Raw genomic sequence first — 115,343 nt, 5'->3', positions numbered from 1 at the left:
TCGCCGCGCGTGGTCGCTTCGTACAAGCTCAGCTTTGGCCTGTCCTTGCTGGCCGCCAGCATCAATTTGGTGTTTGGTCTGATCCTGGCCTGGAGCCTGGTGCGCTATGAGTTCTTCGGCAAAAAGCTCGTCGATGCCTTGATCGACCTGCCGTTTGCGCTGCCCACCGCCGTGGCCGGCATTGCGCTGACCGCGCTGTATGCGGGCAATGGCTGGCTGGGCCAAATGCTGGAACCTTGGGGCATCAAGGTCGCGTTCACGCCGCTGGGCATCTTGGTGGCCTTGGTTTTCATCGGCCTGCCCTTCATCGTGCGCACGGTGCAGCCGGTGCTGGAGGACATGGAAACCGAGCTGGAAGAAGCCGCCGCATCTTTGGGCGCGCAGCGCTGGCAGACCTTCCGCCTGGTGATCCTGCCGACGCTGCTGCCGGCACTGTTGACCGGCTTTGCGCTGGCCTTTGCCCGCGCGGTAGGTGAGTACGGCTCGGTGATCTTCATTGCCGGCAACCTGCCCATGGTCAGCGAGATCACGCCGCTGATGATCATCTCCAAGCTGGAGCAGTACGACTATGTCGGCGCCACGGCCATCGCTGCCGTGATGCTGATCTTCTCCTTCACCCTGCTCCTCATCATCAACGGCTTACAAGCCTGGAGCTCACGCCGTAACGGGCAAGAAGGACGCAAATAATGGCCGGCATCGTTGTTTCAACCTTGGGCGTGCCGCAGAAAACCGGCGGCCGCTACCAAAACAACCCCGCCACGCGTGAAGCGCCTTGGGTGCGCTACCTCTTGCTGACGCTGGGCCTGAGCTTTTTTGCGCTCTTTCTGGTGATGCCGCTGGTGGCGGTGTTCAGCGAGGCCTTGCGCAAGGGCTGGGATGTCTATTTGGCCGCCTTGGTCGAGGCCGACGCTGTCTCCGCGCTCAAGCTGACCCTGATCGCCGCGGCCATTGCCGTGCCCTTGAACCTGGTGTTCGGCGTCAGCGCCGCTTGGGCGATTGCCAAGCATGACTTTCGCGGCAAGCATTTACTCATCACCTTCATCGACCTGCCCTTCTCGGTCTCGCCCGTCGTGGCCGGCTTGGTCTATGTGCTGCTGTTCGGCGCGCAAGGCTGGTTCGGGCCTTGGCTGCAGGCCAATGACGTCAAGATCATCTTCGCTGTGCCCGGCATCGTGTTGGCCACCATCTTTGTGACCTTCCCCTTCGTGGCGCGCGAGCTGATCCCGCTGATGCAGGCGCAGGGCCGCGACGAAGAAGAGGCCGCCACCGTGCTCGGTGCCACTGGCTGGCAGACCTTTTGGCGCGTCACGCTGCCGAATGTGAAGTGGGGCCTGCTCTACGGCGTGATCCTGTGCAATGCGCGCGCCATGGGCGAGTTTGGCGCCGTGTCGGTGGTGTCCGGCCATATCCGTGGCCAGACCAACACCCTGCCCTTGCATGTCGAAATTCTCTACAACGAGTATCAGTTCGCCGCCGCCTTTGCGGTGGCCTCGATCCTGGCCTTGCTGGCCCTCGTTACCCTGATCCTGAAGCAATTCGTCGAATGGCGCGCCCATTCGACGGTCAAGGAAGCCCAATGAGCATCCAAGTCAAAAACATCCACAAGTCCTTCGGCAATTTCACCGCGCTTGGCGACGTCAGCCTCGACTTCCCGACCGGTGAACTGGTCGCCTTGCTAGGCCCTTCCGGTTGCGGCAAGACCACGCTCTTGCGCATCATCGCCGGCCTGGAGACGGCCGACCGGGGCCACGTTTTGCTGGACGGCCAAGACGCCTCCGACACCCATGTGCGCGAGCGCCAAGTCGGCTTCGTGTTCCAGCATTACGCGCTGTTCCGCCATATGACGGTGTTCGAGAACGTCGCCTTCGGCCTGCGCGTCAAGCCGCGCAAAGAGCGGCCCAGCGAGAGCGAAATCAAGCGCAAGGTGCATGAACTGCTGAGCCTGGTGCAACTGGACTGGCTGGCCGACCGCTTCCCGCCCCAGCTCTCCGGCGGCCAGCGCCAGCGCATCGCCTTGGCCCGCGCCTTGGCGGTGGAGCCGCGCGTGCTGCTCTTGGACGAGCCTTTCGGTGCGCTCGACGCCAAGGTGCGCAAGGAGTTGCGCCGCTGGCTGCGCCGTCTGCATGACGAGTTGCATATCACCAGCGTCTTCGTCACGCATGACCAGGAAGAAGCGCTGGAAGTGGCCGACCGTGTGGTGCTGATGGACCATGGCAAGGTCGAGCAAATCGGCACGCCGCAAGAGGTCTACGAACATCCGGCCACGCCTTTTGTTTACGGCTTCTTGGGCGCGGTGAACCGCTTTGAGGGCCGAGCCGAGGGCGGCGTGATCCATCTGGGCGATCAGCATCTGAGTTTTGGCAAATCGTTGACGGACAAGGTCGGTCAGGTCCAAGCCTATGCGCGGCCGCATGAGCTGCAAATTCTGACGGCGGCCGATGCACGCGGCTTGCCGGCCACGGTTGACCGCGTGCTGAGCTTTGGCGCGGCCGCCCGGGTCGAGCTGACCGGCCTGGACGGTCAACACCTGGAGGCCGAGCTGACACGCGAGCAAGCGGGTCAACTGAATCTGCAGTCGGGCCAGCGCGTGCATCTGAGCGCCTCTAGGCTGAGCTTGTTCGACTCTGGAGCCGGGATCTAGGCCGAGATGAATTTCCAGCAACTGCGCATCATCCGCGAGGCCGAGCTTCAAAAATTCAATCTGACCGAAGTCGCCAACGCCTTGTTCACCTCGCAGTCCGGTGTCAGCAAGCACATCAAGGACTTGGAGGACGAGCTCGGCGTCGAGCTGTTCGTGCGCCATGGCAAGCGCCTGCTGGGCCTGACCGAGCCGGGCCGCGAGCTGGCCGTGATTGCGCGGCGCATGCTGCAAGACGCCGGCAATATCAAGCGTCTGGCCGATCAGTTTGCCGATGCCGAGCAGGGCCAGCTGACCATCGCGACGACCCACACGCAAGCGCGCTACGCGCTGCCGCTGGTGGTGGCGCGCTTCAAAGCCGCTTACCCGCGCGTGCACCTGGTGCTGCTGCAGGCCAACCCGACGGAGATCGCCGAGCTGCTGCAGACCGGTGAAGCCGATATCGGCATCGCCACCGAAGCGCTGGACGGCCAATCGGGGCTCGTCAGCTTTCCCTTCTATGACTGGCAACATGCGGTCGTGGTACCCGAGGGCCATGCCTTGCAGACGGTAGCGCCCTTGAGCTTGGAAGCGCTCGCAGAGCACCCCTTGATCACCTACCACGAAGGTTACACAGGGCGTGCTCGTATCGACGCCGCTTTTGCCCAAGCGGGCCTGGCGCCCGACATCGTGCTGTCGGCGCTGGACGCCGATGTAATCAAGACCTACGTCGGTGTCGGCCTAGGTGTGGGCATCGTCGCCGCGATGGCCTTTGAGCCGCTGCGCGACCCGGGCCTGCACCGCCTCGATGCCGGCCATCTCTTCCCCACCAACACCACCCGCATCGCGCTGAAAAAAGGTCAATACCTGCGCGGTTTCGCCTACCGTTTCTTGCAGGAATGTGCGCCGGCCTTGACCGAGCAGCGAGTGCGCGACGCGCTGGCTGATGATGCCAAGAGCTGAGCGAGACGACGGCCCTGCTTGAGCCTTGCCCACGCTGATGGCTCAGCCCATCGCTCAACGAGTCATTCGCACCGGGCTGACCTGGGGCAAATAGAACAAAACATCCCAGTTGCGCCCCAGTTGTCCCTGCGGCAGCGTTTGGTAGTCAATGCTCCATTGCGGCATAACAAGTGGTCCTTGCGTGGCCGGCAAGATCATCAGGCTGCTTTTTCCTGCCATGGCCACCAAGTCGGACTCCAAGCTAACGGGCAACACTGCCGGTAGCTTCAATGGTCGCAGATCGCCAAAATCAAGCACCGCACCGGTGCCCGCTGTGAACTGCACCACTTTGTAAGCCGCACCCCAGTGCCTGGACATCACCTCTCCTGCGTGCAACTGCGCCGGACTGCGTTGGAAACCTTTGGCCACATGGATGGTGTGCGCCCAAATCACCGCCTTCTTGCCCGGATATCGGTGCTCCATCAACCAGATGGCGTTATCTCCCATCTGGTTGTCGCGCTGGTAGTCCCGCCCTTCACTCCAGACGCTGCTGGCCTGAGCTTGCAGGCTTTTGACTACTTGGCACCACCACTCGGCCGAATCCAGCCCGGCTTGTGCTTGAGCCGGCCCGCACAAATTTGCACGCAAGGCCAGAGCCTGCCGCTCGAAAGCAAGCCGCGCTGCCGGCTCGGGGCTTTGACGCTGCATCGCCAACAAAGCCGGCAGCGGCGCGGCGAACTCCGACCAGGCCTGACCCTCGGCCAGGTCGGAGCCACGTTGACGCAAAAAGGCCCGCAGACGCGGCAGCATCTCGGCTTGGCTGAGCCCGCCGCTGTGCTGGCTGTCTATGCCGGCCAAGCGAAGGGGTGCAGCCTCGCTCTGCTGCGCGTCCACATAGCGCAGCATCTCGCGGCCCTCGGCCGAATTGGCGTACATAAAGAACACATTGCCGGGCGCCATCGCGTCAAGCTTTTCGCCGGCGGCCATACGCTGGGTCAGGCGGGCGATGTCGTAAAAGCCACTCTCCAGCAGCAAGACCTCGAAACCAAGCTTCTCGTGCAGGAACTCCAGCAGCCGAAGTTTGAGCCGAAACTCTTCGCTGGCGCCATGGGTTTGCTCGCCTAGCGCAACGATACGGGCCTGGCCGATAGCGTCGGCAAAGGGCGCCAGGTCACGGTAATCGTCCGGCTCTGTGCTTGCTTCCGATGGCCATGCGGCCAAGGGCCAGATTTTGAGCCCGGCAAGGCCCGTTGCCGGCGACGCGTCATTGGGCATGGCCGCTGCGCTCGTGATCGCCGCTGCCAAAGGCATCGCCAAGGCAAGGGCCGCGCAACGACACGCCCAGCCCCTGCGACCACCGTCAGCGCGGAGCCCGATTCCACCCGTCATTGCCATCACCCCATATAAACACCAGTGCAATACCAGTTTAGATGAGGAAAACAGCAGCCCAAACGAAAAAAGGAGGCACCGAGGTGCCTCCTTTTTGCCAGTCAGGGTCGGATCAGAAAGATCAGACCGACTTGCGGCGACGTGCGACGAAGCCAACTGCACCCAAACCAGCCAACAGCAGGGCGTAGGTTGTTGGCTCAGGAACCGGAGCGGTCATTGCTTCGATAACGCCACCGTAAGAGCCACCCAAGCTGCCAATTGCCTTGCCGGAAATATTCAAGGTGTAATGTCCAGCAGTCAAACCCGTGAAGCCAAATTCAGCCGTAGGGTCAGTGTCAAGCGCGCTGCCGACAATCGATCCACCTGACAGGGTCACCACAACGTTAGACAAACCAAAGCTGCCTTTCGAGCTAAATGTCACCGAGCCGAAGGTTTCGCCGGGATTGACCAAGTCGAACACGTAGTTGTCGCTGAAAGTTGCACCCACCAAAAAGGTGTTGCCAATGTTGGTAGTTTTGTTGTCAATAGCACCCAGATTTCCTGGGCCAACAGCGCTAGCAGCAAACGAAGCAGCGAACAGAGCGGCGGCGATAACAGAAGACTTGAAGTTCATGGTGTTCCCTAATTTCAATGAAGTGCTTGGAGAGTCAATCCACCGAAGTCACTTCTCGATGGCATGGGTTGAACTGTAGGGAAGCTCGGTCATTTGGACACTCCCCGGACTCGGGGGGAGCGCCGTGCATAGTTCACGGAAAAACAAGCAGTACCGGTCAAAACCTGAGTTCTTTGAAAAAACCCAAGCCAGAAGACCTGTCCAAGACCACAAAAAGCGCATCAATGCGCCTGATCCCAGTTCGCGCCTACTCCCACCTCGGCCAGCAGCGGCACCTTCAGATGGGCTACGCCGGCCATCAAGCGCGGCACCTCCAGCTTGACCCAGTCCAGCTCGGCCTCGGGCACCTCGAACACCAGTTCGTCATGCACCTGCATGACGATGCGGGTCGATTTGCCCTCCTTGTCGAGTGCTGCCTGCACCGCAATCATCGCCAGCTTGATCAAATCGGCCGCCGTGCCCTGCATAGGCGCATTGATGGCCTGCCGCTCCGCGCCGGTGCGCCTTGGGCCATTGCCGCTGTTGATCTCGGGCAGCCATAGGCGCCGGCCAAACACGGTCTCGACATAACCCTTGGCCTTGGCTGACTCGCGGGTGCTGTCCATGTAGTGCTTGACGCCGGCAAAGCGATTGAAATACAGGTCGATATAGTCTCGCGCCGCCTTGGTATCGATGCCCAGGCTGGTCGCCAGACCGAAGGCACCCATGCCATAGATCAGGCCAAAATTGATGGTCTTGGCATAACGGCGCTGCTCGGTCGTCACCTCCGCCAAGGGTGTGTTGAAGACCTCGGAAGCGGTTGCCTTGTGCACGTCCACGCCCTCGCCAAAGGCGCGCAAGAGGCCCGGGTCTTCGCTGATATGGGCCATGATGCGCAGCTCGATCTGCGAGTAGTCGGCGCTGACAATCAGGTGGCCCGGCGGCGCCACAAAGGCTTCGCGCACGCGCCTGCCCTCGGCCGTGCGGATGGGGATGTTCTGCAGATTCGGCTCGTTGCTCGACAAGCGCCCGGTCACCGCCACCGCCTGCGCATAGTTGGTGTGCACGCGGCCGGTGGCCGGGTTGATCATCAAGGGCAGCTTGTCGGTGTAAGTGCTTTTGAGCTTGGCCAGGCCGCGCGTCTCCAAGATCTTGGCCGGCAACGGGTAGTCCAGCGAGAGCTTTTCCAGCACCTCTTCATCGGTGCTGGGTGCGCCGGTGGCGGTCTTTTTGACCACCGGCAGGCCCAGCTTGGTGAACAGGATTTCGCCGATCTGCTTGGGGCTGCCGAGGTTGAAGGGCTGGCCGGCGATGTCGTAAGCCTCTTGCTCCAGCGCCAACAGGCGCTGCCCCAGTTCATGGCTTTGCGCCTGCAAGAGCGGCGCGTCAATCAGCACTCCGATGCGCTCGATGCGGGCCAGCAAAGCGCTGGTGGGCATTTCGATCTCGCGATAGACGCGAGTCAATCCCGCATCGGCCTCGATCTGCGGCCAGAGCTGCTGATGCAGCGCCACGCACATCTCCGAATCTTCACCTGAGTACTGCGCGGCGCGGGCCACATCGACCTGCGCGAACGGGATCTGATGCACGCCCTTGCCGCACAGATCTTCATAGCTGAGACCGGCACGGCCGAGGTGGCGCTCGCCCAAGGCACCGAGTCCATGGGTCTTATGCGCCTCCAGCACATAGCTCTGCAACATGGTGTCATGCTGAACGCCGCGTAGCGCAATGCCGTGGTTGGCAAACACATGGGTGTCGTACTTGAGGTTTTGCCCGAGCTTCGGCGCGGCCGCATCTTCCAGCCAGGGCTTGAGCTTGGCCAAGACCTCATCGATCGAGAGTTGGACGGGTGCGTCCGGGCCATCATGGCGCAGCGGAATATACGCAGCCTCGCCGGCCTTGACGGCAAAGGAGATGCCGACGATCTTGGCCCGCATCGGGTCGAGCGAATCGGTCTCGGTATCCACCGCCGCCAGCGGCGCGGCCTTCAGCTTGGCCAACCATTGATCAAACAGCGTCCAGTCGAGGATGGTGTCGTAATGACGCGGCGAATCGTCCTGCGCAGCCGCAGCTGCGGTCGCTGAGGCAGGCTCGGCAAACATGTCCTCGCTGACAGGTGCCGCCACCTTGCCGCCGAGCTCCTTCAGCCAAGTCTTGAACCCGTTGCGCTGGTAAAAATCCTGCAATCCGGCCTGATCGACCGGCCGCAGCGCCAGCGCTTCCAAGCTCGGCCACTGCGGCACATGACCGTTCAGATCGCAGTCCTGCACGACGGTGACCAGCTTGCGCGCCGTCGGCAGCCAATCCAGCGCCTTGCGCAGGTTTTCGCCGGCGGCGCCCTTGATCTTGTCGGCGCTGGCAATCACACCGTCGAGTGAGCCATATTCGGCAATCCACTTGGCCGCCGTCTTGGGGCCGACCTTCTCGACACCGGGCACGTTGTCGACCGTGTCACCCATCAAGGTCAGGTAGTCGATGATGCGGTCCGGAGGCACGCCGAACTTGGCTTGAACGCCGGCGATATCCAAAGACTCATTGCTCATCGTATTGATCAGCGTCACATCGGCGGTCACCAATTGCGCCAAGTCCTTGTCACCGGTTGACACCACCACCGCATGACCGGCCGCTGCCGCCACGCGGGCCAGCGTGCCGATGGCGTCATCGGCCTCGATGCCGGGCACTTCCAGAATCGGCCAACCCAATAGCGCCACCACCTCGTGAATCGGTGCGATCTGCTCGCGCAAAGCGTCGGGCATCGGTGCGCGCTGCGCCTTGTATTCCGGGTACCAGGCGTCACGGAAGGTCGGGCCCTTGGCGTCAAAGACACAGACCGCATGTTCGGCGCCGATTTGCTCGCGCAGGCGCTTCATCATCGCCACCATGCCGTGCACGGCTCCGGTGGGCACACCGCCCGGGCCGCGCAGGTCGGGCATGGCGTGATAGGCACGGTAGAGATAGCTGGAACCGTCGACCAGCAACATGATGGGTTTGCTCATGGCCGGCATTGTCGTGCAGCAATCAGCGCAGCCAGCCCCTGCACATAGAATAGACGCATGTCACGCACCCTCCTCACCCCTCTCCTGGCCCTGTCGTTGGTGGCTTTCGTCAGCCCGGCAGCCTTTGCGGCCGACAAGGCCGAGGCCACGGCGCCAGCAAGCGCCCAGCCCGTGGCCGACGCCAAGGTGGTCGAGACAGTGATCGAGGACGACAACACCCGCATCGAAGAGTTGCGCGTGCGCGGCCAGACCCAAAAGGTCACGGTCCAGCCCAAGAACAGCAAATTACCCAGCTACGAAATCATCATGGGCGACGCCAGTCGTGACCTCTCGCCCGGCGCCGGCACCACGCGCGCTGCAGCCGGGCGGCGCGTGTGGAGCGTGCTGAGTTTCTGATCCCGTCGGTGGCCTTTTGGCCCGCCGTCTTGCTGCCTCTTAAGCGTTGATATGGCCGTATTCACCGAAGTCACCCTGGGCGAGGCGCAAGCCCTCGCCGCTCGCCTGAATCTGGGTTCAGTGCAAAACCTGCGCGGCATCACGGCCGGCATCGAGAACACCAACTACTTTTTAAGCACCGACGCTGGCGAGTTCGTCTTGACCGTCTTCGAGCGCCTGAGTTTCGAGCAACTGCCGTTTTATCTGCATCTGATGAAACATCTAGCCCAGCGCGGGCTGGCCGTGCCGGACCCGCAGGCCGATGAGGATGGGCGGATTCTGTTCGAATTGCAGGGCAAACCAGCAGCCGTCGTCAACAAGTTGCGCGGCGGCCATCAGCTGGCTCCCGACATCTTCCATTGCGAGCAGGTCGGCGCCGAGCTGGCGCGCATGCATCTGGCGGCGCAGGATTTCCCTCTGCATCAAGAAAATCTGCGGGCTTTAAGTTGGTGGAGCGAGACGGTGCCGGTGGTGCTGCCGTTTTTAAGCCCGACGCAGGCCGAGCTGCTCAGCGCCGAACTGGCGTTTCAGCAGAACCTGGCCGCCTCGGCCAGCTTTGCCGAGCTGCCACGCGGGCCCATTCACGCTGATTTGTTCAGAGATAACGTCATGTTCGAAGGCCTACCCGGCCGCGAGCGCCTGAGCGGCTGTTTTGATTTCTATTTCGCCGGCGTCGACAGCTGGTTGTTTGACCTCGCCATCTGTCTGAACGACTGGTGCATCGATCATGCCAACGGCCGCCTCGACGAAGCCCGCGCCGAGGCCTTTGTGCGCGCCTATGAGTCGGTGCGGCCTATGAGCGGCGTTGAACACCGCTTGCTGCCGGCGATGCTGCGCGCCGCCGCCCTGCGCTTTTGGCTCTCGCGCCTGTGGGACGTTCATCTGCCGCGTGACGCCGCCCTGCTCAAGCCCCATGACCCCGGGCATTTTGAGCGCGTGCTGCGTGAGCGCATTGCGCGCCCTTGGCACGCATTAACTTCTTTGTGAGCACCCCGATTTGAACTCCTCCTCGCCCATGCTGCTGCATCTGCAAACCGTGCCTGCCCGCAATGGCCTGCTGTGGATCCGCCACGGCTTGAAGGTCTTCAGGCGCAAGCCGCTGGCGATGGCGGGCTTGCTGTCCGTTTTCCTCTTCATCGCTTTTGCGCTATTGCTGCTGCCGGGCGTGGGCATCATGCTCTTGCTGATGGCGATGCCCATCCTGTCGCTGGGCTTTATGCTGGCCACCCATCTGGTTTTGCAAGACCAACTCCCGACCGCAGCCGTCTTCGCAGCACCGCTGAAACTGACGCCGCAGCGGCGCAACAGCCAGTTGCTACTGGGTGCCTGCTACGCCCTGGCCACCATCGCCATCGGCCTGCTGTCCGAGTGGATAGACAGTGGCAGCTTCGAGGCCTTGCAACGCTTGGTGCTTGAGAACGCTTCAGCCGACAAGGTAGCCGCTGCCGCTGCCGACCCGCGCCTGTTCTGGGGAGCCGTCACGCGCCTGAGCTTGGCCGCCTTGCTGTCGGTGCCCTTCTGGCATGCACCAGCACTGATTCACTGGGGCGGCCAAGGTGTGCTGCAAGCGCTGTTCTCCAGCACGCTGGGGATTTGGCGCAACCGCGCCGCCTTTGCCTATAACGGCCTGCTCTGGGCCGCTTTGGTGATAGGGGTGGGCGTAGCCGCCAGCCTGCTCTCAGCCCTGTTGGGCCTGGGGCAGATGCTGCCCTTGTTGGTGATGCCGCTGGGCCTGTTGATGACCACGGTCTTCTACGCCTCGCTCTACTTCACCTTCATCGATTGCTTTATGTTCGGCGCGCCCAAGGACATCCTGACGGAAAAAAACTGAGGCACTTGCCTCAGTTTTGTTTGCCGCTTGGCTCACTGCGCGCGGCTCACTGCGTTTGGATCCCTACGTTTGGCTCACTGAGCCGCGCGATTCTTGCGAGCCAGTCCTGGCGTGACCTGATCGGCGAGTTTCAAATTGCTTTGCAGCAGGTCCACCGCATCACCCAGGATGTGGGCGGCTTCGTCCAACAAGACGTCGCGGGTGTCTTTGCGGGCCTTCTCGGCCGCCAACTCATCCGCCAAGCTGCGCTCATTGGCCTGCAAACCGTCATCCTGAGCGGCCAGTTTGGCAGCGGCCTGCTCGGCCTTGGTCGTCTTTTTATCGCCCTTGCCCTTGTCGGCCAGGCGAGCAGCTTCGCGCTCCTTGGTCTTGAGCGCACGGGCATCCCGCTCGGCACGGCGCTCGACCTCATTCAGCGACACCATCTTGACCTTGCGCTGGACGTTGAAATCCTTGATGTCTTCCAGCAAGAGCTGGTAGTCGCGGTCCTTGGCAACGCGGCTCTCATGGCGGATCTGCAACAGCGGCAGCAACTCCTTCATATCGCCCAGCACCTGGTAATTCGCCGGTTTGATCTGCACCCAAGGCAGAGCATTGTCATAGCTCGACTCGCCAAAGCTCTCATTGTCTGAAAAGCTCGCCAGCCCAATATCGGGGCTCACACCGCGCAGTTGCGTGGTGCCGCCATTCACACGAAAGAACTGCGCCACCGTCATCTTCAGCTCACCGTACTTGGGCTTGTCGGCACCGGGCAGCCGAGCGGAACGGTCCATCTTGTCCAGATTGACCATGGTCTGCACGGTACCCTTGCCGAAGCTGGATTCACCCAGAATGATGCCGCGACCATAATCTTGAATCGCAGCGGCAAAAATCTCCGAGGCCGAGGCCGAGCCGCGGTTGATCAAGACCGCCAGCGGGCCGTCCCAAGCCACCGCCGCGCCGCGCTCGCTTTCTACCCGCACATCGCCGGATGAATTGCGCTGCTGCACGACCGGGCCCGGCCCAATGAAAAGGCTGGTCAGCTCCACCGCCTCGGCCAGCGAGCCGCCGCCGTTATCACGCAGATCGATCATCACGCCGTCGACCTTCTCCTTTTTCAGCTCGGCCAGCAAACGCGCCACGTCACGAGTGACGCTCTTGAAGTCTTTATCGCCCCGGGCGCGGGCCTCAAAGTCTTGATAGAAGGTCGGCAGCGTGATCACACCGATGCGGCGCGTTGTCGAAGCTTGCTTGATGTCCATGATGGACTTCTTGGCCGACTGCTGCTCCATCGATATCTTGTTGCGCACCAAGGACAGGGTCTGGGTCTTGCCATCCGGGCCTGCAGCGGCCGGCAAAACATTGAGCACCACGACGGTGTCCTTTTTGCCCCGAATCAAGTCCACCGCGTCATCCAAACGCCATCCGATCACGTCAACCGGGCTTGAGTCCGCACCTTGGCCGACGCCGACAATGCGGTCGCCCACCTTGAGTTTGCCGGAGCGCGCAGCCGGCCCGCCGGGCACCAGTTCGCGGATCGTGATCAGTTCATCACGCTCTTGCAAAACCGCACCGATGCCAACCAAGGACAAACGCATCGAGATATCAAAGGCCTCGCTCGCCCGGGGGCCTAAGTAATTGGTATGCGGCTCGACCGAAGTCGCGTAGGCATTCATGAAAAGCTGGAACACGTCCTCGCTCTTCAATTTATTCATCCGAGAGAGCGAATTGTCATAGCGCTTGGCCAGCGTGGTCTTGATGACTTTGTCCGTGGTGCCCGCCAGCTTCAGGCGCAGCCAGTCGTTCTTAACGCGCTGGCGCCAAAGATCGCGCATCTCGCTCTCGGTCTTGACCCAGGGCTCCTTCTCGCGTGAGAAGCGATAACTTTCCTTGTCGGTGAAGTCAAAGCTGCCGTCGAGCAACTCGCGCGCATAAATCATGCGCTCCTGCGCGCGCTTTTGGTAGAGATTGAACATCGCAAACGGCGTGGCAAGGTCTTGCGTGCCAATCGCGTCATCCATCTTGGTGCGCGCTGCAGCAAATTGATCGATATCCGATTGCAAGAAGAACAGCTTTTCGGGGTCCAGTGACTTCAGATAGCGATCAAAAATCTTCTCCGACATCGCGTCGTCCAAGGGCTGGGCCTTGTAGTGATGGCGAGTCAGGATTTGTGCCGACATCGTGGCGGCCAGACCTTGCTGAGGCAGGGGCTTGAGCAGCGCCGGCGCTTCGGGCGCCGCTGCCAGGCTGGAGAGAGCCAGGCCCAGGGAGATCAAGAACACAAAAGACTTCTTCTTCATTCAGCAACTCCAAAATTCATCATCGCCACTTGCTCCTGGGCAAGGTCGCTACAGGCATTGGGATCAGCTTAACCGATCGGCATTAGGCCAGGATTAACCGGGTGCTTGTGCTTGTACTTCGGCCCAGCTCAGCCCAGCACTTCGCCGGCCAAATGCTCATCCAACAAGGCAAAACACAGATTCACACAGAAACAGTCATCGTCATGACATACACGGCCCCTACATTGCGGGCTTGCGTCAGCGGAGGGTTTGCCCATGGGTAGATCCAAGGCCCGACGCCTTTCATCAGCTTGAAGCCAAGCAATTTTTTTCTTTCATCTGCAGCACCTATGTCGACACCTACTCAACCCTCCCGCCGCCAAGCCCTGAAGTTTTTGGGTCTGCCCATGATGCTGCCTTTGAGCGGCGTCGGTGCCGCAAGCCTGTTGAGCGCCTGCGGCGGTGGTGATGACGAGCCGATCGTGAACATGCTGTCCGCGACCTTCAACCCCATGGCTGCGCCTAGCCTGAGCAATGCAGCCGCTATGGCGACCACCAGCGTGGGCTCCACGCTGGAAGTCGCACTCAGCAACAACAGCACCCAAACCTTCAAATTGGCCTATGCGCCCTTCTTTTTGACCGGCGATCAAGTGCCCGATGGCGCAGGCAAGACCGTGCTCGCCGGCGCCTACTTTGACATCAACAACAAGCCCATCATCGACAGTACCGTCGCCGGCAAAGAGCGCCAGTTCTTCTCCGACTCGCCGGACGGCACCTCGCTCCTGAGCCTGCCAAACCCGACCGTCCCCGGCATCAAGGGCAAGGCCGTTTTTGCGGTCGTGCAGTTCGAATACACAACCTGGGCGGCGGACGGCAAGACCGATATGTACGGCAAGCTGCCTTCACCGATTGCCGTGTTGACGCTGGATCAAGACCAGGCAACCGGCAAGCTGAGTTTGGTGAAATATTCCAATGTCGACACCTCCTCGGCACATGGCCTCTGGATCACCTGCGGCTCCAGCCTTTCTCCATGGGGCACCCACCTGTCCAGCGAAGAGTACGAGCCGGACGCTTTCAGCATCGCCTCCAACTCGATGTTCAAGGCCTTCAGCAAGAACTTGTTCGGCGATGAAACCAAGGCCAACCCCTATCACTACGGTCACATGCCCGAAGTGACGGTCAACCCAGACGGCACCGGCTCGATCAAGAAACACTACTGCCTGGGCCGCATCTCGCATGAGCTGATCGAAATGATGCCCGACAAGCGCACCGCGCTGATGGGCGATGACGCCACCAATGGCGGTTTCTTCATGTTTGTGGCTGACAAAGAAGCCGATCTGTCGGCCGGCTCACTCTATGTGGCCAAGGTCGGCACCGGCTTCTCGATTGACACCGCTGCAGCGGGTGCGGCGCTCAGCTGGATCAAGCTCGGCTCGGCCACCAGCGCCGAGATTCAAAAGCTGGCCGACACATTGAAACCGACCGACATCATGGAAGTCGCCACGGCCGACCCCAAGGACACCAGCTTCAGCAAGATCTACTTCGGCGGCAAGGTCCAGTGGATCAAGGTCAAGCCAGGTATGGACAAGGCGGCTGCCTTTTTGGAAACACATCGCTACGCCGCGCTCAAGGGCGGCAGCATGGGCTTCACCAAGATGGAAGGCACGACCGTCAACATCAAGGACAAAATCGCCTACTCGGCCTTGCAGAATATGCAAAGCTCGATGGTCAAGGGCCATGCGGCCAACAACCCCGAATACGGCATCGTGATCGACAAGGCCGTCAATGCAGGCGCCGTGCTGGCCCATACACTGAGCGCCGGTCAGAAGGACGCCGCAGGCACGGCCATTAACAGCGAATGGGTACCTTCATTGACCAAGGCATTGCTGGTGGGCGAGGACATTGCCGCCGACGCTTTGGGCAATCTGGCCAACCCCGACAAGATCGGCGCGCCGGACAACCTGAAGTTCTCCGAAAAGCTGCGCACCTTGTTCATCGGTGAAGACAGCGGCTACCACGTCAACAACTTTGTCTGGGCCTACAACGTCGACACCAAAAAGCTGTCTCGTCTGGTCTCTATGCCTTCTGGCGCCGAAGCCACTGGCCTGGGCGTGGTGGACGACCTGAATGGCTGGACCTACATCACCAGCAACTTCCAGCATCCTGGGGACTGGAACGCCAGCCTGCACGGCAAGGTGCAAGCCACGCTGGACCCCTTGGTGCGAGCCAACTACAAAGACCGCTTCAGCGCCGCTGTTGGTTACCTGACGGCCGAGGCGACCAGCATCAAGCTGAACAAGCTTTAAGGCGTCAATTAAGGCCTCAAGAGGCTTTTTGAAAGCAAGCAGGCCCTGGTCGCGCAAAGCGGCCAGGGCCTGCTGCCATATCAGGGTCAAACCTCATCGTGCACTGGGCTTGCGGCGTTAGACTGGTCGGCAAACCTTCGCAGAGGAATCGCCATGAGCCCAGCACCTGCGCGCGCCAAGCCCGCCCGCCAAGCCCAGGCAGCACAGCGCCTGGTCATCCTGGTCGCCACGCGCAAAGGCGCTTGGCTGTTCTTTGGTGACGCCGATCGCAAGCGCTGGACGGCGGATGGCCCGCATTTCCTCGGCCACAACATCAGCCATCTGCAGATGGACCCGCGCGACGGCCGTACGCTCTTGGCGGCGGCCAAGACCGGCCACCTTGGGCCTACGATCTTCCGCTCCACCGACTTGGGGCTTCACTGGCGAGAGGCACAGCAGCCGCCGGCCTTCGCGCAGCCCGGCGCGCCAGACACGGATCTGCCCGCCCGCTCGGTCGACCATACGTTTTGGCTCAGCCCGGGTCACGCCAGCGAGACCGGCACTTGGTACGCAGGCACCTCACCGCAAGGCCTTTTCCGCTCTGAGGACGGTGGCGTCAGCTGGACGCCGCTGCCTGGCGTCAATGACAACCCGCAACTGCGTGCCTGGATGGGCACGGTCCAAGACGGTACGCCCGATGGCCCCAAGCTGCATTCCATCATCATCGACCCGCGTGACCCCGCGCATCTGTGCTTCGGCATGTCCGGCGGCGGTGTTCACGAATCGCGCGACGGTGGGCAAACCTGGACCACGCTGATCAAGGGCATGCAAGTAGTCGGAGGCTTGGATCCCACAGAGGTCAGCTTCCACGATCCACATTGCCTGCGCCTTTGCCCCAGCAATCCCAATCGGTTCTACCAGCAAAACCACTGCGGCATCTATCGGCTGGACCGCACGGGCGAACCTGCTAACGATGTATGGGAACGCATAGGAGAAAAGATGCCCGAGAGCGTCGGCGATATCGGCTTCCCCATGGTTGTGCATCCGCGCGACGCTGACACTGCATGGGTTTTTCCGATGGACGGCAGTGACGTCTGGCCACGTACTGCCCCGGACGGGCGGCCGGCCGCCTACATCACCCGCGACGCCGGCAACAGCTGGCAACGACTCGATCAGGGCCTGCCCCAAACCCAAGCCTGGTGGACGCTGAAGCGACAAGCGATGACGGCCGACACGCAGGCGGTCCCGGCCCTGTACTTGGGCACGACCAGCGGCGAGCTGTGGATTGGCCATGAGGAAGGCCGCAGCTGGGCCAACATCGCCCGCCACCTGCCGGAGATCTACGCGGTAGAAGTCGCTGTCTTGCCGTGATTCAAGCGTGAAGGTCCTCCTGCCGAGCGCCCTGCGTTCGTATACCGGTGAAGTGCAGATCACGGCGGGCGGAGCCTCGCTGAACGAGCTGTTCGCCGAGTTAGAGCGCCGCTATCCCGGCCTGCGTTTTCGCGTCATCGATGAGCAGAACCAGCTGAGGCCAAATATGCGCATCTTCGTCAACGGCCTGGGCGTACGCGACCTCAGCCATGTCTTGGGACCGGATGATTTTGTCGCCATCGTCTTGGCGCTCAGCGGCGGCTAAGCGTCTATTGGCGTCAGCTTGGCTACGCTCAGCGCCAACCACTTCATGCCATGCCGCCCGAAGTTGACCTGCGCGCGCGCGTCGGCACCGCTGCCTTCCAGCGTTAGCAGCACGCCCTCGCCGAACTTGGTGTGGAAGACGCCCTTGCCAACCTTCAGCCCGCCATGCTCCGCATCTTCCTTCTTCTTCATCGCCGCTGGCACGGCGGGCTCGGCCCAAGCGGCCTTGTCGTGATTGACACGGCCCGCGCCGACCATGGACTTCAAGCCCGAGCCGCGCTCCCAGGCGCTTTGGTATTCCTTGGCAAAGCCGGAACCAAAGGCCTGGCGCGGCGGCGTCAGCCACTTCAGAGCGCTCTCAGGTAACTCGTCAAAGAAGCGGCTCTTGACGTTGTAGCGGGTCTGGCCGTGCAGCATGCGCGTCTGGCTGAAGCACAGATACAGGCGCTGGCGCGCCCGTGTGATCGCCACATACATCAGCCGGCGCTCTTCCTCCAACCCGTCGGCGTCCGAAGCCGAGTTCTCATGCGGGAACAGGCCCTCTTCCAGGCCGGTGATGAAGACCGCATCGAACTCCAGGCCCTTGCTGGAATGCACCGTCATCAGCTGCACCGCGTCTTGGCCGGCTTGCGCCTGGTTGTCGCCGGCCTCCAGCGAGGCGTGCGTCAAGAAGGCGGCCAGCGGCGACATGATTTCGCCCGTTTCGGCATCGGGCGTGAAGTTGGCGGGCGCCACGGCAACTGGAAAACCGTCCGAGATGGCGCCAGGCGCCAGCTCGTCCACCGGCAGCGCGACCGCGTCCTTACCAAAACCCTCTTGCGTGACGAAGGCCTCGGCGGCGTTGATCAATTCGCCCAAGTTCTCCAGCCGGTCGGCGCCGTCTTTGTCATTGCGATAGAACTCGGACAGACCGGATATTTCCAGGATCTGTTCGATGATCTCGCGCAGGGTCAGGCCTTGCGTCAGATTGCGGGTCGAATCGATCAGTTGCGTGAAAGCCTGCAAATTGCTGCCCGCCTTGCCGGTCACCGCACCGACGCTTTGGTAAAGGCTACGGCCCGACACCCTCGCCGCGTCCTGCAGCAACTCGATCGCGCGCGCGCCGATGCCGCGGGTAGGGAAATTGACCACGCGCAAAAAACTGGTGTCGTCATTGGCGTTTTCGAGCAGGCGCAGATAAGACAGCGCATGTTTGACTTCGGCGCGCTCGAAGAAGCGCAGGCCGCCGTAAACGCGGTAAGGAATGCCGGCATTGAAAAGCGCCGATTCGATCACCCGTGACTGCGCATTGCTGCGGTAGAGCACGGCAATCTCCTTGCGGTCCACGCCTTGGCGGTGCAAGGCCTGCGCCTCCTCGATCAGCCATTGCGCCTCGGCAAAGTCGCTCGCCGCCTCGTACACGCGCACCGGCTCGCCGGGGCCAGCGTCGGTGCGCAAGGTCTTGCCCAGGCGCTTGCTGTTGCGGCTGATCAACTCATTGGCAGAGTCGAGGATGTTGGAGAAGCTGCGGTAGTTCTGCTCCAGCTTGATGACTTTTTTGACCCGGTACTCGCGCTCGAAATCGGCCATATTGCCGACCCGCGCACCGCGAAAAGCGTAGATGCTTTGGTCATCGTCGCCGACCGCGATCACGCCCTGGCCACGGCCCGGTGGCGCGAACATCTTCAGCCACGCGTATTGCAGCTTGTTGGTGTCCTGGAACTCGTCCACCAGCAAATGCTGGAAGCGCCGTTGGTAATGTTCGCGGATGGCCAGATTGCCCTTCATCAGCTCATAGGAGCGCAGCATCAGCTCCGCAAAGTCGACCACGCCCTCGCGCTGGCATTGGTCTTCATAGGCCTGGTAGATCGCGATCAGCGTTTTCGTCTGCTCATCGATCGGTTCAATATCACCGGGGCGCTTGGCATCCTCCTTGGCGCCGGCAATGAACCAGCCGACCTGCTTGGGCACAAAGCGCTCCTCGTCCAGCTTCATCGCGCGTATCACCCGCTTGATAGCGGAGACGGTGTCGGCGCTGTCGAGAATCTGAAAGCCCTGCGGCAGACCCGCTAACTTCCAATGTGCACGCAAGAAGCGGTTGCACAGACCGTGGAAAGTGCCAATCCACATGCCGCGCACATTGACCGGCAGCATCGCAGTCAATCTCGTCAGCATCTCTTTCGAGGCCTTGTTGGTGAAGGTCACCGCCATCACGCCGGCGGGCGTCACTTGGCCGGTCTGCATCAGCCAGGCGATGCGGGTGGTCAGCACCCGGGTCTTGCCCGAGCCGGCGCCGGCCAGAATCAAGCAGGGCTCGGCCGGGGCGGTGACGGCCGCATATTGCTCGGGGTTGAGGTTCTTCAGCAGGCCGGTGGCGTCAACAGCAGCAACAGGTGCATCAGGAGCGGCGAAGAAATCGTCTTGCGGGGGCAGGTTCATTGGGGCATTTTAGAGAGGCCCGCGTGAAATCGAATTTACGGCATGATGCGGGTCGCCATGAATGACTCCAACCTTCCCTGCCCCTGCGGCCTACCGTCCAGCTACGGGCAATGCTGCGGACTCATCCACCAGCACTTTGCGGCCACCGGCAAGTTGACCGCCGCCGATGCCGAAGCGCTGATGCGCTCACGTTACAGCGCCTATGTGCTGGACCTGCTGGACTATTTGCTGGCGACTTGGCACCCGAGCAGCCGACCCAGCACATTGACGCCGAACGAGCCGGGTTTGAAATGGCTGGGCCTGCAAGTAAAAAAGCATGTCCGGCAAGATGCCGAACATGCTTTGGTGGAATTCGTGGCCCGCAGCAAGCTGGGGGCGCGGGCCTACCGGATGAGCGAGATCAGCCGGTTTGAACGAGTGGATGGCGCCTGGCTCTATCTCGACGGAGAGATTGGCTGATCAGGCGAATTCCTGGCGCACCAGCATGGTGTTCATTTCGCGCAAGGCCCACAGCAGCGCCGCACTTGCTGCCAAGCAAGCCAGCCCAAGCATCACAGGCGAGCCCGCCACCCAAGGCAGCACCGGCAGCGAAAACAGAATCAGCGCCAGCAGGCCCAAGCTCAGGCGGCGCGCCCACTCCAAGCGGCGGAGCAGCCCCTGACCTGACGCAATCGACGCAGCCGAGGCCAGCACCAACAGCGCCTGGCCAGCCATCAACCACCAGCCAAGACCGGCAACTGCAAAGCCACTCGTATGGCCGAACAAATAGCCGCTCAAACCCAGGCCAAATAAGCCCAGCAGCATCAAGGCCCAAGCCACGGTGCTGACCAAGGGCGAGCGATATCCAACACGGAAGGTTATAGGCATGATGACGACTCCAGATGCTTGGCAATACTTTGTTCAAACGCTTCATTCACACACAGCTGAGATGATGCGCGTGGCGTGTGACAGCATTCTTTCGGTGCTGCCCCATACGCGCCATACCCCCTGAATGGGGTATCGGTCATATCTGTGTGAAATCGCACCTTCATAGGGCAGCCCCAGCCCGGACCGGCAATATTCACCATCAGCCATGTTGCAAATCATCTACATCGACGAACACCTCGTCGCCATCAACAAGCCGGCCGGCCTGCTCGTCCACCGCACGGCGCTGGACGCTCACGAGCAGCAATTCGCGCTGCAGATGCTGCGCGATCAGTTGGGGCGGCAGGTCTGGCCGGCCCACCGGCTAGACAAAGGCACCTCGGGGCTGCTGCTGTTTGCACTCGATGCGCAAACCGCCTCGCTGCTGGGCCAGACCTTCGAGCAAGGCCGGGCGCACAAACGCTACCGAGCCTTGGTGCGAGGCTGGCCAGCCGAGAGCGGCGTGATCGAGCACCCGCTCGCTCGCGACCCGGAGCTGCCCTCAGCCGGCCAAACCATGTTGAGCGCACGCACCGATTGGCGTTGCCTTGAGCAGATCGAATGGCCGTTCAGCGTCGAAGGACGCTTTGCCAGCAGCCGCTACGCCTTGGTCGAGGCATGCCCGCTGACAGGCCGGCGCCACCAGATCCGCCGCCACCTCAAGCACATCGCTCACCCCATCATCGGCGACACCACCCATGGCAAGGGCGCGCACAACCGCGCCGTGGCAGCTCATCTGGGCCTGAACCGCCTGTGGTTGCATGGGCTGGAGCTACGGATCGCGCACCCCGTCAGCGGCGCGCCGCTGCTGCTACACGCACCGCTGGGCGAGGAATGGCAATTGCTCAAAAATCCTTAGCCGACAATGGGACCATGATCCCATCACCGACCTCACCCCAAACATGAACCGCGGCATCGTTTATGCCGCCCTCGCCTATCTGGCCTGGGGTTTGTTCCCGCTCTACTTCAAGCAGATCGCCCAAGTGCCGTCGCTGGAGGTGGTCATGCATCGCACGCTGTGGTGTCTGGTCTTTATGCTGGGGATCCTGGCTTTCATGAAACGCTGGGCCTGGTTGGGCGAACTGCGCCGAACTCCAAAGGTGCTGGCCGCCTTCATGCTGTCGGCCTTGCTTTTGTCGGTGAACTGGGTCGTCTATGTCTGGGCCGTGCAAACCGACCATGTGCTGGACGCCAGCCTGGGTTACTTCATCAACCCGCTGGTCAATGTGGCGCTGGGTTATGTGTTTTTGCATGAGAGGCCGCGCCGGCTGCAATGGGCCGCTGTCGCCATGGCCGCTGCCGGCGTCTTGTGGCTGACGCTGCAAACCGGCCGCCTGCCCTGGGTGGCGCTGGTGTTGGCGATCAGCTTTGGCTTTTACGGCCTGCTGCGAAAAATCGCCAAGCTCGGCGCCTTGGAGGGGCTGACGCTGGAAACCCTGATGCTGACGCCGATCGCGCTGGCCGCTTTGGCTTGGTGGACCTGGACGGGTCAGAGTGCCATTTCGGCGGCCGTCAACCAAGGCGAAGTCGCGACGATGGGCTGGCTGCTCTTTGCCGGTCCGCTGACCGCCATACCGCTCCTGCTGTTCGCGGCAGGCGCCCGCCGCATTCCGATGGCGACGCTGGGCCTGCTGCAATACATCTCGCCCTCGCTGCAGTTCATGCTGGGCGTGTGGCTGTACCACGAGCCCATGCAGCCATCGCGGCTGCTCGGCTTTGCCCTGATCTGGTCCGCGCTGTTGATTTACAGCCTGGAAGGCTGGTGGGTCAGCCGGCGCATGACCCAGGCTTAAAACCTCAACTGGGCAAACGCATCATGTAATCGAACGCGCCCAGTGCCGCCTTCGCCCCGTCACCAGTCGCGATGATGATTTGCTTAAAGGGCACCGTCGTCGCGTCGCCCGCTGCGAACACGCCGGGCAGCGAGGTCTGGCCCTTGGGGTCGACAATGATTTCGCCATGCTTGCTCAGCTCGACCACGCCCTTCAGCCACTCGGTATTGGGCACCAGGCCGATCTGCACGAACACGCCCTCCAGCTCGATGTGCTTGGCCTCGCCGCTGACCCGGTCGGTGTAGCTCAGGCCGTTCAACTTGCCGGCCGCGCCGGTGAACTCGGTCGTTTGGGCGTTCACATGAATCGCCACGTTAGCCAAACTCTTGAGCTTGTTGACCAGCACCGCGTCGGCACGCAAGGCCTCACCAAACTCGATCAGAGTGACCTCTGCAACGATGCCGGCCAGATCGATCGCCGCCTCGACACCGGAATTGCCGCCGCCAATCACCGCCACGCGTTTACCCTTGAACAGCGGGCCGTCGCAATGCGGGCAATAGGCAACGCCCTTGTTCTTGTATTCCTCTTCGCCGGGCACGCCGACATGGCGCCAGCGCGCGCCGGTCGACAGGATCACCGACTTTGCCTTCAGCGCGCCGCCGTTGGCTAGTTTAATCTCGATCAGGCCGCCCGGCGTAGTCGCTGGGATCAGCGCTTCGGCGCGTTGCAAATTCATGATCTCGACGTCGTACTCCTTGACATGCGCTTCCAGCGCGGCGGAGAATTTCGGCCCGTCGGTTTCCAGCACCGAAACATAGTTCTCGATCGTCATCGTGTCATTGACCTGACCGCCGAAGCGCTCAGCGGCGATGCCGGTGCGAATACCCTTGCGAGCGGCGTACACGGCTGCGGCAGCGCCGGCCGGGCCGCCACCAACGATCAGCATGTCGAAAGGCGCCTTCTCGCTCAGCTTGGCCGCATCGCGGGCCGCCGCACCGGTGTCTAGCTTGGCGACGATCTCTTCTACGCTCATCTTGCCGGCGCCGAACACCGCGCCGTTCAAGTAAATGCTGGGCACTGCCATGATTTCGCGCTCATTGACCTCGTCCTGGAACAGGCCGCCGTCGATCACCACGGTCTTGATCTTGGGGTTCAGCACCGCCATCAAGCTAAGTGCCTGCACCACGTCCGGGCAGTTGTGGCAGGTCAAGGACATATAGACCTCGAAGCTGAATTCACCGTCCAGACCCTTGATCTGCGCAATCGTCTCGTCCGACACCTTGGGCGGGTGGCCGCCAACCCACAGCAGCGCCAGCACCAGGGAGGTGAACTCATGGCCGAGCGGAATGGCGGCAAAGCGCAACTTCATGTCCGAGCCGATGCGATTCAGGCTGAAGGACGGGCGGCGCGCATCCTGGCCGTCGGTCTTCAGTGTGATCTTGTCGGACATGGCCGCAATCTCTTGCAGCAGGTCCAAAAGCTCGGCCGACTCGGGCCGCTGATCCAAGCTGACTTCGATTTCAAACGGCAGCGTGACGCGCTCGAGGTAGGCGTGGAGCTGGGTCTTCAGATGGCTGTCCAACATGGCGGTTCTCCTTGGGGTTTAGGCGTGACTAGGCTAAGTCACATTGAAAACACCCTGGTCGAGGCCGGGACGCTTTCAGCGTGGCTTGAAGTCCAAGCGTTGCGCTGAGGGAAGTGCAAGCCCTCCCGGGCCTGCAACTTCGACAAACATCGAATCTAAGCCGACTTAATCAGTTGGGGCCAGAGCTTGCCGAGTACAGCAAGGTCTAGCCCGCAAGCCATTAGATTTTGCCAACCAGATCCAGCGAAGGAGCGATGGTCTTCGAACCTTCGTTCCACTTGGCTGGGCAAACCTGGCCTGGATTGGCGGCCGTGTAACGGGCGGCCTTCAGCTTGCGCAGAGTTTCCTTAACGTCACGAGCGATTTCGTTTGAGTGCACTTCGGCGGTCTTGATGATGCCGTCTGGGTTGATCACGAAGGTGCCGCGCAGAGCCAGACCTTCTTCTTCGATGTGCACGCCGAAGGCGCGGGTCAGCTTGTGTGTTGGGTCACCGACCAATGGGAACTTGGCCTTGCCTACAGCAGGCGAAGTCTCGTGCCAGACCTTGTGCGAGAAATGCGTGTCGGTCGTGATGATGTAGACCTCGGCATCTGCCTTTTGGAATTCGGCGTAGTTCTCGGCGGCGTCTTCCACTTCAGTTGGGCAGTTGAAGGTGAAGGCCGCTGGCATGAAGATCAGCACCGACCATTTGCCCTTCAGCGACTCATCGCTGACGGTGATGAACTTGCCGTTGTGAAAGGCTTCGGTCTTGAAGGGCTGGACTTGGGTATTGATCAGGGACATGACGGGTTCCTTTGGGTTGAAAAACAAAACTAACGAACGAAAGACACGGTAAAAAACTTGCAGTGCCTGAATCATAAGAGCAAGAGCTTGCCCGCAGTTTTGATAAATCAAATCACCGTCATTGCCTGAGCCTATTGGCTCAGGCTATTCAACCAGCACCCGCGATAGCCATAAAACCGTCACAGTGCTTCCAGCACCAGCAGTTCTTCCACCGTCTGGCGGCGACGAATCAGGCGCTCGCTGCCGCCGTCAACCATGACTTCGGCCACCAGGGGGCGGCTGTTGTAATTGCTGGACATCGAAGCACCATAGGCCCCGGTGTCATGGATCAGCAGCAAATCTCCAACCCGGGCCTGCGGCAATTCACGCGGCTCCACCACCCCGCCCTCGCCTTGCGTGAACACATCGCCCGACTCGCACAAAGGCCCGGCCACCACGGTGGCTAGCAGCGGGCGCGGCTCGGCATCTGCAGGGATCAAGCTCATCGCGTGATAGCTGCCATACATGGCCGGCCGCATCAGCTCGCTGAACCCTGAATCCACCATCACAAAGTGATTGCGGCCCGCGTTCTTGCTGGCTCGCACCTCGGTGATCAGCACGCCGGACTCGGCAACCAGAAAGCGACCCGGCTCAATCTCCAGCCCGATGGCATGGCCGAGCAAGGCCTCGGCCTGCTTGCGGGCGGCATCCCAGAGGCCGAAGTAATGCTGGGTGTCGACGCTGGCGTCACCGGCGCGGTAAGGCGTCGACAGGCCGCCTCCGCTGGAGATCGCCTGCAAATCATGACCGGCTTCATGGGCCTGCTTGACGAAACCCACCATCGCGCCGCAAACCTCGGACAGGTGCCCATAGTCAACGCCGGAGCCAATATGCATATGCAGGCCCACCAGCTTCAGGCCATGCTGGCGCACCGCAGCCAAGGCATTCAGCAACTCGGTGTGCCAGATGCCATGCTTGCTGTGCTCGCCGCCGGTATTGGTCTTGTTGCTGTGGCCATGGCCAAAACCGGGGTTGATGCGCAGCCAGACCGGGTGGCCGGGCGAGACCGCCCCCAGCTGATGCAGCATGTCGATCGAACCGGCATTGACCGGAACACGGTGTTGAACCACGGTGGCCAGCGTCGCGTGGTCAAACAGATCAGCGGTGAAGACAATTTCTGACAGCTCCCCTCCGGCAACAAAACCAGCGGCTAAGGCACGCATGATTTCGCCGCGCGACACCGCATCGACCTTGACGCCCTGCTCCCGCATCAGGCGCAGGATATGGGTGTTGGAGCAAGCCTTCTGGGCAAAACGAATCGTGTCAAAAGCGGCCAAGGCCTTGATCCGCGCACGGATGGTGGCGGCGTCGTAAACCCACAGCGGTGTGCCGAAGCTGGCGGCCAGCGATTGGATACGGGCGGGAGTCAAGGTGGCGGCAGGCATGGGGCTGATTCCTACAAGATGGACGAGAACAAAGAATGCACTCAGCATGCCAGCGTCTTATCATTCGTACAAATGCTTTTTATTCTTAGCTCTATTCATATCTGATATGGTTTGACATGGCAGCAGCCCTGACCCACCGACACATCGAAGTCTTCCGCGCCGTCATGACGGCCGGCAGCGTGACCGAGGCCGCCGCCCTCTTGCACAGCTCCCAGCCCACCGTGAGTCGCGAACTGGCACGGCTGGAGTTTTTGCTCGGCTATGCCCTGTTCGAGCGCCTGCGCGGCCGCCTCAAACCGAATGCCCGCGCCCTGAGCTTGTTCGACGAAGTGCAGCGCAGCTACCAAAGCCTGGACCATATCGCTGGCCGTGCGCATGCTTTGGGCCGTGCCGAGCAGGCGGTGCGCTTAAGCGTGCTGTGCCTGCCTGCGCTCAGCCATGCCTTGCTGCCGGGCGCCTGTGCCGATTTCATGGCCCAGCACAGTGGCCTGCAGCTAACTGTCACGCCGCAGGAGTCGCCGCTACTCGAAGAATGGATGAGCGCCCAACGCTTTGACCTGGGCTTGACCGAGCAGGTTCACCAAGCGCCGGCCGGCACCCAGTTGCTGCCGTTGCTGGCGATGGACGAGGTCTGCATCTTGCCGGCCGGTCATGCGCTGCTGGCCAAGACGGTGTTGACGCCGGCAGATTTTGAGGGTTTGGACTTCGTCAGCCTGTCCGCCGACGACCCCTACCGGGCCCAGCTCGACGCGATATTTGCGCAGCAAGGTGTGAGCCGGCGTCTGCGCATGGAAGCGCATAGCGCAGTGGCCGTGTGCGCAATGGTCAGTGCCGGATTGGGCTTGGCCATTGTCAACCCCTTGACCGCTTTGGCACTGGCCGGGCCGCAGCTGCATCTGAGGCCGTTCAGCGTGTCGGTGCCCTTCAAAGTGGCGGCCTTACTGCCGCTGCACAGGCCTGCTCAGCCGCTGGTGGGCGAGTTGATTGAATGCCTAAAGCGAGAAACTGAAAATCTGCAAACTCGCTTTACTGCCGCTGCAAACTAGGTGCACTCTATGCGCGCATAAGCCGAATGGTTGTGCCAACGCTCTCATCGCTGCGCGATATTAGCGTTGTCCAATCACAGCCTTGGCGCTTCAGCGCCAAGCCGCGCAAAGCGCGGGCTTATGCGCGCTCTATGCGCGCATAAGCGCTGTGATTGTGTATGGATTCAAAATTCTCAACATCCACCGCATAACGCCCAATCCGCGCATCGGCATTCAGTCGCAGTGCCACATCCCGCACCAGATCCTCGACGAACTTGGGGTTCTCATAAGCATGCTCGGTGACCCATTTCTCGTCGGCGCGCTTGAGCAGCGGCCAGAGCTCGCTGGAGGCACTTTCCTCAGCGAACCGGACCAGTTCCAGCCAGCTGATAGGCGCGCCACTCAGCTCCGCCCGGATCGTCACCAAGGAACGCTGGTTGTGCGCGCCATAGTCCGAAATTTCTTTCGAGCAGGGGCACAAGCTCTTCACCGGCACGGCCACCTCGGCCCACACCGAGGTCAAGCCGGCGCGCGTCTCGGAGATCAAGGCACCCTGGTAGTCCAACATGCTTTCGATGCCGGACACTGGCGCACGCTTGCGCAGGAAAAAGGCAAAGCGCACCTCGATGCGCCCATCCTGCGCTTCCAGCTTGGTCAACATCTGGCCATGCAACTCACGCAAGGTTTCAGCCGTCAACGGCGCATTCAATGCATCCAGCCAGGCGACGAAGCGGGACATATGCGTGCCCTTTTTCTCGGCCGGCAGCGCCACATCCAAGGTCCATGAGCCGACCGTTGTTTGCGCCTGCTTGCCGACTTGGATCTGCAGCGGATAACGCACATCCTTGACGCCAACGCGCTGAATCAACAGATGCCGCTCGTCGCGCTCGCTTTGAGTGTCGGGGATATGCAATGCGCTGGTGACTTGATTCATGCTGAAGAAATGGGACCGTGGATACTTGATTAAGGCAAGGCGCCCAGCATGCCAGCTTATGCCAAGCCCTGCCGCCGCAAGGATTTGATGACTACTGATTCGCTGCCGGCCGCACCAAACTTGGCCGCGCGCCAAAGCGCTTCAAGATGGACCGCTCGATACCTGCAGCGTCCAAACCGCAAGCACTCATCAAACTGGCGACGTCGCCATGCTCGATGTATTCATCCGGCAAACCGAGTTGCAGCACCGGCAAATCAAAGCCAGCCGCTTGCATCGCCTCCATCACAGCCGAACCCGCGCCGCCCATCACGCAACCGTCTTCGATCGTCACGAAGGCATCATGGGTACGCGCCAAATCCGCCACCAAAGCCTGATCCAGGGGCTTGACGAAGCGCATATTGACCACCGTCGCGTCGAGTTGCTCGCCCGCTTGCAAAGCTGGGTACAGCAAGGTGCCGAAGCTCAGAATCGCAATCCGTGGCGAATCCGAATTGCTACGCAAATGCGGCTTACTGGATTCGCGGCGAACCTCACCCTTACCCCAGTCCAGGGCCGTCATCTCTTTCGCTATCGCCACCCCGACCCCGGCGCCACGCGGATAACGCACCGTTACCGGGCTGTTGTGCTGATAGGCTGTGTACAAGGCCTGACGGCATTCGTTCTCGTCGGCCGGTGTCAGCACGGCCATATTCGGAATGCAGCGGCTGAAGGCGATGTCGTAGTTGCCAGCGTGAGTCGCACCGTCGGCTCCGACCAGACCGGCTCGGTCCAAGGCGAACACAACCGGCAGATTCTGCAGTGCCACGTCATGGATCAACTGGTCGTAGGCGCGCTGCAAAAAGGTCGAATAAATCGCCACCACCGGCTTCAAGCCTTCGCAAGCCAGACCGGCGGCGAAGGTCACCGCATGCTGCTCGGCGATGCCGACATCGTGATAGCGGGTCGGAAAGCGCTGGTGGAACTCCACCATGCCGGAGCCCTCGCGCATCGCCGGCGTGATGCCGACCAGGCGCTTGTCCTGCTCGGCCATATCGCACAACCACTCACCGAACACTTGCGTGAAGGACGTCTTGGCCGGCGTCGCCGACTTAACAAAGCCCACAGCGGGATCAAACTTACCGGGTGCGGCGTGGTACTTGACCGGGTCGGCCTCGGCCAATTTATAGCCCTGACCCTTCTTGGTCACCACATGCAGGAACTGGGGGCCTTTTTTGGCGCGCAGATTCTCCAGCGTAGGGATCAAGGCATCCAGATCATGGCCATCGATAGGGCCGACATAGTTAAAGCCGAACTCCTCGAAAATCGTCCCCGGTACGACCATGCCCTTGGTGTGTTCTTCAAAGCGGCGGGCAAACTCATACAGCGGCGTGTTCTTCAATACCGACTTGGCACCTTCGCGGGCTGAAGAGTAGAAATTGCCGCTCATCAAACGCGCCAAATACTTGTTCAGCGCTCCGACTGGCGGGCTGATCGACATATCGTTGTCGTTCAGAATCACCAGCATATTGCCCAGCAGGCCGCCATGCGGCACGCCGGCATTGTTAAGCGCCTCGAAAGCCATGCCGGCGGTCATCGAGCCGTCGCCGATGATGGCCACAGCGCGCCGGTCTTCACCCTTGATCTTGGCGGCCATGGCCATGCCATGCGCGGCGGAGATCGAGGTACTGGAATGGCCGGTGCCGAAGGTATCAAAAGGACTCTCATCCCGGCGCGGAAAGCCGCTTATGCCGCCCAGGTGCCGGATGGTCGCCAGTTGCTCGCGCCGCCCGGTCAAGACCTTGTGCGGATAGGTCTGGTGACCCACATCCCAAACCAAACGGTCCTCAGGTGTATTGAACACATAGTGCAGCGCTACCGTGAGTTCGACCGTGCCCAAATTGGAGCCCAGATGCCCACCAACCTTGGAGTTAGACAAGGTATCCAGCACATAGGCGCGCAACTCACCGGCCAGTTTGACCAATTCGGTGCGCGGTAGGCGGCGCAGATCGGCCGGGCTGTCTATCGTTCGCAAGAGGGGGTAATTCATCTCTGGGCCAGCCTTCAGTTATCGCGCTCGACGACCATATCGGCCAACATACTCAACCAGGCCGTGTTGGGCAAGCCGCTGTCCGCCAGCGCCTGCTGCGCCTGACATCGCAATTCTTGCGCCAAAGCCCGAGCCGGTTCCAAGCCCATCAAGCTGACATAGGTCGGCTTGTTGGCGTCTTGATCTTTGCCCGCTGTCTTGCCCAGCACTTCCGAGTCCTGGGTCACATCCAAAATATCGTCAACGACTTGGAATGCCAAGCCCAAAGCAGCGCCGTATTCGGCCAGCGCCGCCGTCGCCCGCGCTGGCGTCTCCGCGCAGGCCGCGCCCATCATCACGCTGGCCTGCAGCAACACACCCGTCTTGCGTCTGTGCATATCGCGCAAAGTGGCCTCATCGAGCGACAAGCCAACGCTTGCCAAATCGATGGCCTGGCCACCGGCCATACCGGCATGGCCGGCCGAGCGAGCCAACAAAGCACACAGCCTGGCTTGCAAAGCCGGCGCCACGCCGCTGTCAGGCGTCAAGACATCAAAGGCCAATGCTTGCATCGCGTCGCCGGCCAACATCGCCTGTGCCTCGCCGAACTGCACATGCACGGTCGGCTTGCCACGACGCAACACATCATCATCCATGCAAGGCATATCGTCATGGACCAGGGAATAGGCATGGATCAACTCCACCGCACAGGCGGCCCGCATTGCGGCCTCCCGATCGCCGTCAACCGCCTCGCAGGTCGCCAAGACCAGCAGCGGCCGCAGTCGCTTGCCGCCGTCGAGCACGGCATAGCGCATCGCCACGCCCAGCCCCACCGGCGCATCAATCGGCACAAAGCCGTCGAGCGCCGCCTCACATGCAGCGAGTGAGCGCTGCATCCATTCTTCAAACTCACGGGCATTCACGCTCAGGACTCTCCCCATTGTTTCAATTCCTCGCCCTCCAGCACCTTGACTTGTTGTTCTACGGCCTGAAGTCGCGATCGGCAGAATCCCAGCAGTTCTGCCCCACGTTGGTAACTCTCAAGTAACTGATCCAGCGGCAGTTGGCCCGCTTCCATGACGGCCACGAGCCGCTCCAACTCGCCGAGCGCATGCTCGTAGCTGGTAGCCACTGTCGGCGCCGCGTCTTTTGACGCGGCTTTGGCGCTGGTGCTGGATCTGGTCATTGCGTTATGCAAAAGCGGCGATTGTAGTCAGTGAGGCCATAAGGACTGTCACAAGCCCGCCACGCCCACCCCAAAGGTCGTATTGACAGAGCACAACACGGCTTTTCGCCCGCTGGGTACAATCGCGCCCTTTCTGGATCCGCTTTTGATGGCTATCCAGCTTTTATTTCGCGAACCCGGCAGCTGATTGACAACAGGCCGGCACAAGAATCCTTCCGCTTCGCAAGCGGGCCAACCCCAGCTCAGCCCGCCGGCCGAGACTGAACAGGTGGCTGGATTCTCGGAGAACCGACTGGATCATGTCCGACCTGAGTATTTCCCTCTCAGCGCTTGAACGCAGCAAGACGCAGTTAGCTGTAACTTCCTATTTTGATGAGGCCCTGTTTCGCCAAGAACAGGTTCAGCTTTTCCAAAACGGCCCCCGCTATCTCGGTCACGCTTTAGCCGTGCCCGAAATTGGCGATTACTACGCGCTACCCCAAGAGGGAGAGGGCCGCGCCCTGGTGCGTACCCCCCAAGGGCTGGAGCTGATCTCCAATGTCTGCCGGCATCGCCAAGCGGTGATGCTGCGCGGCCGAGGCAACACGCGCAGCAATATCGTCTGCCCGCTGCACCGCTGGACTTACGACCTCAAGGGCGAGCTGGTCGGCGCGCCGCATTTTGAGCAGGACCCCTGTCTCAACTTGAACCGCTACAAACTGCGCGAATGGAACGGTCTGCTGTTCGAGGACAACGGTCACGACGTCGCCGCAGAATTATCCAAGCTGAGCGTTGCGGCCGAACTCGATTTCTCGGGCTATGTGCTGGACAAGGTCCATGTGCACCAATGCGACTACAACTGGAAGACCTTTATCGAGGTCTATCTGGAGGACTACCACGTCGGTCCCTTCCATCCGGGCCTGGGCCAATTTGTCACCTGTGACGATCTGGCCTGGGAGATGGGTCGCCACCATTCGGTGCAAAAGGTCGGCATCCACAAAGACTTGGCCAGGCCGGGCTCACCCGTCTACCAGCGCTGGCACGAGCAATTGCTGAAGTTCCGCGGCGGCGAGACCCCAAAGGCTGGCGCCATCTGGTTGACCTATTACCCGCATATCATGGTCGAGTGGTACCCGCATGTGCTGGTGGTGTCGACGCTGTTCCCCAAGGGCCCGCAGCAAACCGCCAATATTGTCGAGTTCTACTATCCGGAAGAAATCGCCGCCTTCGAGCGCGACTTCGTCGAGGCCCATCAAGCCGCGTACATGGAAACATGTGTCGAGGACGACGAAATTGCGCTGCGCATGGACGCCGGCAGGCGCGCCTTGATGGAACGCGGCGACAACGAGGTCGGCCCTTACCAGAGCCCGATGGAAGACGGCATGCTGCATTTCCATGAGTGGTACCGACGCGAGATGAATATCCGAGCTTGACCCTCAACGGCGCCAGCCCATCAGATCCAGCGCCCCGCGCAGCCTCGCTGCCGGGGCGTTTTTCATGGCTTGGCCATAATGCCTGCAGTCAACTCAGGCCAAGCCAAAATGATCCAAGCCAACTATCAGACTCTTATCTCGGTGGCACAGCTGCAAGACCTGACCCTCCAAGGTCAGACACCGCTCTTGATTGACGTCAGCTTTGATCTGGCCGACACCGAGGCCGGCCAAGCTGCCTATGCTCAGGGACATCTGCCCGGCGCTCATTACCTGCACCTGGACCGCGAGCTCAGCGGACCCAAGCTTGATTCCCAGGGCCAGTTTCGCGGCCGCCACCCACTGCCGGAGAGAGCCGATTTCGCCAAGCGCCTCGCCGCCTTGGGCCTGAGGCCGGGCCAGCAAGTTGTCAGCTACGACAATCAAGGCGGCATGTATGCGGCCAGGCTTTGGTGGATGCTGCGCTGGGTTGGCCATAGGCAAGTGGCCGTGCTGGACGGCGGCCAACAAGCTTGGCTGGCGGCAGGTTTGCCCTTGACCACGGCCACTCCGAATGCGCAGGCAAGTGAGTTCGCCGCCGCCGATTGCCTGAGCCCCAGCCTGAACGCCGCCGAGTTACAAGCCAGCCTAGGCCGAGTCAGGCTGATCGACGCCCGGGCGCCCGAGCGCTTTCGCGGCGAGTTGGAGCCCTTGGACAAGCAGGCCGGCCATATCCCAGGCGCCAGCAACCGCTTGTTTAAAAACAACTTGCAAGCCAATGGCTGCTTCAAGACCGCGCCTGAATTGAAGGCCGAGCTCGAGGCTTTGACGGCACCCTACCCGGCCGCCCAAGTCGTGCATCAGTGCGGATCCGGCGTTACGGCCTGCCACAATCTATTGGCCATGGAGTACGCCGGCCTGAGCGGCTCGCTGCTTTACCCCGGTTCCTGGAGCGAATGGTCGGCCGATTCAAGGCGACCCATCGCCAAAGGCTGAGCGCCTTGGGGATGGCGAGTACCCTTGACATAGCGCAAGATAGCCCCGCCCTCGCCGCTCGACACTGCAGATCATTTCAACGGAGGATTGTCACCATGTTCAAGCGAATTCTTGTTCCAACCGACGGCTCTGATATCAGCGCCAAGGCACTCAACACTGCTGTAGGCATGGCACGCCTTCACGGCGCCACTTTGTACGCCTTGAGCGTCAAAGAACCCTTCCCCTACAGCGCCGTGTCCGAGATGCAGCCGACACCACCGCAGGAATTTTTTGACGTTCAGGAACGCATCGCTGCCACCCGCGTCAAGGCGGCCATGGACGCTGCGGCTGCCGCCGGCGTCGCTTGCGAAGGCCATACCGTCGAGGCCTTGCATGCCTGGGAAGCCATCATCGAACATGCCAGCAGCAATCAATGTGACCTGGTTGTTATGGCCTCGCATGGCCGGCGCGGTGTGCAAGCCTTGCTACTCGGCAGCGAGACGCAGAAGGTGCTGACCCACTGCACCACACCGGTGCTCGTGGTTCGCTAAACCAGCAGGGGCCTGACTCAGTGACCGTGGCCGCCGTGACTGGAAACCGCCACGACCATCACCACCAGCCCCAAGCCGCCGCCCAGCCAGGCCAGTTGCAGCACCGTTTCGCGCCAGGGCAGGCGGCGCTGCAACTGCGGAATCAAATCCGCCACCGCGACATAGATAAAGCTGCTGCTTGCGGCCACCAGCAGATAGGGGAACAAGCTTTCCCAGGGGCCGACCAAAAAGTAGCCTACGACGCCGCCTATCACCGCGGCCAGGCCGGACAGCGCGTTGAACAACAAGGCCTTGGAGCGTGAGAAGCCGGCATTGAGCAGCACGATGTAGTCGCCCACCTCTTGCGGGATTTCATGCGCAATGATGGCCAGCGAGGTCACCAGTCCCAAATAGGGGTCGGTCAAAAAAGCCGCCGCAATGATGATGCCGTCGCAGAAGTTGTGGATGCTGTCGCCGACCAGCACACTGGTGCCGCCCTTGCCGGCCTGCTCGACGTCAAAGTGATGATGATGGTGATGGCCATCGCCCTCATGGTGATGGGTGTGACGGTACAGCTCAGCCTTCTCGAGCAAAAAGAAAAACATCAGGCCGCCCAACAGCGTCATGAACAGCGACTGCGGGCTGGCGCGGCCATCAAAGGCCTCGGGAAGCACTTGCAACAAGGCCGTGCCCAGCAAGATGCCGGTCGATAAGCTGACCAAATGTTTGACCACACGCCCCAAGAGGCTCACGGTCAGGCTGGCGGCAATCAAGACCGACAGCAGCCCGCCGGCCAAGGTCGCCAGCACGATATAGAGAAGAGTCATGGTTTTCCAGTGAACTGCAGGCCCAAACTAGAACCGCGCCCAGTCGGCGCGGCTTAAATTCAGGCAGCCGCGCATCGCGCAGGCCAACATGCCATCTTATCAACCGTGTCAAGCGGCAAGCCTTCCCGGCGGACTCGGCTCGGCTGTTGTTATCCGGCGCAAGCAGGCGCCCGAGCGCATGAAAGCGCATCGGCTGTCCCAAATTTGTCGTCATTTACACCGACAATCGCGCGCATGAATTTGCCCGCTACTCCCTTGAGCTCCGACCTAGCCGCCCCACTTGCCGCCATCGACATGGGCTCCAACAGCTTCCGACTGGAAATTGCGCATATGCCGCGCGGCCAGTACAAGCGTCTCGAATACCTGAAAGAAACCGTACGCCTGGGCGCCGGCTTGGACGCCGAGGGCATGTTGACCGAAGCGGCGATGCAGCGCGGGCTGGACTGTCTGGCTCGCTTTGCCAAGCGGCTGAACGGATTCCCCGCCGTGCGTGTGCGTGCCGTCGCGACGCAAACCTTGCGCGAAGCACGCAACCGCAACGCATTTTTGGAGCGTGCCAAAGAAACCCTGGGTTTCCCGATCGAGGTGATTTCGGGCCGCGAAGAGGCGCGGCTGATCTTTGCCGGCGTGGCGCGCATGCAGCCGTCCAACTTGCCACGCCTGGTAATCGACATTGGCGGGCGTTCGACCGAGATGATTCTGGGCAAGGGCCGCAAGCCGCAGCGAGCCGAGTCCTTTCAGGTCGGCAGTGTCAGCCTATCCTTGCGCTTCTTCCCCGAGGGCAAGTTCACCGCTGACGCCTTCCGCGCGGCCCAGGTCGCAGCCGGCGCCGAGTTGGAAGAAGCCTTGACGCTGTTCAAGCCGGCCCTGTGGCAAGAGGCACTGGGCTCCTCAGGCACTGTCGGCGCGGTGGCCCAAATTCTGGCCGCCAGCGGCGTGACCGATGGCCGCATCACCCAAGCCGCGCTGCGCTGGTGTATCGAGCAGGCCTTGGCGGCTGGCAGCATGGACAAGCTCAAGCTGCCCGGCCTGAAAGAAGACCGCCGCGCCGTGGTCGGTGGCGGCCTGTGCATCCTCTACACCTTGCTGACGCAGTTCGGCATCGAGGAGTTGCTGCCCGCCAAGGGAGCGCTGCGCCAAGGCGTTATCTTCGATCTGATCGAACGGCTGGAAGCCGAAAGCGCCGCCGCCCTGGGCCTGACCGCGCTCGATATGCGAGACGCTTCGGTCGCGGGCCTGCAGCAGCGTTTCTCCGTTGACCTGCAACAGGCTGGCCGCGTGCAGGCGGTGGCCGCAGCGCTGCACCGCCAACTGCTGCCACGCACAGACGGGGAACGCCGGCGCGAGTTGCACTGGGCGGCCGCCTTGCACGAAATCGGCATGATGGTCTCGCACCACGACCACCATCGCCACAGCGCATATTTGCTGGCCCATGTGGACGCGGCCGGCTTCTCGCAAGACCAGCTCAAGCGCCTGGGCGACTTGGCCCTGGGTCAGCGCGGTGGCCTGCGCAAGCTGGATGGCTTGCTCGATGATGAGAGCCTGCTCTGGCAATTGCTGAGCTTGCGACTGGCCTCGATCAAATGCCATGCGCGCAGCACGGTCAACCCCTTGGCCATGCGCCTGAGCCGCCAGGGCCGTCGGGTGCAATTGACACTCCCCAAAGGCTGGGCCGCCGAGCATCCCAGGACCCACTTTTTGCTGCAAGAAGAAGCGCTGGCCTGGGGCCGTAGCGGCGTGCTGGAATTGACGATCGCCTAAAGAAAGTCCGGCGCCTGCACCGCCTGCAGCAGCAGCTCGGACTGCCCGTCACGCTCGCGCGAGCGCAGCCACCAGACTGCGCCCTTCTTGACGGACCAGGGCTGGTCATGCCCGGTCAAGAGCAGCGCCGCCAACATGCCCAGCGTGGGCTGATGGCCGATCAGCAGCGTGGGCTCGGTCGCATCAGGCCAACGTGCGGCGGCCAGCAGGTCTTCAACGCTGGCGTCGGGCGCAATGCTGGGGACGATGCGGAACTCCCGCCCCAGCGCTTCGGCCGTGCTGACGGTGCGCTGCGCCGGGCTGACCAGCACGCGCGTGCTGGCCGTCATGCGCTGGTTCAACCATGCTGCCATGCGCTTGGCCTGGCGCTCTCCCTTGGGCGTCAGACAGCGCTGCAGGTCGGTGCTGCCTTCGCGCAGCAATTCAGCCTCGGCATGACGCCACAAGATCAAATCCATTGCGCCAGCCCTCTCAATTCTCTAAAAAGCGCCGCATCAAGGCTTGCTGAGCACTGATGCCCCCGCCGCCGACTCTCGTGGATCGTCCATCGGGGCCGAGCTGCCAGGCATCCAAGCTGTCATGCAAATAAGGCTGCAGCGCTTCGTCGATGACGCGCTGGCGCAGCTTGGGGTCTTGCACCGGCCAAGCGATCTCGATGCGGCGGAACATATTGCGGCTCATCCAATCCGCGCTGGACAAGTACAAGGCCTCGTCCGCATCCGTCGGGCCCCAGCGGAAATAGCTGATCCGCGTGTGCTCCAAAAAGCGCCCCACCACCGAGCGCACCACGATGTTGTCGCTGATCCCGGGCAAGCCGGGCGGCAGCATGCAGGCGCCGCGCACGATCAAATCAATCTTGGCGCCGGCCTGGGCCGCACTCAAGAGCCCGTTGATCAACTCGGTGTCGGTCAAGGCATTGATCTTGACGACAATGCGCGCCGGCCGGCCCTCGCGCGCGGCCTGCTCCACCCGGGCCAAATACTCCATCATGCTGCTGTGCAAATTGAACGGCGCCAGCAAAAGCCGGCGCGGCATCTTGATCTTGCCCAGCGAAGCGAGCTGACGGAAAACCGAATCGGCATCCGAGGTCAGCTCGGGATCGGCCGTCAAATAACCCAGATCGGTATAGAGCAGCGCCGTCTTGGGGTTGTAGTTGCCGGTCGACAAATGGGCATAACGCTTGAAACGATTGCCCTCGCGGCGCGTGATCAGCATCAGCTTGCCGTGGGTCTTGAAGCCCACAATGCCGTACACCACCTGCGCGCCAACGGCTTCCAGCCTTTCGGCCCAATTGATATTGGCCTCCTCGTCGAAGCGCGCCTTCAGCTCGACCACCGCCATCACTTCCTTACCTCGCCTGGCTGCCTCGATCAGCAGATCCATCAACACCGACTTGCTGCCGGTGCGGTAAATCGTCAGCTTGATGGCCATCACCATCGGGTCTTCGACCGCTTCGCGCAGGAATTGCACAACCGGATCAAAGCTCTCGAAGGGGTGATGCAACAACACATCGCCCTTGCGTATGCATTCGAAAACCGACTTCTGGCGCGGCAAACGCCACTCCGGCCAAACCGGCTCATGCGGCACAAAGCGCAGCTCCGGCGCATCGGTCTGATCAATCAACTCATTCAAGCGCACCAGATTGACCGGCCCATTGACGCGGTAGAGCGCGGCGGCCGGCAACTCAAACTGTTCAAGCAAAAAGTCCGCCAACTCGGCCGGGCAGCTTTTGGTCACCTCCAGCCGCACCGCGCGCCCAAAGTTGCGAGTCGTCAGTCCTGAGCGCAGCGCGTGGCGCAGATTGGCGATCTCTTCCTCGTCGACCTCCAGCTCGGAATCGCGCGTCACACGGAACTGCGAAAAAGACTCGACCTTGCGCCCAGAGAACAGCTCCTCCAGATGCGCGCGGATGACGCTGGTCAGCAAAGCGAAGGCCTGCTGACCATCGCTGAGCGCGGCAGGCAGCTTGATCACGCGCGGCAGCACCCGGGGCACCTTGACGATGGCGATACGGTTGTCGCGACCGAAAGCATCTTTGCCCGACAAGCGCGCGATGAAGTGCAGCGACTTGTTGGCCACTTGCGGGAAGGGGTGCGCGGGGTCCAGGCCCACCGGCACCAAGAGCGGGCGCACCTCGCGCTCGAAATACTTGGCCACCCACAAGCGCTGCGCGTCGTTGCGATCGGCGTGGTTGAGGATGGTGATCTTCTCGGCCAGCATCTTGGGCGCGAGTTGCTCATTGAAGATCGAATATTGCTCGTCGATCAGCGCATGGGCGGCGCGGGCCACGCGCTCCACATCACGCGCGTTGATCGAAGACTGCGGGTCGCGCGCGGCGTCCAGCATGTCGGCAAAGCGCACCTCGAAGAACTCATCCAAATTCGAGGACACGATGCAGACATAGCGCAGCCGCTCCAGCAGCGGCACATCGACGCGCTGCGCCTGCGCCAGCACCCGCCGGTTGAATTCAAGAATGGCTTGCTCTCGGCTGAGCAAGGCGATGGGCTGCGTGTTTAGGGTCATGAACCTATTTTAATTGAGCTAAGGCAACCCCGACCGACGCCGGCTGCGCAGTCACGCCCTTCGCCACCGGACGGCGGTAACGCTCACTCCAGTCCAATATTTCCAACCGCCCATCAGCATGCTCGACCAAGGCCGTCAAGCTCTCGACCCAGTCGCCATCGTTGGCATAGAGGATGCCGTCGATCTCGCGCAGCTCGGCATGGTGGATATGGCCACAAACCACGCCGTGCACGCCGCGCTTGCGCGCCTCGCGAGCGACGGCGACCTCGAAGTCGGAAATAAAACTGACCGCCCGTTTGACCTTGAGCTTCAGGTATTTTGACAAGCTCCAGTAGGGCAGACCCATGCGGGCACGCAGCCGGTTCAGGTAGCTGTTGAGCTTCAAGGTGAACTCATAGGCGGTGTCGCCCACATGCGCCAGCCACTTGGCGCATTGGATGACGCCGTCGAACAAATCGCCATGCGTGATCCAGAGCGTGCGGCCATCGGCCGTCTCGTGAATCCAGTCTTGCACGACCTCAATGCCGCCGAAGTCATGATTGACGTACTTGCGCGCAAACTCGTCGTGGTTGCCTGGAATAAAAATCACCCGGCAGCCCTTGCGCGCCTTGCGCAGCAGTTTTTGCACCACATCGTTGTGCGCCTGCGGCCAATACCAGCTGCGGCGCAACTGCCAGCCATCAATGATGTCGCCAACCAGGAACAACTGCTCGCATTCAACCTCGCGCAGGAATTCCAGCAAGGCCTCGGCCTGACAGCCGGGCGTGCCCAGATGAATGTCCGAAATCCAGACGGTGCGAAAGCGCTGACTCGGCTCATCGGCGCCGACGGTGGCATCAGCGTCATCAATCGCTGGGTTGGCAAGGGCGGCGGCGGCGCGCGCCAGGGCGGAGTCGTGCTGCATGGCTGGGAAGCTTGACGCGCGGCCGTGTCGCGGCCGTGGCAACTCGGTGAAGCTTGCGTGACAAGCACTCGATCCGCGGGCTGCCCGGATAATCAGTCCCATGCACCTGATGATTCCCCATGCCAGCGCCGTCGGCGAGGCCGCCTCCCACACGCTGGGTGAACTGACCCTCCCCCATCTCGCCGAATTGCTGGCGCTGCTCACGCCGGTCGGCGCGCCAATAGGCAGCGACGAATACAGCTTCAACACGCCTTTTGAGCTGGCCCTTGCCCAACTGCGAGGTGCGCCCGCAGTTGAAGACGGCTGCTTGCCCACCGCCGCCTGGGGGCGGGCAAAAGACGCGGCCGGCCCTGAGGCCTGGGCCCAACTGAGCCCCATTCACCTGTCGGTCGGCAGTGACCAAATCACTGCCCTGCCCCCACAAGCGCTGGCGCTGACCGAGGCCGAGTCGCAAGCCTTCTTCAACAGCTTGGCCGAACTGTGGCCGGCGGACGAGGGCTGGGCCGCGCAGTGGCGGGGCAGCGATCAATGGCTGATCGCCCACCCCAGCTTTGCCGGCCTGCGCAGCGCCAGCCTGGAGCGAGTGGTGCAGCGCAATGTGGACCCCTGGATGCCGCAAGCCCGGCGTTTGCGGACGCTGCAAAACGAGGTGCAGATGCTCTTGCATGGCCACCCTTTGAATGAGGCCCGCGAGGCAGCCGGCGCCTTGTCCCTGAATTCGGTCTGGATCAGCGGCTGCGGCGTTGCCAGCGGCGGCCCCTTGCCGGCCGATTTGCAAATCGAGGAAGGTCTGCGTGAGCCGCTGCTGGCGGGCGACTGGCAGGCCTGGAGCGAGGCCTGGGTGCGGCTCGACGCCGGCCCTGTGGCGGCTTTGTTGGCGCGGGCCAAGCAGGGCGAAACTGGCCTGCGCCTCACGCTTTGCGGTGAGCGCTTGGCGCGCAGTTGGTCGCTGAAGCCACGCCCGCGCCTGCAAAGGCTCTGGCAATCCTTGCGGTCAAGCCGCAGCAACACCGCCAGCATCTTGGGGGCGCTATGAGCGCCGGCCCGCAGCTGATTCAGCGGCCGGCCGCGCCGCGTGCCGCCTGGGCACTGGAGCAAGCGGGGCTGTCGCCGCTGCTGGCGCAGCTGTTTGCGGCGCGCGGCGTCAAAACTGCCGAGGAGCTGGACGATGGCCTGGCACGCTTGCTGCCGCCCTCGGGCCTGAAGGGCATTGCCGATGCGGCGCGACTGCTGGCCGATTGCATCGAAGCGCAGGCGCGCATCTGCATCGTTGCCGACTATGACTGCGACGGCGCGACCGCCTGCACCGTGGCGCTGCGGGGTTTGGCCTTGCTGGGCGCCAAGCCGGCGCAGCTGGGCTATGTGGTGCCCGACCGTGCCATTCACGGCTACGGGCTGACGCCGGCCATCGTCGACCTGGCGCTGGCTCAACAAGGGCCGCGCCCGCAGCTTTTGATGACGGTCGACAACGGCATCGCCAGCATTGCCGGCATTGCGCACGCCAAGGCGCTGGGCCTGCAGGTGCTGGTGACCGACCATCACCTGCCCGCTGTCTTCGACGGCGTCACCGAGTTGCCCGAGGCGGCGGCCATCGTCAACCCCAGCCAGCCCGGCTGCACATTCGAGAGCAAAAATTTGGCCGGCGTCGGCGTTGCTTTTTACGTGCTGCTGGCGCTGCGCAGCGAGTTGCGCACGCGCGGCCACTTCGACGCGCAAAGCCAACCCAAGCTGGACGGCCTGCTCGACTTGGTGGCCCTGGGTACGGTGGCCGATGTGGTCAAGCTTGATGCCAATAACCGCCGCTTGGTCTCGCAGGGCTTGAAGCGCATGCGCGCCGGTAGGGCGCACCCTGGCGTGGCCGCCTTGTTCAGTGCGGCGGGCCGCGACAGTGCGCGCGCCAACGCATTCGATCTGGGCTTCGCACTGGGGCCGCGCATCAATGCGGCAGGTCGGCTGTCCGATATGACGCTGGGCATCGAGTGCCTGCTGACCGATGATCCCGGCCGCGCGCTGGAGTTGGCCAAGCAGCTTGACGCCATCAACCGCGAGCGCCGCGTAATCGAGGCCGATATGCGCGAGCAGGCCGAGTTCAAGCTCGATGCGCTGCTGCAAGACCCGCGCCTGAAGGGTGAGCCGCCGCCGGCGCTGGCGATCTTCGAGGCCGAATTCCACGAAGGCGTGGTCGGCATCATCGCCTCGCGCCTGAAGGACCGTGTGCACCGGCCGACTTTTGTGTTCGCGCGCGGCGCCGACGGCCAGCTCAAGGGCTCGGGTCGCTCGATTGCCGGTTTTCATCTGCGCGACGCGCTGGATCTGATCAGCAAACGCCACCCCGCTTTGCTGAAGAAGTTTGGCGGCCACGCGATGGCGGCCGGCTGCACACTGGCGGATGACGGCTTTGAGCCCTTTGAAGCGGCCTTGCGCGAGGTGGCCGGTGAATGGCTGGATGCCAGCGCCCTGACCCGCACCCTGCGCACCGACGGCCCCTTGGCGCCCGAGCACTTCAAGCCCGACAGCGTGCGGGCGCTGGAGGCGCAGGTCTGGGGTCAGGCCTTCGAGGCGCCGCTGTTTTGCGACGCAGTCGAAATCATCTCGCAGCGCATCGTGGGCGAAAAGCACACCAAGCTGCGGCTGCGCCAAGCCGGTCAGCTGCGGGATGCGATCTGGTTCGGCCATATCGAGCCGCTACCCAGCCAAGGCCAGATGGCTTACCGGCTCAGCCTGGACGAGTACCAGGGGCAACAACGGGTGCAAATGATTGTTGAAGCGATGGTGTGAGGCCTGCTCTTTTAGAATGCCGCTGTGAGCACCTCTACATTGACCTTCCCCGATCGCGTCAATCACCTGGCGAACGCCGACCTGCATTGCCACTCCAAGGTGTCCGACGGCACGCTGGAGCCGGAAGCGCTGGCGGCGCGGGCCAAGGCCAATGGTGTGACGCTATGGGCCTTGACAGATCATGACGAAGTGGCCGGGCAGCAGCGCGCGCTGGACGCGGCGCTGGCGCTGGGCCTGCCCTATTTGACCGGCGTCGAGGTGTCGGTCAGCTTCGCGGGTCAGGTCGTGCACATCGTCGGCCTGGGCTTTGATCACCACAACGAGGCCTTGCTTGCGGGCTTGCGCGCCACCCGCGGCGGGCGCGAGCAACGCGCTCGTGAGATGGCGGCAGGTTTGGCTCAAGTCGGCATCAAAGACGCTTACGAAGGCGCGCTGAAGTATGTCGGCAACCCGGAGTTGATCTCGCGCACCCACTTCGCGCGCTTTCTGGTCGAGGCCGGCCATTGCAGCGATATCTCCGAGGTGTTTCGCCGCTACCTGACCGAAGGCAAGCCCGGTTATGTCGAGCACCGCTGGGCACGGCTGAGCGACGCCATGCGCTGGATTTTGGAGGCCGGCGGCCAAGCGGTGATTGCCCACCCGGCCCGCTACAGCTTCACGCCAACCGAAGAATATGCGCTGATCACCGAATTCATTGCCCACGGCGGGCGCGGCATCGAAGTCGTCACCGGCAGCCACAGCGACGCCGATGCGGCCAAGTACACCGAGACCGCCCTGGAATTCGCCTTGCTCGCCTCGCGCGGCTCCGACTTTCACTCGCCCGAGGAAAGCCGCACCGACCTGGGACAACTGAAGGATTTGTCGGGACGCTTGAGCCCGATCTGGCAACTGTTGGATACGCGCATCCATTGGCCGCCAGCCGCGCGGCAGTAGGCGCTATTTGAGCCAGCGGCGGTACACAATTGCCGCATGGCCCAATATTTCGAAGTTCACCCCGACAACCCGCAGCAGCGCTTTCTCAAACAAGCAGCGCAAATCATCAATGCGGGCGGCATCGGCGCAATCCCGACCGACTCCAGCTACGCCTTCGTCTGCCGCCTTGACGACAAGACCGCCGCCGAATCGCTGCGGCGCATTCGCGGCATCGACGACAAGCATCACCTGACGCTGCTGTGCCGCGACCTGAGCGAGCTGGCCAGCTACGCCCGCGTCGACAACAGCCAGTACCGCCTGCTCAAGCTGGCAACGCCTGGCCCTTTCACCTTCATTCTGGAGGCCACCAAGGAGGTGCCGCGGCGGCTCTCGCATCCCTCGCGGCGCACCATCGGCCTGCGCGTACCCGAGCACCGTGTCAGCCAGGAACTGCTTGCACTGGTCGGCCAACCGCTGCTAGCCACCACCTTGATCGCCCCCGGCGAGACCGAACCGATGAACGACGCGCGCGAGATCTCGGATCGCTTTGACCGCTTGCTGCAAGTCATCGTCGATGCCGGGGCCTGCCCACTTGAGCCCACCACGGTGATTGATCTGACCGGCGAAACGGCGCAAATCATTCGATTGGGTCGCGGCGATCCAGTTACGCTAGGCCTCGCTACAGATTAATCACCCAAAAAACTGCGCAAGAAGTGCTCAAGAAGTTTGGGGGGCAGTCGATGTAGCTTTGGTCTACCGTAATCCACATGGGGTGGAACGGAAACGCCGCCGGCCGCGGCACGGAAGAAAGCGCTCCCATGAACTTCCTTAGCAAGCTGCGTATCAGCCAGCGCCTGGCACTGAGCTATGGTCTGCTGATTATTTTGCTCACCATCATCGGTGGCTACGGCGCATACAGCGCCAACCGCCTCGCCAAGGACTTGGATCAAACCGCCAAGCAAAGCCTGGTCAAAATCGCCGCCGCCAACGGGCTGGAAAGTCAAGTCAGCATCGTGGCCCGGGCCTCCCGCGACCTGCTGCTGCTGGACTCGGCAGGTGCGATCAAAAAGCAAAAAACACTGATCGACGGTGCCTTGCAAGAGAGTGAGAAGCAACTCGCGGCGCTGCTCAGCAACCCCGAACAAGGTCGCGAGACCGAGCTGCTCAGTCAAATCAAGGACGCTCAGGCCAAGTTCTTCGCCTCGATCGCCAAGTTCCGCAAGGTTCAAATTGACGGCAGCCCCGACGAAGCCCGCGAAAGCCTGATCACCGATGTGCGTCCGGCCCAGCAAAGCTATCAAGACGGGCTCAAAGGCCTGGTCGATCTGCAGTTCGAGAACGCCAATGAATTGGCTGTTTCGGGCGGCGAGCTGGCCCGCAATTCGGTCTTGGTGACCGTGATCTTGGTCATCGCCGCAGTCTTGATCGGCAGCTTCGGCGGCTTGGCGATTGTTCGCTCCATCACTGTGCCTATCAAGCAGGCTCAAGCCGCCGCGGAAGCCATTCGCAATGGTGACCTGACCCATCAGTTCGAAGCCGCCGGCTCTGACGAGCTGGGGCAGATGCTGGACTCGATGCAAGCCATGCAGCAGGCCTTGGCCGGGGTGGTTGGCAGCGTCGGCGCGGCAGCCAACGACGTCGCGGAAAGCACTGGGCAAATCGTCAGCGGCAATGGGGATCTGTCAGACCGCACCGCTCGCTCGGCCTCCAGCCTGCAAAACACCGCTGCCTCGGTCGAAGAAATAGCTGCCAATCTGAGCGGCGCCAGCGAGCTGACCCGCAAGGCCGCAGGTATTGCCACCAAGGCCCGCAACTCGGCTTCGGCCGGCGGCAAGGTGGTGTCGCAAGTGGTTGCCACCATGCAAGAAATCAGCGCCAGCTCGCACAAGATTGGCGACATCATCGGCGTGATTGACGGCATTGCCTTCCAAACCAATATCTTGGCGCTGAACGCAGCCGTTGAGGCGGCCCGTGCCGGCGAGCATGGCCGCGGCTTCGCCGTGGTGGCGTCCGAAGTGCGGGCGCTGGCCTCACGCGCAGCCGGTGCCGCCAAGGAGATCAAGGTGCTGATTCAAGAGTCGACCGTCAAGGTTGAAACCGGCACCGCCTTGGTCAACAATGCCGGCGTCACCATCAGCAGCGTCGTCAACGAAGTCAATGACATGGGCAAGTTGATCGAGGAGATTTCGCACTCCGCGCAAGAGCAAGCCACCGGCGTTGGCGTGGTCAATCACTCGATGAACGAGTTGGACCGCAGTACCCAGCAAAACGCCACTTTGGTCAGCGCACTGAGCAAATCCACCGAGGCCTTGACCAGCTCCTCTTCGCGGCTTTTGGAAGCGGTTGGATTTTTCCGCGTTCACTGAGACGATCAGCAGCCATAATCAATTAGCACTACGCAAGGATAGCAATGAGCCTCATCACTTCATTCCTGCCCAAAATGTCGCGCTCGGGCCTGGGCCTGATCGGCGCTGTGTTGATCGCTGCCAGCGCCATCGCAGCGCCGCCGCCCAAGGTCTTGAAAAAAGTCCCACCTGAATTCCCCGCCGCCGCCGTCAAGAAAGGCGTCACCTCGGGCACCGTGAAAGCTCAGTTGGCGATTGCCGCCGATGGCAAAGTCACCGAGGTCACCATTCTGGAAACTTCGTCGCCCAAACTATTCGACCGCGCCGTGATTGAGGCGCTGATGGAATGGCGTTTTGAAGGCAGCGGCGAAAAACGCACACATGAAATGACGCTGGTGTTCAACGAATGAACCCGCATCGGTTTTAACGATCAATTGATTGAAAAGAGGCCTAGCCTAGGATCGCAATGAGAAAAAACAACACTCCCCTGACTTCATGGCTTCGCGCCGGCCTGGGCTTGCTCAGCGCATTGCTGATCGCCACCAGCGCGGTCGCGGCGCCCAAGGTGCTCAAGAAAGTGCCGCCGGAGTTTCCATCGGCCGCCACCAAAAAAGGCGTTACCTCAGGCTCAGTGAAAGCGCAACTGCAGATTGGGCCCGACGGCAAAGTCACGGATGTGGTGATTCTGGAAGCCACCCCGCCCAAGCTGTTTGACAAGGCCGTGGTCGAGGCCTTGATGGAATGGCGCTTTGAAGGCAACGGCGAAAAGCAAACCCACGAACTCAAACTCGTCTTCAACAGCGAGGACTGAGCTCGCACTGATGAAGCCGGCAGGCTTCGTCAGGCTAGTTCAGGCTTGGGCGCGATACCAGCGACCAAGCTGAGGCCGCGCCCCTAAGCCTTCGCCCCAGCCGTCAACAGCTCCACCATGCGTTGCTTATCAAAGCCCACGATGCGCTGACCCCTGACCAAAAAGGTCGGTGTTCCAGGCGACATTTGGGCACGATACAAATCGGCACAAGCAGCATTGGTCTCGATGAAGCACTCGCTATAGCTGATGCGCTCGGCATCCAGCCAGCTGCGTGCACGGCGGCAAAAGACGCAGTCGGTGCTGGACAGCATGACGATGTCGCCGGGCTGCACCGAAGCCCGCAGCTTCTCCGCCTGAGCGCGCGCCTGCCAGTCTCGGGCCGCTTGCGAGCCGCCCAAGACCAGCAAAACAATCACCAGCAAGGGCGCGTACTCGCGCAGCTTGGCCAAAAAGCGCGTTTTGACGCTCAGTGCTGGCAACGATTCTGACGCGGGCTCGCGCATTCGAAATCTCAAGCGTCAACAGCCTCGCGGGTCAAACCGCAGCCGTCACCACAATCTCGACCTTCCACTCGGGCCGGGCCAACTTGGCCTCGACCGTGGCGCGTGGCGGCGTGTGGCCGGGCACGACCCACGCATCCCAAGCGGCATTCATGCCTGGGAAGTCGGCCAGGTCGGCGATGAAAATCTGTGCCCGCAAGATCTTGGTCTTGTCGCTGCCGGCCCGGGCCAGCAAGGCATCAATGGCCGCCAAGACCTGAGCCGTCTGGCCCGTGATGTCTTGGCTGGCATCTTCCGGCACCTGGCCGGCCAAATACACGACGCCGTTAAAAACCGCCATTTCGGACATACGGGCGCCGACGTCAAATCTCTCGATACTCATTTCAGTTACCTTTTTTCTTCGGATGCTTGTGGGAATGACCATGGGCGTGAGGGCCCACACCATGGGGATGCTTCTTGCTGCTGTCGGCCGGCGGCACGGCGCCGCTGGCTTTTTGCCCAAGTCGGCTTTCGGTACCCTTGAGCAGCTTTTTGATGTTCTCGGCATGGCGCCACACCAGCAGCAGCCCAATCACGACCAAGACGCCGACAATGGGGCCGGCGCCCCAAATCAACATTTGATAGATCGGCGCAAAAGCGGCCGAGACCAGCGCCGCCAGCGAGGAATAGCGCGAGAAGTAGGCAATGATGACCCAGGTCGCCAGCGTCGCGGCGCCCAGCAAAGGGTTCAAAGCCATGATCACGCCGGCCGCTGTCGCCACGCCCTTGCCGCCTTTGAAGCGGAAGAACACCGGCCACAAATGCCCTAGAAAAGCCGTCAGGCCCACCAAGGCAGCCGTGCCCTCGCCCAAACCGAAGCGTGCACCGAAGATCAACACCAGTAAAACCGCGACATAACCCTTCAAGGCATCAAACAAAAGCGTCAGCACGGCGGCCACCTTATTGCCCGAACGCAGCACATTGGTGGCGCCGGGATTGCCCGAGCCATAGCTACGCGGATCGGACAATCCCATCACACGGCTGATGATGACGGCAAAGGACAGCGAGCCGCAGAGGTAGCCGAATACGCCGGCCAGCAGGGGGAAAAGTAGATCTTGCATGGGGCGCTATTGTGGCCGCATTGCGCTTAAAGTTTTCTCGATACATCCAACATTGCGGGCGAGCACGCAGTGCGCCTAGTCTGCACCGGCGCAGCTGACCGCCTTGGCCTGCAGCAGTTCGGGCAAGATTTTCGGGTCAATGCCGACCAAAAAACCGCGTCGCCCGCCATTGATGCAGATGCCGGGCAGCTCCAACACGGTCGCCTCCACAAACACCGGCATTGCTTTGCGCAAGCCAAAGGGCGAGGTGCCACCGACCAAATAGCCGCTGTGGCGCTGCGCCACTTCGGGCTTGCAGGGCTCGACCTTTTTGCACGGGATTTGGCGCGCCAAAGCCTTCAGGCTGACCTGCGCGTCACCGTGCATCAGCACGATCAAGGGTTGCGCCTTTTCGTCTTGCATCACCAGCGTCTTGATCACGCTATGTTCAGCAACACCTAGCTGACGCGCCGATTCAGCGGTGCCTCCGCGCTCCACATAATCGTAAACATGCTCGGTAAATGCAATTCTGTGTTGCCGCAAGAACTGCGTCGCTGGCGTCTCGCTGACATGGGTGGGTTTCTTGGCCATGCCCTGATTTTCACCGATCCACCGGCAGGCTTGCGCGCTGCAGGCAGAATCGAGCCTCCCTAGCCCGCTCATCGCTGCCCCATGATTAGTCCTAAGCCCGAACTCACTCGCACCATGCTCGCCATCCTGAGCATCGCCCTGCTGATGTTCACTTCGCTGTGGATACTGTCGCCCTTCATTGGCGGCTTGATCTGGGGCACGATGATTGTCGTGGCCACTTGGCCGATGATGCTCGCCCTGCAACGGCGCCTATGGGGGCGGCGCAGCTTGGCGACCTTGGTGATGGTGGGCTTGCTCTTGCTGGTCTTGTTTGTGCCGCTGACGATTGCGCTGAGCACCGTCATATCCCATGCCGACCAGGTGGTGGCCATGGCGGGCTCATTGAGCGTATCCGATCTGCCGCAGCCGCCGGCTTGGCTGGCTTCGGTGCCGCTGGTGGGTGAGAACCTGGCTGTTGCCTGGCACAGGATCACGGTCGACGGCATCGCGCCGCTGGTGGCCCTGGCCAAGCCCTATCTGGGCGTAGCGCTCAGATGGACGGCGTCGCAGGCCGGCAGTTTGGGCCTTGTTGGCCTGCAGTTTCTATTGACCGTGGTCTTGGCCGGAATTTTGTACAGCAAGGGCGAAATCGCTGCCCGCACCGTACGCGGATTTGGCCGCCGCCTCGCCGGCGAGCAGGGCGAAGCGGTGATCACCCTGGCCGGCCAGGCGATTCGCGGGGTGGCGCTGGGCATCGTCGTGACGGCCCTGGTGCAGTCGGTGCTGGGCGGCCTGGGCCTGTGGGCCGCCGGTGTGCCGCTGGCGAGTCTGTTGACGGCCGTGATGCTGATGCTGTGCTTGGCACAGATCGGCGTCGTGCCGGTGCTGCTGCCTGCCGTGGCCTGGCTTTACTGGGGCGGCGACAACCTTTGGGGCACGCTGCTGCTGCTCTGGACCATGGTGGTCGGCACCATGGATAACTTCTTGCGCCCCTGGTTGATCAAGAAAGGCGCCGACTTGCCGCTGCTGCTGATTTTTGCCGGCGTCATTGGCGGCTTGTTCGCCTTCGGCTTGGTCGGCCTTTTCATCGGGCCGGTGGTGTTGGCGGTCACCTACACCTTGCTGAATGCCTGGATCGGGGACGCCTTGCCGGCAAGCCAAGCCCCTGCCGATGCACAGGGTCCGGTCAAAGACCCGCAGCCTTGAAGCTGGCACCCCGTACCTCAAAACGCAGCTGCTGCAAGACCCGCCCCTGCTCGTCCAACAAGCGCAGCACGTGTTGACCGGGCTGGGGAGCCCAAGCCAGATGGCTGCCGCGCCCCAAGAATTTGCCGTTCAGCTCCCAACGGCCTGCCTGACCTTCAAAGCGGATCTTCTGAGCCGCTGGCGGGATATCGGGGTCGAGCGCGTAGATGCTGCCATTGAGTGGGTTGCTGATGCCCAGTCCCTGGTTCGAGCGTTGCTGAGCCGTCGCCCGCATGCGGGCCTGCTCGGTGCCTCGGATAAACCATTCGGGGCGCGCCGGCTCGCGCTCGGCCTCAAACTCGACGCGCTGCTGCACCAGACCAATGGGCGCTTGCGGTGCCCTTGAGGGCTGAGCCCGGTGCAAATAGCCGGCCAGCTTGGCCCAGACGGGTGCGGCCCCGCTGACCCCGCTGACCCCATGCATGGCCTCGCCGCTGGCATTGCCGACCCAAACACCAATCGTGTAGCGAGAAGTGAAGCCCAGGCACCAGTTGTCGCGCATGTCCTTGCTGGTGCCGGTCTTGACCGCCGCAAAGCCGGCGCTGGCCAGCACGCTGTCGAAGCCGAAGGTGCGCGCACGGGCGCTGTTGTCGGCCAAGATGTCGGCGGTGATGAAGCTGGCCGCCGCTGTGCTGACGCGCCTCGGCGCGGCGTTGCGGTTGGGGCTGGAGGAAGTGGAGCCGGCGCGCTGATTCAAAGGCACTGGGCTGTATTGCCCGCCATTGGCCATGCTGCGATAAGCATTGCTCAGCGCCAACAAGCTGACATCCGAGCTGCCCAGCGCCAGCGACAGACCGTAGAAGCCGCTGGTCTCGGGCAGCGCCAGACCCAACGCATTGAAGCGATCGAACAATGCTTCGGCGCCTAACATCGCCGTCAAGCGCACGGCCGGCACGTTCAAGCTATTGCCCAGAGCGCTGCGCGCCGACACAAAGCCTTTGAACTCGCGGTCATAGTTCTGAGGCAGATAGAGGCCGGCCGGCGTGCTGATCTGCGTTGGCGAGTCATCCAGCAAGCTGGACGACGTGATCAAACGTTTCTCCAAAGCCAACTGGTAAATGAAGGGCTTCAAGGTCGAGCCTGGCTGGCGGCGTGCCAACACCCCGTCCACCTGCGCTGCACTCGATAACGCTCCGCTGGAGCCCACCCAGGCCAGCACTTGGCCGCTGGCGTTGTCCAGCACCAGCAGGGCACCGTCTTCAACATTGCGACCGGACAACTCAGCGAGCTGCTGCTTCAACAGCGACATGGCATAACGCTGCAGCCCCGCGTCAAGGCTGCTGCGCTGCAGGGCCGGACCATCCGCGCGCAAGAACTGGCGGGCGAAATGCGGCGCCAGCTGCTCGCCCAGCAGCATGGCCGGGCGGCGCGCCAGCAAGGCCTCGGTGTCGCCTTTGAGTGCCTCACATTGCGAGTCTGCGCTGCGGCCCATCAGCTGCAGCAAGCCACAAGCCCGCTGGGCCAGCAGCGCCGGCGCGGCATTGGGGGCGCGCAGCATGGCCGCAGCCAGCGCCGCTTCTTCCGCGTTCAAGCCGCTCGGGTGTTTGGCAAACAGGGTCTGCGCCAATGCGTTGATGCCGACCACCTCGCCCCGAAAAGGCACGCTGTTCAGATAGGCCTCCAAAATTTGCGCCTTGCTCCAGCTGCGCTCCAGCTGCCCTGCCAGCACGACCTGGCCCAGCTTTTGCGAGAGGCTGCGGCCGGCCGCCGGGCGGGCCAAGCCAGCGTCGATCAAGCCGGCCAATTGCATCGTCAAGGTCGAAGCTCCGCTGGTTCGGGTGTTCCACAGATTGCCCCAGGCGCTACGTGCCACCGCCGACCAATCGACGCCGCTGTGCTCGTAAAAGCGTTTGTCTTCGCCCAGCAACAAGGCCTGCAACAAGGCCGGCGAGACCTCCTCCAGCGCCACCCAGGCCAGCGCGCGGCGCTGGTGATCCAGGCGCAGCGTCTGCAGCGCTTCGCCGTTGGCCGCCAGCAGCGTGAAGTCAGACACCCGGTGCGCCGCGCGCGCTTGCTCGAAGCTGGCTTGCGCCCAAGCCGGCATGGCCAGGCCCAGCGAAAGACTGAGCCCGCAAACCCAGCGTCGAATCAAGGGGCTACCTCCAAGACCGCTTGCGGCAACTCGCCAAACTGCTCAGGTGCATAGAGCGCCTCGGCGCGCGTGCCCGGCAGCATGAAGCGGCCGGCATTGTTCAGGCGCACGGTGTAGCTCAACTCATGCTTGCCACGCGGCAAGAAGTCGAAATAGCCGCGCCAAGCCTCAAAGCTGCGTTCGATATAGACCGGCCGGCGCCCGAGCGGCGCTGGCGCACTGGCCGGGCTTTGCAAGGCCAGGCTCGAATCTCCGCCCAGGCCCGAGCCCATGATGGCCGCACCGGCTGGCAAGGGGTCGGACAGCACCACCCAGGTCATATCGCTTTGCGCCTCAAGCTGCAGACGCACCCGCAGCAAGTCGCCGCGCGACCAGCGCCCCGGCACTTTTTGCTCGACCGGCTGCAGCTCGCGCGTGATCCGGTAGCCCGCGTTCAAGGGCTCTTTCAAAGGCACGGCCGCCAGCGATTGAATCGTCACCCAGGGCTTGCCCGCACCTTGTTGCTGCAGCTTCAGCTGACCCTCGCTCCAAGGCAGCAGCAAAGCAGCACCATCGGGCTTGCGGGCCCAGTCCTGCTTCAAGCTCTGGCTGCCCAGCGACACCAGCGTCTGCCCGGCCGGCTTGACCGACTCAAACCTCTCAGCAAACTTATCTAGCGCCAGCACGCCCCAAAGATTGGCCGTGGTGGTGGCCCATGCCCCTTGGCGCTGGCGGGCCAAGAGGCCCTGCACCATGCGCGGCAGCTCGGCGCTCCAGGCCGGATCATCCAGCGCCGCCAGAGCCAAGCGCGCGGCGTTGCCGTCGGCGCTGTCCATCAGCCACCACCAGGCGTCATCCTCTTCGTTGCTGAACTTCAGCATCGTGCCGGCATAGCTGAGCCGGCTGCGCAGCATCGCTTGCGCCTCATTGATGCGCTGTTCGCGCTGCGGCGCCTTGGCGTTGCGCGTGAGCAGGCTGAGCCAATCGATCACGGCCGCCGTCGGCCAGGTGCTGAGATTGCGCGCATCGACGCTGGCAAAGCCACTCGAGCCGACGCGGCCGTAGCGCGCCAAAGCCTCCAAGGCGGCCAAGCGCCGCACCTCGCCGTCCAGCTGCGCGCTGCGCGGCGACCAGCTCTTGCGCACCAGGCGTCCCTCGACAAAGGCACTCAAGCCGTCCAGCATGCGCTCGCGCGCCGCCGCCGGCAGCTCGCGCCCGGACGCGTGTGCGGCCGCCAGCACATAGGCCGTCAGCCTGTCGCTGCCGCCGGCCCGCTCGCCCTCGGTCGGCGGGAAGAAGTTGGCCAGCCCATCCGCATCCAGATAGCCGGGCAGGCGGTTCATCAGCGCCTGCCAGCGCGCGCCGTCATGCAGGCCAATCGCCTGCGAGGTCTGCTGCTCCAGGCAGCTGTAAGGGTAGGTCTCGAAAAATCGCTTGAGCCCCGGCAAGTCTCCGCCCAAGCGCGCTTGCAAGACCACATTGACGCCGCCCCGCTTGGGGCCGCTGGGAGGCCAGGCGTCGGCCGGTGGCGCCACAGCCAGGCTCATGCTGCCATCGACTTGGCTCAGGCTGGCTTGCAAGACCTGCACCTTGACTGCAGGCAGCACGCGCTGGCTGAATTTGAGCCGATCTCGGGCCGGCCCGCCGACCTCCTGTGCCTGCGCTTCCCACTGCAGATCGCCCGCGCCCTCGGGCACCTGCAGCTGCCAGAGCAATTCGCTCGCCGCGCCGGCGGCCAAGCTCAGGTCTTGCGCCGGTGGGTTCTTGATCTGAGCGCCGCCTGGGCTACTGCCCTGCAAGCTAACGCGCAACTTCATGGCCCGGTTGCTGCTATTGCGCAGCGTCAGCGCGGCCTGGAACTGATCCCCCTCGCGCACCAAGGGCGGCAGACCGGACAGCAGCTGCAAATCCTGCGTCACCCGCACCGAGGCTTGGCCGGTGCCAAATTTTTGCGCGCCCGCATCGGCCACCGCCACCAAGCGGAAGCTTGTCAGCGAGTCGTTCAGCGGCACCTCGATCACCGCCTCGCCATTGGCATCCAGCAAGACCTGTGGCCGCCACAGTAGCAAGGTATCGAAGAGCTCGCGCGTCGGCGCGCGCCCGCCGCCCCCGCCCGCCGCCACCGCCTTGCGGCCGTAATGGCGCCGGCCAATGATTTCACTCTGCGCGGTGGCCGTCTCGACGCCCCAGCCGCGGCGCTGAATCAGCGCTTGCAACAAGTCCCACGACGCATTGCCGCGCAGCGCCAGCAAGCCCTCATCAACCGCCGCAAACGCCACTTGCGCGTCGGCCAGCGGGCGGCCGTCTTGGCTCACCTTGACGCGGGTCTGCACGGTCTGGCGCACGCTGTACTGCAGCTTGTCGGTCGTCACTGTGACTTGCAGCTGATGTTCGGCCAGGCCCACTTGCAGCTCGGTCACACCGAGTTTGAAAGACGGCTTGGCCAGATCCACCATCGCCGTCGGCGCAGGCATGGCGCGGCCCTCGCGGAAGGCGCGCCACCAATCCACCGGCGCGCGCCAGCCCCAGCGGAAAAAGGAATACCAAGGCACCTCGAACACCCGCCCGCGCAGCGCCAGCACGCTGACATAGACGTTAGGCGCCCAGGCCTTGTCGATCTTGAGCTCGATGCTGGGGTCGCTGCCGCGCAGCGTCACGACCTTGGTTTCGATCACGCCCTCGCGCTCCACCGCGACCAGGGCTGTCGCCTCGCGAAACGGCATGCGCACCTGCAGCCTGGCCGTTTCACCCGGCTCGTAACGCTTCTTCTCGGCCAAGACATCGATACGGTCGTCATTGTCTTGCGGGAACCACAACTCGCCTTGGCGGGTCAGCCACACCTGGCTGGCGGCTTGCGCTACGCGGCCCTCGGCGTCCGAGGCTTGCGCCACCAGTTCCACCTCGCCCGCCACGTCCAGCTTGGCTTCACAGGCCAGCAAGCCTTTGTCGTCGCTGCGGCCGCTGCACACGACCCCCAGCGGCTTCACCTCGTTGCGGTTGTCATAAGCATAAAAGCCGCCGACCATGCGTTTGCGCGAGCTGATCATTTGATTCAGGCTCGCTTTCACCTCGATGCGCTGGCCGGCCAGCGGCTTGCCCGCCGTGTCCAAGGCCAAGACGCTGAAGCTGAGCTTGCCCTCGGCATTGCTGACCCAGCCCTTGCTGCGCAAACCCAGCACGACTTGGGAAGGCCACAGCGGCAGTACTTGCGCCACCGTCTTGGTTTCGCCATTCGGGTCTTGATAGCTCAGCTCGGCCAGCAACTCACTGGCGCGCTCAATCTTGGGCAAGGGCTTCAACAAGAACTCGGCCGCGCCATTGCGGTCGCTCAGACCGGCCAGCTTGTCTATGACCAACTTGCCGTCGCGCTGAACCGCGTGGCCCTCGCCTTGTGCGCCCTCTCCTTCGGGCTCTTGATAGACAGGCTCGCCCCCATTCGCGCCACGCTCGCGCGGAGGCTCGAAGGAGAAGTCCTCGAAGCCGGCAAAGCTCAGGCCGCGCGGCCGCAACAGAGCGCTGAGTTTGAGCGGGGCCTGGGCCAAGCCGCCGCCCGCCATATAGTTCAGCTGCGCCGTCATGCGCAGCTCGCGCGGGGCTACCGGCAAGGCCTTGGGGCCACTCAGGCGAGCATCAATCAAGGGTACGCGGAACTCCTCAACCCTGAACTCCCCGCTGGGCCAGCTACGGCTGTGCGAAGCCTCAGCCCTGCTCCGCTCCAAGGTGATCTGGTAGCTGCCCAGTTTGGCATTGGCCGGGATTTGCCACTGCGACAGGCTGCTGCGCGCCGTCGGCCAAGTCAGCGGCAAGCTGATCTGCTCACCGCTGCCTTGATGGGTCAGCTTGACGCGGTCAGGCAGTTGTTCGGGCCGGGCCAGGCGCAGACCTTGCAGCGTCTGCAGCCGAAAGAAATGCTTCATTGACACCGTCTCACCGGCGCGCAGCAAGCTGCGGTCCAAGACCGTGTGGGCTCGCGCATCGGGTTCGGGGCCGTTCGAGGTCGGCAGGCCGAAACGCCAGTTCTCGATGCCTCGGTTCCAGTTGCTGAACACAAAGGCCATATCACCGGGCTTCTTGATGTCGGCATCGGCCTTGCGGGCGGTGATGAAGAAACCCCGCTCCGCCACGCAGCGCCGGTCATTCCAGTCCGGCTGCACCAGCGCCAGCGGTATTTTTGCCAAGCCCTGCGCATCGCTGCGCCCACTCCACAGCGGCTTGCCGGCGCAGTCATTGACGACCACGTCCGCCTGCGGCACCGGCTGGCCGCGGTCCAGCGTGGTCACCCAAACCAGGCTGTTCTCGCGCCCCCATTTGAAGTGCACGCCCAGATTCGTCACCAGCACGCCGGTACGCACATACATCGCGGCGTCTTTGTCCAGCAAGGAACGACCCAGCTTGGCCGAACTCAGCTCGACCACGTGATAGCCGGGCTCGGCCAAGGGCAGGCCTATCACCTCAAAAGGCCGCTCTTGCCCTTGCACCGCGCCAGGCAGGGGCGGCAGCGCCAAGACCTGCGTGGCTTGCTGGCGGGGCAGCAACTCGACCTCGCGCGAGTGCACATGGCGCGTGCTCAACTGGCTGCGCGTCCTGCCGGACGCGTCCACTGTCTTGACCGTCTCTTGCCATTGCGAGGGCGGCAAGCCCAGCTCGCGCGCAGACAGCGACACCTCGTGGGTATGCATCAGCTTGGCGTACCAGGCCAGGACCTCGGCGTCGGTCTGCAAGCGCTTGATGCGGATCTCACCCGGCGGCGACTTGGTGGGCCGGTCGGTGGCATGCCAGTCGGCCTGCACATGGCGCATCGTGATCGGCAGCAAGGCCGCACCGCCAGCGTCCCGCTCAAGCACGCCAAAAGGTGCAGCCGCAAACTTGGCCAGTGGCGGCGCGGCAGCGGTCGCCACCTTGAGCGGGAAGCTCGCAGCATTGCTCAGGGCGCGGCCACTGAGGTCTTTCAAGCCTGCCGGCAGTTCCAGCGTGAATTGGGCGTTTCCGGCCAACGGGGCGGGAAAGCGCAGTTCGCTCAACTCAAGCGTTTTATCGTCCGCCGCCACCTTGGGCGCCAGAGCAGCACCACTCGCCGCACCATTCGCCGCACCACCCGTCGGCCTCAAGCGCACTTGCAGCGCCAACTCGCGCGCCACCGGTTCGCTGAACACCAAGCGCAGCGGCCGCACCGGAATGCAAGCTGCATTGGCGCGCTCGCGCTCGCAAGAAAAATCCGCCGTGAAGGGGCGGCGCACCTGGAATTCAAAACGCTGCGTCGCCCCCGCATTGCCGTGGCTCCAGACAAGTTGCAGCTTGGCGCCGGCGGGCAGCGGCCGCTGGCAATGCAGCAACCAATGGCGCCCCTGACTCTTGCTGAGCCGCTGCGAAGCCAGAACCTTGGCGAGCGTGGCTTCGTCGGCCAGCACCGCAGGCAAGCGTTCGCCCAGGCCCTCGACCTCGCACCAGGCTCGCTGGCCGACGTCGGCCGCACTCAGGCCCCCGTTGAGCTTGAGCAAAAAATGCTGATCTTCTTCAATCTGGCTGCCCGCCCAAGGCTGGGTTTGCAGCACGATGGCCGCGCCGGTTCTGAATCCGAATTCACGCGGGCCAGTCAAGGCGCCGCCCAGCGGCTTGAAATCGTCTTTCAACAAAATCTGACATTGCAGGCCCGCCGCCATGGGCTCGTTCAGGTCGAACAGCCACTCCCGAGCGCTGGCCCAGCGCCCGCTGCCGGCAACCTGGGCGGCGCCCGTTGCACCCATGCAGCGCAGCGAGGCCGGCGCCGGCAAGCGCGGATCTCCGGCGGCCACCACCGGCTCGGAAAAGCCCAGTCTGATTTGCCTGACTTCGGCCACTTCGCCGCTGGGGCTGACGGCAACAGCCGCCGCATGGGCCGGTGGCCAGGCCAGCGGACCGAATATTGCCGCCAACAAAAATGCCCGTCGAGATAACTGACCAATCCAGCGTTTCATCTGCCCTCCCAAGCCTTGCTGCTGCACGCACAAGTCTAGTGCCTGGGGCTGCCTGCAGGTAGCGCAATGGCAAGGCGCAAGCAAGAGAAAAGTCCTCAAGCTGAGCGCCCCTCAAACGAGCGCCCACAAAAAACCCGGCCGAGGCCGGGTTCAACTTGGACGACGATCCAAACTCAGGGCTTGTTGCCTGTTGGGAAAGGCCAAGCGGCTTGTGGGCTCAGAGCGGTCTTCGCTGCAGGTGCGGCTGCGGCCGGCTTGGCAGCTGCCTTTTTAGCGGCAGGCTTGGCGGCTGGCTTGGCAGCTGCCTTGGCTGCTGGCTTGGCGGCTGGCTTGGCGGCTGGCTTAGCTGGCGCCTTGGCAGGAGCCTTGGCTGGAGCTTTAGCGGGAGCCTTCTTGACGGGCGGGGTCTCCTTCTTGGCTGGCGTTGCAGGCTTCTTTGCAGGAGCTGCAGGCTTCTTCGCAGGCGCAGCGGCCTTCTTGGCTGGAGCCGCAACCTTCTTGGCTGGAGCAGCTGCCTTCTTCGCAGGTGCAGCAGCCTTCTTGGCTGGAGCAGCAGCTTTCTTCGCAGGAGCGGCAGCCTTCTTGGCTGGAGCAGCGGCCTTCTTGGCCGGTGCAGCTGCCTTCGGTGCAGCAGCCTTCTTCGCAGGTGCAGCGGCCTTCTTGGCTGGAGCGGCAGCCTTCTTGGCCGGCGCTGCTGCCTTAGGTGCAGCCGCCTTCTTCGCAGGTGCGGCAGCCTTTACGGGAGCTGCGACCTTCTTGGCCGCAGGGGCCGCCTTGGGTGCAGGTGCGGCCTTTTTGGCCGGAGCCTTCTTTGCAGTTGCCATTTTCAGTTCTCCTTGATCAAGTGGAAAGAGCACTGCCTGCATGGCCTAGACCGGTGCAGCGCAGTTATTCACCACCCAGATGTCGCTTAAGGTTGGCGCCCCGGTGCGGTGAATTGGGTTGTTGGCTGAACAAAACTTCAGCCAACGAATCTTCTTGAATCAACAACAAACTGGAACAGCGCTGACAAAGGCTCCAAGCCCTTGCCGACTCAGTCCCAGGACAAAGCGCCACCGGATTGGTATTCGATGACGCGGGTTTCGAAGAAGTTGCGTTCCTTCTTCAGGTCAATCATTTCGCTCATCCATGGGAAGGGGTTCTCCTCACCAGGGAAGAGTTCTTCCAAGCCAATCTGTGTCGCACGCCGGTTGGCGATGTAGCGCAGATAGCCCTTGAACATCGATGCATTCATGCCCAACACGCCACGTGGCATGGTGTCTTCGGCATAGGCATATTCCAGATCAACCGCCTTCAGGAACAGCGCCTTGATCTCGGCCTTGAACTCGGGCGTCCACAGATGCGGGTTCTCCAGCTTGAGCTGGTTGATCAGGTCGATGCCGAAATTGCAGTGCATGGACTCATCACGCAAGATGTACTGGTACTGCTCGGCCGCACCGGTCATCTTGTTTTGACGGCCCATCGCCAGGATCTGCGTGAAGCCGACGTAGAAGAACAAGCCTTCCATCAGACAAGCGAAAACGATCAGGCTCTTGAGCAGCGTTTGATCATTTTCGGGCGTGCCGGTATTGAAGTGCGGGTCCATGATCGCGCCGATGAAGGGGATCAGGAACTCATCCTTGTCGCGGATCGACTTGACCTCGTTATACGCGTTGAAGATCTCAGACTCATCCAGACCCAGCGACTCAACAATGTACTGATAAGCGTGGGTATGGATCGCTTCTTCAAAGGCCTGGCGCAGCAGGAACTGGCGGCACTCGGGCGCAGTGATGTGGCGGTAAGTACCCAGCACGATATTGTTGGCGGCGAGCGAATCGGCGGTGACGAAGAAGCCGAGATTGCGCTTGATGATGCGGCGCTCGTCTTCGCTCAAGCCATTCGGGTCTTTCCACAAGGCGATGTCGCGCGACATATTCACTTCTTGCGGCATCCAGTGGTTGGCGCAAGTGGCGAGGTACTTTTCCCAGGCCCATTTGTATTTGAAAGGCACCAACTGGTTGACGTCGGTCTGGCCGTTGATGATGCGCTTGTCGGCGGCGTTGACGCGGCGGGCGGGCGCGGCAGGAGTGGCAGCCGGGCCGAATGCAGGGGCATTCGGCGTTAGGGATGCGGCCGCTGTCGCAGCAGCATTGCCAGTCCCAATCGATGAAGGAAATACGGTGGCAGTCGGACCGGCGTTCGCAGCGGGGCTGGGCGCGGGGTTCGCGACATTCGCGGGTGCTTTTTCAGCGGGCTTCAGGTCTTCTTCCCAAACCAACATAGTCTGTTTTCCTATCGAGTCGAATTATCAGAGTGTTGCGTTCAAACACCAAGGACTTCTTGACATTTAGAGGTCTCGCGCGTTGCTCGGCCGCAAATCACATAACTCTTAATTTATGCATACAAAAATCAGCAGATGCCGATGAACAGCGGCATCGCAGGCGACGAGAAAATGGGCCACCTCAAATCGAGTGGCCCATTTTCTTTTCAACGATTTACTGACAAGCCTCGCAATCAGGGTTGTCAATCGAGCAGAACTTCATGTCGGTCGCGGGCAACTCGGGTTCAGCCGCGGCGACTGGCGCGCTCGAAACACCGGCCGAAACCATGCCCGCCGTTGCCCCCGACGAGACCGCATTGAGCTGACCCGACGACTTCACGGTGCTCTTTTCGGCATGCGTGGCACCCATGGTGCGCAAATAGTAGGTCGTCTTCAAACCTCGCAACCAAGCGAGTTTGTAGGTCTCATCGAGCTTCTTGCCCGAAGCGCCGGCCATATAGATGTTCAGCGACTGAGCCTGATCGATCCACTTCTGGCGGCGTGCGGCGGCTTCCACCAACCACTGCGTCTCGACCTCGAAGGCGGTCGCGTACAAGGCCTTCAACTCTTCCGGCACGCGGTCGATGCGGCGCAGCGAACCATCGAAGTGCTTCAGGTCCATCACCATCACGTCGTCCCACAAGCCCAGGCGCTTGAGGTCACGCACCAAGGCGTCGTTGATGACGGTGAACTCGCCCGACAGATTCGACTTGACCGACAGGTTGCCGAAGCATGGCTCGATCGAGGCGTCCACGCCGATGATGTTGGAGATGGTGGCCGTCGGCGCGATCGCCACGCAATTGCTATTGCGCATGCCGTGCAGTTGGATGCGGGCACGCAGCGCGTCCCAGTCCATCGTCGTCGAGCGGTCCACTTCGACATAGCCGCCGCGCTCCTTGGCCAGCAGGTCGAGCGAGTCGATCGGCAAGATGCCGCGGTCCCACAGCGAGCCGCGATACGAGGAGTAGCGGCCGCGCTCTTGCGCCAACTCGGTCGAAGCCTGGTAGGCGTAATAGCAGATCGCCTCCATCGAACGATCGGCGAACTCGACCGCCTCATTCGATGCATAGGGCAGACGCAAGGCGTAGAGCGCGTCCTGGAAGCCCATCAGCCCCAAGCCGACCGGACGGTGGCGCAGGTTCGAGTCACGCGCCTTCTTGACCGCGTAGTAGTTGATGTCGATGACGTTGTCGAGCATGCGCATCGCGGTCGAAATCGTCTTTTGCAGCTTGGCGTGGTCAACGCCCTTGCTGCCGTCTTCGCCCAGCACCAGATGCTGCAAGAGGTTGACCGAACCCAGATTGCAAACCGCGATCTCGCTGTCATTGGTGTTCAGTGTGATCTCGGTGCACAGATTGCTCGAGTGCACAACGCCAACATGCTGCTGCGGCGAGCGCACATTGCAAGCGTCCTTGAAGGTGATCCAAGGGTGGCCGGTTTCGAACAGCATCGACAGCATGCGGCGCCACAGGTCCTTGGCCTCGACGCGCTTGAACAGCTTGATCTCGCCGCGATCGGCCTTTTCTTCGTAGGCGACATAGGCCTTCTCGAAGGCGATGCCGAACAGGTCATGCAGATCGGGTGTGTTGGACGGGCTGAACAGCGTCCACTGGCCACCGTCCATCACGCGGCGCATGAACAGATCGGGGATCCAGTTGGCGGTGTTCATGTCGTGGGTGCGACGGCGGTCATCGCCGGTGTTCTTGCGCAGCTCCAGGAACTCCTCGATGTCGAGGTGCCAGCTTTCCAGATAAGCGCAGACCGCGCCCTTGCGCTTGCCGCCCTGGTTGACCGCAACCGCCGTGTCGTTGACCACCTTCAGGAAGGGCACCACGCCCTGGCTCTTGCCGTTAGTGCCCTTGATGTGCGAACCCAGAGCGCGCACCGGGGTCCAGTCATTGCCCAGACCACCGGCAAACTTGCTCAACAGCGCGTTCTCTTTCAGCGCTTCGTAGATGCCGTCCAGATCGTCGGCCACCGTCGTCAGGTAGCAGCTGGAGAGCTGCGAGCGACGCGTGCCGGAGTTGAACAGCGTCGGCGTCGAGCTCATGAAGTCGAAGCTGGACAGCACATCGTAGAACTCGATCGCGCGCGCTTCGCGGTCGATCTCGTTCAGCGCCAAGCCCATCGCCACGCGCATGAAGAAGGCCTGCGGCATTTCGATGCGCTGGTCGTCGATGTGCTGGAAGTAGCGGTCATACAAGGTCTGCAGGCCGAGGTAGTCGAACTGCAAATCGCGCTCGGCCTTCAAGTGCGCACCCAAACGGGCCAGGTCGTATTGACCCAGGCGCTCGTCCAGCAACTCGGCCTTGACGCCCTTCTTGATGTAACCCGGGAAATACTCGGCATAGCGCGCGTGCATCTGCTCTTGCGTGATCTCGCCGCCGACCACCTCGCGGCGGATCGTGTGCAGCAGCAAACGTGCCGTCGCCTGGCTGTAGCCGGGGTCGCGTTCGATCAGGGTACGGGCGGCCAGAATCGCGGCTTTGTAGACCTCGTCGATCGGCACGCCGTCATACAGATTGCGCTTGGTCTCGGCCAAGACCGGGTCCGGCTTGACGTCCTCACCCAAACCGGCGCAGGCCGACACGATCAAGCTTTGCAGATGGGCAAAGTCCAGCGGCACGCGCTGGCCGCCGTCGATCACGGTCAGCTGCACCTCGGCGACCGGCTTATCGATCTTGCCCTGAGCCAGACGCTCTTGCAGGCGACGCTCGCGGTAAAGCACATAGGCACGCGCCACTTCGTGATGGCCGCCGCGCATCAGGCCCAGCTCGACCTGGTCCTGCACATCTTCAATATGGAAGGTGCCGCCGCTTGGGCGCGAACGCATCAACGCACGCACCACCGCTTCGGTCAGGCCGTCAACGGTCTCGCGCACGCTGGCCGAGGCCGCGCCGCTGGTGCCATGCACGGCCAAAAAGGCCTTCATCAAGGCGACGGCAATCTTGCTCGGCTCAAACGACACCACGGCGCCATTGCGGCGCAGGATTTGATAGGCCTGAAATGCCGATTGCAAAACCTGGCCTTCGGGGCTGACCAAATGCGGGCTTGCTCCCAAAGTAGCGGCGTGGGCGAGTTGAGTCTGCATGAATCGTCCTTTGATGTCTCGGTGAAATATTGAAAAAAAGAAACCACTACGCGCCTGAGTCGCGCTTATCGCTTCAATTGAAATTGGGAATGGATTTGGGATGCGCTTGGCGCATCGGCTCAGCTTTCAAATCTGCTGTGGCCACCTTGGTTTTTGGGACGGGGCTTGCGCCTGCGCCTAGCCTTCGCCTGCCTGGGAAGGCCGCCAAACCAATTTTGAATTCCGGGCCGAAGGATAGCATGGGCCACACTATATCTGGGGTCACAGCGACACTCAAGCACTACAGATAGCGTATCTATCCCATTGACGAAGATCGAAATTAACGCTAGTCATGGCCATCAGGGCGGCTGCAAAGCTTGGCCGCGAAGGGCCTCTTTGCTTGATGCCTTCTGAGCAAGAGAAGGCCAAGCCGCAGCCCAGCTTGGTTTACGAAGAAAAACAGCCGCTAGGCCGCGCCAATACTCGCTCAGGCCTGGTCGTCGGACTGCTCGGCCTCGTCAGCCGTCACACCCAGCCGGGCCATGCGGTAGCGAATTTGGCGCAGCGACAACCCCAGGCTGGCGCCGGCAGCGGTGCGGTTGAAGCGGTGCTGCGTCAAGGCACGCAACAAGATGTCGCGCTCGACATCGTCCAAAAAGCGCGCCAGATCGGTCGGCAGCTCGTTGGGCGCCTTGTCATGCCCAAAGCTGTTTTTAATCGACACGCCGCCTTCCGGCTCGAAGTCATCGGCCGAGCTCAGCCCGCCCAGCAGCGAGTCATCCAACAGCGATTCAGGCAAACCGAGGTCGTCCGCATCGATCCATTCACCGCCGGACAAAGCCAAAGCGCGGTGCAACAAATTTTCCAGCTCACGCACATTGCCGGGGAAGCCATAGCGGGTCAGCTGCGCCAATGCGGCGGGCGTCAGCTGCGGCACCGGCGAGACGCCGGCGTCGGCCGCTATGCGCTCCAGCACCCGCTCAGCGATCATGGGCACGTCCTCGATGCGCTCCCGCAAGGGCGGCACACGCAGCTGAATCACATTCAGGCGATAAAACAAATCTTGTCGAAAACGCCCCGCCGCCACCTCGGCGCCCAAGTCTTTATGGGTTGCACTCAATATCCGCACATTGACCGAGGCCTCTGCCACCGCACCGACCGGCCGCACAGTCCGCTCCTGGATCGAGCGCAAAAGCTTGCTCTGCATGGCCAAGGGCAAATCCCCAATTTCATCCAGAAAAAGCGTGCCGCCGTCGGCCGCCTGGAAGAAGCCCTCGCGGTCTTCATTCGCGCCGGTGAATGCGCCTTTGCGGTAGCCGAAGAATTCGGCCTCCAAGAGCTGCTCAGGGATGGCGCCGCAATTGACCGCCACAAAGCGCTGGCGCGCACGCACACCACTGTCGTGAATGGCGCGCGCCACCAACTCCTTGCCGGTCCCCGACTCACCCTGCAAGAGCACCGGCGCCATGCTGCGCGAGACCTTCTCAATCAAAGAACGCAACTCCTGTATCGCCGCCGATTTGCCGGCCAAGCGGGACAGCGCCGTCAGCGTTGGTACGGCAGCGAGGGGGAGGCCTTTCACCAACTGCTGCCGCTCTTTGACGGGCGGCAGTTGTTGCGGCGCCTGCGGCTGCAGAGCTGATTGAGGCAGAGGCGGCAATTTCGTCGGCGCCACCGCTGGCACGGCTGGCGCCAACTTTTGCGGCTGCCGACCCAAGGCGGAGGCCACAACCTGCCGGAACTGGCGCAGATCAACCGGCTTGGTCAGGTAGTCATAAGCACCTGCCTTGAGCGCTTCGACGGCATTCTCGGCCGAGCCATAGGCGGTGATCACCAGCGTTTTTTCGTCCCGGCCTTGGCTTTCCAGCCAGTGCAAGAGGTCCAGGCCGCTGCCATCGGGCAAGCGCATATCGGTGATGACGGCGCTGTAGGGGCGGCGCTGCAGGCACGCCAAGGCCTCCTGCACCGAGCCGGCCGTATCCAGTGCATAGCCTTCGCGCACCAGCGTCAACTCATACAAGGTCCGCAGGTCGGGCTCATCGTCGACCACCAGCAAACTCAGGGCCATGCCATCGGAAGAAGCGCTGCTCATACTGGCTTTCAAAAAAGAGAGGGGTTGCGCACGGCCGCCCCGATTGCAGCGGATTCGATCAGCCGCAAGCGGATGCTGAACTCATTGCCAGGCAAGACCGAATCTTGCCGGCGGCGGTAGCTGATCTGCGCACCGTAACGCTCGCACAACTCGCGGCAAATATACAAACCCAGGCCCGAGCCCCGGCTGCGCGTCGAGAAAAAGGGCTCGAACAAATGCCGCTCGACCTCGGGCGGAATCGCCGGCCCGGCGCTGAAGATCGTCAAGCGGGCCATCGGCGGCATCGGCGGCATCGGCTGCATTGTTGGGGTGCTGGCATCCGACTCCGGCGCCAAGCTCACCTGCACCGAGGCCGGCCCCGGCGTGGCGTGGCGCAGCGCGTTGTCGAGCAAATTGACCAAAACCCGTCGCAGATGTTCGGGATCAAAGCTGACCACCAAGGCTTGCAAGGGCAAGGCACAACTCAAGGGGTCGGAGGGGCCGGGTGCGAGTTGGTTGGTGCGCGCCCATTCCAGGCAAGCTTCGCTGACCAGCAAGCTCGCATCCAAAGGCACGGGGGCCGGCACCGCGCCGGGTGCAACTTCCAACACATCGTCAATGATGCGTTTGAGGCGGGTCACATTGGAGGCCACCATGCGCGTCAACTGCTGCGCCCTGGGGTCTTGCACATCTTCGGCCAACAAGGCATTGGCCTGGTCGATGGCGGCCAAGGGATTACGGATTTCATGCGCGATGCCGGCCGACACCCGACCCATCGCGGCGAGCTTTTCTTGCTGACTGCGCGCCAGCACCTTGCGGTTATCCTCGATGAAGAGCACGCACAAATCCTCACTCGCCTCCGACTCGCGCCGGCGCGTGAAGCGCATGCGCAAACGCAGACTGCGCAGCGTGCCATTGCCGAAACTCAGCCCCACATCACGCCCCGCCTCGGGCCAAGCGGCCGAGGCAAAAGCCTGTTCCACCGCCCGCACCAGCGGCTGCCAGGCCTGCACGCCGCGCAGCTGAAACGGTGCCGTGCGTACCGCCGCCTGGCCGTCGGCCAACAAATCGCGGGCGGCGGGATTGGCGGCGCGCACATGGCCGCGCCGGTCCACCACCAACACACCCTCTTGCATTTCGTCGATCACCAGGCGGTTCAGCTGGGCTTGCTGGCGCGCAAACTCCATGCTGCCACGGGCCGTGCGTTCCTCGCGTGCCAGGCGGCTGGCCATCTCGCTGGCCAGCAAGCTGATGACAAAAAAGCCGCTGCCCACCAAGCCTGCCTGCGTCAGACGCAAGGCGACATCGGCGCCATCCAGCACCGCCCAGCCCGCCACACCCAGCATCACCAGGGCCGCAATCGCCGCGGTAGCCAGTCCGAGTAAGCGCGGCGCCAACACACCCGCCATCAAGACCGGCAGCACGAACAGCGCGCCGTAATTGACACCGCCGCTGCGGTCCGAGGCATGTAGCAGGCCGAACAAGGCCAGATCAAGCCCAATGCTGGCCCACCATTGCGGGCTGCTGATGCGCGCCAGCGTCTTGGCAGACGCACCGCGCTGCAGGCGCGGCAGCAACCAAAGTGCGACGGCCTGGGTGGCGTACAGCACACACAAAACATTGGTCCACAGCGGCACCGCCGAGCCCAGCAGCCCGGCGATCAGCTGCGTCGCCACCAGCGCCAGCCCCAGCGCCGCCCGCGCGGCCAAGAAGGCCCGGTACAAACGCGTGAACGCATTGCCGCCGGCATTCACCAAGCGTCGCGCGGGCTGAAAAAAGAACTCCGAGCTTGCAGCAATAGATGCGTCGGCTGGCGACTGGTCGAAGCCGCCAATGCTGTCAAGGGCGTCAACGGCCTCCACGGCGTCAATGCCGTCCAAGGTATCCGGCGCGTCGCCGGCGACACCCGGCCCGAACCAAGACTGGGGCGTCTCAGTCATGAGTGCTTGCCATGCTCCAGCTCATAGCTTGCCCGGTGGGCCGAGCTGCAAAACACACCGCCCTGCCCTGGCAAGGCTTCATCCAAGGGCAGGTGCAGCCCGCATTGCGCGCAAGTACCCATGTTCAGGGCCTTGGGCTGAGCAGGAGCTTGCGGCTTAGGGGCCGGTGGCCGCGCACGCTTGCGGGCCAGCATTGAAAACACTAACCCCAAAACAACGATGAGCAAAAGGTACTTCATGGCAATAGAGATTCTTCCAGCGTGAAAACGCGACCGGCACTCAGACCGTGCGCTGCAAAACAACTTCCAGCACAAAGCGCGAGCCGGCGTAAGACAGCAAGAGCATCAAGGCGCCAAAGTAAAGCCAGCGCGTCGCCCGGCGGCCGCGCCACCCAAACACACGCCGCCCCGCCAGCAGACCGCTCAGCACCAACCAGCCCAGCACCGCAAACAAATTCTTATGATCCCAGCGCCAATGCGGGGTGAACCACCAACCCAGCAAGACCGCCAAGGACAGGACGGCCACGCCGGCGCCAACAAATTGAAACGTCAGCCGCTCCAGGCGCAGCAGCGGCATCAAGGGCTCGGGACGCGGCTCTTGCGGCTTGCCGATGCCGGGCTTCATCTGCCGCATCTGTCGCTCAGCCCGGCTCAACAAGGCCGCATGCAAGACCGCCACCCCGAACAGGCCGTAAGAAGCCAGGCCCAGCACCCAGTGAATCGGCGCCCAGGGCGACGCCGCCTGCGGCCTGCTCTCACCCGGAAACACAAAGGCCAGCAGCACCACGGTCGCCGCCATCAGAGCCAAAATGCGCCGCACGCTGGCCAGCGGCAAGAAGCGGCTCTCCAGCATATAGACGGCGATCACCAGCCAGACCGTCATCGACAAAGCCGGCGCGAAACCGAAGCGCGCGCCCGGCACCGCTTGGCCCAAGCCGGCAATATCCAAGATCAAAGCGAGCAGATGGACCGCCCAAGCCAGCAGCAAGGCGCCCTGAGGGCGAGCAGGTGTTTCCTGGCCTCTGCCACTCGCAGCAGCGACCCAGCCATAGGCCGAAATAGACAGCAAACTGGCCCCGGCCAACAAGGCGCCAGCAGGTGTTTGATAAGCGGACGATAAAATCATGGCCACAGTGTACTTTTGCGCGCCTCGCCAGACCGACGGCGCCACTCCCCATGGCTTCCAATTTGACCGACCGCCTGAGTCGTCTCGTGAAAACGATGCGCGGCCAAGCTCGCATCACCGAAACGAACGTCCAGGAGATGCTGCGCGAAGTGCGCATGGCGCTGCTCGAAGCCGACGTGGCCCTGCCCGTGGTGCGGGACTTCATCGCCCGCGTTAAAGACAAGGCGCTCGGCGCCGAAGTGATCGGCTCGCTCAACCCCGGCCAGGTGCTGGTGTCGATTGTGCAAAAGGAGCTCGCCGCGACCATGGGCGAGGGGGTGGCCGACCTCAACCTCGCCGCTCAGCCGCCTGCCGTGATCTTGATGGCCGGCCTGCAAGGTGCGGGCAAGACGACTACCACCGCCAAGCTGGCCAAGCACCTGATCGAGAAGCGCAAGAAAAAGGTGCTGACGGTCTCCGCCGACGTCTACCGCCCGGCCGCGATCGAGCAGCTCAAAACCGTCACCAAACAAGCCGGCGCCGAATGGTTCCCATCGACCCCGGACCAAAAGCCGCGCGAGATCGCACTGGCCGCGATCGACTACGCGAAGAAGCATTATTTCGATGTGCTGCTGGTCGACACCGCCGGTCGACTCGCCATCGACGAGGCCTTGATGGCGGAGATTCGTGAACTCCACGCGCTCTTGAACCCGATCGAAACCTTGTTCGTCGTTGACGCGATGCAGGGTCAAGACGCGGTCAACACCGCCAAGGCCTTCAAGGAAGCGCTGCCACTGAGCGGCATCGTGCTGACCAAGCTGGACGGCGACTCACGCGGCGGCGCGGCGCTGTCGGTCCGCCAGATCACCGGCGCCCCGATCAAGTTCGCGGGTACGTCCGAGAAGATCGACGGCCTGGAGGTGTTTGACGCCGAACGTCACGCCGGCCGGGTACTGGGCATGGGCGACATCGTCGCGCTGGTCGAAGAAGTCACCAAGGGCATCGACGTCGCGGCCGCGCAAAAGCTGGCTGACAAGCTCAAGACCGGCAGTGGTTTTGATCTGAACGACTTCCTAGCCCAGATCACGCAAATGAAGAAGATGGGCGGCCTGGCCGGTCTGATGGACAAACTGCCCTCGCAGATGAGCGCCAAGGCGGGTGCTGCCGATATGGACCGGGCCGAGAAAGACATGCGCCGCATGGAAGGCATCATGAACGCGATGACCGCCAAAGAGCGCCGTCAGCCTAGCCTCTTACTCGATGGCAAGAGCAAGGCGAGCCGCAAGCGCCGCATCGCCAGTGGCGCCGGCGTGCAGATTCATGAAGTCAACCGCGTGCTGACCCAGTTCGATCAGATGCAGGGCATGATGAAGAAGATGAGCGGCGGCGGCATGATGAAGATGATGAAGAAGCTGGGTGGTATGAAGGGCATGGGCGGCATGCCCGGCATGAAGTAGACCCCTCGCCCGCGGGTACGCGGTCGGTCCCCCGAGGGGACGTAAAAATGGCCGGTATCGAACCGGCCATTATTTCTTGGCGCCCGGCTTGGGACGGCCCGGCGCTCGGGCGCAAACCCCTATTCGAGCAGCGCCTGCGCGAACTCGCGGGCGCTGAAGGTTTGCAAGTCCTCCAGCTTCTCGCCCACACCGATGAAGTAGACCGGAATCGCACGCTCGCGCGCAATCGCCGCCAGCACGCCGCCCTTGGCCGTGCCGTCGAGCTTGGTGACAATCAAGCCGGTGAGGCCAATCGCGTCATCAAAGGTCTTCACCTGCGCCAGCGCGTTCTGGCCGGTGTTTCCGTCAATCACAAGCAATACCTCATGCGGCGCGCCGTCTTGCGCCTTGCCGATCACGCGCTTGATCTTCTTCAGCTCTTCCATCAGATGCAGCTGCGTCGGCAGGCGGCCGGCCGTATCGGCAATCACCACATCACAGCCGCGCGCGCGCCCGGCGGTCACCGCATCAAAGGTCACTGCAGACGGATCACCGCCCTCTTGGCTGACGATCTCGACCTGGGTGCGGTCGGCCCATACCGCCAATTGCTCACGCGCGGCCGCGCGGAAGGTGTCGGCCGCCGCCAGCAAGATCTTCTGATCGGCCTCGGCCAGGTGGCGGGTCAGCTTGCCGATGCTGGTGGTCTTGCCGGCACCGTTGACGCCGACCACCATCATCACCGTCGGGCTGTGCAGGCCCACGCCCAAGGACTTCTCCAGCGGCCGCAGCAAATCGGCCAGCGCCTCCACCAAAAGCCCACGCACGGCCGCAGGATCGGTCGCCTTGGCCTCCTTGACGCGGCGCTTGAGATCGGCCAGCAAATGCTCGGTCGCTTTGACGCCGGTGTCGGCCATCAGCAGCGCGGCCTCCAATTCCTCGTACAAGGCATCGTCAATCTGCGTGCCGGTGAAGACCTGCGCAATGCTGGAGCCGGTCTTCCGCAGCCCTTGGCGGAGCTTGTCCATCCAACTGCGGCGCGGCTCGGTCGCTGCCACCTGAACAGGCGGCTCGGCGCTCAATGCGACCGGCGCCGGCGCTGGGGCCAGCTCAGGCTCGGCAGCTAGAACGGGAGCCGGTGGCGCAACGATCAACTCCGCCAGCATTTCGGCTACCGGCGCGGCCATTGGCGTTTCGGGCTGCTCGGCTTCAGGCAAGCTCGCTGGCACTGATGCCGGGGCAGGCTCAGGCGCGGCGGGCGTGGATGAGAATTTTTTCTTGAAGAAGCTGAACATGAGGACGAAAACCCGAGAGCGACAGCCGCTAGGCGCACTGCCTTGTGAAAAGCCCGCGCCGAGCCCCAAAAAACCAGCGCGCAGGCCTGTGGCCATGCCGGCCGCCAAACCATCAAGGCAGAATCATAATCGGCCGGCTCGGCCGACCTGCTGCAGCAAAAGGAATCCAGCCATGCGAATACTCAATGCCGAAGCCACCGCCGACCTGCTGCCATATGAGCGCTTGATACCTGCCGTGGCGCGGGCCATGCAGGATTTGCGCGCTGGCCTGATTCATGCCAGCGCCCGCACCGTCTTGCCTTTGCCCGAGGGCGGCACATATTTAGCGATGCCCTGCACCGACGCTCGCTATGCGGTCACCAAACTGGTCGCCGTGAACCCCGCCAACCGCGAGCGCGGGCAGCCGACCATCCAAGGCCGCGTGGTGGTCAGCGAAGCCGGCACCGGCACGCCCCTGATCATTCTGGACGGCATCGTTGTTACCGCACGCCGCACCGCCGCCGTCACGCTGCTAGGCATAGAGACGCTGCTGGCTCGCCCGCCCGAGACGGTCGTGTTGGTAGGCACCGGCACCCAAGCAATGACACATGCCTTGGCGATGAGTGAGCGCTGGCCAGGCGTGCAACTGCGCTGCGTCGGCCGAGTTCGTGCGCAAAGCAGCGCTTTTGCTGCTGCGCTAAGCGCTCAAGGCTTGAACGCCAGAGTTTTGCCCCTGGAACAAGCACTGGAAGACGCCAGTGTTGCCGTCACCGCTACCACCTCCTTGACGGCGGTGCTGCCGGACGACGTCGCACCGAACACCTTGATCGTCGGTCTTGGCAGCTTCACGCCGCAAATGGCCGAACTGCCAGCCAAACAGGTGCGGCAGCGGCAGTTATGGGTCGATGACCTTGACGGCGCGCGCCACGAAGCCGGTGACTTGCTCCAAGCCGGCGTCGACTGGAGTCGCGTGCACATACTGGCCGAAGCTCTGGCCGACAAGACCCTGCCGCGCGCACCAATGCTGCTAAAAACCGTAGGACACGCCGCCTGGGATCTCGCTGCCGTGCGCACCGCCTTGGCGGAATGAAAAACTTTTTTAACTAAATCCTTGCGCATCTTCAAAACTCGATGCTATAGTAGAGGGCTTGAGGCGCTTTAGCTCAGCCGGTTAGAGCGACGGAATCATAATCCGCAGGTCCGGGGTTCGAATCCCTGAAGCGCCACCAAAATCAGAAAGCCTTGTGAGTCTTCGACTTACAAGGCTTTTTTCTTACCCGGGACCCGTGCAGCGGATCCACAACGCGTCAAGGCGGGTAACTCGGCTTCGCCGCAAGATCACTGGCGACTCGAATGTAATCAGCGATCGCCTGCCCGTCGACCCTCCCCGACTATCAGCGACAATCCGGCTCATATGTTTGCACTGTTCGATGACGCCGGAAAATTCCTCGCCGGCCGCGTGATGTCTGAAGCCGATAGTTCGATGCAGATCGAAATGGAATCGGGCAAGCGCGTCAAAGTAAAAGCCGCCAATGTGCTGCTTAAATTCGATAAACCCACACCGGCCGAGCTGATTGCCTCGGCGCAGGCGCTGGCCAAAGAGATCGATCTCGACCTCGCCTGGGAATTTGCGCCGGAAGGCGAGTTCGGCTTTGCCGAGCTGGCGCGCGAGTACTTCGACGCCAAGGCCAGCATCAATCAGCAAGTCGCGGCGCTGTTCGCCTTGTTTGAAGCACCGCACTACTTCCGCCGCGCTGGCAAGGGCCAGTTCAAAAAAGCGCCGGAAGAGATCGTCAAGGCGGCCCTCTTGGGTCTGGAGCGCAAGCGCCTGCAAGCGCTGCAGATCGAAGAATGGGCGACCGAGCTGGTCGAAGGGCGCTGCCCCGTGCCGGTAGCCGACCAGATTTACAAGATTTTGTTCAAACCCGACAAGAACGGCCCTGAATACAAGGCAGTGGCCTTGGCCACCCAGCGCGCCCGCAAGGCGCCGCTGGAGTTGCTGCAAAGCGTCGGTGCGATCAGCAGCGCTTACCAGTTCCACTGGAAGCGCTTCTTGTTCGACCAGTTCCCCAAGGGCTATAAGTTCCCGCCTTTGAGCGCGCCCGCGATCAAGGACGATTTGCCTCTGTCGACCGTGAGTGCTTTCTCGATCGACGATTCAGCCACGACCGAAATCGACGATGCGCTGTCGGTGCAAGGCCTCGGCACCGGCACAGTCATCTTTGGCATCCATATCGCAGCACCGGGCCTGGCTTTTGAGCCCGATTCGGCGATCGACAAGGTCGCACGCGAGCGCCTGTCCACCGTCTATATGCCGGGCTGGAAGCTGACCATGCTGCCCGACGATGTCGTGCAGGCCTACACGCTGATCGAGGGCCGCGCCTGCCCGGCCGTCTCGCTTTATGTGACCATGGACGAGGCGACGCTGGCCATCACCGGCAGCGAGACCAAGCTGGAGCGCGTGCCTATCACCGCCAATCTGCGTCACGACAAGCTCGACGCCATCATCACCGAAGCGACCTTGACCGGCGAGGCAGCAGCCGACTACGCGTTTGCGCCCGAGTTGGCCTTTGCCTTCCGCCTGGCCCGCCACTTGAAGGCCGGCCGCGAAGTGGTACGCGGCAAGCCGGAGAACTTCAACCGGCCGGACTACAACTTCCGCCTCGACTCCAATGGCGAGCATGAGCCCAAGGGCGGCGAGATCGTCAGTATCACGACGCGCCAACGCGGCGCGCCGCTGGACTTGATCGTGGCCGAGGCGATGATTCTGGCCAACTCGACCTGGGGCGGCTGGCTCAATGACATGGGCCTGCCCGGCATCTACCGCAGCCAGGCCAGCATGGCGCCCGGCATCAAGGTGCGCATGGGCACGCGCGCCCAGCCGCACGCCGGCCTGGGTGTGCCGCAATACACCTGGTCGACCTCGCCGCTGCGCCGCTATGTGGACCTGGTCAACCAATGGCAAATCATTGCCTGCGTGCGCAATGGCCGCACCGCCGCGCTGGTGGCACCGTTCAAGCCCAAAGACGCTGCACTGTTCTCCATCATCTCGGGTTTTGACGCGGCTTATGCCGCCTATAACGGCTTCCAGAACGGCATTGAGCGCTTCTGGACCATCCGTTATGTGGTGCAAAACCAGATCACCGAGATGACGGCCACGGTGATGAAGGACGGCTTGGTGCGCGCCGACGACTTGCCGCTGGTCTTCAAGGCGGCCGGCTGCGACGCGCTGCCGCGTGGCTGTGCGGTGCGCGTGCGCATCACCGGCACCGACGAGATGACGCTGGATGTGCATGCGACGCTGATCGAGCGCTTAGATGCGGCCGCGGCACTGCCAGTCGAGGACGAGTCAGCCGAGGATGAAGACGAAAGCGAAGGCGCTGGACCTTTGACGCTGACCGTCGACATGGACGCGCCGGAAGCCGTGGCCGATCAGGCCAGTGAAAGCGCCGAGGCGACGCCGACCTGACGATGGCCGTCAAGCTTTCCACCATCCACTTCGCGCTGCTGGTTTCGCTGGGCCTTCACGGCGCCCTGCTGACCTTGCGCTTGGTGGACCCGGAGCGCTTCAACCGGATGTTTCAGGACACGCCCTTGGAAGTGGTGCTGGTCAACAGCCGCAGCCAGGAAGACCCGGCCAAGGCGCTCGCCTTGGCCCAAGCCAGCTTGGCCGGCGGCGGGCAGGCCGAGGCGGGGCGCTCGACCTCGCCGCTGCCGCCGTCCAAAACCATCGAAGTCGGCGAAGCCAGCGAGACCCAGCGCGCCCAGATCGCCCAACTTAGAGAACAAGAACAGCAACTCTTGGCCCTGGTGCGGCGCGAGCTGGCGCAGATGCCCGCGCCCGACCCTCAGCACAACAAGGGCGCAACGGCAGCGCAGGAGCAGACCGAGCGGCGCCGCCAACTGGTGCAGTTGCTCGCCGAGATCGAGATGCGGGTCAACGAGGAAAGCGCCCGCCCACGTAAACGCTATGTCAGCCCAGCCACACGCGAAGTGGTCTATGCCCAGTATTACGACAGCCTGCGCCGGCGTGTCGAGGCGCGCGGCACGCGTGACTTCCCCGAATACAAAGGCCGCAAGCTGTATGGCGAGCTAACCATGAATATCCATGTCAACCAGCGCGGCCGCGTGATCGAGACCGACATCGTGGCCTCCTCGGGTGACCCCAACCTGGACCGCCGCGCCGAAGCCATCGTGCGTGCGGCGGGGCCCTTCGGGAACTTCAGCCCGGCGATGCGCAAGGGCGCCGAGGTGCTGGTGATCACCTCACGCTTTCGCTTCACGCGGGATGAGGGCCTTGAAACCACCTTGAGCGCATCGCCCACACCATGAACCCTGTTGATATAGATCGTTATGCCGTGGCCGGCAACCCGGTGGCGCACAGCCGCTCGCCCGAAATTCATGCCCAGTTTGCCGCGCAGACCGGCCAGGCCTTGACGTACGAGCGCCTGCTCTGCCCGCTGGACGGCTTTGCCGACAGCATGCAGGCCTTCGCGGCGAGCGGCGGGCGCGGCTGCAATGTCACCGTGCCGTTCAAGTTTGAAGCGCACGCCTTGGCTACACATCTAAGCGAACGAGCCAAGCTGGCCGGCGCGGTCAACACCTTAAGCTTTGATGCGCAGGGCTGGTTTGGCGACAACACCGACGGCGCCGGCTTGGTGCGGGATATCGAAGTCAACGCTCAGCGCCCCTTGGCAGGCAAGCGCGTGCTGCTCTTAGGCGCCGGTGGTGCCTCGGCGGGCGCTTTGGGCAGCTTGATCGCCGCACGGCCGGCATCGATTTGCATCGCCAATCGCAGCGTGGACAAGGCCCAAGCCTTGATCGCCGTACACCAGACCTACGCGCAGACGCTTGGCGTAACGCTTGCGGCCACGGGGCTGGACGATTGCGGCGAGGGCTACGACTTTCTGATCAATGCCACCAGCGCAAGCTTGGGGGGCGCCGGCGTGCCGGTCGCAGCGAGCGTCTTGGCGCCGGGCGCTTTGGCGCTGGACATGATGTATGGCCCGGCCGCAGCGCCATTCTTGAACTGGGCCCGCGAGCATGGGGCCGAGGCACGCGACGGCCTGGGCATGCTGGTCGAGCAGGCCGGTGAAGCCTTTGCGCTTTGGCGCGGCGTGCGGCCGGACACGGCGGCTGTGTTGAGCGCCATGCGATTGAAGCTGAGCGCGAGTTGAGCATGAAGCAAATCGGGCGAAGCTTGTTGCGCTTGGCCGCCCTGCTGCTGCTGGGCGTGTTGGCGCTGCAGCTCTACTTCGCGGCGCGGATCGCCTTGATGATTGTGGTGGCGCCGCAATCGACCAGCTTTCAGCGCTCCGAAGCCTGGCGTTTGGCCATGGAAAGCGGCCGCATCAATTGGAGTCAGCAATGGGTGGACGATCAAAATCTGTCCAAAAACCTCAAGCGCGCCGTCATTGCCAGTGAGGACGCCGGTTTTGTCGAACATGGCGGCGTCGAATGGGATGCCTTGGAAAAAGCCTGGGCGCGCAACCAGCGCGAAGAGCAACGGGTGGTCAAACGCGCTCAGGCAAGCAAGCCCAGCAACCCGGCTGCGGCCAGCAAGCTGCGTGAGCCCAAGGTGATTGGCGGCTCCACCATCAGCCAGCAGCTGGCCAAGAACCTGTTTCTCAGCGGTGAGCGCAATTTGGCCCGCAAGGGCCAAGAATTCATCATCACCTTGATGCTGGAGGCGATGCTGAGCAAGCAGAGGATCTTGGAAATCTATTTGAACAATGTCGAATGGGGCGAAGGCGTCTTCGGTGCGCAGGCGGCCGCCCGCCATTATTTTCATATCGATGCCAAGCAGCTGAGCCCGGCACAGGCGGCCCGCTTGGCTGTCATGTTGCCGGCGCCCAAGCGATTCGAAAAACGCCCGGCCTCTCCCTATGTGCTGGCGCGTGCCGCGACCATAGAAGCCCGCATGGGCGCGGTTGAATTGCCCTAGTGTTAGCCTCCAGCATGACTTCTGAGAACAGCATCAGCACCGAGATCGCCGCCACCGCCGCCCGCCTGGTGGTGGAAGAAGGCATGGAATATGGCCCGGCCAAGCAGCGCGCGCTGAAGGTCTTGGGCTTGAGCCGTAACAGCCGCGCCGCTTTGCCCAGCAATGACGAACTGGAAGACGAGGTGCGCGACTATCTGGCGCTGTTTTGCGCCGACACCCAGCCGGCCGAGTTGGCCGCGCTGCGCGAATTGGCGGCCGAATGGATGGCCCGCTTGGCCGAGTTCCGCCCTCATCTGTGCGGGGCAGTCTGGCGCGGCACCGCCACCCGGCTGTCCAATATTCATTTGCAGCTCTATTGCGATGACAGCAAGTCCGCCGAGATCGCACTAATCAATATGGGACTGGACTATGAGGTCGGCGCGGTCAGCGGCCCCAAGGGCTCGCGGGGACGCGACATCGATGTGCTGTCCTTGGCCGCACACAGCCGCAAGTTGGGCGAATTGATCACCGTGCATCTGAGCATCCTCGACTTTGACGATTTGCGCGGCGCCCTTAAAACGGACGCGCGCGGCCGCAGCGAGCGCGGCGACCTGGCTGCTTTGCGCAAATTACTGGAACAAGCTTCAGATGAGTGAACCCACTTCAAATACACGCCGCAATCTATTCATAGCGGCCGGCCTTGGCGCTACGGCGATCGGCGCCGGCCTCTCGCTACGCCATCGACCTGCAGAGCCTGCCCCGCTGTCGGCGGCGGCCGCGAGTTTTTGGAGCGCTCGCTTTGACCGGCCCGATGGCGGCGAATTGCTGGCGGCCGGATTCAAAGGCCAGCCATTGCTGCTGAATTTCTGGGCCACCTGGTGCCCGCCCTGCGTCAAGGAGTTGCCCGAATTGGCGCAGTTTCAACGCGAATTCAAAGGCAAAGGCTGGCAAGTTGCAGGCCTGGCGGTCGACAGCCCGAGCGCCGTGCGCGATTTTTTGAAAAAGCTGCCGCTGGACTTCCCCGTGGGTTTGGCCGGATTGACCGGCACCGAATTGACCCGCACACTCGGCAACAGCCAAGGCGGACTGCCCTTCAGCGTCGCCTTCAATGCTGCGGGTGAGCTGATTTGGCGCAAGCTCGGCGCCACCAATCTTGAAGAATTGCGCCAGATGGCGAGCAAATTCTCGCCCACCTGAGTTGCGCCGGCTTGGCTGGGCAAGCGCAAAAGCAAATCCGGGTCAAGCGAATTATTTAGGGGCAGAAGTCGCGAACGAGGCTTAAAACGCGTAAAGTTCGGCCTTTTCCGCTTCTAGGGTCTTCACTCTAGGTCACCCAGCGAGGTGACCAATGAGCCTCACCACGTCGCTGATGCAAATTCTTGTCATTCATGGCCCCAACCTCAATCTGCTCGGCACCCGCGAGCCTGGGATCTATGGCGCGCAAACTCTGGCCCAGATCGACGCAGATCTAAGCGAGAAGGCGACCATTGCCGGGGTTGAACTAAAATCCTTCCAAAGCAACCATGAAGGCGCTTTGGTGGATCGCATTCAAGCGGCGGGCAGCGAGGGCTGCCAGTTCATCATCATCAATCCGGCCGCCTATACCCACACCAGTGTGGCCATGGCTGACGCCTTGGCGGCGGTGGCCCTGCCTTTTGTCGAAGTTCATCTGTCCAATATTCACAAGCGCGAATCATTTCGGCATCACAGCTTTTTTTCCGCGCGCGCCGAAGGCGTGATTTGCGGACTGGGTGCCCAGGGCTATCAACTGGCCTTGGCTTACGCGCTTGAGAAGCTGAAGAACCCGCCCAAGCGCCCGACTTAAACGGTCGGAGTCGCCGCCGGCGACCTCTTTAATCAACAAACAATAATCAATCTCGTTGGAGAAACAATATGGATCTGCGCAAGCTCAAGACCCTGATCGACCTGGTTTCCGAGTCGAATATTTCCGAACTTGAAATCACCGAAGCCGACGGCAAGGTACGTATCGTCAAGACCGACGGTGCCGTAGCCGCTCCACTGGTGATGGCCGCGCCCGTGGCCGCAGCGCCGGTTGCCGCTCCAGCAGCAGCGCCAGTTGCCGCCGCACCAGTGGTGGCTGCAGCGCCCGAAGAGACCGGCCGTATCGTGAAGTCACCGATGGTCGGCACCTTCTACCGCGCCGCCGGCCCGAACGCCAAGCCTTTCGCCGAAGTTGGCCAGGCGATCAAGGAAGGCGAGCCGATCTGCATCATCGAAGCGATGAAGATCATGAACGAGATCGACACCGAAATCGGTGGCACGGTGACCAAGGTCTTGTGCGAGAACGGTCAGCCGGTCGAGTTCGGTCAGCCCTTGTTCGTGATCGAATAAGGCACAGCAATGTTCAAGAAAATCCTCATTGCCAATCGAGGCGAGATCGCCTTGCGCATCCAGCGCGCCTGCCGCGAGTTGGGTGTCAAATCGGTGGTGGTCTACTCCGAGGCCGACCGCGATGCCAAGTATGTCAAGCTGGCCGATGAGGCCGTTTGTATTGGCCCGGCCGCCTCCACGCTGAGCTATCTCAGCATGCCCGCCATCATCGCCACGGCCGAAGTGACCGACGCCGAGGCGATCCACCCCGGCTACGGTTTCCTGAGCGAGAACGCCGACTTTGCCGAGCGCGTGGAACAAAGCGGCTTCACCTTCATTGGCCCCACGCCCGAGTCGATCCGCATGATGGGCGACAAGGTCTCGGCCAAGCAGGCGATGATTCGCGCCGGCGTGCCTTGCGTGCCCGGCTCCGAAGGCGCCTTGCCCGAGGACCCGAAGGAGATCATCAAGATTGCCCGCACGGTCGGCTACCCCGTCATCATCAAGGCCGCCGGCGGCGGCGGCGGACGCGGCATGCGCGTGGTGCACACCGAAGCGGCCCTGGTCAATGCGGTGCAGATGACGCGCACCGAAGCGGGTGCGGCCTTCGGCAACCCCGAGGTCTATATGGAGAAGTTTCTGGAGAACCCACGTCATGTGGAAATCCAGATCCTGGCCGACACGCACAAGAGCGCGGTCTGGTTGGGTGAGCGCGACTGCTCGATGCAGCGCCGCCACCAGAAGATCCTCGAAGAAGCGCCGGCGCCGGGCATCCCGCGCCGCGTGATCGAGAAGATCGGTGACCGCTGCGCAGCCGCTTGCCGCAAGATGAATTACCGCGGCGCAGGCACCTTCGAGTTCCTGTATGAGAACGGCGAGTTCTATTTCATCGAAATGAACACGCGCGTGCAGGTCGAGCATCCGGTCACCGAAATGGTCACTGGCATCGACATCGTGCAGATGCAGATCAAGGTGGCAGCGGGCGAAAAACTGCCCTTCACGCAACGCAATATCGTCATGCGCGGCCACTCGATCGAGTGCCGTATCAATGCCGAAGACCCGTTCAAGTTCACGCCCTCACCGGGCCGCATCACGATGTGGCACGCGCCGGGTGGCCCTGGCGTGCGGGTCGACTCGCATGTCTACAGCAACTACGTCGTGCCGCCGCATTACGACTCGATGATTGGCAAGATCATCGTGCACGGCGACACCCGCGAGCAGGCCCTGGCGCGCATGCGCATCGCCTTGTCGGAGACCGTGGTTGAAGGCATCTTGACCAACATCCCCTTGCACCGCGAGTTGATGGTGGACGCCAAGTTCATTGAAGGCGGCACCAATATTCATTACCTCGAAGGCTGGATGAGCCAACACAAGCGTTGACCACGCGATAGGCGCTTCGCGCCACTCCCAAGGCGCGAAGCCCAATGGCCCCGGCAAAAACCGGAGCCATTGGGCGCTACTATTTTGGCAACCCAAACGGAATTCATATGTCTACCACCCTGCATGAACTGCTGCTGATTTGCGGTGAGGACGATGTCGAGATCGTCAGCGATGCTTTGATGGAACTCGACGCCTTGGCCGTCTCGGTTGAAGACGCCGATGCCGACACCGACGCGGAGCGGGCCTTGTTCGGCGAGCCCGGCATGCCGGCACCGAAGGGCGGCTGGCAGCGCTCGGTCGTCAAGGCTTTGTTCCCGAACGAGCAAGACGCGACCGAATGCGCGACCCTGATTTTGAGTCAGGACTGGGCCACCGGAGTGCATGTGCAGGCGATTCAAGCGGTGCCCGAGCAAGACTGGGTGCGCTTGACGCAGTCGCAATTTGCGCCGGTCGAGATCACGCCCGAGTTCTGGATCGTGCCGTCCTGGCACCAGGCGCCCGAACAGGCCAAGCAGGTGATGAGCTTGGACCCGGGCCTGGCCTTCGGCACTGGCACCCACCCCACCACCCGCATGTGCTTGCGTTGGATCGCACAGCAGGCGGCTGCGCTCAGCCCAAGCTGGACACGGGTGTTGGACTACGGCTGCGGCTCCGGCATTCTGGCCATTGGCGCGGCCCTGCATGGCGCCCGCAATATCGATGCTGTCGACATCGACCCGGCGGCCATCGTTGCCAGCAAGGCCAATGCCGAAGCCAACAAGGTCAGCCTGACAGCGGCGCTGCCCGACGCGGCCCAAGGCGAATACCCGCTGGTGATCGCCAATATTCTGGCTACCCCTTTGCGCCTACTGGCGCCTTTGCTGTGCGCCCATATGGCGCCCGGCGGCCATCTTATTCTGGCCGGCATTCTTGAGCGTCAAGCGGACGAACTCAAGGAAGCCTATGCGCCTTGGGTCAAGCTGGAAGTCAGCGACAGCCAAGAGGGTTGGATTTTGATGACGGCTCAACGAGCTTGACGCGGCACTTGGCCAGAAACGTAAGCCCGAAACCCAGCGGACTCATGGCATGATCGCGCCATGAGCCTCGCCACCCGTTGTAGCGCCTGCGGCACCATCTTCAGGGTGGTGGAAGATCAGTTGCGGGTATCCGATGGCTGGGTCCGCTGCGGCCGCTGTGCTGAGGTGTTCGATGCGCGTGCGCAACTGTTCGACATTGACCGCGAAGCGCCGCCGCCCTGGCCTGCCGAGCCCCTAGCCCCACCGCTGGCCCCTCCGGCGCCCCCTCCATCGCCCATTCCTGCTCCTTTGCCTGCGCCGACACCAGCTTTGCGTAGCCGGCCACCCGAACCCGAGCCGGCAGAATGGCCGCAAGAAGAAGCTGTTTTCGAGCCCAGGCCCTCGCAGTTCACGCACGAGCACAGCGCCTTCGGTGCAGTTCATACCGACCCGTCCTTAGACCCCGCTTCGGCGCAAGTCCACGAGCCCGCACAGCATGCTCGGCTTGACGCCCGCATGGAACCTCATTGGTCGGAAGAGCCCTCCGCGCCTGCTCACGCAGCTCCGCCTGCGGTTTCGCCCACCCCGGCGCCGGCCATGGACCTGCATGCAGACATCGACGAGCGCCCCGATGTCGTGCTGGGCGAGCGCTTGGCCAAGAGCAGCGCGCCCACGCAAGCCCAAGCCGAAGCCCAAACAGAAAACACAGCAGCGGCGGCCGCGCTGCCGGAATTCCTGCGCCAGCAAAACGCCAAGACCAAATGGCAAAACCCCAAGCTGCGTATCGCCCTGGGCCTGCTGTCCCTGCTGCTCCTGGGCGCGCTATTGCTGCAGGCGGGCCTGCACTTCAGGAACACGGTCGCGGCACACCAGCCTGGCCTGCGCCCCGCCCTGCAGACGGCCTGCGCCATCGCGGGCTGCGAGATCTCGCCCAGACAACACATCGAGGGCATAGGCGTTGAAAGCAGCGCTCTCAATCAAGCCGGACCGGGCAACCAATATCAGTTGGTGGTGGGCCTGCGCAACAAGAGTGGCACCGAAGTAGCGACGCCCTGGGTCGATCTCAGCCTGACCGATGCCGCCGGCGCCCTGGTGGCCAAACGCGTCTTGGGACCGGCCGACTTCAAGACCGACAAGACCGCCATGCCGGCCGGCTCGGACCTGAGCTTGCAAACCCTGCTCTCCACGGGCGACAAGCGCGTCAGCGGCTATAGCGTCGAGATTTTTTACCCCTGAGGCGGCCGCCGCCGGTCTGTCTACTTTGACAGGTCGCCGCGCAAAGGCTCGGCCGGCGCAGGTGCTGCCTTACGCCCCGGCCCGGGCCAAGCGCTGTAAATCGGCTGAGGCATGCGTACCGGTGTGATATCGAGATAGAGATTGATCACGGTGTATTCCTCCGGTCCGTTCTCGTCGGTACTCCAGCCATAGCTACCCCGGCCTTTGTAGACGCGAAACAAAAAGCCCAGATCCGCGACCGGATCATCGGCCTTGGCGCCCACATCAAAAGTCAAGCCACGCACCTCGCTGAGCGGGCTGTCGATCAAGTAGTTCATCGAATTCGAAATGGTGGTGTCCCCCAGCATATCGAGGTGAAACAGCGGCTCGGTGTAATAGGGCTTGTAGTCGGGCGATGCCGGGTCCAGCTTGTCGCCACGCAGCTTGATGGCCGAGGGCGTCGTCACGCGGTTCTTCATGCTGTAGTGGTCGCCATGATCCAGGTAATTCAAGCGCGCATTGGTCAGGTTGAAAGCACCCAGGGTGGGGTCGGTCTTCACCTCACTCAGATCCACCAACATGGCGCCCTTGCCGCCAATCACCTCGATATCGTCACCATGAATGATGGCGGCGGAGTTTTCGTCCACACCCAGGCCCAGCTTGTAGCCCTTGGCCATCATCAAAGGAATCATGCGGCCGAAGCGACCCCGCTTGAGGAAATGCTGATCGACAAACAAATCGGGGCCGACAAAGCCCAGACCCCGGTCGATCTGTTTACCTTCCACCCACTTGCCCTTCATGATGTTGATGACGCTAGGGGCGTCACGAAACATCACCGTGCTCATGATGGCCGCTCCTGCGCTGGTGCCCGCCACCACGCCGCCCTTGCGATAGACCTCCCAGATCGCCTCCAGCATCGGCGTCGGCTGCCCACCCGGCATCAAGACATCGACAATGCGTTCCTGCGAGCCGCCGGTAAAGAACACGCCGCGCGCGCCCTTGACCTTGTTGATCAGGGCCGGGTCACGCACCACCTTGTTCAGGTCAACCCAGCCAAACTTAGGCGCCACCGGCAAGGCCTCGGCCACCGCGCCGCGCCGGTGCAGCATGTCAATTGCCTGCTTGGCGCTGGCTTCCGGATCCTCGGACGCAGTGCCAAAGACCACAAAGCGCGCGCCCTTGCCCCCTGCCAATGCGACGATGCGGCCCCAGACCTCTTCGTTATCGGCCTTCAAAGCGCCGCCGATCGGAATCGCATAGCCCTTGATCAAAGGCTCGGTCTTGACAGGCGGCACGACCGCCGCCGCTGGGTTTGTGCTGCCCGGATTGCGGGCAGCAGCAGGTGGCTGAGCCACGCTTGAAGCTGCACGAGCCGGCGCTGGTGCCGCACCACGCGCCGCCTGAGCTACAGCCTGGTCGGCACAAGCCAGCGAGGCACTGAGCGATAACAGGGCCGCAAGACTAGGCCAGCGAAAAATGAATTGGATGCGCATGAGGACGGGACGGGTTTGCGAGAGTCTTATCAATGTAGCCCAGCCGACTCGCCTTCGCCCTCCCCCACAGGTGTGAACTGCGGGTGCCTGAGCCTGAGCGAGCGCCTTGACGCCCGGGGCCAGCGCGGATTCACCCCTAATGCCACCGTTGCGCGCATACGACTTATCGCGTAAACCCCTGCAGGCACAGGGGCTCAACTTTCTAGACTGAGCCGATTGGACCCAGTTGTGTCGACAAGGAGTAGAAAAAGATGAATACAGTCAGTCAGCCCAAGCAAGTCGCTCGCAAAACTCAAGGCTTCGCCCTGCGCAGCAGTACACAGGCCGTTTTGCTCGCTCTTGCCGCTCTGCCTGCGTTTGCGCAGCAAGACGATAGCGCCGCTAACAAAAGACTTGAGCGTGTCGAGGTGACCGGTTCGGCGATCAAACGGCTTGCCGACGAAACAGCGCTGCCCATGCAGGTCATCACCCGCGCTGACATCGTCAAGCAAGGGCTGACCACGGCGTCAGAGATCGTCAGCCGCATCAGTGCTGCGACCAACAATATGACCGACGGCGGCAGCATTGGCTACGGCGGATTTCGAGATCAGATGGGCATGAACGCCGCAAACTTGCGCGGCCTCGGCGTGTCGTCCACCTTGGTGCTGCTGAATGGCCGGCGCATGGCCAACTTCGCTTCGCCGGGCGACTCCTCTGGGGTTGACCTCAACACGATTCCCGCCGCTGCGATTGAGCGGGTTGAGGTCTTGCTGGACGGTGCCTCGGCCATTTACGGCAGCGATGCGATCGGCGGCGTGATCAATTTCATCACCCGCAAGGACTACACCGGCATTGAGCTCAACGCCAGCTATGGCAACACCTCAGAGGGCGGGGCCAGCAAGACGACCGCCTCGATCGGCGCTGGCTTGGGCGACGCCGACCGCGACGGCTTCAACATCTTCGCCGTGCTGGATCTCCAAAAGACCGGCAGCCTGAATGCCAATCAACGCCAGTTCATCACCGACTTGGATATCCCAGGTCGCCTGCCAGACCTGCTGTCCAGCTTCACCTTCCCTGGCAATATGCGACTGAGCGGCAGCCAGCGCGATTCGCTGATTGATGACAAGTTCTCCACCAATGGCAAAGCCGTCATCGACAGCAGGACCGTCAACCCGGCAGCAGCCAAGGGCTGCAACCCGCCCGCCAATCTGTATCTACCGGACGGCATCGGCGGCATCGACGGTTGCACTTATGACTACATGCGCGACATCGAGCTTTACCCGAAGTCTGAGAAATCCAGCTTCTTCGGCCGTGGTGTGCTCAATCTGGGCGGCGGCCATCAGTTCTTTGCCGAGGCCGCACTGAACCGAGCCAAGACGTTGTACGCCGGCACCCCCAATCGCATCACCGCCGATATGGATGTGTCCAAGGTTCCCTCTTTGGCAGGCACCAGTTTGAGCAAGCTAGACGCCGACGCCGAAGACCGCATCATTTCCGTACGCACCCGGCTGGGCGAAGCCGGCCTGCGCACCAGCGAGCTGGTGTCGACGGGGCAACGCTATGTAGCCGGGGTCAACGGCACAGCCGCCAATTGGGACTATGAGCTGGCATACAACCACAGCCTCAGCACCGTGTCCGACCGCAACTATCAGGGCTATTTGAACGAGCAAATGATTCGCGACGGCTTTGCCAGCGGCAAGCTCAATGCCTTCGGGCCGTCAAACGCGGCCGGCTTGGCCTTGTACGACCAAGCGCAGATACGCGGCGAGGTGCGACACGCCAAAGGCACGATGGACAGCGTGGATTTCAAGGCTTCGCGCGCGATCTACGCACTGCCCGGCGGCGACTTGGCGCTGGCCTTGGGCGGCGAGTACCGTCGCGAGAAGCAGGACTATCACCAGTCCGAGGCCTTGGCCAAAGACTTGATCCTCGGTGAAACCTCGCAAGGTCCGGACGCAGACTTTGGCCACTCACGCAAGGTTGCCGCCGTCTTTGCCGAAATCAATGCCCCCATCACCAAAGAGCTGGAGTTGCAAGCCGCCATGCGCTACGAGCGCTACCAGGTGTCGGGCAATGCCAGCAGCCCCAAGCTGGGCCTGAAGTATGTGCCGATGAAAGAGTTGCTGCTGCGCGCCTCGGCAGGTGCGGGCTTCCGTGCGCCAAGCTTGTCGGATCTCTACCGGCCTGTCACAGAGGGCAGCTCAGGTACCGTTGTAGATCCGGTCTGCATGGCGCTCGATCCCAGCAACACGGTCACCGATTGTTCGGAGGGCTGGACCACGCTGAACTTCAGCAACGCCAAACTCAAGCCAGAGAAGTCCAGGCAGTTTTCGCTCGGAGCGGTCCTGGAGCCCAGGGCCGGCATGACGCTCAGCCTGGACTACTGGAATATCGAGAAAAGGGACCTGATCAGCTCGCTGGGCGTCGACACCATTTTGGCCAACCTCGACAAATACGGCCACCTCGTGCACCGCGATGAAGACAGCGTGATCGACCACATCGACCTGATCAAGGAAAACCGCGGCAAGCAAAAAATCAACGGTGTGGATCTGGGCGTGGCCCTGAGCGGTCTGAAGAGCGGCTTCGGCACCTGGGGCCTGCACCTGAACGGCACCTGGACGCTGAACTCCGAGCAACAGACCAGCAACGACGACCCGTTCTATAGCAACCTCGGCCATTTCGTCAACGACGGCGTCGTGCAACGCTGGCGCCATACCGCCAGCCTGGACTGGAGTGAGGGCAGTTTTGGCGCGACACTGACCAATAGCTACCTGTCAGGCTACACGGACCAAAGCATCGTCGGCAAGGTCGATCGCAAGGTGAAGGAATATTCGCTGTGGGACCTGACCGGTTCATGGGCCGTCAATTCGGCCCTCACCATGCGCGCCGGCGTGAAGAATCTGCTCGACACCTCGCCCCCGTTCTCGCAGCAGGCTTGGTTCTTCCTGTCCGGTTATGACCCCAGCTACACCGACCCCCGTGGGCGCTTCCTGTTCCTCAGTGCGCAATACAAATTCCGCTGAAGCGATTGGGCGCCGCGCTGCCTTGGGCTGGCTCGGCAGCCTAGCGCTGCGCCCAACCTGGGCCCAAGGTGGGGAAGTTCCGCTTGATCTGATTCGGCAGTTGCAGGGGCCTATCCCCGCGCTGCTGCAGGAGCTGCATGTACCCGGCACGGCCTTGGTTCTGTTGCGCCAAGGCAAGCCGGTGTGGTCGGCTCAGTTCGGTCAGTCCGAAGCGGGCACGGCCAAGCCAATTCAGGCCGACACCGTCTTTGAAGCCGCGTCTTTGAGCAAACCTCTGTTTGCCTATCTGGTGCTGCAAACGGTGCAGGCCGGGCAGCTAGCCCTGGACCGCCCGGTGATGCATTACCTGCCGCAGGAGGTCTTCAAACCGCAGCAAGATTGGCAGAGCTTGATCACCGCCCGCATGCTTTTGACGCATCGCTCGGGCCTGCCCAACTGGCGCAGCGACGAGGATGAGCGGACCGACTCGCTGCGCATCGCCTTCGAGCCCGGCCAGCGCTTCAACTACTCGGGCGAAGGCTATTTCTATTTGCAGCGGGTGCTTGAGGCGATTTGGGGCGAAGCCTTGCAGACCAGGGCCGAACAGCAACTCTTCAAACCACTGGGCATGCGGCACAGCGGTTTCGTACTGACGCCGCAACTGGACGGCTTGCGGGCCCGCGGCCACGACGCTCAGGGTCGGGTCTTACCGGTCCAAGAGTACAAGGAAGCGAACGCCGCCTATACGCTTTACACCACCGCTGCGGACTACGCCTTGTTTCTAGCCGAGATGTTGAACACGGATCGCAGCGGCAGCCATTCGTTGAACGCCGCCAGCCTGCAGGCCATGCTGGCCCACGCCACACCCGCCACCGACCGCGCGCCCATTGCCAGACCCGGTCTGGCCCAAGGTTTGTCGGTGTTTTGGGGCCTGGGTTGGGGCATCAACACGACGGCGCAGGGCGATATCAGCTATCACACCGGCACCAACAGCAGCGGCTTTCGCAACTACTGCCAGTTTTCACCCAGCCAACAGACCGGCTTCGTCATCCTGAGCAATGGCCTGAACGGCAATCAACTTTGGATGCGCCTCATGGGGGAGTTAGGTGGTCGGTCGTGACCGACTCGAACAGACGAACTCAGAGGCCGGTTTTCTCGTTCGCCTCTTTGATAACGACATTCTCCGATGGCCGTGGTGCCTTGCGCGGAATACGCGAGCCGGTGACAAAATCTTGCTCTCCGTTGGCCACGCCTACCGATGGCGCTTGACCCGGCTTTGCATCATTCACCGCACAGCCCTGCAGAGCCACAAAGGACAGCATGGCGAGCGCAGCGCCAATTGAAAATTTACTCATCATTTTCTCCCTGAAGATCACATATCTAAGCGACGTGCTTGACCGCTGTGCAAAGCTCTTTTTTAGTTCAGGCTTTGTCGTCTAGGGTCGCAGCGTCATGAGGCCCACTTGCGGCGAGCGCCTGCCCCAACTATTACCGGCGGCCGAGCCTAACAGGGCGCTCACCGGACCGGGGAATGCCGAAAGTCACACCTCAATCAAACAGCCTTTAGGTGTTGCCTATCCCCAGCTCGCTCACTATCCGCTGCACCAATGCCTTCAGGCTTTCCAGCTCGGCATTCATGCGCTGCTGCTCTGCACGCAAAAAGGCGACCTCTTCGTCGCGCGGCAGCGCGCTAACGCTTGAGTCTTGCAGCACCTCGCCACACAGCAGATGAGCCCAACGCGCTTCCCGCGCGCCCGGCGCACGCGCCAGCTTGACCACATAGGCGGGCCGCGTCTCGGTCTTTTCGGCCAACTCTTCCAGAAAGCCTTCGACCGAAGACAGATCGGCAAAACGGTGCAGGCGCTCGGTGTGCAGGCGCAATTCGGCCGTGGTGAGCGGCCCGCGCAACATCAGCAAGGTCAAACAGGCCAGCGCCGCACCCGGCACGCCCAAGCCCCGCGCACCGTTGTGCTCAAAGCGCAGCACTCGGTTGCCACTGACGGTGTTGACCAAATGCATGGACTTCAATTCTTCCAGCGCCTGCAGCACATCGGGCTCGGCCGCGTTCATGACCGGCTCACGCGCGGTTTTCTGATTGCAGCCCATGGTCAAGGCGTTCAGAGAGAGCGGATAACTGTCGGGCACGGTGGCGGCTTTCTCGACCAGCACCGCCAGCACACGCGCCTCCAGCGCGCTCAAGGTTCGCAAGCTCATAGGGGTTCTGATTTAGACGCCAAAGCCATCATCGGCTTGAATGATCGCCCCATTGATGAAGTGACTCTCGTTGGCGCACAGCATCAGCAGCGAGGTGTCCAGATCCTGCGGCTGGCCGACCCGCTTGCGGGGCAGCAGCTCAATCAGCTTCTTGCCTTGCTCGGTGCCCCAGTGGTGGTGATTGATCTCGGTGTCGATATAGCCGGGGCAGATCGCGTTGACATTGATGCCGTACTTGCCCCACTCCAGCGCCATGGCCCGCGTCATGTGAATGACGGCCGCCTTGCTCATCGAATAGACGCCGATCTGACTCAGCACGCGCAGGCCCGCCATCGAGGCGATATTGACAATGCGCCCGCCTATAAAAGTGCCAGGCGAGCTGCCCTTGGCACGCCCCAACATGCGCTTGCCCACCTCTTGCGCGACGAAGAAGGCGCCGCGCACATTGGTGTCCATCACATAGTCGTAGTCGTCCCCGCTCACCTCGGTCAGCTTTTGAGTGGTGCTGACGCCGGAGTTATTGACCAGGATGTCTATCGTGCCGACCTCGGTCTCGGCATGCGCCACCGCTGACTTGATGCTGTCCAGGTCGGTCACGTCCAGCGTCACCACATGGGCATCGCCGCCATTGCCTTCGATTTCGCTGCGCAAGGTCTTCAGGCGCTCGGTGCGCCGCCCGGCCAAGACCACGCAGGCGCCGGCTTGCGCCAGGGTCTTTGCAAACTGGGCACCAAGGCCACTGGAAGCGCCGGTGACGAGGGCCACGCGGCCCGACAAATCAATGCTATAGCTCATGCTCATTCCTCCTGAATCGCTGTGGGCAAGATTAGCACGCTGGCCGCTGGACTCAAGCGCTTGACTCGACGGCGAAATTACTAGACTCACTTCACCAATCAAAAAAAGCACGATCGTTCTTTTTTCAATTCTGCCCAGTAGAATGCGGCCCAATTAGTCAGCCACGGGTGGGCGCAGGCAGTCGGGCGCCCACAACCGAAAATCAAGCCAAAGGATGAACATGACCAGCTCAGAGTTGATTGCTCAATACGGCCCGCGCGACAGCATGGACTATGACGTCGTCATCGTCGGCGGCGGCCCCGGCGGCTTGGCCGCCGCAATCCGCTTGAAGCAGTTGGCGGCCGCGCAGAGCCGAGAGTTGTCCGTCGTGGTGTTGGAGAAAGGCTCGGAGCCCGGCGCGCACATCCTCTCGGGTGCAGTGATGGACCCGCGCGCGCTGACCGAACTCCTGCCCAATTGGGAACAACTCGGCGCGCCGCTGAAGCAGCCGGTTACTGCCGATGAGGTGTTGTTCCTTAACGAAACCGGCGCCACCAACACCCCGCATTGGCTGATCCCCGAGTGCTTCCACAACCAGGGCAACTACGTCATCTCGCTGGGCGCAGTGACCAAATGGCTGGGTGAACAGGCAGAAAGCTTGGGCGTTGAAATCTTCCCCGGCTTCAGCGCCGCCGAAATCGTCTACGGCGACGACGGCTCGGTGCGCGGCATTGCCACCGGCAATTTGGGCGTTGGCAAAGACGGCGCGCCGCATGACGGCTTCCAACTCGGCATGGAGTTGCTCGGCAAGTACACCATCTTTGCCGAAGGCGCACGGGGCCATCTGGGCAAGCAGCTGATCGCCAAGTTCGGCCTGGATGCGGGCAAAGACCCTCAAAGTTATGCGCTGGGCATCAAAGAGCTGTGGGAAGTGCCCGCCGCTCAGGCCAAGCCGGGCCTGGTGGTGCACACCGCCGGCTGGCCCATGGACGGCGACACCTATGGTGGCGGCTTCCTCTATCACCTGGAGGGCAACAAGGTCACGCTGGGCTATGTGGTCGGCCTCGATTACAAAAACCCCTGGCTCTCGCCATTTGAGGAAATGCAGCGCTGGAAGACTCACCCCAGCATCTGCGCCCATCTGGAAGGTGGCAAGCGTCTTGGCTACGGCGCCCGCGCCATCACCGCCGGTGGCCTGCTGTCGCTGCCCAAGACGGTATTCCCAGGCGGCGCCCTAGTCGGCTGTGACGCCGGCTACCTGAATGCTTCGCGCATCAAGGGCAGCCATGCCGCCATCAAGAGCGGCATGCTGGCCGCCGAGGCTGCTTTTGAAGCCGTCGGCGCCGGCCGTCAACATGACGAGTTAGTGGCCTATCCGGCTGCGTTTGAGCAAAGCTGGCTGCATGCGGAGCTGAACCAAGCGCGCAACTTCAAGCAGTGGTTCAAGAAGGGCAATACCGTCGGCACCTTGATGACCGGCATCGAGCAATGGCTGCTGCCCAAACTCGGCATCAAGAGCCCGCCTTGGACGATTCACCGCACGGTACCCGACCATCTGTATCTGAAGCCCGCCGCCGAATGTGCCAAGATTGATTACCCGAAACCGGACGGCAAGCTCACCTTCGATCGCCTGTCCTCGGTGTTCATCTCCAACACCAACCATGAAGAGAACCAGCCGGCGCATTTGACGCTGAAGGATGCGGCGGTGCCGCTGAGCATCAATCTGGCCAAGTTTGCCGGGCCGGAGAGCCGCTATTGCCCTGCCGGCGTCTATGAGTTCATCAAGACCGACGCCGGCGCCGACAAGCTGCAGATCAACGCGCAGAACTGCGTGCATTGCAAGACATGCGACATCAAGGACCCGACGCAAAACATCGTCTGGGTCACGCCCGAAGGCGGCGGCGGACCGAACTACGCGGGCATGTAAGCGCCGGATGGTCAGGGAGGTGGTGTCAGGAGCCCGGCCCAAGGCATAGCCCAGCCATCGGCAAGCTGAAGCTTGCCTGTGCGGCGACAATACTCCGCCCCTACTCCCTGAGCATTGTTTATATGCGCCACCTGCGCCTCGCCCTCCACTCCGTTCTCTTCAGCGCGTCGGCGCGCCCGCTGTGGCGCCTGGTTTTGCTCTTGCTGCTGGTGTTCATCAGCTATATGGCCTTGTCGCCAGCGCCGCCCAAAAGCCTGGGCAGCAGCTGGGACAAACTCAATCACGCGCTGGCCTTCGCCAGCCTGGCTTTTTGTGGTCATTGGAGCTTGAGCAGCGGGCGCGCTCGCTGGATAGCGCTGCCGCTGGCTCTTTTGGCCTATGGCGGCGCGATTGAGCTGCTGCAACTCAATATTCCTGGGCGTGACGGCGAATGGGCCGACTTGCTCGGCGACGCGGTCGGCATCACCATCGGTCTGGCTGCGGCCGTGACCTTGCAGCGCTTAGCGAAGCGGCCCAGCTAGATTCCCCGGTTTCACGCAGCCTACGCAAATATAGGCTACCGTAGTGGCGCCCCGCCTCTTGGAGATTGATGCGTGAAACCCAGCCCTGCAGATGACTGCGCCCGCAACACCGACCGCAGCAGCATGGCGCCGGCGCAGCGCAGCGAACTTCTGATCCGCCTGCAAGCCACCCGCCGACATACCGAGCACCTGGCCGCACCGCTGTCGCCCGAGGATCAAGCGCTGCAGTCCATGCCGGACGCCAGCCCGACCAAATGGCATCAAGCCCACACGACTTGGTTTTTTGAAACCCTGGTCTTGCGGCCTTGGGCGCGAGACTACCAAGTCTTCGATGCGCGCTTCGCGCAGCTGTTCAACTCCTACTACGAATCGCTCGGTGCGCGTCACCCGCGACCCCAGCGCGGCCTGCTCAGCCGCCCGGCGCTGAGCGAGATCCAGGCCTACCGCGCCCATGTCGACCGCGCCTTGGTCGACCTCGTTCTGCAGGCCGATGCCGACAGCTGGGCCCAAGCTCGCCCGCTTTTGGAGCTGGGTCTGCAGCATGAGCAACAGCACCAAGAGCTGATTTTGAGCGACATCTTGCATGCCTTCAGTCTCAACCCTCTTGCGCCGGCCTATCGCGCACCGGTCCATCCAGCGAAAGTACCCACGAGCTACGGCGCAACCACAATGCAATGGCTGACCCATCCTGGTGGGCTTGTCAGCGTGGGCGCGCCAGCGGATGGCTTTTCCTTTGACAACGAAGGCCCGCGCCATGCGGTGCAGGTGACCGGCTTCGAGATCGCCAGCCGCTTGGTGAACTGCGGGGAATTCGCCGCCTTCATCGAAGACGGGGGCTATCTCAAAGCTGGCCTTTGGCTAGCGGACGGCTGGGCGCTGGCGCAAGCCCAGGGCTGGCAGCAGCCCAGCTACTGGCGCAAGCATGCGGACGGCTCATGGCGCGTGTTTGGGCTGGCGGGTGAGCAGGCGCTGGACCCGCAAGCGCCAGTCATGCAGCTGAGCTTTTACGAAGCAGCAGCCTATGCCGAATGGGCCGGCGCACGCCTGCCGACCGAGTTCGAATGGGAAGCCGCCGCAGCTGATCTGAGCGGCCTAAGCCAACTGGATGACCAAGCTTGGCAATGGACCCACTCGGCCTACCACCCCTACCCTGGTTTCAGGCCCTGGGCCGGCGCGGTGGGGGAATACAACGGCAAATTCATGGTGGGCCAAATGGTGCTGCGCGGCGGCAGCCTGGCCACACCGCGCGGCCACGCCCGGCCCAGCTACCGCAATTTCTTTCCGCCGCATGTCCGCTGGCAATTCAGCGGCCTGCGGCTGGCACGAGACCTCTCAGACAGCCAAGGCAAGACATGACCCCCGTCCCATTTTTGAAGATCGTCGAAAAGTCGGGGTTTGCGGCCGACTTGCACAGCGCCTTGGCCCAGCAGCCGCGTCATATTTCGCCCAAGTACTTCTACGACGACATGGGCTCGGCCTTGTTTGAGCAAATCTGCGCGCTGCCCGAGTACTACCCCACACGCACCGAGCTGGCACTGCTGCGTCTTCACGGCGCCGAGATGGCCGAACTGATCGGGCCGCAGGCGCAGCTGATCGAATATGGCGCAGGAGCCTTGAACAAGGTGCGACTCTTGCTGGCGCGCATGCTGCGGCCACATGGTTTCGTTCCCATCGATATCTCGGGCCCCCATCTCTTGCAGGCCTGCGCCGCGCTGCAGGCCGAGCATCCGCTGCTGAACATTCAGCCGGTGGTGGGAGACTTCACCCAAGCAGTCGATCTGCCTGGCGCGCCAAGTCGAGGCGAGGGCCAGCGTGTCGGCTTTTTCCCCGGCTCCAGCATTGGCAACTTCACACCGACGCAGGCGCTGGAGTTCTTGGCCCTGACGGCCGAGCAACTGCGCGGCGGCGGCCTCTTGATCGGCGTCGATCTGATCAAGGACCCGGACCTGCTGCACGCCGCCTACAACGACAGCCAAGGCCTGACAGCGCGCTTCAACCTCAACCTGCTGGAGCGCGCGCGGCGCGAGCTGGGCTGCGAGTTTGCGGCCGATGGCTTTCGGCATAGCGCTTTTTATAACGCGCCATTGCAGCGCATAGAAATGCACTTGATGAGCATGCGCAGTCACGTCCTGAGTCTGCAAGGTATCGACTACAGCTTTGAGACTGGCGAGACCTTGCACACCGAAAACTCCTACAAGTACAGCATCGCTGGCTTTAGAGCCCTGGCCGAGCGGGCCGGCTACCGCGCCGGGCCGGTCTGGACCGATGCGCAAAACTGGTTCAGCCTGCATTGGCTGCAGGCGCCGGCTGGCTGAAATCCACAGCAGCCCCCTGTCACAAAGCCTTCACACAAGTCAGCAATGCTCAGCGCCGCGGCATGTCGCCGTAACCCTTGATCTGAATGGAAGTGCAAGCCATGAGCAACGAGCAAACGCTGGACCTGCCTGTAGACAATGCAGCCCATCTGCAAGACGAGTTCCATGACGAAGAACTGGACTCAATCGGCGACCACCACCGCATGGCGGCTCATCACTTTTCACTCGCCGCCGAGCACCATATTGCGGCGGCCGCTGCCGATGATGATGGCGACGATGAGAGCAATGCGCGGCATGCCTATCTGGCCTACCGCCACCAACTCAACGCGGTGCAATACGCCGAGATCGCCGCGCTCGACAACGACTGCCTGGACGATGCGATCGAAGGCTAATTGAACTGATTGAGCAGCTTGAGCTGACCTTTTAGCAGACAAAAAAAGACCTGTGAAACGGCCCGCATTGGTGTTTGAGCCGGTTCACAGGTCGCCATGAAGGTCTGAATTGATGCGGTTAACTGAGCAGTAAGGCCGCATCGGTCGGGCACCTGAGGCACCCTAGGTCTTTTTAAAAATTCCTCGCTTCCCTGTTTCGTCGCTTCGTAACTATTTCCCCGACTTGTTCAAACTGCCCTGCATCCTGCCCGCCGCCTCTGCAGGGCTTAGTTTTCCGGCCAGCACCAGGCTATGGACCGCCCAAAAATCAGACTCCAAGCTCGGCCGCCCACGGTTGAGGATCTGCGCATTCAGGCGGATCGTCGATGCACAAGACTTGCGCCAATCCATCATTTGTTTGGCCACGGGATCCAGCACCGGCACAAGATGGTTGGACAAGCTGAAAAAACCCGTCACCTTGTTGGTGTAGAGGTCGGCAAACTCTTGCGACGCCATCCAGGTCAAGAGCTTGTAGGCCTCCTCCTTGTTCTTGGAGCGCGGGTTGATGCCAATGCCGATGTCCGAATGGTCGGAGATATGGCAGGCCGCACCGGGCTTGGGCACCGGCGGCGGGAAGGCACCAAAGTCCAGGCTTTGCGCCCTTATCGGCCCGATATCCCAGGAGCCGGCCGGATACACCGCTGCACGGCCAAGGCCGAACAAGCTTTGCGAATCCGCATTCGTCTGCGTCGCAGCACCCTTGCTCAGATAGGGCTGCAACCTGGCCATCAAAGCCCAAACATCGACGAATTCGGCATCGGTGAGCTTTTTCTTGCCTGCGATCAGCCCCTTGCGGCCGGCCTCGCCCTGCCAATAGGCGGGGCCCATGCCGTTGAAGATGACTTGATGCGTTTCCCATTGATCGGCCAGTCCAAGCGCCAGCGGTGTGTACTTACCCTGAGCCTTGACGGTATCCAGCAGCTTGAAAAACTCCGCCTCAGTGCCGGGCGGCTGCAGGTTCAGTTCGGCGAAGATTTTTTTGTTGTAGAAAAAGCCGTGGATCACCGAGGCAATCGGCATGCAATAGGTTTCACGCCCATCATCGGTTTGCCAGGCCAGCTTGGCCGAGGCCGGGAAGTCATCCAACTGACTGCGGCCTTGGCCGTCCAAGCGCTCAAGCAAGCCTTTTTTGTACAGGTTCAGCGAGGCGTCAAAAGGGCGGCAGGTGATCAGGTCGCCGGCCGTCCCGGCGCTCAAGCGCTGCTGCAGGCCGGCGTCATACTCGGTCGGCGCCGTCGGCACGAACTTGACCGCCGTCCCCGGATTCTTGCGCTGGAAGGCCGGAATCAACACCTCCTCCCACAAGACCTTGTCGTCAACCCGCCAGCTCTCTATCGTCAGCGCAGCCGCCCGCAGCGTCGACGGCAACAGGGCCGCGCCGACGCAAAACAAAAAGCTGGCCAGACGAAATTGCTTAGGCATTGGGGTCGTTCGACTCACAACTGATGAAGATGGGTTCGAGGTTCACAGCAAACAGGCCACACCATAGTCAAGCCACCCCTGTAACGCAATCAAAGCGCCGCCCTGAACGCCCGGCGCAAAGCGCTCACAAGGAACCAGCAAAAGCTAACGTCATATTCAGCCTGATTTCGGCGGCCAGCGGCAGTCCTCCACGGCCGGCGCACAATCAGCAGCTGCGCATCGATTTGAACGCCTTGCGACGGCGAATCTGTGGTGCGCAGGCGTCGTGTTACGTTTTTTAACGTGGGCCAGATGCCGCTATTCATGGGGGAGGTGAGCCGAATAGCCCCGGCAGGCAGTTCAGCCCAGCGAAACCCCCAATCGCCAAGCCACCCAGGCGCACCTGACAATTGTCACAAGCGCCCAATCCTCTGCCTGCTTTGACTTACACAACATCACCGAAGTCCAACGATTCTTTGGCTTGGGGCCTTTCGCCCCAGGGCAAGATGGCTCGCATGTTTGCTTTGCTCGCATTGGCTTTGCCCACAGTTGCTCCCCTCGGCTTGATCGCTGCCGCGCCCGGCAGTTGGGCAGCGCCTGCGCCGACCGCCAGCACCGACAGCGTAGGCGAGCTCAATGTCCTGCATTGGTGGACCTCGGCCAGCGAGCGTGCCGCCGCTGACCATGTGGCAGCCCGCATGAGCGAGTTGGGCCTGCGCTGGGTGGACGGCGCGGTGGCGGGCGGTGGCGGCGGGCCGGCCATCAAAGTGCTCAACGAGCGCACGCTGCGCGGCATGGCGCCCAAGGTGGCGCAGCTGAACGGTCAAGCCACCATCGAATGGGCCGAAATGGGCTTGCTGCTGGAGCTTGACGGCGTCGCCAAGCGACGCCAATGGGCGCGCACCATGTTCCCGCAGGTGACGGCGCAGCTGAATGTGCGCGAGCATGTCGTCGCCGCACCGCTGGGCATTCACCGCATCAACAACCTCTATCTGAACAAGGCCGTGTTTCGCCGGCTCAATATCGAGCTACCCAATCATTGGAGCGGGCTGCAAGCGGCCGCCGTGGCCCTGCGCGCCGCCGGCGTCACACCGGTCGCCTTCAGCGACGAGCCTTGGCAGGTGGCTACCGTTTTCGAAACCCTGCTGCTGGCCGAGGCGGGGCCGGCGCTGTACCGCAGGATGGTCGAACAGCGCGACCCGCAGGCCTTCAATGACCCGTCGGTGGAGCGCGCATTTCAGAGGCTACGCGACTGGCGCAACCTGGCGGCAGGCCCGGGCGAGCGCCCTTGGACTCAACTGGTGGCCGACTTTGCCGCCGGTCGCGCGGCGATGTTGATCATGGGTGACTGGGCGCGTGGCGAATTGGGCACGCTGGGCCTGGAAGGCGGGCGCGACTTTGCCTGTCAGGCCGTGCCGGGCACCAGCGGCGTTCACCAGTTCAGCATCGACACCCTAGCCATGCTGGCCGGCAATTACAGCGCCCAGGCCGAACAGGAAAAGATGGCCGAGCTGCTAGGCAGCGCGACCCTGCAACTGGGCTATAACCGCATCAAGGGCTCGGTACCGGTGCGCCGCGATGTGCCGGTCGATGAGCTGGACTATTGCGCCCAGCAGTCTTACCAGCTGTTCGCCAACCCGGCCACCGCGCGCGTGCCCAGCTTGGTGCACCGCATGGCTTTTGATGAAGTCGGCAAAAACGCCTTCATCGAAACCGTCCACCGCTTTGCACTGGACCCCAAACAAACACCCGCCGCAGCGCAGCGCAAATTGCAGGGTCTGCTGCGCGCTCTTGGCCCGAAATCCATGAAATCTGTGCAAGCGACACCATGACCCGTACGATCTTGATCGTTGATGACGACCAGAAAATCCGCACCCTGCTGAAGACCTATCTGGAGAAAAACCAGTACGAGGTCCGCTTGGCGCACGACGGCGCCAGCTTTCTGGCCGAGTTCGAGCGCTTCAAGGACGAAATCAGTCTGTGCATATTGGACGTCATGCTGCCCGACACCGAGGGCTTTGCGCTGTGCCAGGCGGTGCGCAAGCGCTCCGATGTGCCGGTCATCATGCTGACCGCCAGCGCCGATGAGACCGACCGCATCGTAGGTCTTGAGCTCGGTGCTGATGATTACATCGGCAAGCCCTTCAACCCGCGCGAACTGCTCGCCCGCATCAAGGCCATCCACCGGCGCTCTGGCCAGGACCGCGGCCAGACGGCGCGCTACTTCCGTTTCAACGGCTTTTGCCTGGACATTCTGGAGCGCAGCCTGATCGACCCGAGCGGCGAAGCCTCGGCCTTGTCGGGCATGGACTTTCAGCTGCTCAAGCTCTTGGTCGAGCATCCCGGCGAAGTGCTGGACCGTAGCCGCCTGGCCGAAGTCACACGCGGGCGCGACCTCGGCCCGCTGGACCGCTCGCTCGACGTGCAAGTCAGCCGCCTGCGTCAACGCCTGCATGACGACGGCAAGCAACCGGCACTGATCAAGACCGTACGGGGCTCGGGTTACGTCTTTTCCACCACGGTCACGTCGGGCCATGCGCCGTGAGCCTGAGCGGGCGATGACGGTGGGCGGGTCTGCGGGCCATAGTTCAGGAACGGTGGGCGGGCGCGGCTGGCTGCAGCGCTTTGTCGCCTTCTTGTTTGACAGCCTGCAAGGCCGCTTTGTGCTGGCCATGTTGGGCAGCCTGGTGCTGGTGCAGCTCTTGATCAATCTGCTTTGGTACAAGCAGCTGGAGCAACGCACCACCCGGCAAACCGAGCTGGCCGCCCACCATGTTGCGAGCGGCGCTCTAGGCGCTTTGCGCGCGCTGCGTGAGCTGCCGGCCACTTACCGGCCGCTCTTGATCGAGCAGCTGCGCACCATGGGCGGCACGCGCTTTCTGGTGTTCTTCAATAACGCCGAGGTTGCAGTGCAGCCCCTGCCCGAGCAGGCCTTGGCGCGCCTGCTGGAGAGTCGGGTACGCCAAGAGCTGCTCAATCAGTTGGCGCCTGGGACGCGGCTGCGCGTCACGCTGGCCTCGCCGGTGGGCTTGAAGGTCGCGCCCAGCGGCGCCTTACTCGCCGATCTGCCCGACAGCTGGGTCGACCCCTCGCTGCTGGATGCCGAGCGCCCTGCCCCGTTCCTGGTGATTCAAGCGGAAACCGAACCCGGCCAGTGGCTCTACCTGAGCAGCGCCATGCCCGACCCCTATTTTCTTGAACAGCTGGAATTTTTCACCTGGCAGCGGATAGTGCCGCAGTTGCTCACGCTGGGCCTGGCCCTGCTGATGACGCTGATCACCGCGCGCGCGCTGACCAGCCCTTTGCGGGGCTTGAGCCGGGCGGCGGCACGAGTCGGGCGGCGCGCCAACCCCAAGCCGTTGACTGTTACCGGCACGGCCGAAGTGCGGCGCGCGATTGAGGCCTTCAACGAGATGCAGGAGCGCATACGGCGCTACCTGAGTGACCGCGAACGGCTGTTCGCCTCGATCTCGCATGACCTGCGCACGCCCATCACCCGGCTGCGCCTGCGTAGCGAGTTACTTGACGACCTGGCCGTGCAAGATGAGTTCCATGAGGATTTGGACGAACTCGACATGATGGTCAAGACGGCGCTGCAAATCGTCAAGGACACCGATATCCACGAGAACCGCGTGCCTGTGCGCATCGACCTGGTGCTGCAAAAAATGGTGCGCGACGCCCGCATGGCCGGCCAGCAAATCGAGCTGTCGGAGCAGCCCTTGACCGTCTTCGGCAAGCCCTTGGCGCTCAAGCGTGCCCTCGGCAATCTGATCGACAACGCGATGTTCTATGGTGCCAACGCCGGCCATACCGGACTGCACAAAGCCGAGCTCACCATGAGTGAAGGCGCGCCCGGCAGCGCCGAGCAAGGTCAGGTCTTGCTGACCGTACGCGACTTCGGGCCGGGCGTACCCGACAGCGCTTTGGCCAAGCTGGGCCAACCCTACACCCGCCTGGCCCATGGCGCCAAGATGCGCGAGGAAGGCTTAGGGCTGGGCCTGTCCATCGTGCGCGACATCGTCGCCGACCATGGCGGCGCTTTGCGCTTTCGCAACCATCCGCAGGGCGGCTTCGAGGTGCGCGTGGCCTTGCCTGCTCACCCTGTGCCAGAAGCAACCCCCATCAACACCCCCTGATGCAGCACCAAGCTCCCCAAGAAATCGTCATCATCGGCGGCGGCACGGCCGGCTGGATGGCAGCCAATTTGCTGGCCCATCAATGGCGCAGCCATGGCACCCAGATCATGCTGATCGAGTCCAGCGACATCGGCATCATCGGCGTCGGCGAAGGCTCCACGCCCTATTTGCGCCAGTTCTTCCACCGCCTTGGGATTCAAGAAAGCGAATGGATGCCGGCCTGCAACGCCACGTACAAATGCGGCATCAGGTTCCCGGGCTGGTCGACACAGCCGGGCTACGAGCAATATGTGCACCCCTTCTTCAATCAGGAAGACCTGAAGGTGGGCAGCGAGCTTTTCACCAACGCCCGGCTGCGCCGGCGCGGCACGGCGGCGCAAGCCAACCCGCAAGACTTCTTCATCGCCGCCGAGCTGGCCAGGCAGCGCAAGGCGCCGTTCTATCTGCCGCGGAGCGATGACCGCCCCGCTCCGGCGACCGACTATGCCTACCACTTCGACTCCGGCCTGCTGGGCGCCTTCCTGAAAGGCCATGCCTCCAAACTCGGCGTTAGACACCGGCTCGACACCGTGGCAAGGGTAGAGCTGAGCGAGACGGGCGACATCGCGCACCTGCTGATGCACAGCGGCGCCATCGTTAAGGCCGAGCTCTTTCTCGACTGCAGCGGCTTCAAAGGGCTCTTGATCAACGAAGCGCTGGGTGAGCCCTTTGTTTCCTTCAAAGACAATCTTTTCAACGACCGCGCCATCGCCATCCCCAGCAGCTTGAACGAGGAAGAAGACATCCCGTCCGAAACCACGTCCACCGCCCTGCGCAACGGCTGGGTCTGGCAGATTCCACTCAGCAGCCGCTATGGCAATGGTTATGTCTACGCCTCAGACTTTGCAAGCCCCGAGAAGGCCGAGACCGAGCTGCGCCAGCATCTGGGTGCGGCCGCACACAACAAGGAAGCGCGCCACCTGAAGATGCGGGTGGGCCGGGTCGAGCAACATTGGCGCAACAACTGCCTGGCCATAGGCTTGTCCCAAGGCTTTATCGAGCCGCTGGAAGCCACCGCCTTGATGTTGATTCAGTTCTCGGTGGATCTTTTCATTGACCAGATGGAAGCGAGCCAGTTCAGCCGCAGCCGCCAAGCGCAATTCAATCGGCGCATCAATCAAATGTTCGAAGGTGTGCGCGACTATGTGGTGGGCCACTATCAGCTCAATACGCGCCATGACAGCGACTACTGGCGCGCCAATCGCGCGCATCGCCATATCTCAGACCGACTGGCCAGTATTTTGGAAGTCTGGGATCAGGGCGGTGACTTCGAGGCTGAACTGACTCGGCATGGCGAGGCCTTGATGTATATCCGGCCGTCTTGGTATTGTTTATTGGCCGGCATGGGTCGCTTTCCGGCGGATCTGAAGCCTCTGAGCACGGAACAGCGAGCAGAGCTCATGAGCGGCGAACAAGCGCGCGCCGCCCTGACAGACACGGTGACGCAGTTCTACGGGCACCGTCAGTATTTGCAGCTACTGAAGTAGGCGAAAGCAAGCGCGCAAAAGCAAAACGCCGCAAAACACAATATAGGGCTGCGGCGTTTTGCGGGGCTGTCTGGGCCTACTTCCAGCGCCGCATCTTGTGACCCACCAATGCATAGAACAGGATCATGCCGTAGCAGGGCAGCATCACCCAGTATGCGGCCTGAGAGTTGCCGGCATCAGAGAAATGACCGTACAGCATGGGCAATAAAGCGCCACCGGCAATGCCCATGATCAGCAGGGCGGAGCCGGCTGCCGTGTACTTGCCAAGGCCTTCCAGCGCCAGCGGCCACAACGATGGCCAAACCAAGGCATTGGCAAAACCCAGCAGGGCCAAAAACATCACCGTGTTGGGCACCACCGGCACGCCGGCCCAGCCGAGCAGCGCTTGCGAGAGGCTGGTATCGGTGCTTGAGCTCGTGATGATGCCGGCCGTAAAGGCGATACCGCTGAGCGCAGACATGAGCAAAGCCGCCTTTTGCGACATCAGCTTGGGGATGGTCAGCACACCTAAGCAATAGCCCAAGACCATGAAACCCATGGTGTAAGAGGTCAGCACGGCAAAGTTCTTGACGCCAAGAGTTTGGCCGTAAAGCCCAATCGTGTCGCCGGCAATCACCTCAACGCCGACATAGGCGAACAGCGCCAGCGCGCCCAGCACCACCTGCGGAAACTGAAACACGCCGAACCGGTCGACCTCGGTCTGCGTGTCCTCTTCGTCAAGCGACAACTCGGGCAAAGACGAGAAGTGAACGACGACCATAAAGCACAGCAAGACCGCCGCCATCACGGCATAGGGGAATACCAGCCGCACAGACAAGTCAGCCCGGATCTGCGCGCGCGCGCCAGCATCCAGCGCCGCCAGTGCCGCTTCGGAATGCATGTCTATGCCTGACAACATCACCGCCGCAAACACCAAGGGCACAACGATGCCCGCACCCTTGTTGAACAAGCCCATGATGCTGATGCGGGTGGCCGCACTTTCACGCGGTCCGATACAGACGATATAGGGATTGATGGCCGTCTGCATCAGCGTCATGCCGGTGGCCAGCGTGAACAGCGCCAGCAAGAAGATGCCGTAATAGCTGGACTTGGCCGCCGGAATGAACAGCAGCGCGCCCACAGCCATAACGCCCAGCCCAACTGTCATGCCGTTCTTGTAGCCGATGCGGCTGAGCACGGCGGCCGAGGGCAAGGCCATCACCGTGTAGGCAATGTAGAAGGCGAAGGTCACCCATAGCGCCTGGAAGTTGTTCAGATCGCAGACGATCTTCAGAAAGGGAATGAGCGAGCCATTCAACCAGGTCACAAAACCGAGGATGAAGAACATCAGCCCGATGAAGAGCATGGGCAGCAAGACGCTGGGCGCCCGGCTGGCCTTTTGGACATTGGTGTTCATGACGGAATCCATAAATTTCAAACACTCCTGCCCCAACACCTGGCGCTAACGAGCTTGGGCGTGGGCGAGAAAAAAGCCTCCCTGAGGACGGGGAGGCTTTTTCAGTGATGCGATCCCTTGAGACTCTGGGACCGCGACTAGCCGGTTCCCGTCAGAACTTGGCGCGCAGGCCGACGCTGTAACGAGCGCCGTTCTCGTAAATACCGACCGGAATACCGTCCGACGTGTTTTGCTTGACCAGCTCGTTATTCAGATTCACGCCGGTCGCAAACAGGCTCAGCTTGGGCGTGATATCCCAGCTGGCGGTCGCGTCGATTTGGCCGTAAGCGCCATTGACCTGTTGACCACCGGAATCCAGATCACCAAAAGACTTGGAGCGGTAGTTATACGAAACCCGCAAACTGATGCCGTTCTTTTCGTAGTAGCCACTGATGTTGTACTGGTCACGCGAGTTACCCAGGACCTTCAGCTCAGGGTCCCCTGGATTGACCTTGCCGGCCTTGGCGTCGGTGTAGGTGTAGTTGGCCACCGCACCGAAGCCGCTATTGCCGAAAGGCTGCTGCCACTGCAGTTCAAAGCCCTTGATGTCCGCACCGTTATCGGCGTTATAGGGCCGCTGCACATTGAAGGTCTGGCCGCCGATCACCTCTTTCGTGTATTTCTTGTAGGCGAAGGTGTCGAGCTTCTTCACAAAAGCGGTCGCAGCAATCACGGCCGCATCATCAAAATACCATTCGGCGCCAAACTCGGCTTGATTGGCATGCACTGGCTTCAACAAAGGGTTGCCGGCTTTACCGTCGGTCAAGATGGTGCCATCGGGCGTGAAGCCGGGGCTGAGCAAATTGAAGGAATGACGCGCCATGACCTTGGAGATGGCACCGCGCAAAATGACCTTTTTATTCAGGTCATAGGCCATGTTCAGGTTCGGCAAGACATCGGTGTAGTTGTTGTCTACGCTGGTGCTTTCGAACTTCTGCGTGTTGGCATTGATCACATTGCCCTGCGAGTTCTGCTGGGTTTTCACGAAGCGCACACCCATATCGCCGCGCAATTTATCGATCGCGAAATCACCCTTGACATAGGCAGCCGAGATTTTCTCGTGAATCTTGTAGTTCGAACCCGGCAGCGGCGCGTACTTCATCACCTTGTCGTACATCGGGATGCCCTTGCTGTCCACCAAGCCGTCATCAAACCAAGCGTATTGCGTCAATGCGCCCGGTGTGGCTGCGGCTTGGCTCAACAAAGGTGAAGGACCGGTAGACAAATCGGCCAGCGAGAAAGGCTTCCAATCCGGCGATTTGGTATCCGCAACACCTTGGATACGGGTGTTCTCAAGCGTGTTGTCGCGGAACTTGGCGCCGATGCTGACAGCATTGAAGAAAGGCGTAGTCAGATCAAAAACCAAATCACCTTGGACATAGTTTTCTTTGCCCTTCATTTCGCGTGTGCGGTCATCACCCCCTTGCAAAGTCAAGACCTTTGGATCGAGCGGGCTGATGTCCAAGTATTTAACGCCATACTTGTCCGGACCCAGATCCAATTGAACGCGTGAATCACCCTGCATCCAGAAGTGGCGATCATGCGTGCTGCCGCCGGAGCTGGATGTCGTACCGACTTGGCCATGAGCCTTCCAGTTGGTACCTTGGTAGCTACCGTCCAGATCCAGCACATCCGACTTCATGAAGGACTTGCGATAGATAGGCTCAAACGAAACGCCGCCCACCTTGGGCAAGGTGCCGCCGACCAGGGCTTTCTTGCCGTCAGAAGTGGAGATGAACTTGGGGTCGACAACGTTGATATTGCCATTGGCATCTGCCAAGCCGCCGGCTTGCCACAGATAATTCTGGTTGTTGTTGTCCATCTTCATGTCTGAATTCATGTAATTCAGAATGATGTCGGCCTCGCGAACGGGCTTGAATTCCAAAGCCACATTGGCAGTGTTGCGCTCGCGGTCTTGGCGAAAGATCGCGGATCCACCACCCCATGAAGCGTAGGCATCGGTCTTGACGCCATTCTGGTCAACGATTGGGGTGGTGCTGCCGCCAGCGGTGAAGTTCTCCAGACCGTCACGGCGCATCGTGCGGGTCTGCCGGTTGACGGCCACCATCACACCGAAGGTCTTGTCGTCGTTCTTCCAGTTCAACAGACCCGACAATTGCGGATCGGTCTTGGCGGGCAGCTTGCTATAAACGGCCTCAACGCTAGCTTGGGCGGTCAGCTGATCCTTGAAGTCCAATGGCTTGCGCGTCTTGACGTTGACCAAACCGCCAATGCTGCCTTCGTCTTGATCGGCGGAAGGGCTCTTGTAGACATTGATGCTGCCGACGATTTCGGACGGCAGGATGTCGTAGTTGAAACTGCGGGTTTGTGGCTCATTGAGCCACCATTCGCTTGATGAGACCGCTTGCCCATTGAGCTGGGTCATGTTCAGGCTCTTGTCGGTGCCGCGCACAAAAATCGCCTTGCCTTCACCCCAGCCACGATCAACCGAGATACCGGGCACGCGCTGCAGCGAGTCGGCCACGTTACGGTCAGGGAACTTACCCACGTCTTCCGAGCGGATCGAATCAACGATGGCGTTCTGCTCACGCTTCTCCGACAGATTGCGCTGCAGCGTGGCACGCACGCCGCGAATCTCAACCGTTTCCAGCTCGGCATTCTTGCCCGCTTGAGCTGTCGTTGCGGCAGCGGCTTGAGGGGCTTCGTCAGCGGCGCTGGCGTTGTGAAACGCCGTGGCGCCCAACATCAGGCTGATCAGGCTGGGCAGAAGTTTCTGCTTGAAAAGTGGCTGGGACATGGGTTGGCTCCGTTTGAATTTGTGGACGAAGGGATTTGGATAAATCAGTTCGAGGCCGCAATTTAGCGGCTCAAGCGGGCCTTGGCGCATGGCGTTGCGTTTTGTTGGACTTCATTGCAGCCAAGTTACAAAGCCAGCCGGCAGCGCAAGATTGGGGCCTGCGCGGGTGCGGGTAGACCCTGATCTCCCGATCAGGGTCTACCCTTGTTACGGCAAATTCAGAGTTGCGGCGCGGGCACGATGGTGGCCGAACATTCGCCAAAACCGATGCGGCGGGCACCGTCTTTCGACGCAAAGGCGCGCAGGCTGACGCAGTCGCCGTCGGCCAAGAATGCACGCGTCTCGCCGTTAGGCAAGCTCAGGCTTTGTTTGCCACCCAGGGACAGCTCCAACATCGAGCCGCCTTCGCTGGCCTCGGGGCCCGACTGGGTGCCCGTGCCCAGCAGATCACCGGGCTGCAGATTGCAACCATTGCTGGCGTGGTGCGTCAGCATCTGCGCCAAGGTCCAATAGGCATGCTTGAAGTTGGAGCGCATCAAGCGCGTGGCCGGCTCACCAGCGGCGCGCATGGTCTCGGTCTGCAACCAAACCTCCAGCTCGATCTCGTAGCCGCCCTCGCTGCGGTTTTTGTCCGAGTCGAGGTAAGGCAGCGGCTGCGGATCACTGGCTGGATGGGCAAAGGCAATGCGAAAGGGCTCCAACGCGTCCATGGACACGATCCAGGGCGAGATCGTGGTGGCGAAGTTCTTGGCCAGGAAAGGGCCCAGCGGCTGGTATTCCCAGCCCTGCATATCGCGCGCCGACCAGTCGTTCAGCAAGGTCACGCCAAACATATGCTCGTCCGCGTCGGCCATCGGAATAGGCTCTCCGAGGGCATTGCCGCCGGCCACAAACAGGCCGAGTTCCAACTCATGATCAAGGCGCTTACAGGCTGCGCGTACCGGCACTTCGGCGCCCGGCGGCATCAACTGACCCAAAGGGCGGCGCACGGTGCTGCCGCTGACCCCGATCGAGCTGCTGCGGCCGTGATAGCCGATGGGCACCCATTTGTAGTTGGGCAGTAAGGGGTTGTCTGGGCGGAACAGTTTGCCCACCGTGGTGGCGTGGTGGATGCCGGTGTAGAAGTCGGTGTAGTCGCCGATGCGGCAAGGCACGGCCATCTGGGCCTGCGCTTGCGGCAGCAAACAGGCAGTCAGTGCAGACTGCTGCTTAGAGCCTTCGGCCAAAGCGTCGAACAAGGCATGCCGTACGAGCCGGCGCTTGGAAGCGCTTTGGGCCATGAAGCTGTTCAAGTCGCCGTCGGCCAAGGGCTGCAGCAGAACCTGCACGGCCGAGCTCCAGCGCCCTGCACTCGCGGCCAGTCGCAGATCAAGGACTTGATCGCCAATGGCGATGCCGACGCGGGCGCTCTCGTTCGAGCCAGCGCGGCGGAACAGACCGTAGGGCAGGTTCTGCAGCGGGAAGTCGGAGTCAGCCAGATTGGCGCTGGCGACAAAACTTTGCGCTTCTGGGTTGTGGGTGTGGTCAAGCAAGCTCATGGCATTCATTCCTGAAAGTTGTCGGTCAGGCCAGCCCAGCAGGCGGCGTAATTGGTTTCAAGCGCGCCGCCCTTGAGCGCGAACTCGGTCGGCAGCAAACGCCAGCGGGTTTCGAACATAAAGGCCAGGGTGTTGTCGAGCTTGTGCGGCGCCAAGTCGGCATTGCTTGCCTTGTCAAAGGCCTCGGTATCGGGGCCATGGGGCACATAGGCATTGTGCAAGCTGGAGCCACCGGGCTTGAAGCCTTCGGGCTTGGCGTCGTACTGGCCGAGCACCAGGCCCATGTACTCGCTCATCACATTGCGGTGATACCAGGGCGGGCGGAAGCTGTCCTCGGCCACCATCCAGCGCGGCGGGAAAATCACGAAGTCGCAATTGGCCCAACCGGCGGTGTCGGACGGCGAGGTCAGCACGGTGAAGATGCTCGGGTCGGGGTGGTCAAAGCTGATCGACCCTATGGTCATGAAGTGCTTGGTGTCGTACTTGTAAGGCGTTAGGTTGCCATGCCAGGCGACCACATTGAAGGGGCTGTGCGCTTGGACTGCGCACCACAGGCTGCCGCCGTACTTCTTGACGATTTCGTAGGCACCTGGCGTGGCCTCAAAGGCCGCCACCGGTGCCAAAAAGTCACGAGCATTGGCCAGCCCGTTGGAGCCAATCGGGCCCAACTCGGGCAGGCGGAAGGCGGCGCCGTAGTTCTCGCACACATAGCCGCGCGAAGGGCCGTCCAGTTCAACCTTGAAGGCCATGCCGCGCGGCAGCAAGGCGATCTCGCCCGGTGCGACGTCGAGCAAACCCAACTCGGTCGCGATGCGCAAGACACCTTGCTGCGGCACGATCAGCATCTCGCCGTCGGCATTGATAAAGGCACGCCGCCCCATGCTCTGGTTGGCCACGTACAAATGCGTGGCAATGCCCAGCTGCGCGTCCGGGTCGCCATTGACGGCCATGGTGCGCAGGCCTTCGACGAAATCGGTCGGCTCGGCCGGCATCTCTATCGGCGCCCAGCGCATGGGATCGGGTGGCGACACCTGCCCCTCACGCGCGCCGGTGCAGAGGTAGGCATGGGCCAGCGGCAGGAAGCTGCCGACCACCACCGAAGGCTGGCGGCGATACAGCCAGCTGCGTAAATTCTCATTGCGCGGCGCGGTAAAGGCGCTGCCCGAGAGCAACTCGGCGTACAGGCCACGGGCCACTTTTTGGGGGCTGTTGCGCCCTATCGGCAAGCTGCCAGCGATGGCTTCGCTTTGATGTTGATTGCCGAAACCGGCTGAATAGTTCAAGGCGCTCATGGGCAACTCAGGGTTAAAAACGGGAAAGGCAAGGCCGGCTGCACCGAAGGCTTTTTGCCGGCACGGAATTAAACCAGCGCCACTTCAATTTGTCTATAGCTAACCACACAGGGAAAATGAGCAAGTTTTGGCGGGCGCACTTCGGGTCTAATCTTTCGCCATGACAAGCCCTGCACATCCCAACACCGACAAGCATCAACGTGGCGGCCCACGCGGCATTCAGAGCATCGAGGTCGGCGGGGCCTTGTTGACGGCGCTGGTGCACCATGGCCGGCCCTTGGCGCTGAAGGACTTAGCGCGCGAAGCTGCGATGGCTCCAGCCAAGGCTCACCCCTATTTAGTCAGTTTTATCAAGCTGGGCCTGGTCGAGCAAGAAGCGGTGAGTGGCCGCTACGGCCTCGGTCCGCTCGCCTTGCAACTCGGCCTCATCAGCCTGCAGCAATACGACCCGGTGCGCTTGGCCACGCCGCGCATCGAAGAATTGGCCATGCAACTGGGCCACACGGTCGCCATCGCCGTGTGGGGCAATCGCGGGCCGACGATTGTGCGCGTGGCCGAAGCGCCCAGCCCCGTGCATATCAGCATGCGGCACGGGACGGTGATGGGGCTGCGCGGCACGGCCTCGGGCCGCCTGTTCGCCGCGCATTTGCCCACCGACTTGGTCTTATCGGCCTTGGCCGCCGAAGCGCCGCAGCAAGCCGCAGCGGCGCCAAAAATTGACGCTCAGTTTGCGGCTTTGCTGGCCTTGGCGCGCAAGGACGGCCTTGCCAGCGCTCACGACGGTATCGTGCTCGGGGTCAGCGCCCTGGCCGCGCCGGTTTTTGATGACCAAGGCCGGATCGCGCTGAGCCTGACGGCAATTGGCCCGAGCGGCAATTTCGACCTGAATCTGCACGGTCCGATTGCCTTGGCGCTAAAGAGTGCAAGCACCGACTTGTCACGTCAGTTGGGCTGGCGTGAGCCGGCGCAAAGCTAAGCGCCCAAGCTTGCTGCGGCGCCATCAGATCGGCGAATCAGATCGGCCAAGTAAAAAAAGCGAGCCTGCTCGCGCTGACTCGCTTTTCTATCAGCCGGACAAAAGGACCGGCGTTCGTAATGCTCGCGCCGGTCAGGCCGCTGCCGCAGAGCCTTCTTGACTGGCCAGGCGATTCATATTGCCCATCGACACGCGGTGCATTTCCAGCAGCGACAGCAAACCGTTGCGGTGCAACTCGACCACCTTGGCATCGTCCAATCCGGCCAGCTTTTGCTCATCAACGGCCAAGAAACCTTCGACGTCGATCTTTTCACCGCTGGCCAAGGTGGCCTCAAAGCGCATATCGCGCAAGAGATCCAACTCAACCAACATCTGGCAGAAGGCCCGAGTGCGCTCGGACTCTTGCTCGAAGTTCTCCAAGAAAGTCTTGGCGTTCAGCAAGAACTCGGTCGGCTGACCGTCGGCTGCGAACAGCGAAGTGCCTTCGCTCTCCGAAAAACCGGCCCATTCGCTGTCAAAACAAACGGCGATGGTGTCGGAGTCTTGCTCCAGGCGAGCCATGGCGAAGGGATAACGGCGCAGATACGCGGGCACGTAGTGACCCGTCCACTTGCCGTCTTTGACGAACAAGTTACTGGAGGGCTTGAGGCCCAGCACGGCCAGCGGCGCGACCACGGGCTTGGCACCCTCGGCCGGCGCATCACCCACACGCACGAACACGATCGGGTACTCTTTGCAGGCCTCAGCAAACTCGACCACGGCCAGGAACAAGGAGTTCATGCCCTTCACCCGGTCCAGCGTCGGCAACTCCGTTTTCAGGCGCAGATTCTTGTGCGCGACACGGTCCAGCGGCGTCAAATTGCCGTACATCATTGGGCTTGCACTCATTTTTCACTCTCTCCATCTACGGTCAGACGACTGACCAACACTTTGTCAACACGCTTGCCATCCAGGTCCACGACCTCGAATCTCCAAGCATTCCACTCCACCACATCGGCCGTGCGCGGCAAGCGCCCCAGCAGCAGCATCACCATGCCGGCCAGGGTGTTGTAGCGCCCACGATCCTCTTCGGGTAGCTCTTTCAGGGCCAGGCGGTCCTTCAACTCGGTCACCGGGATCAGGCCATCCAGCAGCCAGCTCCCGTCCTCGCGTTGCACCGCCCAAGCATCACCATCACCGGGCGCATTGAACTCCCCCGCAATGGCTTCCAACACGTCGCGCACAGAGATCACGCCCTGCACCTCGCCGTACTCATCCACGACAAACACCAGCGGTGCATCCGAGACCCGGAATTGCTCCAGCAACTCCATGCCCGACAGCGTCTCAGGCACAAACACCGGCACTTCGAGGTCCTCGGACAAAGACAGCGGCGCGCCGCTCAGCGCCCGCTGCAACAGCACCTGCGCCGACACGATGCCCAGCACCTCGCTCAGCCCATCTCGGCAGACCGGATAGCGGCTATAGCCATGGCCACGCAAGACTTCCAGCACCTGTTGCGGCGTGTCGGTAACGTCCAGCCAGGCGATTTCACCGCGCGGAATCATCATCGAGCCGATCTCGCGCTCATCGAGTCGGAACACATTGCGCACCATCTGATGCTCATGCTCCTCGATCACGCCTGCCTCGCGCCCCTCATCCAGGCTGGCGGCGATCTCTTCTTCGGTCACGCCGCGCTGAGCCCGTCCGCCCTGCCCCATCAGGCCCAAAATAGCCTCGGTACTGAAGCTCAAAAACTTCACCAAAGGTCGCGCAGCCGCCGACAAAAAATTCATCGCCGGCGCTACCCGCCGAGCGACCGTCTCAGGGTAAATCTGCCCGATACGCTTGGGCACCAACTCGCCGAAAATGATCGTCACGATGGTGATGATGACCACCACCAAGGCGGTCGAAGCGATCTCCACCGCGCGGTCATGCAGGCCGAACTGTTCGCCCAACCAATGTGCAAGCGGACCCGAGAAAGCCGCGTCACCGACGATGCCGTTGAGCACGCCGATCGAAGTGATGCCGACCTGCACGGTCGAGAGAAACTTGGTCGGGTTGTCGTGCAAATCCATGGCCGCCCGCGCACCGGGCTCCCCTGCCTCCACCAAAACCTGCAATCGCGCTTTGCGGCTGGCCGACAAGGCCATTTCCGACATCGCAAAAAAAGCATTCAAGAACAACAAGAAAATGAGAAAGGCGGTATCCATTGGGGGCGTCAGCAAAGAATAATCAGGGTTATCCCTTGGTGACACAGTCAAGAAGCAAGAGGCCGCAAGCGTAGCAGAAGGCCGTGACGATAGAAGTCGCACAATCCCGATATGAACTATCTGATTGGTGACCTGCAAGGCTGTTGCGACGCGTTCGAACGCCTCTTGCTCAAGATTGACTTTTCGCCCTCGCGCGACCGGCTCTACCTGCTTGGCGACTTGGTCAACCGCGGGCCAGCCTCCTTGGCCACCTTGCGGCGGCTGATGGAGTTGGGCAACTCGGCGACCTGCTTGTTGGGCAACCACGACCTGCATTTGTTGGCGATTGCCTACGGCGTCAAAAAACCGCATCGCAGCGACACTGTCCAAGGCATTCTTGACGCCCTTGACCGCGCAGCCCTGCTGGACTGGTTGCGCCACCAACGCATGGCCTGCTATGCGCAGGGTTGGTTGATGGTGCATGCCGGCGTGCTGCCGCAGTGGACGCTTGAAGACACCTTGGCATCGGCCGGCGAAGTTGAGTCGGTATTGCGCGGCCCCGACCTGGGCGGCTTTGTACGCGAAATGTATGGCAATGAGCCCGCCGCCTGGGACGCTGCCTTGGTCGGTACGGCCAGGTTGCGTTGCATCGTCAATGCTTTGACCCGACTGCGTTTTGTGGACAGTGCAGGGCGGATGGACTTCAAGACCAAAGACAGCGCCGACAGCGCGCCGCCCGGCCACCGCCCCTGGTTCGACGCTGCAAACAGGCGCACTGACGCAGTGCCGATTGCCTTCGGCCACTGGTCAACGCTGGGCCTTGTGCAACGGCCGAATCTGCTCGCACTCGACACCGGCTGCGTCTGGGGCGGGCGCCTCACGGCGGCCAGCGTCGAAAACGGCCAGTCGCTGGAGCTGATTTCGGTGAAATGTGAGCAAGCGCAAAAGCCGGGCTAGAATCTCGCCCTTGTGTTCGATGCACGGTTTCGCGTCGCACCCAAGTAGGCAAGGCCTCGGCGGTTGAAGGCACCGGTCTTGCTCAATCGACGCTTTAGCGGCGATTGCGCCGAAGCTCACATCGCGCCAGCGATGTGAGTGCAGGCAAAACCGGCGACTCGTCGCTGGCACAATTGAATTTGAAAGTTCCAGGAAGCTTGGCCGAGCGGTTTAAGGCACCGGTCTTGAAAACCGGCGAGGGTTTATCCCCTCCGTGAGTTCGAATCTCACAGCTTCCGCCAGATGACGTTCCGTAAGTAGTTGATTTGGCTGACAATTTTTCAGCTTCGCATACGGCAACTTACAAGTCAACTAGCGAGCAAGCCCGGCACACTCAGCGTGTGCCGGGCTTTTTTTCGACTATCAAGACCATGATTGGTGGTTGTCCGCGGCCATCGAACTGGCGCCGTCCAAGGGAAAAACGCACTGTTGCCGTGGGTCTGTGCCAAGCAGCAGCAAGCTCTGCCTTGCCAGAAACTTGAACTACACAAAGTAATTCTTTATCGCCAGCCAACCGAATTGGCCGGGCAAGCATGATTCCACTCGGTCAATGCGTCGCATGCACCGGCACTAGATGGGCAAAGCGACGCCACAACTTCGCCAGGTGTGAATTGGCGATGAGTGGCACTGCTCAGATTGCACCAACCCTCATCCATCGCCTATGCACCTATCCATGACTGACCAGGTGCGCCGCAGTTTTACGCCGTCGGTTCTCACCAATTCAAAGGTCATGTAAAGGCAACCACGAAGCCAGACAGCGTTGCCTGGGCGCTCGTCCCTGCATTCGGCCAACTTGTTTCCGCACCAGGAAGCCCCCTAGCGCCAAACGACGGAACTAGCAACATGGGGATACGAAACCATAGATCGTTACTGAAACACACCCCGAAAAGATAGAAGTTTTATGAGGGATCTCAGCAAGGTCGCATTTCGAGAAGATGCATCTGTGCACAAAAGAACATCTATGTGTGCATCAACCGAAGGACCAAATCATGACCCGTATTCAGGAATTTCTCAACCACGCTCCACAGTCCGAACCGCAGGGACGCGCCGCGATGGGGGCCAAGGGCGCTCGCCACTTCACCGCACCAGGTGATCAGTCTCTTGACCCCTGGGCCTGTTGGCGATCACTGAAAACTGACCCACCTGCAAGGGCCGCGATCGCGCAAAACTGACCCATGTATCGACACTGTCCTGCTCAAGGCTGAGCGGGGAATCAGGAGTGATTAACGTGGGCATG

At 62.1% G+C, this 115,343-nt stretch carries 95 protein-coding genes and 2 tRNA genes (1 of these 97 running past the window's edge); 54 read left to right on the top strand and 43 right to left on the bottom strand.

The features are described 5' to 3' along the window. The 4 genes in view from cysT to PRZ03_RS20320 are tightly spaced (at most 6 nt apart) and all read left to right on the top strand, a layout consistent with a single transcriptional unit that may run on beyond the window. A protein-coding gene (gene cysT, locus PRZ03_RS20335) for a sulfate ABC transporter permease subunit CysT (RefSeq protein WP_273602013.1) crosses the window boundary here: on the top strand, positions 1 to 687 show its 3' portion. Its footprint begins 192 nt before the window's first position; 687 of the gene's 879 nt are visible here — the last part of the coding sequence; its start codon lies off the left edge, out of view; the stop codon is at positions 685 to 687. Beyond that, a complete protein-coding gene (gene cysW / locus PRZ03_RS20330) occupies positions 687 to 1,580 on the top strand; it encodes a sulfate ABC transporter permease subunit CysW (RefSeq protein WP_273602012.1) in 894 nt (297 codons plus the stop codon). Before cysT ends, cysW begins: the two co-directional genes overlap by 1 nt. Further along, a complete protein-coding gene (locus PRZ03_RS20325) occupies positions 1,577 to 2,641 on the top strand; it encodes a sulfate/molybdate ABC transporter ATP-binding protein (protein WP_273602011.1) in 1,065 nt (354 codons plus the stop codon). Before cysW ends, PRZ03_RS20325 begins: the two co-directional genes overlap by 4 nt. 6 nt (positions 2,642 to 2,647) lie before the next feature. Beyond that, positions 2,648 to 3,580, top strand: a complete 933-nt coding sequence (locus PRZ03_RS20320; RefSeq protein WP_273602010.1) for a CysB family HTH-type transcriptional regulator — start codon at positions 2,648 to 2,650, stop codon at positions 3,578 to 3,580. 54 nt (positions 3,581 to 3,634) lie between these two features. Here PRZ03_RS20320 and PRZ03_RS20315 read toward each other — a convergent pair whose 3' ends face one another. From PRZ03_RS20315 to polA, 3 genes are all read right to left on the bottom strand, one after another. Beyond that, positions 3,635 to 4,834, bottom strand: coding sequence for an erythromycin esterase family protein (locus PRZ03_RS20315; protein ID WP_273602009.1), 1,200 nt, complete (start codon positions 4,832 to 4,834; stop codon positions 3,635 to 3,637). A gap of 235 nt (positions 4,835 to 5,069) precedes the next feature. Then, complete coding sequence (locus PRZ03_RS20310) at positions 5,070 to 5,561, bottom strand: FxDxF family PEP-CTERM protein (RefSeq protein ID WP_273602008.1); 492 nt, start codon at positions 5,559 to 5,561, stop codon at positions 5,070 to 5,072. 221 nt (positions 5,562 to 5,782) lie between these two features. Continuing rightward, the gene (polA, locus tag PRZ03_RS20305) at positions 5,783 to 8,545 is read right to left on the bottom strand and encodes a DNA polymerase I (RefSeq protein WP_273602007.1); all 2,763 of its coding nucleotides are present in this window, start codon (positions 8,543 to 8,545) and stop codon (positions 5,783 to 5,785) included. Positions 8,546 to 8,593: 48 nt separating this feature from the next. Between polA and PRZ03_RS20300 the strand changes: the two genes are divergently transcribed. From PRZ03_RS20300 to PRZ03_RS20290, 3 genes are read left to right on the top strand one after another with little or no spacing between them, the layout of a single operon-like run. Beyond that, a complete protein-coding gene (locus PRZ03_RS20300; RefSeq protein WP_273602006.1) occupies positions 8,594 to 8,932 on the top strand; it encodes a hypothetical protein in 339 nt (112 codons plus the stop codon). A gap of 51 nt (positions 8,933 to 8,983) precedes the next feature. Then, entirely contained in the window at positions 8,984 to 9,958 is a 975-nt protein-coding gene (locus tag PRZ03_RS20295) for a homoserine kinase (protein WP_273602005.1), read from the top strand. Positions 9,959 to 9,968: 10 nt separating this feature from the next. Beyond that, positions 9,969 to 10,802 carry a BPSS1780 family membrane protein gene (locus tag PRZ03_RS20290; protein ID WP_273602004.1) on the top strand — a complete coding sequence of 278 codons (834 nt, stop codon included), beginning with the start codon at positions 9,969 to 9,971 and terminating at the stop codon, positions 10,800 to 10,802. A 74-nt stretch (positions 10,803 to 10,876) separates the two neighbouring features. On the opposite strand, the gene PRZ03_RS20285 is transcribed toward PRZ03_RS20290, so the two are convergent. After that, complete coding sequence (locus PRZ03_RS20285; protein WP_273602003.1) at positions 10,877 to 13,081, bottom strand: carboxy terminal-processing peptidase; 2,205 nt, start codon at positions 13,079 to 13,081, stop codon at positions 10,877 to 10,879. Positions 13,082 to 13,410: 329 nt separating this feature from the next. Here PRZ03_RS20285 and PRZ03_RS20280 point away from each other — a divergent pair, with 329 nt between their 5' ends. From PRZ03_RS20280 to PRZ03_RS20270, 3 genes are all read left to right on the top strand, one after another. After that, a complete protein-coding gene (locus PRZ03_RS20280; protein WP_273602002.1) occupies positions 13,411 to 15,366 on the top strand; it encodes a PhoX family protein in 1,956 nt (651 codons plus the stop codon). Positions 15,367 to 15,519: 153 nt separating this feature from the next. After that, a complete protein-coding gene (locus tag PRZ03_RS20275; protein WP_273602001.1) occupies positions 15,520 to 16,716 on the top strand; it encodes a beta propeller repeat protein in 1,197 nt (398 codons plus the stop codon). Between the two features lie 7 nt (positions 16,717 to 16,723). Then, positions 16,724 to 16,981 (top strand): MoaD/ThiS family protein, encoded by a 258-nt coding sequence (locus PRZ03_RS20270; protein ID WP_273602000.1) that lies wholly within the window; start codon positions 16,724 to 16,726, stop codon positions 16,979 to 16,981. Here PRZ03_RS20270 and PRZ03_RS20265 read toward each other — a convergent pair. Continuing rightward, positions 16,978 to 19,398, bottom strand: a complete 2,421-nt coding sequence (locus PRZ03_RS20265) for a UvrD-helicase domain-containing protein (RefSeq protein WP_273601999.1) — start codon at positions 19,396 to 19,398, stop codon at positions 16,978 to 16,980. The two genes, PRZ03_RS20270 and PRZ03_RS20265, sit on opposite strands and share 4 nt — an antisense overlap. A gap of 57 nt (positions 19,399 to 19,455) precedes the next feature. On the opposite strand from PRZ03_RS20265, the gene PRZ03_RS20260 reads away from it, so the two are divergent. Further along, positions 19,456 to 19,857, top strand: coding sequence for a YchJ family protein (locus PRZ03_RS20260; protein WP_273601998.1), 402 nt, complete (start codon positions 19,456 to 19,458; stop codon positions 19,855 to 19,857). On the opposite strand, the gene PRZ03_RS20255 is transcribed toward PRZ03_RS20260, so the two are convergent. Next, positions 19,858 to 20,265, bottom strand: coding sequence for a hypothetical protein (locus tag PRZ03_RS20255; RefSeq protein ID WP_273601997.1), 408 nt, complete (start codon positions 20,263 to 20,265; stop codon positions 19,858 to 19,860). Between the two features lie 205 nt (positions 20,266 to 20,470). On the opposite strand from PRZ03_RS20255, the gene PRZ03_RS20250 reads away from it, so the two are divergent. Together PRZ03_RS20250 and rarD are read left to right on the top strand one after the other, a co-directional pair. After that, on the top strand, positions 20,471 to 21,160 hold the full coding sequence (locus PRZ03_RS20250; protein WP_273601996.1) for a pseudouridine synthase: 690 nt from the start codon (positions 20,471 to 20,473) through the stop codon (positions 21,158 to 21,160). 43 nt (positions 21,161 to 21,203) lie between these two features. After that, positions 21,204 to 22,094 carry an EamA family transporter RarD gene (gene rarD, locus PRZ03_RS20245; protein WP_273601995.1) on the top strand — a complete coding sequence of 297 codons (891 nt, stop codon included), beginning with the start codon at positions 21,204 to 21,206 and terminating at the stop codon, positions 22,092 to 22,094. Between the two features lie 4 nt (positions 22,095 to 22,098). Here rarD and ahpF read toward each other — a convergent pair whose 3' ends face one another. The 3 genes from ahpF to lysA all read right to left on the bottom strand — a co-directional run bounded on the left by ahpF (position 22,099) and on the right by lysA (position 25,866). Then, on the bottom strand, positions 22,099 to 23,658 hold the full coding sequence (gene ahpF, locus PRZ03_RS20240; protein ID WP_273601994.1) for an alkyl hydroperoxide reductase subunit F: 1,560 nt from the start codon (positions 23,656 to 23,658) through the stop codon (positions 22,099 to 22,101). Between the two features lie 220 nt (positions 23,659 to 23,878). Then, the gene (gene ahpC, locus PRZ03_RS20235) at positions 23,879 to 24,442 is read right to left on the bottom strand and encodes an alkyl hydroperoxide reductase subunit C (RefSeq protein ID WP_273601993.1); all 564 of its coding nucleotides are present in this window, start codon (positions 24,440 to 24,442) and stop codon (positions 23,879 to 23,881) included. Positions 24,443 to 24,621: 179 nt separating this feature from the next. Next, positions 24,622 to 25,866, bottom strand: a complete 1,245-nt coding sequence (lysA, locus tag PRZ03_RS20230) for a diaminopimelate decarboxylase (protein ID WP_273601992.1) — start codon at positions 25,864 to 25,866, stop codon at positions 24,622 to 24,624. 116 nt (positions 25,867 to 25,982) lie between these two features. Between lysA and PRZ03_RS20225 the strand changes: the two genes are divergently transcribed. Beyond that, on the top strand, positions 25,983 to 26,912 hold the full coding sequence (locus PRZ03_RS20225; protein WP_273601991.1) for a LysR family transcriptional regulator: 930 nt from the start codon (positions 25,983 to 25,985) through the stop codon (positions 26,910 to 26,912). A gap of 118 nt (positions 26,913 to 27,030) precedes the next feature. On the opposite strand, the gene folE2 is transcribed toward PRZ03_RS20225, so the two are convergent. From folE2 to PRZ03_RS20205, 4 genes are all read right to left on the bottom strand, one after another. Next, entirely contained in the window at positions 27,031 to 27,825 is a 795-nt protein-coding gene (gene folE2 / locus PRZ03_RS20220; RefSeq protein WP_273601990.1) for a GTP cyclohydrolase FolE2, read from the bottom strand. 91 nt (positions 27,826 to 27,916) lie between these two features. Continuing rightward, the gene (gene dxs, locus PRZ03_RS20215; RefSeq protein ID WP_273601989.1) at positions 27,917 to 29,851 is read right to left on the bottom strand and encodes a 1-deoxy-D-xylulose-5-phosphate synthase; all 1,935 of its coding nucleotides are present in this window, start codon (positions 29,849 to 29,851) and stop codon (positions 27,917 to 27,919) included. Positions 29,852 to 29,865: 14 nt separating this feature from the next. Next, entirely contained in the window at positions 29,866 to 30,771 is a 906-nt protein-coding gene (locus PRZ03_RS20210; protein ID WP_273601988.1) for a polyprenyl synthetase family protein, read from the bottom strand. Further along, positions 30,756 to 31,016, bottom strand: a complete 261-nt coding sequence (locus tag PRZ03_RS20205) for an exodeoxyribonuclease VII small subunit (RefSeq protein WP_273601987.1) — start codon at positions 31,014 to 31,016, stop codon at positions 30,756 to 30,758. Before PRZ03_RS20205 ends, PRZ03_RS20210 begins: the two co-directional genes overlap by 16 nt. A gap of 299 nt (positions 31,017 to 31,315) precedes the next feature. Between PRZ03_RS20205 and PRZ03_RS20200 the strand changes: the two genes are divergently transcribed. The 3 genes from PRZ03_RS20200 (at position 31,316) to PRZ03_RS20190 (ending at position 33,930) form a co-directional block, all read left to right on the top strand. Continuing rightward, entirely contained in the window at positions 31,316 to 32,428 is a 1,113-nt protein-coding gene (locus tag PRZ03_RS20200; protein WP_273601986.1) for an aromatic ring-hydroxylating oxygenase subunit alpha, read from the top strand. Between the two features lie 108 nt (positions 32,429 to 32,536). After that, positions 32,537 to 33,400 (top strand): sulfurtransferase, encoded by an 864-nt coding sequence (locus PRZ03_RS20195; protein WP_273601985.1) that lies wholly within the window; start codon positions 32,537 to 32,539, stop codon positions 33,398 to 33,400. A 95-nt stretch (positions 33,401 to 33,495) separates the two neighbouring features. Next, on the top strand, positions 33,496 to 33,930 hold the full coding sequence (locus PRZ03_RS20190) for a universal stress protein (protein ID WP_263535625.1): 435 nt from the start codon (positions 33,496 to 33,498) through the stop codon (positions 33,928 to 33,930). Between the two features lie 17 nt (positions 33,931 to 33,947). On the opposite strand, the gene PRZ03_RS20185 is transcribed toward PRZ03_RS20190, so the two are convergent. Then, positions 33,948 to 34,736, bottom strand: a complete 789-nt coding sequence (locus tag PRZ03_RS20185) for a ZIP family metal transporter (protein WP_263535626.1) — start codon at positions 34,734 to 34,736, stop codon at positions 33,948 to 33,950. Positions 34,737 to 34,970: 234 nt separating this feature from the next. On the opposite strand from PRZ03_RS20185, the gene ppx reads away from it, so the two are divergent. Further along, complete coding sequence (ppx, locus tag PRZ03_RS20180; protein ID WP_273601984.1) at positions 34,971 to 36,497, top strand: exopolyphosphatase; 1,527 nt, start codon at positions 34,971 to 34,973, stop codon at positions 36,495 to 36,497. Here the strand turns inward: ppx and PRZ03_RS20175 are convergent. From PRZ03_RS20175 to PRZ03_RS20165, 3 genes are read right to left on the bottom strand one after another with little or no spacing between them, the layout of a single operon-like run. Beyond that, positions 36,494 to 36,955, bottom strand: coding sequence for a SixA phosphatase family protein (locus PRZ03_RS20175; protein WP_263535628.1), 462 nt, complete (start codon positions 36,953 to 36,955; stop codon positions 36,494 to 36,496). The genes ppx and PRZ03_RS20175 overlap by 4 nt on opposite strands. Positions 36,956 to 36,968: 13 nt before the next feature. Next, complete coding sequence (gene ppk1 / locus PRZ03_RS20170) at positions 36,969 to 39,020, bottom strand: polyphosphate kinase 1 (protein ID WP_273601983.1); 2,052 nt, start codon at positions 39,018 to 39,020, stop codon at positions 36,969 to 36,971. A 4-nt stretch (positions 39,021 to 39,024) separates the two neighbouring features. Next, complete coding sequence (locus PRZ03_RS20165) at positions 39,025 to 39,924, bottom strand: UDP-2,3-diacylglucosamine diphosphatase (RefSeq protein WP_273601982.1); 900 nt, start codon at positions 39,922 to 39,924, stop codon at positions 39,025 to 39,027. A gap of 100 nt (positions 39,925 to 40,024) precedes the next feature. On the opposite strand from PRZ03_RS20165, the gene PRZ03_RS20160 reads away from it, so the two are divergent. From PRZ03_RS20160 to PRZ03_RS20130, 7 genes are all read left to right on the top strand, one after another. Next, positions 40,025 to 40,960, top strand: a complete 936-nt coding sequence (locus tag PRZ03_RS20160) for a hypothetical protein (RefSeq protein ID WP_273601981.1) — start codon at positions 40,025 to 40,027, stop codon at positions 40,958 to 40,960. Beyond that, positions 40,957 to 42,702: a single-stranded-DNA-specific exonuclease RecJ gene (gene recJ / locus PRZ03_RS20155; RefSeq protein ID WP_273601980.1), complete on the top strand. Its 1,746-nt coding sequence runs from the start codon at positions 40,957 to 40,959 to the stop codon at positions 42,700 to 42,702. Before PRZ03_RS20160 ends, recJ begins: the two co-directional genes overlap by 4 nt. 24 nt (positions 42,703 to 42,726) lie before the next feature. After that, the gene (locus tag PRZ03_RS20150) at positions 42,727 to 43,635 is read left to right on the top strand and encodes a 3',5'-nucleoside bisphosphate phosphatase (RefSeq protein WP_273601979.1); all 909 of its coding nucleotides are present in this window, start codon (positions 42,727 to 42,729) and stop codon (positions 43,633 to 43,635) included. A 36-nt stretch (positions 43,636 to 43,671) separates the two neighbouring features. Then, positions 43,672 to 44,304 carry an L-threonylcarbamoyladenylate synthase gene (locus PRZ03_RS20145; protein WP_273601978.1) on the top strand — a complete coding sequence of 211 codons (633 nt, stop codon included), beginning with the start codon at positions 43,672 to 43,674 and terminating at the stop codon, positions 44,302 to 44,304. 128 nt (positions 44,305 to 44,432) lie between these two features. Continuing rightward, positions 44,433 to 45,980, top strand: coding sequence for a methyl-accepting chemotaxis protein (locus PRZ03_RS20140; protein WP_273601977.1), 1,548 nt, complete (start codon positions 44,433 to 44,435; stop codon positions 45,978 to 45,980). Between the two features lie 44 nt (positions 45,981 to 46,024). Continuing rightward, entirely contained in the window at positions 46,025 to 46,369 is a 345-nt protein-coding gene (locus PRZ03_RS20135; protein ID WP_273601976.1) for an energy transducer TonB, read from the top strand. A 56-nt stretch (positions 46,370 to 46,425) separates the two neighbouring features. Further along, positions 46,426 to 46,770, top strand: coding sequence for an energy transducer TonB (locus tag PRZ03_RS20130; protein WP_263535637.1), 345 nt, complete (start codon positions 46,426 to 46,428; stop codon positions 46,768 to 46,770). A gap of 83 nt (positions 46,771 to 46,853) precedes the next feature. Here the strand turns inward: PRZ03_RS20130 and PRZ03_RS20125 are convergent, their stop codons facing one another. The 4 genes from PRZ03_RS20125 to ybaK all read right to left on the bottom strand — a co-directional run bounded on the left by PRZ03_RS20125 (position 46,854) and on the right by ybaK (position 48,940). Continuing rightward, entirely contained in the window at positions 46,854 to 47,273 is a 420-nt protein-coding gene (locus tag PRZ03_RS20125) for a glutaredoxin family protein (RefSeq protein ID WP_273601975.1), read from the bottom strand. 31 nt (positions 47,274 to 47,304) lie between these two features. Continuing rightward, positions 47,305 to 47,652: a RidA family protein gene (locus PRZ03_RS20120; protein ID WP_273601974.1), complete on the bottom strand. Its 348-nt coding sequence runs from the start codon at positions 47,650 to 47,652 to the stop codon at positions 47,305 to 47,307. Between the two features lies 1 nt (position 47,653). After that, positions 47,654 to 48,370, bottom strand: a complete 717-nt coding sequence (plsY, locus tag PRZ03_RS20115; protein WP_263535640.1) for a glycerol-3-phosphate 1-O-acyltransferase PlsY — start codon at positions 48,368 to 48,370, stop codon at positions 47,654 to 47,656. Between the two features lie 75 nt (positions 48,371 to 48,445). Continuing rightward, positions 48,446 to 48,940: a Cys-tRNA(Pro) deacylase gene (gene ybaK, locus PRZ03_RS20110; RefSeq protein WP_273601973.1), complete on the bottom strand. Its 495-nt coding sequence runs from the start codon at positions 48,938 to 48,940 to the stop codon at positions 48,446 to 48,448. An 81-nt stretch (positions 48,941 to 49,021) separates the two neighbouring features. On the opposite strand from ybaK, the gene ydiK reads away from it, so the two are divergent. After that, a complete protein-coding gene (ydiK, locus tag PRZ03_RS20105) occupies positions 49,022 to 50,125 on the top strand; it encodes an AI-2E family transporter YdiK (protein WP_273601972.1) in 1,104 nt (367 codons plus the stop codon). Here ydiK and pbpC read toward each other — a convergent pair. The 9 genes from pbpC to PRZ03_RS20060 form a co-directional block, all read right to left on the bottom strand. Next, a complete protein-coding gene (gene pbpC / locus PRZ03_RS20100; RefSeq protein ID WP_273601971.1) occupies positions 50,106 to 52,256 on the bottom strand; it encodes a penicillin-binding protein 1C in 2,151 nt (716 codons plus the stop codon). The two genes, ydiK and pbpC, sit on opposite strands and share 20 nt — an antisense overlap. Continuing rightward, positions 52,253 to 58,189, bottom strand: a complete 5,937-nt coding sequence (locus PRZ03_RS20095) for an alpha-2-macroglobulin family protein (protein WP_273601970.1) — start codon at positions 58,187 to 58,189, stop codon at positions 52,253 to 52,255. The genes pbpC and PRZ03_RS20095 overlap by 4 nt, the downstream gene beginning before the upstream one ends. A gap of 173 nt (positions 58,190 to 58,362) precedes the next feature. Beyond that, complete coding sequence (locus PRZ03_RS20090; RefSeq protein WP_273601969.1) at positions 58,363 to 59,013, bottom strand: histone; 651 nt, start codon at positions 59,011 to 59,013, stop codon at positions 58,363 to 58,365. Positions 59,014 to 59,222: 209 nt separating this feature from the next. Further along, the gene (locus PRZ03_RS20085) at positions 59,223 to 60,449 is read right to left on the bottom strand and encodes a ribonucleotide-diphosphate reductase subunit beta (RefSeq protein ID WP_273601968.1); all 1,227 of its coding nucleotides are present in this window, start codon (positions 60,447 to 60,449) and stop codon (positions 59,223 to 59,225) included. Between the two features lie 214 nt (positions 60,450 to 60,663). Continuing rightward, positions 60,664 to 63,579, bottom strand: coding sequence for a ribonucleoside-diphosphate reductase subunit alpha (locus PRZ03_RS20080; RefSeq protein WP_273601967.1), 2,916 nt, complete (start codon positions 63,577 to 63,579; stop codon positions 60,664 to 60,666). Between the two features lie 466 nt (positions 63,580 to 64,045). Continuing rightward, positions 64,046 to 65,650, bottom strand: coding sequence for a sigma-54-dependent transcriptional regulator (locus tag PRZ03_RS20075; protein ID WP_273601966.1), 1,605 nt, complete (start codon positions 65,648 to 65,650; stop codon positions 64,046 to 64,048). Between the two features lie 8 nt (positions 65,651 to 65,658). After that, on the bottom strand, positions 65,659 to 67,569 hold the full coding sequence (locus PRZ03_RS20070; RefSeq protein WP_273601965.1) for a sensor histidine kinase: 1,911 nt from the start codon (positions 67,567 to 67,569) through the stop codon (positions 65,659 to 65,661). Next, the gene (locus PRZ03_RS20065) at positions 67,566 to 67,808 is read right to left on the bottom strand and encodes a PP0621 family protein (protein WP_273601964.1); all 243 of its coding nucleotides are present in this window, start codon (positions 67,806 to 67,808) and stop codon (positions 67,566 to 67,568) included. The genes PRZ03_RS20070 and PRZ03_RS20065 overlap by 4 nt, the downstream gene beginning before the upstream one ends. A gap of 40 nt (positions 67,809 to 67,848) precedes the next feature. Further along, the gene (locus PRZ03_RS20060; protein ID WP_263535651.1) at positions 67,849 to 68,694 is read right to left on the bottom strand and encodes a cytochrome C assembly family protein; all 846 of its coding nucleotides are present in this window, start codon (positions 68,692 to 68,694) and stop codon (positions 67,849 to 67,851) included. 50 nt (positions 68,695 to 68,744) lie between these two features. Between PRZ03_RS20060 and ffh the strand changes: the two genes are divergently transcribed. Continuing rightward, a complete protein-coding gene (gene ffh / locus PRZ03_RS20055; protein WP_273601963.1) occupies positions 68,745 to 70,130 on the top strand; it encodes a signal recognition particle protein in 1,386 nt (461 codons plus the stop codon). A 119-nt stretch (positions 70,131 to 70,249) separates the two neighbouring features. Here the strand turns inward: ffh and ftsY are convergent, their stop codons facing one another. After that, positions 70,250 to 71,401, bottom strand: coding sequence for a signal recognition particle-docking protein FtsY (ftsY, locus tag PRZ03_RS20050; RefSeq protein WP_273601962.1), 1,152 nt, complete (start codon positions 71,399 to 71,401; stop codon positions 70,250 to 70,252). Positions 71,402 to 71,573: 172 nt separating this feature from the next. On the opposite strand from ftsY, the gene PRZ03_RS20045 reads away from it, so the two are divergent. The 13 genes from PRZ03_RS20045 to PRZ03_RS19985 all read left to right on the top strand — a co-directional run bounded on the left by PRZ03_RS20045 (position 71,574) and on the right by PRZ03_RS19985 (position 83,245). After that, positions 71,574 to 72,470 (top strand): delta(1)-pyrroline-2-carboxylate reductase family protein, encoded by an 897-nt coding sequence (locus tag PRZ03_RS20045; protein ID WP_273601961.1) that lies wholly within the window; start codon positions 71,574 to 71,576, stop codon positions 72,468 to 72,470. A 62-nt stretch (positions 72,471 to 72,532) separates the two neighbouring features. After that, positions 72,533 to 72,609 (top strand) — tRNA-Met (locus PRZ03_RS20040). 185 nt (positions 72,610 to 72,794) lie between these two features. After that, on the top strand, positions 72,795 to 74,849 hold the full coding sequence (locus PRZ03_RS20035; RefSeq protein WP_273601960.1) for a ribonuclease catalytic domain-containing protein: 2,055 nt from the start codon (positions 72,795 to 72,797) through the stop codon (positions 74,847 to 74,849). A 2-nt stretch (positions 74,850 to 74,851) separates the two neighbouring features. Then, the gene (locus PRZ03_RS20030) at positions 74,852 to 75,712 is read left to right on the top strand and encodes an energy transducer TonB (RefSeq protein WP_273601959.1); all 861 of its coding nucleotides are present in this window, start codon (positions 74,852 to 74,854) and stop codon (positions 75,710 to 75,712) included. After that, positions 75,709 to 76,557 (top strand): shikimate dehydrogenase, encoded by an 849-nt coding sequence (gene aroE, locus PRZ03_RS20025; RefSeq protein ID WP_273601958.1) that lies wholly within the window; start codon positions 75,709 to 75,711, stop codon positions 76,555 to 76,557. The genes PRZ03_RS20030 and aroE overlap by 4 nt, the downstream gene beginning before the upstream one ends. A gap of 2 nt (positions 76,558 to 76,559) precedes the next feature. Further along, on the top strand, positions 76,560 to 77,324 hold the full coding sequence (locus PRZ03_RS20020) for a transglycosylase domain-containing protein (protein ID WP_273601957.1): 765 nt from the start codon (positions 76,560 to 76,562) through the stop codon (positions 77,322 to 77,324). 14 nt (positions 77,325 to 77,338) lie between these two features. After that, entirely contained in the window at positions 77,339 to 77,959 is a 621-nt protein-coding gene (locus PRZ03_RS20015) for a hypothetical protein (RefSeq protein ID WP_273601956.1), read from the top strand. Beyond that, entirely contained in the window at positions 77,952 to 78,500 is a 549-nt protein-coding gene (locus PRZ03_RS20010) for a TlpA disulfide reductase family protein (protein WP_273601955.1), read from the top strand. The genes PRZ03_RS20015 and PRZ03_RS20010 overlap by 8 nt, the downstream gene beginning before the upstream one ends. A gap of 169 nt (positions 78,501 to 78,669) precedes the next feature. Beyond that, positions 78,670 to 79,128 (top strand): type II 3-dehydroquinate dehydratase, encoded by a 459-nt coding sequence (gene aroQ, locus PRZ03_RS20005; protein ID WP_263535733.1) that lies wholly within the window; start codon positions 78,670 to 78,672, stop codon positions 79,126 to 79,128. A 68-nt stretch (positions 79,129 to 79,196) separates the two neighbouring features. Further along, positions 79,197 to 79,655 carry an acetyl-CoA carboxylase biotin carboxyl carrier protein gene (gene accB, locus PRZ03_RS20000; protein WP_263535660.1) on the top strand — a complete coding sequence of 153 codons (459 nt, stop codon included), beginning with the start codon at positions 79,197 to 79,199 and terminating at the stop codon, positions 79,653 to 79,655. 9 nt (positions 79,656 to 79,664) lie between these two features. Continuing rightward, positions 79,665 to 81,014: an acetyl-CoA carboxylase biotin carboxylase subunit gene (gene accC / locus PRZ03_RS19995; RefSeq protein ID WP_263535661.1), complete on the top strand. Its 1,350-nt coding sequence runs from the start codon at positions 79,665 to 79,667 to the stop codon at positions 81,012 to 81,014. 119 nt (positions 81,015 to 81,133) lie between these two features. Continuing rightward, positions 81,134 to 82,030 (top strand): 50S ribosomal protein L11 methyltransferase, encoded by an 897-nt coding sequence (prmA, locus tag PRZ03_RS19990; RefSeq protein WP_273602024.1) that lies wholly within the window; start codon positions 81,134 to 81,136, stop codon positions 82,028 to 82,030. A gap of 60 nt (positions 82,031 to 82,090) precedes the next feature. Beyond that, positions 82,091 to 83,245, top strand: a complete 1,155-nt coding sequence (locus PRZ03_RS19985; protein ID WP_273601954.1) for a zinc-ribbon and DUF3426 domain-containing protein — start codon at positions 82,091 to 82,093, stop codon at positions 83,243 to 83,245. 20 nt (positions 83,246 to 83,265) lie between these two features. Here PRZ03_RS19985 and PRZ03_RS19980 read toward each other — a convergent pair whose 3' ends face one another. Then, complete coding sequence (locus tag PRZ03_RS19980; protein ID WP_273601953.1) at positions 83,266 to 84,717, bottom strand: cyanophycinase; 1,452 nt, start codon at positions 84,715 to 84,717, stop codon at positions 83,266 to 83,268. A 251-nt stretch (positions 84,718 to 84,968) separates the two neighbouring features. Between PRZ03_RS19980 and PRZ03_RS19975 the strand changes: the two genes are divergently transcribed. Then, positions 84,969 to 87,719 (top strand): TonB-dependent receptor, encoded by a 2,751-nt coding sequence (locus tag PRZ03_RS19975; RefSeq protein ID WP_273601952.1) that lies wholly within the window; start codon positions 84,969 to 84,971, stop codon positions 87,717 to 87,719. Beyond that, complete coding sequence (locus tag PRZ03_RS19970) at positions 87,697 to 88,818, top strand: serine hydrolase domain-containing protein (RefSeq protein WP_273601951.1); 1,122 nt, start codon at positions 87,697 to 87,699, stop codon at positions 88,816 to 88,818. Before PRZ03_RS19975 ends, PRZ03_RS19970 begins: the two co-directional genes overlap by 23 nt. A 19-nt stretch (positions 88,819 to 88,837) precedes the next feature. Here PRZ03_RS19970 and PRZ03_RS19965 read toward each other — a convergent pair whose 3' ends face one another. The 3 genes from PRZ03_RS19965 to PRZ03_RS19955 form a co-directional block, all read right to left on the bottom strand. Further along, positions 88,838 to 89,056 (bottom strand): hypothetical protein, encoded by a 219-nt coding sequence (locus PRZ03_RS19965; protein WP_273601950.1) that lies wholly within the window; start codon positions 89,054 to 89,056, stop codon positions 88,838 to 88,840. A 205-nt stretch (positions 89,057 to 89,261) separates the two neighbouring features. Next, entirely contained in the window at positions 89,262 to 89,912 is a 651-nt protein-coding gene (locus PRZ03_RS19960) for a YceH family protein (RefSeq protein ID WP_273601949.1), read from the bottom strand. 12 nt (positions 89,913 to 89,924) lie between these two features. After that, on the bottom strand, positions 89,925 to 90,707 hold the full coding sequence (locus PRZ03_RS19955; protein WP_263535668.1) for an SDR family oxidoreductase: 783 nt from the start codon (positions 90,705 to 90,707) through the stop codon (positions 89,925 to 89,927). 220 nt (positions 90,708 to 90,927) lie between these two features. Between PRZ03_RS19955 and PRZ03_RS19950 the strand changes: the two genes are divergently transcribed. The 5 genes from PRZ03_RS19950 to PRZ03_RS19930 all read left to right on the top strand — a co-directional run bounded on the left by PRZ03_RS19950 (position 90,928) and on the right by PRZ03_RS19930 (position 95,841). After that, entirely contained in the window at positions 90,928 to 92,613 is a 1,686-nt protein-coding gene (locus PRZ03_RS19950; protein ID WP_273601948.1) for an electron transfer flavoprotein-ubiquinone oxidoreductase, read from the top strand. Positions 92,614 to 92,735: 122 nt separating this feature from the next. Beyond that, complete coding sequence (locus PRZ03_RS19945) at positions 92,736 to 93,134, top strand: VanZ family protein (protein ID WP_273601947.1); 399 nt, start codon at positions 92,736 to 92,738, stop codon at positions 93,132 to 93,134. Positions 93,135 to 93,257: 123 nt separating this feature from the next. Further along, a complete protein-coding gene (egtB, locus tag PRZ03_RS19940) occupies positions 93,258 to 94,490 on the top strand; it encodes an ergothioneine biosynthesis protein EgtB (RefSeq protein WP_273602023.1) in 1,233 nt (410 codons plus the stop codon). Beyond that, on the top strand, positions 94,487 to 95,449 hold the full coding sequence (egtD, locus tag PRZ03_RS19935) for an L-histidine N(alpha)-methyltransferase (RefSeq protein WP_273601946.1): 963 nt from the start codon (positions 94,487 to 94,489) through the stop codon (positions 95,447 to 95,449). The genes egtB and egtD overlap by 4 nt, the downstream gene beginning before the upstream one ends. A gap of 101 nt (positions 95,450 to 95,550) precedes the next feature. Next, a complete protein-coding gene (locus tag PRZ03_RS19930) occupies positions 95,551 to 95,841 on the top strand; it encodes a hypothetical protein (protein WP_263535672.1) in 291 nt (96 codons plus the stop codon). Positions 95,842 to 96,051: 210 nt separating this feature from the next. On the opposite strand, the gene PRZ03_RS19925 is transcribed toward PRZ03_RS19930, so the two are convergent. Continuing rightward, a complete protein-coding gene (locus tag PRZ03_RS19925) occupies positions 96,052 to 97,302 on the bottom strand; it encodes an ABC transporter substrate-binding protein (protein WP_273601945.1) in 1,251 nt (416 codons plus the stop codon). Positions 97,303 to 97,391: 89 nt separating this feature from the next. Further along, positions 97,392 to 97,607, bottom strand: a complete 216-nt coding sequence (locus PRZ03_RS19920; protein ID WP_273601944.1) for a hypothetical protein — start codon at positions 97,605 to 97,607, stop codon at positions 97,392 to 97,394. A 189-nt stretch (positions 97,608 to 97,796) separates the two neighbouring features. On the opposite strand from PRZ03_RS19920, the gene PRZ03_RS19915 reads away from it, so the two are divergent. Genes PRZ03_RS19915 through PRZ03_RS19900 form a run of 4 tightly spaced genes read left to right on the top strand, consistent with a single transcriptional unit; the run spans position 97,797 to position 102,943 of the window. After that, positions 97,797 to 99,113, top strand: coding sequence for an ABC transporter substrate-binding protein (locus PRZ03_RS19915; RefSeq protein ID WP_273601943.1), 1,317 nt, complete (start codon positions 97,797 to 97,799; stop codon positions 99,111 to 99,113). Further along, positions 99,110 to 99,826 carry a response regulator gene (locus tag PRZ03_RS19910; RefSeq protein ID WP_263535675.1) on the top strand — a complete coding sequence of 239 codons (717 nt, stop codon included), beginning with the start codon at positions 99,110 to 99,112 and terminating at the stop codon, positions 99,824 to 99,826. Before PRZ03_RS19915 ends, PRZ03_RS19910 begins: the two co-directional genes overlap by 4 nt. After that, a complete protein-coding gene (locus PRZ03_RS19905; protein WP_273601942.1) occupies positions 99,816 to 101,417 on the top strand; it encodes an ATP-binding protein in 1,602 nt (533 codons plus the stop codon). The genes PRZ03_RS19910 and PRZ03_RS19905 overlap by 11 nt, the downstream gene beginning before the upstream one ends. Beyond that, positions 101,417 to 102,943: a tryptophan halogenase family protein gene (locus PRZ03_RS19900; protein ID WP_273601941.1), complete on the top strand. Its 1,527-nt coding sequence runs from the start codon at positions 101,417 to 101,419 to the stop codon at positions 102,941 to 102,943. Before PRZ03_RS19905 ends, PRZ03_RS19900 begins: the two co-directional genes overlap by 1 nt. A gap of 76 nt (positions 102,944 to 103,019) precedes the next feature. Here PRZ03_RS19900 and PRZ03_RS19895 read toward each other — a convergent pair whose 3' ends face one another. The 4 genes from PRZ03_RS19895 to hmgA all read right to left on the bottom strand — a co-directional run bounded on the left by PRZ03_RS19895 (position 103,020) and on the right by hmgA (position 109,966). Continuing rightward, the gene (locus tag PRZ03_RS19895; RefSeq protein ID WP_273601940.1) at positions 103,020 to 104,339 is read right to left on the bottom strand and encodes a sugar MFS transporter; all 1,320 of its coding nucleotides are present in this window, start codon (positions 104,337 to 104,339) and stop codon (positions 103,020 to 103,022) included. Positions 104,340 to 104,490: 151 nt separating this feature from the next. Beyond that, a complete protein-coding gene (locus PRZ03_RS19890) occupies positions 104,491 to 107,136 on the bottom strand; it encodes a TonB-dependent receptor (protein WP_273601939.1) in 2,646 nt (881 codons plus the stop codon). A gap of 218 nt (positions 107,137 to 107,354) precedes the next feature. Then, the gene (gene fahA / locus PRZ03_RS19885) at positions 107,355 to 108,674 is read right to left on the bottom strand and encodes a fumarylacetoacetase (protein WP_273601938.1); all 1,320 of its coding nucleotides are present in this window, start codon (positions 108,672 to 108,674) and stop codon (positions 107,355 to 107,357) included. Between the two features lie 5 nt (positions 108,675 to 108,679). Then, the gene (hmgA, locus tag PRZ03_RS19880; RefSeq protein ID WP_273601937.1) at positions 108,680 to 109,966 is read right to left on the bottom strand and encodes a homogentisate 1,2-dioxygenase; all 1,287 of its coding nucleotides are present in this window, start codon (positions 109,964 to 109,966) and stop codon (positions 108,680 to 108,682) included. A 160-nt stretch (positions 109,967 to 110,126) separates the two neighbouring features. Here hmgA and PRZ03_RS19875 point away from each other — a divergent pair, with 160 nt between their 5' ends. Beyond that, positions 110,127 to 110,942: an IclR family transcriptional regulator gene (locus PRZ03_RS19875; protein ID WP_263535682.1), complete on the top strand. Its 816-nt coding sequence runs from the start codon at positions 110,127 to 110,129 to the stop codon at positions 110,940 to 110,942. Positions 110,943 to 111,074: 132 nt separating this feature from the next. On the opposite strand, the gene PRZ03_RS19870 is transcribed toward PRZ03_RS19875, so the two are convergent. Continuing rightward, on the bottom strand, positions 111,075 to 111,830 hold the full coding sequence (locus PRZ03_RS19870) for a SapC family protein (RefSeq protein WP_273601936.1): 756 nt from the start codon (positions 111,828 to 111,830) through the stop codon (positions 111,075 to 111,077). Further along, positions 111,827 to 113,131: a hemolysin family protein gene (locus PRZ03_RS19865; protein WP_263535684.1), complete on the bottom strand. Its 1,305-nt coding sequence runs from the start codon at positions 113,129 to 113,131 to the stop codon at positions 111,827 to 111,829. Before PRZ03_RS19865 ends, PRZ03_RS19870 begins: the two co-directional genes overlap by 4 nt. Before the next feature lie 111 nt (positions 113,132 to 113,242). Between PRZ03_RS19865 and PRZ03_RS19860 the strand changes: the two genes are divergently transcribed. Next, positions 113,243 to 114,067: a symmetrical bis(5'-nucleosyl)-tetraphosphatase gene (locus PRZ03_RS19860; RefSeq protein ID WP_273601935.1), complete on the top strand. Its 825-nt coding sequence runs from the start codon at positions 113,243 to 113,245 to the stop codon at positions 114,065 to 114,067. A 191-nt stretch (positions 114,068 to 114,258) separates the two neighbouring features. Beyond that, positions 114,259 to 114,348: transfer RNA gene (locus PRZ03_RS19855), tRNA-Ser, on the top strand. The last annotated feature ends 995 nt before the right edge of the window (positions 114,349 to 115,343 follow it).

Source organism: Roseateles albus (genome assembly GCF_028595345.1).
Taxonomy (GTDB): Bacteria; Pseudomonadota; Gammaproteobacteria; order Burkholderiales; family Burkholderiaceae_C; genus Paucibacter_A; species Paucibacter_A albus.
The sequence above is the reverse complement of the archived record's forward strand: the minus strand, read 5'-3'. Positions and strand labels throughout refer to the sequence as shown.

Bases quoted from the DNA above. Each gene is read 5' to 3' on its own strand.
- cysW (WP_273602012.1), top strand. From the start codon at position 687: ATGGCCGGCATCGTTGTTTCAACCTTGGGCGTGCCGCAGAAAACCGGC.
- PRZ03_RS20325 (WP_273602011.1), top strand. From the start codon at position 1,577: ATGAGCATCCAAGTCAAAAACATCCACAAGTCCTTCGGCAATTTCACC.
- PRZ03_RS20320 (WP_273602010.1), top strand. From the start codon at position 2,648: ATGAATTTCCAGCAACTGCGCATCATCCGCGAGGCCGAGCTTCAAAAA.
- PRZ03_RS20315 (WP_273602009.1), bottom strand. From the start codon at position 4,834: ATGCCCAATGACGCGTCGCCGGCAACGGGCCTTGCCGGGCTCAAAATC.
- PRZ03_RS20310 (WP_273602008.1), bottom strand. From the start codon at position 5,561: ATGAACTTCAAGTCTTCTGTTATCGCCGCCGCTCTGTTCGCTGCTTCG.
- polA (WP_273602007.1), bottom strand. From the start codon at position 8,545: ATGCCGGCCATGAGCAAACCCATCATGTTGCTGGTCGACGGTTCCAGC.
- PRZ03_RS20300 (WP_273602006.1), top strand. From the start codon at position 8,594: ATGTCACGCACCCTCCTCACCCCTCTCCTGGCCCTGTCGTTGGTGGCT.
- PRZ03_RS20295 (WP_273602005.1), top strand. From the start codon at position 8,984: ATGGCCGTATTCACCGAAGTCACCCTGGGCGAGGCGCAAGCCCTCGCC.
- PRZ03_RS20285 (WP_273602003.1), bottom strand. From the start codon at position 13,081: ATGAAGAAGAAGTCTTTTGTGTTCTTGATCTCCCTGGGCCTGGCTCTC.
- PRZ03_RS20280 (WP_273602002.1), top strand. From the start codon at position 13,411: ATGTCGACACCTACTCAACCCTCCCGCCGCCAAGCCCTGAAGTTTTTG.
- PRZ03_RS20275 (WP_273602001.1), top strand. From the start codon at position 15,520: ATGAGCCCAGCACCTGCGCGCGCCAAGCCCGCCCGCCAAGCCCAGGCA.
- PRZ03_RS20265 (WP_273601999.1), bottom strand. From the start codon at position 19,398: ATGAACCTGCCCCCGCAAGACGATTTCTTCGCCGCTCCTGATGCACCT.
- PRZ03_RS20260 (WP_273601998.1), top strand. From the start codon at position 19,456: ATGAATGACTCCAACCTTCCCTGCCCCTGCGGCCTACCGTCCAGCTAC.
- PRZ03_RS20255 (WP_273601997.1), bottom strand. From the start codon at position 20,265: ATGCCTATAACCTTCCGTGTTGGATATCGCTCGCCCTTGGTCAGCACC.
- PRZ03_RS20250 (WP_273601996.1), top strand. From the start codon at position 20,471: ATGTTGCAAATCATCTACATCGACGAACACCTCGTCGCCATCAACAAG.
- rarD (WP_273601995.1), top strand. From the start codon at position 21,204: ATGAACCGCGGCATCGTTTATGCCGCCCTCGCCTATCTGGCCTGGGGT.
- ahpF (WP_273601994.1), bottom strand. From the start codon at position 23,658: ATGTTGGACAGCCATCTGAAGACCCAGCTCCACGCCTACCTCGAGCGC.
- ahpC (WP_273601993.1), bottom strand. From the start codon at position 24,442: ATGTCCCTGATCAATACCCAAGTCCAGCCCTTCAAGACCGAAGCCTTT.
- lysA (WP_273601992.1), bottom strand. From the start codon at position 25,866: ATGCCTGCCGCCACCTTGACTCCCGCCCGTATCCAATCGCTGGCCGCC.
- PRZ03_RS20225 (WP_273601991.1), top strand. From the start codon at position 25,983: ATGGCAGCAGCCCTGACCCACCGACACATCGAAGTCTTCCGCGCCGTC.
- folE2 (WP_273601990.1), bottom strand. From the start codon at position 27,825: ATGAATCAAGTCACCAGCGCATTGCATATCCCCGACACTCAAAGCGAG.
- dxs (WP_273601989.1), bottom strand. From the start codon at position 29,851: ATGAATTACCCCCTCTTGCGAACGATAGACAGCCCGGCCGATCTGCGC.
- PRZ03_RS20210 (WP_273601988.1), bottom strand. From the start codon at position 30,771: ATGGGGAGAGTCCTGAGCGTGAATGCCCGTGAGTTTGAAGAATGGATG.
- PRZ03_RS20205 (WP_273601987.1), bottom strand. From the start codon at position 31,016: ATGACCAGATCCAGCACCAGCGCCAAAGCCGCGTCAAAAGACGCGGCG.
- PRZ03_RS20200 (WP_273601986.1), top strand. From the start codon at position 31,316: ATGTCCGACCTGAGTATTTCCCTCTCAGCGCTTGAACGCAGCAAGACG.
- PRZ03_RS20195 (WP_273601985.1), top strand. From the start codon at position 32,537: ATGATCCAAGCCAACTATCAGACTCTTATCTCGGTGGCACAGCTGCAA.
- PRZ03_RS20190 (WP_263535625.1), top strand. From the start codon at position 33,496: ATGTTCAAGCGAATTCTTGTTCCAACCGACGGCTCTGATATCAGCGCC.
- PRZ03_RS20185 (WP_263535626.1), bottom strand. From the start codon at position 34,736: ATGACTCTTCTCTATATCGTGCTGGCGACCTTGGCCGGCGGGCTGCTG.
- ppx (WP_273601984.1), top strand. From the start codon at position 34,971: ATGAATTTGCCCGCTACTCCCTTGAGCTCCGACCTAGCCGCCCCACTT.
- PRZ03_RS20175 (WP_263535628.1), bottom strand. From the start codon at position 36,955: ATGGATTTGATCTTGTGGCGTCATGCCGAGGCTGAATTGCTGCGCGAA.
- ppk1 (WP_273601983.1), bottom strand. From the start codon at position 39,020: ATGACCCTAAACACGCAGCCCATCGCCTTGCTCAGCCGAGAGCAAGCC.
- PRZ03_RS20165 (WP_273601982.1), bottom strand. From the start codon at position 39,924: ATGCAGCACGACTCCGCCCTGGCGCGCGCCGCCGCCGCCCTTGCCAAC.
- PRZ03_RS20160 (WP_273601981.1), top strand. From the start codon at position 40,025: ATGCACCTGATGATTCCCCATGCCAGCGCCGTCGGCGAGGCCGCCTCC.
- recJ (WP_273601980.1), top strand. From the start codon at position 40,957: ATGAGCGCCGGCCCGCAGCTGATTCAGCGGCCGGCCGCGCCGCGTGCC.
- PRZ03_RS20145 (WP_273601978.1), top strand. From the start codon at position 43,672: ATGGCCCAATATTTCGAAGTTCACCCCGACAACCCGCAGCAGCGCTTT.
- PRZ03_RS20140 (WP_273601977.1), top strand. From the start codon at position 44,433: ATGAACTTCCTTAGCAAGCTGCGTATCAGCCAGCGCCTGGCACTGAGC.
- PRZ03_RS20135 (WP_273601976.1), top strand. From the start codon at position 46,025: ATGAGCCTCATCACTTCATTCCTGCCCAAAATGTCGCGCTCGGGCCTG.
- PRZ03_RS20130 (WP_263535637.1), top strand. From the start codon at position 46,426: ATGAGAAAAAACAACACTCCCCTGACTTCATGGCTTCGCGCCGGCCTG.
- PRZ03_RS20125 (WP_273601975.1), bottom strand. From the start codon at position 47,273: ATGCGCGAGCCCGCGTCAGAATCGTTGCCAGCACTGAGCGTCAAAACG.
- PRZ03_RS20120 (WP_273601974.1), bottom strand. From the start codon at position 47,652: ATGAGTATCGAGAGATTTGACGTCGGCGCCCGTATGTCCGAAATGGCG.
- plsY (WP_263535640.1), bottom strand. From the start codon at position 48,370: ATGCAAGATCTACTTTTCCCCCTGCTGGCCGGCGTATTCGGCTACCTC.
- ybaK (WP_273601973.1), bottom strand. From the start codon at position 48,940: ATGGCCAAGAAACCCACCCATGTCAGCGAGACGCCAGCGACGCAGTTC.
- ydiK (WP_273601972.1), top strand. From the start codon at position 49,022: ATGATTAGTCCTAAGCCCGAACTCACTCGCACCATGCTCGCCATCCTG.
- PRZ03_RS20095 (WP_273601970.1), bottom strand. From the start codon at position 58,189: ATGAAACGCTGGATTGGTCAGTTATCTCGACGGGCATTTTTGTTGGCG.
- PRZ03_RS20090 (WP_273601969.1), bottom strand. From the start codon at position 59,013: ATGGCAACTGCAAAGAAGGCTCCGGCCAAAAAGGCCGCACCTGCACCC.
- PRZ03_RS20085 (WP_273601968.1), bottom strand. From the start codon at position 60,449: ATGTTGGTTTGGGAAGAAGACCTGAAGCCCGCTGAAAAAGCACCCGCG.
- PRZ03_RS20080 (WP_273601967.1), bottom strand. From the start codon at position 63,579: ATGCAGACTCAACTCGCCCACGCCGCTACTTTGGGAGCAAGCCCGCAT.
- PRZ03_RS20075 (WP_273601966.1), bottom strand. From the start codon at position 65,650: ATGAGCAGCGCTTCTTCCGATGGCATGGCCCTGAGTTTGCTGGTGGTC.
- PRZ03_RS20070 (WP_273601965.1), bottom strand. From the start codon at position 67,569: ATGACTGAGACGCCCCAGTCTTGGTTCGGGCCGGGTGTCGCCGGCGAC.
- PRZ03_RS20065 (WP_273601964.1), bottom strand. From the start codon at position 67,808: ATGAAGTACCTTTTGCTCATCGTTGTTTTGGGGTTAGTGTTTTCAATG.
- PRZ03_RS20060 (WP_263535651.1), bottom strand. From the start codon at position 68,694: ATGATTTTATCGTCCGCTTATCAAACACCTGCTGGCGCCTTGTTGGCC.
- ffh (WP_273601963.1), top strand. From the start codon at position 68,745: ATGGCTTCCAATTTGACCGACCGCCTGAGTCGTCTCGTGAAAACGATG.
- ftsY (WP_273601962.1), bottom strand. From the start codon at position 71,401: ATGTTCAGCTTCTTCAAGAAAAAATTCTCATCCACGCCCGCCGCGCCT.
- PRZ03_RS20045 (WP_273601961.1), top strand. From the start codon at position 71,574: ATGCGAATACTCAATGCCGAAGCCACCGCCGACCTGCTGCCATATGAG.
- PRZ03_RS20035 (WP_273601960.1), top strand. From the start codon at position 72,795: ATGTTTGCACTGTTCGATGACGCCGGAAAATTCCTCGCCGGCCGCGTG.
- PRZ03_RS20030 (WP_273601959.1), top strand. From the start codon at position 74,852: ATGGCCGTCAAGCTTTCCACCATCCACTTCGCGCTGCTGGTTTCGCTG.
- aroE (WP_273601958.1), top strand. From the start codon at position 75,709: ATGAACCCTGTTGATATAGATCGTTATGCCGTGGCCGGCAACCCGGTG.
- PRZ03_RS20020 (WP_273601957.1), top strand. From the start codon at position 76,560: ATGAAGCAAATCGGGCGAAGCTTGTTGCGCTTGGCCGCCCTGCTGCTG.
- PRZ03_RS20015 (WP_273601956.1), top strand. From the start codon at position 77,339: ATGACTTCTGAGAACAGCATCAGCACCGAGATCGCCGCCACCGCCGCC.
- PRZ03_RS20010 (WP_273601955.1), top strand. From the start codon at position 77,952: ATGAGTGAACCCACTTCAAATACACGCCGCAATCTATTCATAGCGGCC.
- accB (WP_263535660.1), top strand. From the start codon at position 79,197: ATGGATCTGCGCAAGCTCAAGACCCTGATCGACCTGGTTTCCGAGTCG.
- accC (WP_263535661.1), top strand. From the start codon at position 79,665: ATGTTCAAGAAAATCCTCATTGCCAATCGAGGCGAGATCGCCTTGCGC.
- PRZ03_RS19985 (WP_273601954.1), top strand. From the start codon at position 82,091: ATGAGCCTCGCCACCCGTTGTAGCGCCTGCGGCACCATCTTCAGGGTG.
- PRZ03_RS19980 (WP_273601953.1), bottom strand. From the start codon at position 84,717: ATGCGCATCCAATTCATTTTTCGCTGGCCTAGTCTTGCGGCCCTGTTA.
- PRZ03_RS19975 (WP_273601952.1), top strand. From the start codon at position 84,969: ATGAATACAGTCAGTCAGCCCAAGCAAGTCGCTCGCAAAACTCAAGGC.
- PRZ03_RS19965 (WP_273601950.1), bottom strand. From the start codon at position 89,056: ATGATGAGTAAATTTTCAATTGGCGCTGCGCTCGCCATGCTGTCCTTT.
- PRZ03_RS19960 (WP_273601949.1), bottom strand. From the start codon at position 89,912: ATGAGCTTGCGAACCTTGAGCGCGCTGGAGGCGCGTGTGCTGGCGGTG.
- PRZ03_RS19955 (WP_263535668.1), bottom strand. From the start codon at position 90,707: ATGAGCTATAGCATTGATTTGTCGGGCCGCGTGGCCCTCGTCACCGGC.
- PRZ03_RS19950 (WP_273601948.1), top strand. From the start codon at position 90,928: ATGACCAGCTCAGAGTTGATTGCTCAATACGGCCCGCGCGACAGCATG.
- PRZ03_RS19945 (WP_273601947.1), top strand. From the start codon at position 92,736: ATGCGCCACCTGCGCCTCGCCCTCCACTCCGTTCTCTTCAGCGCGTCG.
- egtB (WP_273602023.1), top strand. From the start codon at position 93,258: ATGGCGCCGGCGCAGCGCAGCGAACTTCTGATCCGCCTGCAAGCCACC.
- egtD (WP_273601946.1), top strand. From the start codon at position 94,487: ATGACCCCCGTCCCATTTTTGAAGATCGTCGAAAAGTCGGGGTTTGCG.
- PRZ03_RS19930 (WP_263535672.1), top strand. From the start codon at position 95,551: ATGAGCAACGAGCAAACGCTGGACCTGCCTGTAGACAATGCAGCCCAT.
- PRZ03_RS19925 (WP_273601945.1), bottom strand. From the start codon at position 97,302: ATGCCTAAGCAATTTCGTCTGGCCAGCTTTTTGTTTTGCGTCGGCGCG.
- PRZ03_RS19920 (WP_273601944.1), bottom strand. From the start codon at position 97,607: ATGAATAGCGGCATCTGGCCCACGTTAAAAAACGTAACACGACGCCTG.
- PRZ03_RS19915 (WP_273601943.1), top strand. From the start codon at position 97,797: ATGTTTGCTTTGCTCGCATTGGCTTTGCCCACAGTTGCTCCCCTCGGC.
- PRZ03_RS19910 (WP_263535675.1), top strand. From the start codon at position 99,110: ATGACCCGTACGATCTTGATCGTTGATGACGACCAGAAAATCCGCACC.
- PRZ03_RS19905 (WP_273601942.1), top strand. From the start codon at position 99,816: ATGCGCCGTGAGCCTGAGCGGGCGATGACGGTGGGCGGGTCTGCGGGC.
- PRZ03_RS19900 (WP_273601941.1), top strand. From the start codon at position 101,417: ATGCAGCACCAAGCTCCCCAAGAAATCGTCATCATCGGCGGCGGCACG.
- PRZ03_RS19895 (WP_273601940.1), bottom strand. From the start codon at position 104,339: ATGAACACCAATGTCCAAAAGGCCAGCCGGGCGCCCAGCGTCTTGCTG.
- PRZ03_RS19890 (WP_273601939.1), bottom strand. From the start codon at position 107,136: ATGTCCCAGCCACTTTTCAAGCAGAAACTTCTGCCCAGCCTGATCAGC.
- fahA (WP_273601938.1), bottom strand. From the start codon at position 108,674: ATGAGCTTGCTTGACCACACCCACAACCCAGAAGCGCAAAGTTTTGTC.
- hmgA (WP_273601937.1), bottom strand. From the start codon at position 109,966: ATGAGCGCCTTGAACTATTCAGCCGGTTTCGGCAATCAACATCAAAGC.
- PRZ03_RS19875 (WP_263535682.1), top strand. From the start codon at position 110,127: ATGACAAGCCCTGCACATCCCAACACCGACAAGCATCAACGTGGCGGC.
- PRZ03_RS19870 (WP_273601936.1), bottom strand. From the start codon at position 111,830: ATGAGTGCAAGCCCAATGATGTACGGCAATTTGACGCCGCTGGACCGT.
- PRZ03_RS19865 (WP_263535684.1), bottom strand. From the start codon at position 113,131: ATGGATACCGCCTTTCTCATTTTCTTGTTGTTCTTGAATGCTTTTTTT.
- PRZ03_RS19860 (WP_273601935.1), top strand. From the start codon at position 113,243: ATGAACTATCTGATTGGTGACCTGCAAGGCTGTTGCGACGCGTTCGAA.